This is a genomic window from Allokutzneria oryzae, from assembly GCF_042429765.1.
In the GTDB taxonomy this organism is placed as follows: domain Bacteria; phylum Actinomycetota; class Actinomycetes; order Mycobacteriales; family Pseudonocardiaceae; genus Allokutzneria; species Allokutzneria oryzae.
In genome coordinates this window covers 1-115,343 of record NZ_JBHLZU010000003.1, presented here as the reverse complement: position 1 = coordinate 115,343, position 115,343 = coordinate 1, and the positions used below count along the sequence as shown (strand labels likewise).

The following is a 115,343-nucleotide window of genomic DNA, read 5'->3' as shown; positions in this document are numbered from 1 at the left end:
ATCACCGCTGAACCACGCTCCAAGGTCACCTTCGACCTGGAGCCGGTGGGGGAGATGGTCAAGCTCACCGTGCTGCACGACGGCTTCGAGCCGGGCAGCACCGTGCTCAGCATGGTCAACGAGGGGTGGCTGCCGCTGCTGTCCAGCCTCAAGACGTTGCTGGAGACCGGCGAGCCGCTGCCAGAGCCGAAGTGACCACCTCGGCCACCCGGCCCGCTCCGTCCTCAGTGGACAGCCGCTCGGCCATGGCCGCCGCGCGCCACCGCCTCGCCGGGTGTGCCGAAGGAAAGACGCCCGGTTCGTCCTGAACGGCCGGTCGACCGCCACGGGCACCCGCACGCGGGAACCCCGGCGCGGAGCCCGGCCGCCGTGGGCTCGGCTCCTGGTGTCCTCCTCGTGGCGTGGTCGACGAGCGTGACCAGGTCGGCGCCGTACGCGCGCGCCGAACTCCGGATCGGCGAACAGCCGGGCCGCCGGTGCTCCTGCGCCTATCCTGAGCCGATGCGTGTCACGATCGCGGAGGTCGCCCGGCGGGCCCGGGTCAGCAAGGCGACGGTGTCGCGCGTGCTCAACAACAAGGGCGAGGTGGACGCGGCCACCGCGATCCGGGTGCGCGAGGTGATCGCGGCGACCGGCTACACGCCCAGCGCGGGCGCGGTCGGCCTGGCGAAGGGCCGCACGCACACCGTCGGCATGCTGGTGCCCGGACTGACCTGGCCGTGGATGGGCGAGGTGCTCCAAGGCGTCGCCGACGTGCTGGAGTCGCGGGGATACGGGTTGCTGCTCAACACGATGAACCGCGGCGAGGACTCGCTGACCCAGTTCGCCAGGCACGTCTCCGCCAACGCCTTCGACGGCCTGCTGCTGGTCGAGCCGCCGGACACGCTCAGCTACATCACCGGCCTGCACGCCGCGGGGCTGCCCGTCGTGATGATCGACGACCGCGGCCACCACCCCGAGTTCCCCTACGTGGCGACCAGCAACCGCGAGGGGGCCGCAGCCGCGGCGCGGCACCTGCTCGGCGCGGGGCGCACCCGGCCCGCCATGGTCTCCGGGCCTGCGGAGTTCGGCTGCACCCAGGAGCGCGTCGCGGGATTCCGTTCCGTGGCAACGGTTTCCGTGGAGTTTGAAGGCGACTTCACCCGCGAGTCCGGGCTCGCAGCGGTCCGGCACCTGCTCGCCTCCGGCGTGGCGTTCGACAGCGTCTTCGCGCAGAACGACCTGATGGCCGTCGGCGTGCTCGACGGCCTGCGCGAGGCGGGGCGCTCGGTGCCCGACGACGTCGCGGTGATCGGCTTCGACGACATCCCGGTCGCCGCGCACACCCGGCCCGCGCTGACCACGGTCCGCCAGCCCTCGCGCGAGATGGGCGAGGCCGCCGCGAGCGTGCTGCTGGCCCACCTGGCAGGCGAGCCGATGCCCGCCGACCCGGTGATCGTGCCGACCTCGCTGGTGGTCCGCGAGTCGGCCCCTTGACGGTCACGGTGCGTGGTTGTTAACTGGGCCGTAACCGGTTCCGGAACCGGTTACGGGGCTTCAGGGCCCAGATCCGCCTGCCGCCGCCGGCTCCGCCCCGCGCGTCCCCTCACCGACAGGCAGGCCCATGAGACTCACGTCGATCCTCGCCATAGCCACCGTCCTGGTAGCGACGATCAGCCCCACCCGCGCGAGCGCCGCGCCCACCCTGCTCTCCCAGGGCAAGGCCGCGACCGCCTCCAGCACCGAGAACGGCGGCACGCCCGCGAGCGCCGCCGTGGACGGCGACCCGACCACCCGCTGGTCCAGCGCGTTCAGCGACCCGCAGTGGCTCCAGGTCGACCTCGGCGCCACCGCCACGATCAACCAGGTCGTGCTGAACTGGGAGCTCGCCCACAGCTCCGCCTTCGAGATCCAGGTCTCGGCCGACGCGGCGAGCTGGTCCACGGTCCGGTCCGCAACCAGGGGCGCGGCCGGGACCCAGTCCCTCGACGTCACCGCGACCGGCCGCTACGTCCGCCTGTACTCGACGGCCCGCGCCACCGCCTACGGCACCTCGCTGTGGGAGTTCCAGGTCTACGGCGGTTTCTCCGCCGACGTGCCGGTGACGGACCCGCGCAACCCGGACTTCGGCCCCAACACCTTCGTCTTCGACCCGAGCACCCCGGCGGGTGTGATCCAGAGCAGGCTCGACGCGATCTCGGCCGAGCAGCACACCAACCAGTTCGGCACCCAGCGCTACGCGGTGCTGTTCAAGCCGGGCACCTACGACGCCGACGTGAACCTCCGGTTCTACACCCAGGTGGCGGGGCTCGGCCTGTCCCCGGACGACGTGAACCTCAACGGCCACGTGCGGGTGGAGGCCGACTGGCTGCAACAGGGCGAGGACCCCAACAACAAGGGCAACGCCACGCAGAACTTCTGGCGCTCAGCGGAGAACCTGTCGGTGACCCTGCCGGCCGGTCAGATCGAACGGTGGGCGGTCTCGCAGGCGGCTCCCTACCGCCGAATGCACCTGCGCGGCCAGGTGCAGCTGTGGAACGGCGCCGACGGCTGGGCCAGCGGTGGTCTGATCGCCGACTCGCGCATCGACGGGCTGGTGGAATCCGGTTCCCAGCAACAGTTCTTCACCAGGAACAGCGACCTCCGCAACGGCTGGTCGGGCTCGGTGTGGAACATGGTCTTCGTCGGCACCAACGGTTCCCCTCCGCAGAACTTCCCGAACCCGTCGCACACCGTCGTGGACACCGCGCCGAAGGTGCGCGAGAAGCCGTTCCTCTACGTCGACAACACCGGTAGCTACCGCGTGTTCGTGCCCGCGCTGCGCGAGAACGCCCGTGGCACGTCGTGGGGCAACGGCCCCGCGGCGGGGACCTCGGTGTCACTGAGCGAGTTCTACGTGGTGAAGCCGGGATCGCCGACCGCGACGATCAACGCGGCCTTGGCCCAGGGCAAGCACCTGCTGTTCACGCCGGGCGTGCACCACCTCAGCGACAGCATCACCGTGACGCGCCCGGACACCGTCGTGCTCGGCCTCGGCCTGGCGACCCTGGTGCCGGACACCGGAAAAGCGGCGATCACGGTGTCCGATGTGGACGGTGTCAAGCTGGCGGGCCTGCTGCTCGACGCGGGACCGGTGAACTCCCCGGTGCTGGTCGAGCTCGGCCCGTCCGGCTCCTCCCGCGACCACGCGGCGAACCCGACCTCGCTGCACGACGTGTTCTTCCGCGTCGGCGGGGCGCACGCGGGCAAGGCGTCGACGAGCCTGCGGGTCAACAGCCACAACGTGATCGGCGACCACCTGTGGGTCTGGCGCGGCGACCACGGCGACGGAGTCGGCTGGAACGTCAACACGGCGGCGAACGGCGTGGTGGTCAACGGCGACAACGTCACGATGTACGGCCTGTTCGTCGAGCACTACCAGCAGTACCAGACGATCTGGAACGGCAACGGCGGCCGGACGTACTTCTACCAGAGCGAGTTCCCGTACGACCCGCCCGACCAGCAGTCCTGGGCGAGCCCCACCGGTCAGGGCTGGGCCTCCTACAAGGTCGCCGACCACGTCACCACCCACGAAGCGTGGGGCGTGGGCAGCTACTCCTTCTTCAACGTCAACCCCTCGGTGACGGTCAGCAGGGCCTTCGAGGTCCCGGCGGTTCCGGGTGTCCGCTTCCAAGGCCTGGTGGCGGTCTCCCTGGGCGGAGTGGGCACGATCACCAACGTCATCAACACCACGGGCGCCACAGCCAACACCCCCAACCAGATCAGCTACCTCCCCCACTACCCCTAACCCCCACCCTCTGCCCCCACCCCCTCCCCCCCCACCCCCCGGGCCCAAGAACGGCCATTCGCGGGCTTATGGACGCTTTCGCGCGCCGCTGGACGTCCATAAGCCCGCGAATGGCCGGGTTGGGACGGGGGAGGGGCTAGGTCGTGTCCTGCGAGGTGGTGACACCACCTCGTCCCCTGGCGCACTCGTCCGTGCGTCCCTCTTTTCGCGTTTTGTAGGCTTAATGCGATTTGGGAGCGCTCTTTTGCGCATCAAGGTGACAAAACGCGAAAAGCTCGGCCACGCCAGTCGATCCGCATCAGGTGGAGGCTCGGGGGATGAGGGTGGGGGCGAAGATCACCGAGGTGGGGGGTGTCGCGGGGGCGGCGAGGCGGGTGAGCAGGAGGGTGGCCATCTCCGCCGCCATGTCCTCCACCGGTTGGCGGATCGTGGTGAGGCGGGGGCGGCTGGACTGGGCCGGGGCGCCGTCGTCGAAGCCGATCACCGCCACGTCGTCCGGGACCGCGCGGCCGTGGTCGCGCAGGACCGCGATCGCGCCCTGGGCCATCAGGTCGTTGGCCGCGAAGACACCGTCCAGGCCGGGGTGCTCCGCCAGCAGCGCCAGCATCGCCGCCTCACCGCCGTCCTGGGTGAAGTCACCCTCGGCCACCGGGACGCGGTGCAGGCCGTGCCGGGCCAGGGCCTCGCGGAAGCCGGTGAGGCGGTCCTGGCTGACCGGGACGCCGGCGGGGCCGGTGATCGTCGCCAGGCGCTCGCGGCCGCGGGCGAGGAGGTGGTCGGCGGCGAGCGCGGCGCCTGCGTGGTTGTCCACCTCGACGTAGCTGATCTCCACCGGCCGCACCGGGCGGCTGAAGAGCACCGCCGGAACCCCCGCGCCGGCGAGCATCGCGGGGAGCGGGTCGTGGACGTGGGTGGAGACCAGCAGCGCCCCGTCGGCGTCGCCCCGGCGCAGGCCGGTGAGCACGTCGTCGCGGGCCTCGTCGGTGTCGGCGAGCATCAGCACCGGGTGGATCCCCTCGCGGCGCAGGGAGAGCACGATGCCGCCCGCGATCCGGCCGAAGAACGGGTCGGCGAAGACTCGGCTGGTGCAGGCGTCCTCGCCGGGGCCGGAGACGACCAGCGCGACCGAGTTCGCCCTCCTGGTCGCCAGGGACCTCGCCGCGCGGTTGGGGGAGTAGCCGGTGGCCGCGACGGCCGCGCGGACCCGTTCCTGGATCTGCGGGTCCACGTTGCGGATTCCGTTGACCACGCGGGAGACCGTCGCCCGGGACACGCCCGCCGCCCTGGCAACGTCCTCCAGCGTCGGAGTGCGCTCGCTCATGTCGTCGCCCGCAGCCGGATGTCGTCGGCGGAGCGGCCGACGAGCACCTCGAAGGAGCCCGGCTCGGTCTGCCACCCGCCGTCCGCCCAGTGCGCGAACGCGCGGTCGGGGAGGTCCACGACCACGTCGGCGGTTTCGCCGGGCGATGCGGCGACCGCCGCGAACCCGGCCAGCCAGCGGACCGGGCGGACGAGTGAGCTGTCGGGGCGGGCGAGATAGACCTGAACGACCTCGCGCCCCGCGCGCTCACCGGTGTTGCGCAGCCGGACGCGCACGCGGTTTCCCGACTCTACAAGGACTTCCGAGTACTCCCACGTCGTGTAGCCGAGCCCGTGGCCGAACCAGTACGCGGGCTCCTTACCCGCGCGAAGCCACGCGCGGTGACCGATGTCCAGGCCCTCGGTGTAGTCGAGCCTGCCGCGCACGGGGGTCACCGAGTCGGCGGAGACGTCGTCGGCGGGCCAGGTGGTGGGCAACCGGCCGCCCGGCTCGGCCGCGCCGAGCAGCACATCGGCAAGGCCCGCGCCCGCTTCCTGGCCGGGCAGCCAGCTCAGCAGGATCGCGGGTGCCTCGGCCCGCCACGGCAGCAGCACCGGAGCTCCGGAGTTCACCACGACCACGGTCTTCGGGTTCGCCGCGCACACCGCTCGCACGAGGTCGTCCTGACGGCCGGGAAGAGCGAGCGACGCGCGGTCGGAGCCCTCGCTCTCCGACTCGTCCGTCGTGCCGACCACGACGACCGCGACGTCACTGGTGCGCGCGAGCTCCACCGCATCGGCGAACTCGTCGGTGCCGCGCGGCGGGTCGGCGGAGAGCACACAGGCCCGGCCCGTTCCGGGCAGGAGCTGGCGCCGAGCCACGATGTGCGCGGGCTCTCCCGCTTCGAGGGCGACGGTGGCGGTGCGCCATGCCGGGTTGAGGTGGAGGGTCGCGGGGTCGTCGGTATCGACCTCGATCACCTCGTCGACGAGCGTTTTCCCGTTGACCGCGAGGGAAACCCGGCCCCACCCGCCGAGTGAGACGGTCCAGTCGCCGGTGACGTCGGGGTGCAGGTTCGCCTGGAGCTCGACGATGTCCTCGCCGACGGCCCTGCCCGGCTCCGGCAGGCGGCCGGTGAACCGGTGCTCGGCGAGCAGCTCCGCGCCGTCCGCGCCGAGAACGCGCACCAGCAGGCCGGGCTCCCCGGTGACCGGGTGGGTCGCGTTGCCCACGCCCAACGGGGTCGGCGTCGTCGTGGTGCGGACGCCAGGGGCGTGGACCACCTCGGCGATCCCGTCGAGCGCGGTCCGCAGACCGTCCACAGGGGACACGACACCGGCGGGGTAGACCTCGGCGCTGCCACCGCCCTGGAAACGCACCGCCGCGGCGTTGGGGCCGATCACGGCGACTCTGTGCACTGTGGACGGATCGATCGGGAGGACGGAGTTGTCGTTGCGCAGCAGCACGGTGCTCGCGGCCACCGCCGAGCGCAGCAGCTCGCGGCCGTCCGCGACCGCTGCCGTCGGAGAACTCACCCGCGACGCCAGCACCCGCAGGCGGCGGATCTTCTCATCGAGAGCGGACTCCGGGACCGCGCCGGATCTGACGGCGTTGGCCAGCGCGACGCTCCACGGGCTCCGCGGGCCGGGCATCACGAGGTCCTGCGGCGCGTTCGCGGACTTCGCGACCGAGCGCACCGCTCCCCAGTCCGACACCACCACCCCGGAGAAGCCCCACTCGCCCTTCAACGGCTCTTCGAGCAACGGGTTCTCCGTCATGGTCGCGCCGTTGACGGAGTTGTAGGCCGACATCACCACCCACACGCCCGCCTCGACGGCCGCCTCGAACGGAGCCAGGTAGAGCTCGCGCAGCGTCCGCTCGTCCACGCGGGCGTCCACCGTCATCCGGTCCGTCTCGGAGTCGTTGGCCACGTAGTGCTTGGCGGTGGCCGCGACGCCGCCGGACTGCACACCCTCGATGTAGGCGACGCCGATCCGCGCGGTCAGCACCGGGTCCTCGGAGAAGCACTCGAAGTGCCGCCCGGTCAGCGGGGAGCGGTGCAGGTTGATCGTCGGCGCGAGCAGCACGTCCACGCCCTTGCGCCGGGCCTCACCCGCGAGCACCGCTCCCAGGCGCCGCACCAGGTCCTCGTCCCACGTGGCCGCGAGCGCGCTGGGGGAGGGCAGCGCCAGCGAGTGGTCGCGCTCGTCCCACCTCTCGCCGCGCACGCCAACCGGACCGTCGGAGAGCACGAGCGCGCGCAGCCCGATGTCCGGCTCGGCGTGGGTCCGCCACATGGTCTCGCCGGTCAGCAGCCGCACCTTCTGCTCAACCGTCAGGCGCGTCAGGTCCGTCCAGTCCTCGGTCACCGACCATCTCCCATCGGGTTGGAGAGCGCTCTCCGATCTTCAGGGTGCCATCGCTGTCAACCGCCGAGGCGAGCAGAACGGGGCGGCGCACGCGTTTCATCGGGATTTCAGCGCGCGTCGCTAGCTTCGCCGCAGCGTATTCAGCGCAGAAAGGGAAACAAACGTGAAGAAACCCAGACGCGCCGCGATAATCGGCGCGGCTGTCGCGACGCTTGTCGCCGGATTCCTCGGCGCGACGGCGACAACGGCGCAGGCCGATGAGGCGCAGTACTACATCCTCATCGGCGGCACCTGCGACGGTGACGCGAACGTGTACGACAACGCCTGGCTCAACGGTGGCATCCGGCGGGTCGTGCACTACCCGGCGGGCGCCGCTGGGCTGCCCAACTGCAACCAGACGCCGATGGACCAGAGCGTGGCGAAGGGCCACGAAGAGGCCAGGCGCGTCGTCAAGGCGGCCTTCGCCGAGAACCCCGGTGCCGTGTTCACCGTCGTGGGCTACTCCCAGGGCGCGCTGGTCGCGAACAAGGTGCTCAACGACATCGCCGACGGGCACCTCGGGGTGGACAAGTCCCGGTTCCGCGCGAAGCTGTTCGCCGACCCGATGCAGCCCGTCGGGCCGCCCGGACGCGGGATCAGCGCCATCGTCCCGGCCGGGATGGGCGCTCCGTCGCCGTTCGGCGGGTACGTCTCCTTCGGGCCGGGCCGAACCGACTTCGGCGGCATCCCGTACATCCGCTACTGCATCGAGACCGACGGTGTCTGCCACTTCGACACCCTGGAGGCGCCGGGCGGCTACTTCGCCCAGCACCAGTGCTACCAGTGGATCCGCCCCGGTGACCGGCGTTCCATCATGGGCGACACCCTCGCCGACGGCGTGTTCACCAACGCCTCGGTGCACCTGCCCAGGCAGAACTGCCGCCCGCCGTGGCCGACCGGCTGAGCCCCTTGAATCAGGCGAACCCCTGAACCCACTAGGTTGATCAACTGGCCGACGGCAGACTTGCCGTCGGCCAGTTGGGCCGAACGGGGTAGCTCGCGCGGATTCGGTTGAACCCCTCCGCTCGCGACCGCTATCCCGGTACCTGGTCGGGGAGGGGAGCCGAGTGGCGGTCGAGTTTCGTCTGTTCGGCGGGGTCGAGGCCCGGGTGGACGGCGAGCTCGTCGACCTCGGGCACGCCCGCAGGCAGTGCGTCCTGGTGGCGCTGCTGGTGGAGGCCAACCACCCGGTGTCGGTCGAGCAGCTGATCGACCGCGTCTGGTCCGACTGCCCGCCGAACCGGGCCCGCAACGCCCTCCACGGCTACCTGGCCCGCCTGCGCAACGCCGGCGTCGAGATCGACCGGGGGCCCGGCGGCTACCGCGTGGTCGTGGACGAGCTGTCGGTGGACCTGCACCGGTTCCGGCACCTGCTCGCCCTCGCCCGCGCCGCTGAGGACGACCGCGCCCCGGACCTCTACCAGCAGGCGCTCGGGCTGTGGCAGGGCGAGCCGTTCGCGGGCCTGGACACCCCCTGGCTGAGCACGGTCCGCGCCGCGCTGGACACCGAGCGGGAAACCGCCGAGCTCGACTACACCGACGTCCGGCTGCACCGTGGCCAGCACGCCGACCTGGTGCCCGTGCTGGCAGCCCAGGCCGAGCGGCGGCCGCTGGACGAGCGGCTGGCCGCCCAGCTGATGCTCGCGTTGTACCGCTGCGGACGCCAGGCCGAGGCCCTGAAGCACTACGAGCGCACCCGCGTGTGCCTCGCCGACGAGCTGGGCGCCGATCCCAGCCCGCCCCTGCGGCAGGTGCACCACCAGATCCTCGTGGGGGATCCGGACCTGCTCCGGCCCGCGCCGTCCACCGTCGCGCCCGTCGCGCCGCGCAGCGATCTTCCCGGCGACGTCGCCGACTTCACCGGTCGCGCCGATGAGGTGCGCCAGCTGCTCGACGCCGCGAGCGCCGGGGCGACGGTGGTGATCTCCGCGATCGACGGCATGGCCGGCATCGGCAAGACCACCCTGGCGCTGCGGGCCGCCCACCAGCTGGCCGACCGCTATCCCGACGGTCAGCTGTTCCTGAACCTGCACGGGCACACGGAGGGACGCGCGCCCGTGGAGCCCGCCACCGCGCTGGCCAGCCTGCTGCGCGCTGTCGGTGTGCCCATCGAGCAGATCCCCGACTCGGTGGAGGAGCGCGCGTCGCGGTGGCGGGCGGAGCTGGCCGACCGCGAGGTCCTGGTGGTGCTGGACAACGCCGCCGACGCCGCCCAGGTGCGGCCGCTGCTGCCCGGCGCGGCCGGGTCGCTGACCCTGGTCACCAGCAGGCGCCGCCTCGTCGACCTGGACACCGCGTGCTCGGTGTCCCTGGACCTCCTCCCACCGGCCGACGCGGTCACGCTGTTCACCCGGATCGCCGGGCAGCGGCGGGTCGCGGCCGAACCCGACGCGGTCGCCGAAGTGGCCCGGTTGTGCGGGTACCTGCCGTTGGCGCTGCGGATCGCCGCTGCCCGGCTCCGCACCCGTCCCGCCTGGTCGGTGAGCCACCTGGCGAGCAGGCTGGGTGACGAGCAGCGGCGGTTGGCCGAGCTCTCGGCGGGGGACCGCAGCGTCGCCGCCGCGTTCACGTTGTCCTACCAGCACCTCACCTCGGCCCAGCAGCGCCTGTTCCGCCTGCTGGGGCTGGTTCCCGGCCCGCACTGGGACGCCTACCTGGCCGCCGCCCTGACCGACACCTCCGTCACCGAGGCCGAAGACGGCTTGGAACAGCTCCTGGACGTGCACCTGCTCACCCAGCCCGCGCCTGGCCGCTACCAGTTCCACGACCTGCTCGGTGAGCACGCCCGCGCGGTGGCGCATCAGGAGGAGCCGGAAGCGGCCAGGAGCGCCGCTGTCGATCGGATGCTGCACTACTACTGCGTCGCGGGCGCGCACGCGGCGGAGAAGGGCTCCCCCATCGAAGGCGTCACCGACCGTCCGTTCGTGATCGCCACCGTCAGCACCGGTGTGCCGGTGTTCACCACCTACGACCAGGGGCTCGCGTGGCTGAAGACCGAGCGCCCCAACCTGCTCGCCGCCCACCAGGCCGTGCGGGACACCGAGACCAGCCTGCCACTGCGGCTGGAGCTGCTGACACTGCTGGCTTTCGCGCAGTGCCTCGGCGGGCAGAGCGCCGAGGGAGTCGACACCACCCGGCAGCTGCTGGCGCTGATCCCCACCGACGACGACGACCGCCGGATGACCGCCGCGATGCTGTGCGCCACCGTGGAACGGCTGTTCGGCTCGGCCCGGATGGCCAAGTCGGTGCTGCGCGAGGAGCTGCGCCGGTTGCCGGACCGGCACTCCGCCGAGGCGGCTCCGCTGCACCTGCGGCTCGCGGTGGAGCACGTCACAACCGGCGACGGCGCGGGGGCGGCCCTGCTGCTCGACCAGCTGGACGGCGTGGAGCTGGGCACCGGGATGGGGTTCGCCGTTGCCGTGCTGCGCGCGATGGCCACCTACCTCGCCGGGGACATCCCGTCGACGCTGACCTGGCTGGACACCGCCGACCGGCTGATGCGGGAGTTCAGTCAGGCGGAGAAGGTCACCTGGGTCGAGGCCATCGCCTGGCTGTCCTCGACGGAGCTGAAGGCGGGCAGGCTCGACAGCGGGCTGGCCCTGGTCGACCGCACGGTCGAGTACGCCAGGGCCGAGGGGCAGAACGTCGTGGTGGCGAAGGGCGTGCTGGCCTTCGTCTTCGCCGCGAAGGCGTTCGTGCTCGGCCGCAGGGGCCAGCTCGCCGAGGCGATCGCGCTGGCCGGCGAGGCCGCGGACCACGCGCGGCGGGTCGACCTGCCGGAACGGACGGCGATGGCGCTCGCCACGCGGTCACTGCTGCTGAGCTGGGCCGGTGACCACCACGGCGCGTTCCGCTGCGCGAGCGAGGCCGCGCACTTCGCCGAGTCGCGCCAGGACTGGACGTCGATCCTGGCCCGCAGCGCGCCCGGCCTGGCGCTGCTCTACTCCGGGGACCTCGACGCCGGACGGGCGAGCGTGCAGGCCGCGTGCGACGAGTACGAGATCGTGACTCGGGACGAGACGGAGATGCTCGTCCTGCTGGAGGCGCTGGCGCACGCGGACGCGGTCCGAGGCCGCTCCGCATCCGCCACGAGATGGGCCGACCGTGCCGAGCGCGTCCGGCACCCCGCTCACACGACCAACGTGGCCGTGGCGGAGCTGATCAGGGCACACTCGCTGACCGACAGCGACCCGGCCCGCTCCGCCGAGCTCGCGCTGCGCGCCGCGACGGAGTTCGGCGCCACTGGCCTGCGGTTGGAAGAGGGGCGGGCGCGGCTGCGTGCCGGGCTGAGCCTGGCCGCCGCCAGCCACCACGAGCGCGCGTGGACCGAGCTCGCGGCGGCCGCCGCGCTCTTCGACGCCTGCGGCGCGCGCGGTCTGCACGCCGAGGCCGTCGCCGCGCACGACGCACTGCGCCGCCGGGCGCCGTCCTTCAACGCCTGAGCCCTCATCGCAACGACGCCTGATTCGGCTTTGCCGAAAAGTATGACGTGTCCACAGTGGACGATGAAAGGAAAGGGGAGTACGCACTCCTTTCCACTCCCAACGTATAGCACACCGGGGGCCTTGCGGCAAGACCGGGTTTGTGCCGCAGAATCTCCGGCCGTGGCCATAACCTGCGGAAATGGGAGCAGTGGAATGCGTGTGCCGTTGACGGACACCGATGTCATCATCGTAGGCGCGGGCCCGACCGGACTGATGCTGGCCGCTGAGCTGCGCCTGGCCGGAGTGCGACCGCTGGTGCTGGAGCGGCAGCCGCGGCTCAGGGAGACCCCGAAGGCCAACGGTCTCGGCGGGCAGGTCCTGGAGCTGCTGCGCTACCGCGGCCTGCTGGACCGGCTCGAAGCAGCCTGTACCGGTCCCACCCACCCTGCTCCCCGATACCCCTTCGGCGACGTGCATGTGGACTTCTCTTCTCTGGAACAGCCCCCGTTGCGAGGGCTGACGCTCCCGCAGCCGGAGCTTGAGCGCCTGCTGGACGAGCACGCTCGCGAGCTTGGCGCCGAAGTGCGTCGCGGACAGGAGGTGGTCGGGGTCGGCCAGGGCGACACCGGGGTGACCGCCGACGTGCGCGGCCCGGACGGGCCGTACCGGGTGAGCGCCCGATACCTGGTGGGCTGCGACGGTCCGCGCAGCCGGGTCCGCGATCTGACCGGGATCCCCTTCCCCGGCACCACCTATCCCGAGGTCAACCGACTGGGCCAGGTCACGGTGCCAGACTCGGTGACCAGGCTCGACAACGGAGACCTCGACATCCCAGGGCAGGGCAGAGTCCGCGCGGGTTCCTTCACTCGGACGGACAACGGTCTCTTCGGGTGCGGGTGGCTCACCCCGGACGTCCTGATGGTCTCCACCACCGAGGACGAGTCCACCGAAGTCGACGACGACGCGCCGATGACCCTGGCCGAGCTCCAGGCCAGCATCCGTCGCGTGCTCGGCGCGGACTTCCCCTTGGGCGAACCGGTTCGGCTCTCGCGCTACCAGTTCCAGGCTCGGCAGGCGCGGCGGTACCGCGACGGGCGGATCATGTTGGCGGGCGATGCGGCTCATCTGTTCCCCGCGACGGGCGTGGGCCTCAACGCCGGCATGCTCGACGCGGTCAACCTCGCCTGGAAGCTGGCCGCCGACATCCACGGCTGGGCGCCGGACGACCTGCTGGAGACCTATCACGAGGAACGCCACCTCGCCGGGGCGCGGACGATGCTCCACACCCAAGCCCAGGTGGCACTGCGGCGCGGAGACGACGCAGCCGCCCAAGCACTCCGGGAGGTCTTCCTGGAACTGCTCGTCGACGAGCAGCCACTGCGCCGCATAGGCGCACTCATCGCGGGCGCCGACATCCGCTACCCGCTACCCAACCCCAACCACCACGCCTTGACCGGTACCTTCGCACCCGACCTCACCCTGCACACCGACCAGGGCACGACCAGCGTCGCGGAACTCCTGCGCTCCGCGCGGCCCGTCCTCCTCGACCTCGCCGATCGCCCGGATCTCCGCGAAGTCGCACGGGATTGGCGGCATCGCGTCGACATCCACACCGCCACAACCGACCACCGGCCAGCCGACGCCGTCCTGATCCGCCCGGACGCCCACATCGCCTGGGCCGCGACCGTCGACGAACCCGCCGACACCGCCGCGCTCGCGCTGCGAGACGCGCTCTCCGGCTGGTTCGGCGCACCCCTGAAAACGACGGTGCCCATCCCGTGAGCTGTCAGTTGCCCTGCGCCAGCAGGGCCGCGACCGGCAGGGTCGCCGCGCCCACCGCGACCGCGTCCGGCCCGAGCTCGCACAGTTCGATCGCGACCTGGTCGTGGGGGTGGCGGAGGGCGTGGGTCTGCGCCGCCGCGCGGATCCGCGGCAGCAGCTCGGTGCCGAGCGCGAGGCCGGCCCACCCGCCGAGCACGATGCGCTCGGGGTTGAACAGGTTGATCAGGTTCGCGATGCCGGCGCCCAGGTAGCCGACCGTCTCCTCCAGCACCGTGTCGGCGGTCCTGGACTTGCCAGCGGCCTGGAGCAGCGCGCCCAGCGCGGCGCGCTCGTCGTCTCCTGGTGCCGCGCGCCCACCTCGGGCCTTGCGGTAGCGGTCGAGGATTCCGGCCGCGCCGACGTAGGCCTCAAGGCAGCCCAGCGCGCCGCATCGGCACTGCCTGCCGCCGTAGGAGATCGTGGTGTGGCCCCATTCGCCCGCGCTGCTGGTGGAGCCGCGGTAGGTGCTGCCGTCGGTGATGATCGCCGCGCCGACACCGGAGCCGATCAGCGCTATCACCGCGTGCCTGGCCCCGCGTCCCGCGCCGAACCACATCTCCGCGACGCCTTGCGTCTTGGCGCCGTTGTCGAAGTACAGCGGCAGGCCGATCCCGTTGGCCCGCAACAGCTTCTCCAGCTCGACAGCATTCCAGCCGATGGTGGGGGCGTGCACCCTGGGGGTGGGGCCGTGCTCGACCGTGCCGGGAACGCCGACCCCGACGCCCAGCACCGCGGCCTCGTCGACGGCCGCCTCGGCGAGGACCCCGCGCAGCCCCTCCGCGACCAGCTCGGCCACCCGCTCCGGGTCGGACCCGCCAGCGGACAGCGGGTGGTCGACCGTGGCCAGGCGGGTCATGCCCAGGTCGAACAGCTCCACCTTCACACCGGTCTCGCCGACGTCGACGCCCACCACGGTGCCGTAGCCGGGGTCCACCCGCAGCAGCACCCTCGGCCGCCCGCCGTCGGACTCCACCTGCCCGGCCTCCACCAGCAGCCGTTCCTCGACCATCTCCCCGGTCACCTTGCTGACCGTGGCCGCGCTCAGCCCGGTCAGCCTGCTCAGCTCGAAGCGGCTCAGCGGCCCGCCGAGGTAGAGCGTGGACAGCAGGGCGGAGCGGTTCTGGCGGCGCAGGTCGCGCACCGTGGCGCGCTTGGGTTCCATGCGCACAGTCTGCCCACTCCCGGTGCCCGCGAGTTACTTCACAGCTAAAAATTAGCCTAACTTCGTAACCTGGACGTGATTGACGTGAACTGCGTCACCGGGGTTGACTCGCCCGGAACGACCCAGTCGCGCTCCGCCGCCGCGTGAGGGGTTTCCCGCACCACAGGAGGAAATCCATGCGAGTCAGACGTTCGGTGGCGCTCCTGGCCGCGTCCGTGGTGGCGCTGACGGGGCTCACCGCGTGCGGTGGCGGAACCGGGCAGCAGGCCAACACCGCGGGCGTGCTCAACGTCGGGATGCCCAACGGTCCGCAGTCGGAGAACCACAACCCGTTCCTGACCTCCTCGGCCGCCAGCTCGCTCGGCTACCGCTGGATGGTCTACGAGCCGCTGGTGATGACCAACGCGATCAACCCGGTGGAGTTCGGCAAGCCGTGGCTGGCCACCGCGTGGGAGTGGTCGGAGAACTACCGCAAGGTGGTGATCACCGTGCGGGACAACGTCTCCTGGTCCGACGGCACACCGCTGACCGCGGCCGACGTCGCCTTCACCTACGGCCTGCTGAAGAAGACCCCCGCGCTCAACATCAACGCGATCCCGTTCGGGGAGATCACCCGGGACGGGAACAAGGTGACGCTGACGTTCCCGGTCTCGCAGTTCGTCAACCAGGTCGACATCCTCAGCTCGATCGTGGTCCCCGAGCACCAGTGGTCGCGGATGGCCGACCCCGCGACCGACCCCGTCAAGAACCCGGTCGGCTCCGGCCCGTACGCGCTGAAGACCTTCACGCCGCAGACGGTCACACTGACCGTGCGCGACAAGTACTGGCAGGAGCTGCCCAAGGTCAAGGAGCTGCGCTACACCTCCTACAACGACAACAACGCGCAGACCACCGCGCTGGTCAACGGCCAGTCGGAGTGGGCGTTCACCTTCATCCCGAACTACCAGGCCGTCTACACCAGCAAGGACCCGGAGCACAACAAGCTCTGGTTCCCGCCGACGATGGCGGTGCACGGCCTGTTCATCAACACCGAGCGCAAGCCCTTCGACAACCCCGCGCTGCGCCGTGCGATGAGCAAGGTCGTCAACCGCGACGACATCTTCCACCAGGGCGAGGCGGGGTACTTCTACCCGAAGCTGGAGAACGTCTCCGCGATCCCCACACCCGCCGGTGACCAGTTCATCGCCGAGGAGTTCAAGGGCAGGAACTACGTCATCGACGTGGCCGCGGCGAAGAAGGAGCTGCTGGACGCGGGCTTCGGCTACTCGGGCGCGAACCTGCTCGACCCCACCGGCAAGCCGGTCACGCTGACCCTGTCCAACCCGGCGGGCTGGTCGGACTACATCACCGACCTGGAGATCATCAAGGACAACCTGGCCACCATCGGCATCCAGGCCAGGGTGGAGAAGGCCAACCAGGACGCGTGGACCACGGCGTTCGACGCGGGGCAGTTCGAGGCGTCGATGCACTGGACCAACCCCGGCGCGACCCCGTACGACCTCTACCAGAGCATGATGGACGGCGCGCTGTACAAGCCGGTCGGCAGCGCGGGGGTGAACGGGAACTGGGGCCGCTTCCGCAACGCGCAGGCGACCGAGGCCCTCGCGACCTACGCCAACGCGGCCGACGACGCCTCCCGCAAGGCCGCGATGAACACCTTGCAGCGCATCATGGTCGAGCAGATGCCCGTGATCGCGACCTCGGCGGCCAACGCGGGCGCGGAGTACGTGACGCGCCGCTGGGTGGGCTGGCCGGACCCGGCCAACCCCTACGCCCCGCCGCAGCCGACGCTGCTCACCGCCCTTGACGTCGTGCTGCACCTGCGGCCGGCGGGATGAGCCCCGGCGACACGGTGCTGGAGGCCGTCGGGCTCACCAAGCACTTCCCCGTGCGCGGCGGGCTCCTGCGGGCGCGACGCCACCTCCACGCGGTGGACGACGTGAACGTGGTGCTGCGCCGAGGACACGTCACGGCCATGGTCGGAGAGTCCGGTTCGGGCAAGTCGACCGTGGCGCGGCTGCTCGCACAGCTCCACCCGCGCACCAGTGGTGAGATCCGGTTGCACGGCGAGCCGGTCTCCGTCCGGAGTGGACGGTCGTTCCGGGCGTACTGCCGCCGGGTGCAGATGGTGTTCCAGGACCCGTTCGCGTCGCTGAACCCGGTGCACACCATCAGGTACCACCTCACACGGGCGCTGAGGATCCACGGCCGGATGGGCAAGGACGACACCGCGCTGGAGGAGCTGCTCGCCCGCGTGCAGCTCTCCCCGGCGAGCCGGTACCTCGACAAGTTCCCGCACGAGCTCTCCGGTGGCCAGCGGCAGCGCGTCGCCATCGCGCGGGCGCTGGCCGCCGACCCGGAGGCGCTGCTCGCGGACGAGCCGGTGTCCATGTTGGACGTCTCGATCCGGCTCGGCGTGCTGAACCTGTTGCGGGACTTGAAGGACCGGCTCGACCTGGCGATTCTCTACATCACCCATGACATCGCGTCGGCGCGCTACTTCGCCGACGAGGTGCTGGTGATGTACGCGGGCCAGGTCGTCGAGGGCGGCGACAGCGAGACGGTGACGCAGAACGCCGCGCACCCGTACACCAGGCTGTTGATCGCCTCGGCTCCCGACCCCGACCGGATCGCGGGGAAGGCGGCGCGCGAGGAGGAGGTCAAGGGGGAGCCGCCGAGCCTGATCGATCCGCCGCCGGGCTGCCGGTTCCACCCGCGTTGTCCGTTGGCCATGCCGCGCTGCCGCACCCAGGCCCCGCCGCGGCTGCCGGTCGGTGACCAGGACGGCCACTGGGCGGCGTGCTGGCTCTACGCCGCCGAGGGGGCCGGATGAGCTACCTGCTGAAGCGGCTCGGCTTCTACGCGTTCACCGCCTGGGCCGCCATCACCATCAACTTCTTCATCCCCAGGGTGATCCCCGGCGACCCGGTGATGTCACTGATCTCCAGGGCGCAGGGGCAGCTGAGCACGGACGCCGTCCAGTCGTTGTACGTCCTCTTCGGACTGGACAGCCAGCGCGGCCTGGTCGAGCAGTACTTCGACTACTGGGGCCAGCTGCTGCGCGGCGACCTCGGGTCGTCGTTCCTGTTCTTCCCGACGCCGGTGTCCACTGTGATCGGTGACGCCCTGCCGTGGACGCTCGCCCTGGTCGGCGTCACCACGGTGGTCAGCTTCCTGCTCGGCACCGGACTCGGGGTGCTCGCGGGATGGCGGCGCGGCACGTGGGTGGACGCCGTGCTGCCGGTCACCACGTTCCTGTCCTCGGTCCCCTACTTCTGGCTCGGGCTGATCGCGATCACGCTGTTCGCCGGGCCCGGCGGGCTGTTCCCGTCCTCGGGCGGCTTCGACCCCGGCGTGGTGCCAGGATGGGATCTGTCCTTCGTGGGCAGTGCCGTCCAGCACAGCCTGCTGCCCGCCGCGACGATCCTGCTGTCGTCGATGAGCAGCTGGATCCTGAGCATGCGCAACATGATGGTGACGGTCTCCGCCGAGGACTACATCACCGTCGCGCACGCCAAGGGGCTGTCGGAGCGGCGGGTGATGGTGACCTACGCGGCGCGCAACGCCTTGCTGCCCAACGTCTCCGCGCTCGCGCTCTCGCTCGGGCTGATCGTCGGAGGGACCCTGCTCGTGGAGATCGTCTTCTCCTATCCCGGCCTCGGCTTCCTGTTGTTCCAGGCGGTCGGCGCCAAGGACTACCCGCTGATGCAGGGCATCTTCCTGGTGATCACGTTGTCCGTGCTGGTCGCGAACATGCTCGCCGACGCGGCGTACCTGCTGCTCGACCCGCGCACCAGGAAGGAGGGCTGAGCCATGCGCTTCGTCCGCAACCGCAAGGTGGTCGTCGGACTGGTGATCCTCGGTTTCTTCGGCCTGCTGGCGGTCGTCGGGCCGTGGGTCGCGCCCTACGACCCGAGTGCCCGCAGCGCCGACATCCTGCAGGCCCCGTCCGGTCAGCACTGGTTCGGCACCACCCACCTCGGCCAGGACGTGCTCAGCCAGGTGCTGGCAGGGGCGAGGGGAGTGGTGTTCGTCGGCCTCGTCGCCGGGGTGGTCGCCACCGTGCTGTCGGTCGTCATCGGCGTGACCTCCGGCTACCTCGGCGGGGCCGCGGCGGAGGGCCTGTCCGCGGTGTCCAACGTGTTCCTGGTGATCCCCTCGCTCCCGCTGATCATCATCATCACCTCCACGCTGCCGGAGACCACGGACCTGACCATCGCGCTGGTCATCGGGCTCACGTCGTGGGCGTGGGGTGCGCGGGTGCTGCGCGCGCAGACGTTGTCGTTGCGCCGCAGGGAGTACGTGGAGGCGGCCCGCGCCACCGGCGAGTCGACGTGGCGGATCATCGGTTTCGAGATCCTGCCGAACCTCACCGCGGTCATCGCGGCCAGCTTCGTCGGCACGGTCATCTTCGCGGTGCTCTCCGAGATCACCCTCGCCTTCATCGGTGTCAGCAGCGTCTCGGAGTGGAACTGGGGCACCATCCTGTTCTGGGCGCAGAGCCAGCAGGCGCTCGCGCAGGGTGCGTGGTGGTGGTTCGTACCCGCCGGGTTGGCGATCGCGGTGCTGGGCACCGCGCTGTCGCTGGTCAACTTCGGCATCGACGAGTACGCCAACCCGCGGCTGCGCGGTGGGGCGGGGACGCGCAAGGACGCGCGGGGCCGGGTCGTCAGGATGCGCGTCGGCTTCACCCCAGTAGTCCACAGTGGACAAAAGGATGCGCAGGAGGTCGGGAGATGACGGGAAAGCCGGTACTGGAGATCCAGGGCCTCAACGTCGACTACGGCCTCGGAGCGGACGCGGTGCGCGCCGTGCACGACGTCGACCTCACCCTGCACGCGGGCGAGGTCCTCGGCCTGGCGGGGGAAAGCGGTAGCGGCAAGTCCACGCTGGCCTACGGCATGCTCCGCCTGCTGCCGCCGCCCGGCGTTGTCACTGGCGGGCGGGTCGTCTACCACGCCCCCGACGGCGAAGCGGTGGACGTGCTGCGGATGTCGCCCGCGCGGCTGCGGAAGTTCCGGTGGGCGGAGGTCTCCGTGGTGTTCCAGGGCGCGATGAACTCACTCAGCCCGGTGCACCGGATCTCCACCCAGCTCTGCGACGCGATCGCCGCGCACGAGCCGCGGAGCACGGCGGCGGCGCGGCGGGCACGGGCGCGGGAGATGCTGGAGCTCGTCGGCATCGCCGCCGACCGGCTCGACAGCTACCCGCACCAGCTCTCCGGCGGCATGCGGCAGCGGGTGATGATCGCGATGGCGCTCGCGCTCGACCCCCGAGTGGTGATCATGGACGAGCCGACGACGGCGCTGGACGTCGTCGTTCAGCGGCAGATCCTCGGCCAGCTCGTCGAGCTGCGCGAGCGGATCGGCTTCTCCGTCGTGTTCATCACCCACGACCTGTCGCTGCTGGTGGAGTTCTCCGACCGGATCGCGATCATGTACGGCGGCCGGATCGTCGAGACGGCACCGGCCTCGCGGCTCTACCGCGACTGCCTGCACCCCTACAGCGAGGGCCTGCTCCGGTCCTTCCCCGCGCTGCGCGGTCCGCGCAGGGAGCTGGCCGGAATCCCCGGCTCGCCACCGGATCCGCGGTCCATGCCGCCGGGGTGCTCGTTCCAGCCGCGGTGCCCGCGCGCGTTCGAACCGTGCGCCACCACCGCGCCCGCGCTCCTCGCCCCGGCAGGGGAGGAGGCCTCGGACCGGGCGGTCGCCTGCTGGCTGCACACCCGCCAGCCGGTCGCGCCCTGAACTCTCGCCCTGTGCCGCGTCGCCGCCGAAGTCCGCTCAACCGCTCGTGCGCTCGTCTGGAGGACCGATCGTGGAAACGACCGCCACACCCGTTGCCACCCAAGCCGAACTCGACCTGATCGCCAGTCTGCCGCCGTCCTTCCGGTGGGGCGTGGCCACGTCGGCCTACCAGATCGAGGGAGCCGTGGACGCCGATGGGCGCGGACAGTCCATCTGGGACACCTACTGCCGCGTCCCCGGTGCAATCGATGGCGCGGACACCGGCGACGTCGCGTGCGACCACTACAACCGGATGCCGCAGGACGTCGAACTGATCGCCTCGCTCGGCGTGGACACCTACCGGTTCTCGGTTGCGTGGCCGCGGGTGCAGCCCGGTGGCAGGGGTCCGGCCAACGCGGCTGGGCTCGGCTTCTACGACCGGCTGGTCGACGAGCTGCTCGCCAGGGACATCGACCCGTGGGTGACGCTGTACCACTGGGACCTGCCACAGGAGCTGGAGGACGCGGGTGGCTGGCCGGCGCGAGAGACGGCCTACCGCTTCGCCGACTACGCGATGCTGGTCTTCGACAAGCTCAGCGACCGGGTGCGCGACTGGACCACGCTCAACGAGCCGTGGTGCTCGGCGATGCTGGGCTACTACGAGGGCAGGCAGGCCCCCGGCAGGCAGGACCTCCCCGCCGCGATCTCCGCCGTCCACCACCTGCTGCTGGGCCACGGCCTCGCCGCGCAACGGATGCGCGCCGCGGCGACCGAGCCGATCAACCTCGGCATCACCCTGAACATGAGCACCGCGACGCCCGCGACCGACTCCGCGGCCGACCGCGACGCGGCCCGCCGCGCGGACGGCCTCGGCCTGCGGATCTACACCGATCCGTTGGTGCGCGGGCAGTACCCGGCCGACGTGGTCGCCGACCTCGGCGCGCGCGGGATCACCCTGCCCGTGCTCGACGGCGACCTGGAGATCATCTCCGCTCCGCTGGACGTGCTCGGGGTGAACTACTACTTCAGCCAGCTCTACTCCGGCGTCGCCGAGGACGGGGCGACCACCGGCGCCGACGGCCACCCGGTGGTGCGCGACGTCCGCTACGGCAGGCCGGTCACCGCGATGGACTGGGAGATCGTGCCCGAGGGCTTCACCGAGCTGCTGGTGCGGCTCGGCCGGGACTACCCCGGCCTGCCGATGGTGGTCACCGAGAACGGGTCCGCCTTCGCCGACACCCCGGACGAGACCGGCTACGTCCGCGACGACGGCAGGACGGCCTACTTCGCCGCCCACATCGCCGCCGTCGCCAAGGCCCGGCAGGAGGGCGCGGACGTCCGGGGCTACTTCGCGTGGTCGCTGATGGACAACTTCGAGTGGTCCTACGGCTACGACAAGCGGTTCGGCATCGTGCACGTGGACTACGCGACGCAGAAGCGCACTCCGAAGCAGAGCGCCCTGTGGTACCGGGACACCATCCGCCGCGTTCGCGGTCACTGAGAGTGCGGGACGAGGGGGCGTGTCGTCCGGCCCGCTCCCTTTATCCGGTATCGCTCAACCAGGACGGGTGATCATGGCGTGGCGCGGCGCGCACTGGTCGATCCCGTGTGCGCCGCGCCCCTAGGATTGCCGGGGTGGGAGAGAACGACGCACTTCAGGACCGCCTGCAAGCCTTGGGAGAGGCGGTTGAGCTCACGCTGACCGGATTGGAACGCCTGCCTTCGGAACCACTGCCCTTCGCCGCCGCCGCACTGGTCGCAGTGGAGTTCGACGCCGTGGCCGCCAGGATCGAACCCCAACTCTCCGTGTTCGCCCGCACGGACACCCACGGCACGGCCGAGCCGCTGCTGGCGGCACTGCGGGCGGCACGGGGATCCCTCGCCGCCGAGGGTTTCGACCCGCAGACCTCCCACGACCGGTTCGTGGAGCTGCTGGGCAGCCTGCAGGAGCACCGCCAGTCCGCGCGCTCGCGGGAGCTGCGCCCGCCGTCGTCCTCGCTGTGGTACTCGGCGATTCCCGACCAGCTCACCCGCCCGGCCACCGGAGGCTCCCGGCACCGCGCGCCGGACTCCCACGCGGTCTGACGAGATTCGCCGGACCGAACGTTCCAGAATTGCTGCCGGAAGGGCACGACCCCGGACCCGGTGTCGGGCCAGTGGTGACAGACTCGGACCGTGCCGGAAGACGCTTGGGCCGCGCTCGCTGACGCCTTCGTAGAAGGCGCTTACGCCACGGTGAAGGGGCGGGTACGCACCTACGTCCTGCACCAGCAGCTACTCCGGAACCTCCCGCCACCGTCCTCGACGTCGGCGGAGGGGCAGCACACCAGTCGCTGCCACTGGCCAGGCTCGGCTACCACGTAACGGTCGTGGACCCCTCGGAAGCCATGCTCGCGAAGGCGGAACAGCGAGTGAAGGCCGAGCCCGCCGCCGTGCAGCGTCGCATGCGGCTCATCCGAGCCGACGGCGAGAACGCCGACAAGGCTGTCGGAGGAGAGACGTTCGACGGCGTGCTGTGCCACGGCGTGCTCATGTACCTCCCGCAGCCCGAGCCGATGTTCGACGCCCTGTGTCGTTGCGTGGCCCCCGAGGGCCTGCTGTCGGTCATGGCGCTCAACGCGCAGACGCTGGCGGTACGTCCCGCGCTCGAAAGGCGTTGGACCGACGCGCTCGCGGCGTTCGACGCAACCGGCGAGGTCGGTGTACTGGGAACGCCGACACGAGCCGATACCGTTGAAGGCCTGTCGCAGTTGATGCGGCGGGGCGACGTCGATCCCCTGGCGTGGTACGGGGTCTGGCTGTTCGCTGACTGGCTCGACCTGCCGTTGGCCTCCACCGATGTGGAGGCCGTCGCCGCTGTGGAACTGCAAGCGAGCATGCGCGACCCCTACCGGCAGCTCAGCAGGGTGTTCCACCTCGTCGGACACCGACGCTGAGCCAGCGGTGCGCCACGGCGAGGACGATCGCGCTCTGGCCAACGACAGCGTCCTCGACGTCGACCGCGACTCGGTTGTCCTGTGCGAGCGGGACTTCCACGCGACAGGTCAGCGCGTGGCCGCCGGTGGGTCGAAGGGCCCGCGCACGGCGGCGCAGACCGTGCCGACCGGCGGCAGCGCGAGGTTGGTCAGGTAGCCGTCCAGCCATTGGTCCACGCACGGGTTCAGACCGTCATAGGCGACGCCGTGCCCGGAGAGGTCCGCGGTGAGCAGGCGGGCCCGGCCGAGCAGGTGGCTGGTGGAGACCGCGTCCTCGTACGGTGTCGCCGGGTCGCCGCGCCGGTTGCCCACGAGCAGCACCGGGTTGGCGGTCGGCCGGTTCCACGGGCCGGTGTAGCGGTCGGGGTCGGTCACCGGCCAGCTCGCGCACGGCAACGAGCGGTAGACCCAGGCCGATGCGAACCCGGGAGCGGCCGCCTCGGCCAGGCGGGCGTGGCGGCCGACCGCCCGCGGGTCGCGCGGGTTGTCGGAGTCCGTGCAGGCGACGGCGCTCCACCAGGTGTTCCACGCCCGCTGCGGCTCGTCGGCGCGGGCGAACCGCGGCGGAGCCGCCGCGGGGATCTGCACGGGCGCCGCCGCGGTGGCCGGGTCCTGGGCGGCGAGGTGCAGCCTCTGCAGGAACGGGGTCAGGTACGCGGCGGCTCCCCAGCCGTAGAGCCCGGTCAGCATCCGGTTGACCAGCTCTTGGTAGGTGATCTGCTGCTGCTCACCGTGCGAGTTGGTGAGGGTGACCGGCCCTCGGCGCAGCCTGGCCAGCAGGTCGTCGTACTTGCGGTGCAGGCTCTGCTCGGTGGTACCGGGCCCGCCGAACTCGCACTGGGTGTGGGCCGCGCATTCCCGCAGCAGGTTCTTCAGCGCGGCCTGGGCACCGAGGTGCGAGCCGATCCGGTAGACGAAGGGCTCGTTGCCCTGCCCCGGCAGCCGGCCGGTGGTCCACTCCTGCGGTTGCAGCACGCCGTCGAGCGCCATAGCCCGCACGCGCTGCGGGAACAGGTTGGCGTACACCTCACCCAGGTGCGTCCCGTAGGAGGTGCCGAGGTAGGTCAGCTGTCGGTCGCCGACGGCGCGGCGCAGCAGGTCCAGGTCCCTGGCCACGTTGGCGGTGGACATGTGCCCTAGCAGCGGCCCGGCGTGCTGCGCGCAGCGCGCGGTGACTTCGCCGACCTGCTGGATCGCCGCGGCCTCCTCGGCTTCGGTGACGGGGAAGACCGGGCTCAGCTTCGCGTCGTCGGCCGGGTCGTCGGAGCAGGTGACCGGGGTGGAGTTGTTGGTGCCGCGCGGGTCGAACCCGACGATGTCGAAGCGGGCCGCCACCGCCGGTGACAGTCGTGGCGGGATCCGGCCGCGGTTGCCGGGGCCGCCGGGGTTGGTGAACACGGTGCCGATCTTGTGCTGCGGGTCGGTGGCGGGCCGTTTCATCAGAGCCAAGGAGATCTGCGGACCGTTCGGGTCCCGGTAGGACAGCGGGACCCGGGCCGTGGCGCACTGGGTGCCCGGCGGGGACGGGCAGGGAACCCAGTCGAGCACGGGGGTGGCGGCGCGGCCGGCGTCGGGGCCGGCCGGTGGCGTCGCGGCGCCCGCCCCGGCGGTCAGCCCCGCCGAGATCGCCAAGGTCACGGTGCCCAGCGCGAGGCCGCGCCGGAGGGCGTCGCGTCCTGCTCTCATGCGGAAGTCCTCCTCCTGGTTCGGGTTCCGGCCGTGATCGACGGGAACCGGGGTGACTGTAGGGAAGGAGAGCGACCTGCTGGCACGGTCAGAAGGCCGATCAGAACTGGCCGTTCGGCCGAGAACCGGCGATCCCGCCACCCGTCTCCTCGCCGTGGAGTTCCCGGCTCAGCGTTGTGGCAGAACATGATCGCTGAGGCGAGCAGGCGGCCTACCACCCGCGGAGCCCTTGGCGGGGCAAGGGATGGGAACAGGCATCGTCTGCCAGCAACCGGGTTCCCAGCGGCGTGGCATCGGGACAACCGTCACCGGCAACGGACAGGAGAGCACGGGCTGACCGTCCTGGTGTTCACCAAGTGCGGTCGGAACTGGCCGACACCCGCGGTCGTTCTTGACCTTTCACGCCCACCGTCGCCGTGGTTTCGAGCACGGTTCACACGGTGGAGAGGGTCACGCCCTTGCGGAACTCCTCGACGGCGAGTCGTCGAGGCGAGACTTCGTTCTTGTCCTTCTCGGGCATCTCGGCGTAGGTGAGGTCGCTGCCCGCTGGCACGAAGATGGTGTCAAAGCCGAGCCCGCCGTCGCCTCGCTGCTCGGTGGTGATGGTTCCGTGGGCAGTGCCGCTGAAGACCTGGACGCCATCGGCGTCGGCGTAGCCGAGTGCGGTCGTCACGGAGGCGCGGCGGTCGGTGACGCCGGAGGCCATGTCCAGGATTCCCTGGACCCCCACGGTGGAGGTCCACCAGGCGACAAGGGCGCCGGGGAGACCGTTCCACGCGGTCAGGGAAAGGCCGGTGTCATCCACCAGCACCGGCCTGCGCAGCTTCGCGTAGGCGTCCGAGGCCTTCCGCTCAACGACCTCCACGACGTTGAGCGACTGGATTTCGAGCAGATCTACCGTGACCGTGGTGACGTCGATGCCGAGCAGCGCGGAGTACTCACGTGCCTTTCCTGCGTTGCCGGTGATGAGCCAGATCGGGTCGATCAAGGGATGCCTTTCGGAGGGATCGTCAACCAGTGCCGGGTCGCGGACTCACATCAGGTGTTCGGCCTGGTCGACCCCGGAGTGATCAAGCCGGTTTCGTAGGCGATGGCGACGAGCTGGGCCCGGTCTCGCGCGCCGAGCTTGCTGAGCAGGCGACCCACGTGGGTGCGCGCGGTGGCCGGGCTCATGTGCAGGCTCTGCCCGATCTCCGCGTTCGACTGCCCCTCGCCGACCTTCGCGAGTACCTCGCGTTCCCGGTCGGTCAGCACGTCGAGCGCGCCCGAGCGGGGGACTGGGCCGACCGCGGCGGCCCGCATGACGCGCCTGGTCACGGTGGGGGAGAGCAGCGCGTCACCGCGGGCGACGATCCGGACGGCCTCGCGCATGCCGTCCGGGCTGGTGTCTTTGAGCAGGAACCCGGCGGCACCGGCGCGCACCGCGTCGAGAATGTGCTCGTCGGTGTCGAACGTGGTGAGCACGATGACCTGCACCTGGTGGAGGTTCGGGTCGGCGACGACGCGGCGGGTCGCCTCGATGCCGTCACCGCCGGGCATGCGGATGTCCATCAGCACCACATCGGGCCGTTCCCGCGTGATGACCTCGACACCCGAGGCCGCGTCGCCCGCCTCGCCGACGACGGCGATGTCGTCGGCGCGTTCCAGCAGCGCCCGCAGCCCTGCCCTGATCAGGTGCTGGTCGTCCACGAGCACCACCCGGATCATGACTGCACCCGCGCGGGTATGCGGGCTTCGACGACGAACCCCGCCCCCGGGCGAGACCGGGTCCGCAGGTCGCCGCCGAGCAGGGCGAGCCGCTCCCGCATACCGACGATGCCCCAGCCCTTCGGCTGGTCGTCATCAGGCGCGCCGCGGCCGTTGTCGGTGACCCGGATCAACACGGTGTCCTCGCTGTAGTCCAGTTCGATCCGCACGGTACTGGCGCCGGCGTGGCGCAGCACGTTGCTCAGCGACTCCTGGACCACCCGGTAGGCGGTGGCGTCCGAGATGGCCGGTAGGGGCGCTGGCTGGCCGCTGGTGCGGACTTGCACGTCGAGCCCGGCCGCGGTGGCCGTGCCGACGAGCGTGTCGAGCCGGTCGAGCCCCGGCACCGGGGCGTCGTCGGTGCCATCGGGCTCGCGCAGGGCGTGGAGCGTCGCTCGTAGCTCCCGGCCGACGTCCCGGCAGGCCGCGCGTGCCGAAGCGAGGGACCGTTCGGCGGTGTCCGGGTCGTCGCGAAGCGACTCCCTGGCCACGTCGGTGTGCAAGGAGATCACCGAGACCGTGTGGGCCAGCAGGTCGTGCAGGTCCCTGGCGATGCGCACGCGTTCCTGCTCGACCCGCCTCGCCGCCTCGCGCTCCCGTTCCAGTTCGGCGGCGCGGGCTTGTCTGGTCAGCTCGGCGCGCCAGCCGCGGCGCGACCGGATGCTGTCGCCGAGCGCGATGACCGTGGCCATCAGCGCGGCCGACGTCGGCATCTCCAGGCCGAGCATGAAGCTCAGGTCGTCGCCCTGGGCGATGCGCACCCCGGTGGAGATGGCCAGCAGCGCCACGGCGGTGCCGACGGCCCAGTACAGCCGGCCGTACTCGGCCGCGGAGAACAGCGCGGCGGCCACCGGTACGGCGAGACCGATCGGTGGGTAGGACAGCGCGTAGTAGGCGAGCAGGCCGACTGCTGAGATGACGAGTGTCGCCACCGGCCAGCGACGACGGACCAGCATGAGCGCGCCGAACAAGGCGCCGAACGCATAGGCGGGCAGCCCAGGTGCGGCCGGCCCGCCGATGTTCGCGGTGATGGCGGTGCCGACCGCGACCAGGACGAGCATGCCGAGACCGGTGTCGACCATGAGTTGCCGCCGGTCAACGGACTGGGTGGGTGCGCTGATCGTCCTGCTCCTGACGGGTCGGCTACTGCGGACGGAACGCCGGTACCAGTCTGGCCAGCAGCCAGCCGGCCGCGCCGGTTCCCGCGCCCATCAGTGCTCCGGTGAACAGGCTGCTGCCGAACGCGAAGATCCGCAGCACCAGGGCCTCGACCGCGGGCGGCAGTGCTCCCGCCAGGTTGCCGCCCAACCGGGGCGGGTCGCTCGCGAACCCCTCCGTCCAGAGGATCTGGTGGGTGACGCCGAGCAGGACGCCGTACACCACGCCCACCGCCAGCAGGGTCACGAAGGGGTTGGGCACCCGCTTCCACAGCACGTAGGCGATCCAGATCGCGATCGGCACGAACACCAGCAGCCCGTTGACCAGCGGGCCGACCAGGGAAAGGTCGTGCGCGACCACCCTGGGCACACCGAGCGCGGCGAGGCCGAGGACCGTCAGCGGCGGGATGCCGATCGAACGGCGCAGCTTTCCGCTCATGCCGGGCTCCCGGTCGGCACCCGGCCGCGGTGGTAACGCAGGAAACCGATGAACGCCAACGTCGCGGTGACCGCGCTCATGCCGAGACGGAACCAGTGGCCGGTTTCGAACTCGTTGGCAGTTTGCCGCAGGAATTCCGCGGTGTGCACGGCGATTCCTTCCTCGAACATGATGTCGTTGCGCGGCCAGAAATATAGCATCGAGAACAGCCATTCACCGGTCGCGAGCGTGCCCAGGCTGGCCGTGACCCACCACCGCGCCTGCCGGACCCGCCACAGCAGCACCACGGTCGCGGCCGCGGCGATCGCGGTGACCAGGCCCATTGGCGGGAAGAAGTCGGCAGGCCCGGTGACGGTGAAAAACTCCACCGACTCGGCGAGCGATGCGGGAACGTCATGAAAGACGTTCGGATAGATGACGATGGTTTCGACCGCGATTCCGCCGAAAGCCACCATGGCGATCCAGGTGTACGCGGCCGAAACAGCAAGAGGGATCGCTCGTGTTCGCACGGAGTCTCCGCTCAAGAAGAGAATGGGACGCCATCGAAGTTACGGCTGTGACCGGGGCGGCACATCCGCGTACGCGCGTTTTCCGCATACGTAAGCCGACGTACGTCAGCGCCTTCGAGGCAGCCGGTGTTGTCGCACGAGTCTGTCAGTGGAGTTGGGGACTAAGCGTTCGCTCGGCGGAGGCGTTCGGCTGCCTGCGCGCGGACGGCGTCACAGGACACCGGGGGATCGCCGTGCAGAGTCTCCCAGCGAGCGTTGTGCGCCGCCGGCCACAGGCTGGCCGCCCACGCGATCTCCTGCTCCTCCAACGTGAACCGGCGCCCGCGGAGATCCTGATAAGCCGTCAGGAACGCGGCGGAGCTCTCGATCGGGGCGAGGGTCGGCGGCGAAGCACTGGCGAACGCCCCGCACGCCGCACCCGCCAGTGCCGCCTCTGGCTGCCACCCCATGCTGTCCCAGTCATGCACGGCCCACACACGGCCACCGCGCCAGCGGAGGTTCTGCGCTTCGAAGTCGGCGTGGCCCAGCACGCAAGGCAGGTCGGCGGCCAGCAGCCGCTTGCGGGCGCGGTGAGCCGTGTCGACGACATACGCGGGCACAGCACTCTGGTCCCGGTCATCGAGGAACTCGATCCTCGGCCACAACCCGGAATCGGTGTGGTCCCACCGTGCCCAGCGCGGGTTCGGCAGTGGCGGGGCGACGGTCACGTCGGCCAGTTCGGCCATCAGCCGGGCGAACACGGCCGCGTAGCGCACGGCGACGTCCGGCGAGTCGCCGCGCAGCAACTCACCGCCGGGTCGGCACTCCTCGGCGTGCACGGCCAGCGACCCAACGGCGACCGCGGACGTGATCGGCCGGGCGCACGGAAACCCCCGCTCCGCCAACCGGGCCTGCGCGGCAACACACGATGCCGCCCGGCCGTCGTCCTCCCGCGCCTTCACCACGACGTCCCGCCCACCGGCCAACCGCAGCCCGAACACCGCCGAGATCGACCGCGCCTCGAACAGCACGCTGACCGGCGCGTCCCCCAACTGGTCCGCACACCAGTCCGGCAGCCAGTCCGGCAGGCCATCCAACAACACGGTGAGGACTGTGCCACGTACACCGAACACGGCGACCTGACCCGGACTCAGTCGGCAGCCCCGCTCCCCGAAGCGCAGCCCCGCCCCCACCCCTCCGTGCTCCCGCCCGCTCCCGCTCCGCTCCCGCCCGCCCCCGCCCCTCCGTGCTCCTCGTCCCCCCCCCGGGGTACCCCCCGTCCCCCTCCCCGGTGCGCGCGTGGGCTGGCTGGCGTGGTCGGTGTTTTCGCGTTCTGTAGTCATTTTGCGCGATAGAGCGCTCTCATTTCGCGTTATGCCTACAAAACGCGAAGTAGTGGTGGGGCGCGCGGGTGGGGCACGCGGGTGGAGGGTGCCGGGGGGTGGTGAGGTGGTGTTGCCGCGTGCGGGACACGAGCTGGCCGCGGCGCCACCATCGTCGCCGATGCCGGGCAGGTAGTGCGCTCTCCTCTGATCCACGACTCGGCCACGTCATCGCACTCCGCGTCGCTCTCGGCGGACTCGTGGCAGTTCATGATTCTAGTCATGAAGATTTCAGGGAAGACTGAAGTCAATGTGCTCTGTGGCTCGTCAGGTGCACTCCGCGCAGCCAGCAACAACAACGCTCAGACGGCAGGGCGGACATCCGCACATCGATGCGCGCCACGAGATGACGCCGGGCTGACGAGTCCAGCGCAGCGGGGCACGAGCAGCGCGCTGACCGCATGGGATCGGCAGGTGGTTGCAGACGGTGTGAACGTTGGCGACCTCGTCGCGGGTGGCGACGATGTCGGGCCGGTGCAAGAGGGCGACCTCAACGATGAACACTCCGCCCAGCCCCGCAGCGCCCTGGAGCCCCAAAGTCGGGAGCTGCTCGCCGCATCGGCGGACGTGCCAAGCACGACACCGCAACTGCGGCGTTGGAGCGCGCGCGGATGCTTGCCGCGCAGCGCCCAGTTCGGCGTGTCTGCGGGAGCCCTCGCCGCTACGGTGAGCCCATGACCGCGAGCGAGCCGAACCCTTCCGGTTGCCCGGGACAGCCGCGCGAGATCGTCGCGCCGTCGGCCTCTGAACGCCAGAGCCCACGTGGTCGCTTGGCTGAACCGGTCGTGCGGACCGCCGGGCCTGAGGATGTTGCGGCCATCTGTCGGTTCGGCGATGCCCACATTCGATGCCACTACGCGCCGCTGATCGGTGCGGAGGCCGCGGATGCGCAGGTCCGCAGGTGGTGGAACCACACGCACATCGGTGCTGCTGTGGCTGGGGGATTGGTGGTCGTCGCTGAGGACGGCGGACAGCTTGTCGGCGTCGGGCAGCGAGGCCGCAGTGGAGCCGACCACGTCGTGTACAAGCTTTACGTCCACCCCGAGCATCGTGGTTGTGGCCAGGGGCTTCGGCTGCTTGAAGCTCTCATTCGGCAACTGCCCGCGGACGCTGATCGGCTGTGCATCGAACACTTCGTGGCCAACGAGCGTGCGGGCGCGTTCTACGAGCGCGAGGGCTTCACCGTGGAGCGGGTCGAAGCGAGCGCTACCGGCGATCCTCGGCTCGGAGTGGTGTGGCGTGCCCGCCTTCTGGCTTCACCCGACAAGGCTCCTGGACAAGCGTGAAGCCGGAAAGCCGCCAGCGCACGGACCGTCCCGACGGGACAGTGCGGAAAACTGATCAGATCTGGCATGTGCTAAATCTGCTGCCGTCTGTCCACTCAGGACTCTTAAGGATGCGCCACCTGCCTGCCCGTTCCGGAAAGGCAGTGTCGCGCACATCGCGCAGTGGAGTGGCATTCCCTGATCGGGGTTCGGGAGTCCGGTGCGGGTTGGTCCTGTGAGCGTGGTGCGCACGAGGACGCCGTCCGGCGTGTTCGAGGAGCGTCCAGTGCGGCCGGTCAGCTGTACAGGTTGGTGGCGGCCGCGGTCGCCAGCCTTTCCGCATCGGGACAGAGCGCGGGACCGGGCCGCTCGCCTTTGACCGTCAGCCGCATCATGTCAACGTGGGCCCGCGCGGCCTGGTTCCTCGTTTTGTACGGCATTTGGACCGTGCACGACTGGCCCGAGTCGGTGTCGAGCTCCACGTAGGCCTCATGGCCGCCCAGCTTCTTCGCCTGGCCCTTGATCGAGTCCGTCGCGGCGTGCTGGTCGTAGCGCAGGTGGACCTCGGTCCGGGTGACCGCCGTGAACCACTTGCACGACCAGTCGCCGAATCCGGGCATCCCGGGGTTCATCCCCTCGAAGCCGGCCAGCGCTTCAGCGGGAAGCAGCGCGCAGGCCTCGACCCCTGCCAGCGAGTCGGTGGGGAAGTCCTTGGGGCGGCGGGGAATCTGGCCCCGCCTGAGGACGCTCTTCACCGTGGCGACCGCGATGCCGGCCACCCGGCACAGATCCCTCGGGGAGTTGGCCAGCTTCGCCGTCACCCGGACGCCGTACTTGTCGTCCACGCGCACCAGGCGGTTGCAGTCGGTGTCGTCCGACGGCACCACCAGGACGTCGAACGGATCCCCCGTCACGAGGCGCCAGTCCTCCCGCTCCTTCTGCGATGCGCGCGTGACCAGTTGGACCTCGACGTCGAGCTTCTCCTCCCGGCCGACGTCGATCAGGACGTCGCAGCGGTTGAAGTTGCCGTAGTCGGTCTTCAGCTCGGACGGGCCGATGTCGCGGAACACGGATTGCCTGACCAGCGAGCACGGGTCGGCCGTGCGTTCGTCGCCGATCAGGTCCGTGCTCACCGGGTCCGGATACCGCTCCAGCGCGACGACAACAGCGAGCGCGACGACCACCACGGCCGCGGTGATCGCCTGAACCGGCCGGCGGCGCCAGAGCGGTGCCCGTGGAGCCACCGGATCCGGTGGCTCCCAGTCACCGACGATCTCTCTGAGGCGCTGCCGGACCTGGTTCGCGGTCGGCCGCTTCGTGGGCCGGGAGTCCAGCATCCGCGTCAGCAGCGGGGCCAGTGGTCCCGCGTGGACCATCGGCGGGATGGCGCCCTCGCGTGCGCGTGCCAGCACCTCGGCAGGCTCGCCCGACCCGAACGGCGGGGTTCCCTCCAACGCCGCGAACAACGTCGCCCCGAGCGAGAACACGTCCGACGCCTCGGTGGCCGCACGACCGCCCGCGACCTCCGGCGCCAGGTAGGCGGGCGTTCCGCAGACCCGACCGTCGTCGGTGCCCGTCACCTCGCACCAGATGGAGATGCCGAAGTCGGTCAGCTTGGCGAGGTCGTGGTCGGTGACCAGGATGTTGCCGGGCTTGACGTCCCTGTGGAGGATCTTCTGCGCGTGCACGGCGGCCAGCGCGGCCGCGATCTGCACACCGATCCGCGCGACCCGGTGCGGCGGCAGAGGCCCGTTCGCCGCGAGGATCTTGTCCAGGCTGTCGGCGGACAGGTGCTCCATCACGAGCCAGCACTCGTCGGAGTCGACGGTGTCGAACACCGAGATCGCGTTCGGGTGGTGCACCTGCGCCGCGTTCTCGGCCTCCCGCCGGAACTGCAAGCGGTCGGCCGCGCTGTCCACCGTGTGCGGGCGCTTGAGCGCCACCGTCCGCTTGAGCTTCCTGTCGAAAGCGGTCCAGACGAGTCCACCCGCCCCGGAACCCCTCGCGTCGTCGAGCTGGTATCGCCCGTCGACCAGGTCTCCCGTGCGCACGCAGCGGAGCGTAGCGACATCGCACCGTGCTCACCATGCTCAAACAACAAAGTTGGATCTCGTGATGCGCACGGGGGCGGCTGGACTCGCCGGACTTCCCGTTCAGCTGTGCGTCACGGTGACGCGGTACAGCGTGACCTGGCCGTAGTTGCTCGCGTCGCAGGGGGACGAGTTGCCGCAGTTCGCCTGGGTGTACGTGCCTGCCTTGAAGTAGGCGCCGGTGAAGGACGCCGGGATGGTGGCTTGGAGCACCCCGTTGTAGTACGCCCGGACCTTGCCGTCACGCACCTCGAACTTCGCCTGGAACCTGGTGCCGAGCACGTAGTTGTCGGTGATCAGCCTGTAGTGGGTGTTGTCGCCTTTCGTCACGTAGAGCTTGCTGCCTTCGAGGCGGAACACGGTGACGTCGTCGCTGGAGTCGTGGATCTGCCCCGCCACCACGTGCGGTTTGGTGGTGGGCAGGCGGGTGATCGCCTGGTCGATGACCATGGTGTGGGTGCCGGAGTCCGACCGCCAGCTCGCCGGTGTCGTCCCGTTGTTCGTCATCTCCCGGAGCTCGGACCGGGGGTTCTTGCTGTTGGCGGTCGTCACACCGTTCACAGGGGCACGGAACTGCACGCCGTCGCAGTTGTCAGCGGGCACGAACCACGGGGTGTTCACGTAGCCGTCCAACCGCGGCTGCGTGATCTCCAAGGGCTGCTCGCCCTTCTTGTCCGGGTCGTCGACGGGCAGCGTCACCTTCCAGTTCCGCAGGTCCAGGACCTGAGCGGGACGGGAGCACTCCCGCGATGTGCCACCCGGTGCGAGCACCTCGACGTCGGGGACGTCGTACCGCTCCCATGCGAGCGCCCGGCTCACCGGATCGCCCGCCTCCGCCACTCCCATCGGGAGCATCGCCGCGATTCCCGGGGAAAGCGCCGCGGCGGCCACGGCGACCGCCAGCCCCTTTCTCGATCCCATCACTGTCCTCCCGAACATCTCGTGATCGCGCGAACCGTACGAGGCGAGCTCGGGAGGGGTCCCGGTACCAGCGGCGGGTGCGGACGCGGGGACAGGGCCATGGCTGGCCCGTTGCGGCGCTGACCTGCTGTTTCCGTTCTGGAAAGGCAGAGGAAACCCTTGTCGCGCAAGTCACCCAGCGGAGTGGCTGAGGTGTGCCCTGATCGGGTTTCGGGAGGTCGGTGTGCTGTGATCCTGTGCCGTTACCGGTGCCAGGGAGAGGAAGCCGATGTCCGCCGAGCCGAGCTCGGCATCGACTCGCTGACCGTGCTGGAGCTTCGCGCTCGCCGGTCACCTCAGCACCCGTCTCGGCTTCGACCGACCCAGCGAAGGAGTACTCGTGCTCACCGATGGCATCGCGATCATCGGCATGTCCTGCCGGTTCCCCGGGGGCGTTGACTCGCCGGAGGCGCTGTGGCGGCTGCTGGAGCGTGGCGGGGACGTGGTGACGGAGATCCCGGCGGAGCGCTGGGATGTGGACAGGTACTACGACCCGGAGCCCGGGACGCCCGGTCGCACCGTCTCCAAGTGGGGCGGTTTCCTCGACGACACAACGGGTTTCGACAACGGGTTCTTCGCGATCTCCGACGCCGAGGCTCAGGCGATGGACCCGCAGCAGCGGCTGCTGCTGGAGCTGGCGTGGGAGGCGGTCGAGCACGCCGGGCGCGACCCCGGGTCACTGGCGGGTAGCAGGACCGGCGTGTTCGCCGGCGCATCCTACCACGACTACGCGATTCGGTTGCACGAAGCGGGGGTCACCACGCCGCACGTGGCGACGGGCACCGCGCACAGCGTGGCCAGCGGCCGCATCGCTTACCTGCTCGATCTGACCGGGCCGAGCGTCACCGTGGACACGGCGTGCTCGTCGGCCCTGGTCGCGGTGCACATGGCCTGCCAGAGCCTGCGCACCGGTGAGTCGGACGCGGCGCTTGCCGGAGGCGTCACGGTGGTGCTCAACCCGGAGTTCGGGGTCGCCGCCTCCGGATGGGGCATGCTCTCGCCGGACGGGCGCTGCTTCGCCTTCGACAAGCGCGCCAACGGGTTCGTGCGCAGCGAGGGCGTGGCCATGGTGCTGCTCAAGCGGCTCGCCGACGCCGTGGCCGACGGTGACCGCGTGCTGGCGGTGATCCGCGGATCGGCGGTCAACTCCGACGGCCGCTCGGACGGGCTGATCGCGCCTTCGCGGGCCGCGCAGGCCGAGGTGCAGCGCGCCGCGCTGGCCATGGCGGGGATCGACCCCGGCCGGGTCGGCCTCATCGAGGCGCACGGCACTGGCACGCCGGTCGGCGACCCGGTCGAGTTCGCCGCGCTGGCCGAGGTGTACGGCGGCGGCGACCGGCCATGCGCGCTCGGCTCGGTGAAGACCAACATCGGGCACACCGAGGCGTGCTCTGGCCTGGCCGGGCTGATCAAGGCCGTGCAGTCGTTGCGGCACGGCGTGATCCCGCCGAACCTGAACTTCACCGGCTGGGGCGAGGGCATCGCGCCGGAGGGCACGCGGCTGTTCGTGCCGACCGAGCTCACCGGCTGGCCGGTCACCGACGGGCCTCGCGTTGCCGCTGTCTCCTCCTACGGGTTCAGCGGCACCAACGCGCACGTGGTGGTCGAGCAAGCCCCGGAGACCGCGACCGGGCACACCGAGCAGGGCGACGGCCCGTGGCTGTTCCCGTTGTCGGCGAGCACGCCCGAAGCCTTGCAGGCCACCGCCAACCGGCTCGCCGACTGGCTCGACGAGCGGGACCCGGGCCTGGCCGACCTCGGGCACACCCTCGGTGCCGCGCGCGGGCACCGCCCCCACCGGGCCGCCGTGGTCGCAGGGACCCTGGCGGAGCTGGGCTCACGGCTGCGCGCGCTGGCCGAGGGCCGCCCGGACGCGCACGTGGTGACGGGTCAGGCGCACGGCGGGGCAGCCCGAGGACCGGTGCTGGTGTTCTCCGGCCAGGGCTCGCAGTGGGCGGGCATGGGCAGGCGGCTGCTGGACACCGAACCGGCGTTCGCCAAGACCATCGAGGAGCTGGACCCCCTGATCCTCGCCGAGTCGGGGATCTCGGTGCGGCGGTTGCTGGCCGACGGCGAGCTGCCCGGCCGGATCGACCACATCCAGCCGCTGCTGTTCGCCTGCCAGGTCGCGCTCGCCGAGACGTGGCGGGCCAGGGGCGTCGAACCGGCCGCGGTGATCGGGCACTCCATGGGCGAGTCGGCGGCGGCGGTCGTCGCGGGCGCACTGTCCATGAAGGACGGAGCCGCGGTGATCTGCCGGAGGTCGGCGCTCATGGCCCGGCTCTCCGGGGCGGGCGCCATGGCGTCGGTGGACCTGCCGGAGGAGCGGGTGCGGGCCGAGCTGCCACCCACCGTGTCGGTCGCGGTGATCCCCTCGCCGGGCGCCACCGTGGTGGCCGGAGACCCCGCGTCGATCGACCGCCTGGTCGCCGCCTGGGACGAGCGCGGCCAGCTGGCCCGCCGCGTCGCGGTGGACATCGCCGCGCATTCCGCCCAGGTGGACCCGATCCTGCCCGAGCTGGACGGGCAGCTGTCCGACCTGCGGCCTCTTCGGCCCCGGATTCCCTTCTACACCACGGTGTTGGGCGACCCGCGCGCCACCCCGGCGTTCGACGCCCGGTACTGGGCGGACAACCTGCGGGAGCCGGTCCGGTTCAGCGCGGCGGTGCGGGCTGCCATCGCCGACGGGCACCGGGTCTTCGTGGAGGCCGCCCCGCACCCGCTGCTCACCCACGCCATCGCCGAGACCGCGGGCGGCCGGGCCGTCGCCGCGCTGCCGACGCTGCGCCGGGACACCGACGACCAGTTGGCGCTGCTGACCAACCTCGGCCAGGCGCACTGCCGCGGGGCCGAGGTCGACTGGACGGCTGTCCACCCCCACGGCAGCTTCCTCGAAGCCCCGCTTCCGGTGTGGCACCACCGGAACTTCACCGTCGAACCGGCGGCGGAGCGCGTGGTCGGACGTCCGCTGCTCGGTGCGCACATCCGCTTGCCTGACAACGAGGACAAGCACATCTGGCAGGCCGAAGCCGGCACCGACACGGAGCCTTGGTTGACCGACCACCGGGTGCACGACGCGGTGGTGATGCCGGGCGCCGGGTTCAGCGAGATGATGCTCGCCGCCGCAGCGGAGCTGTTCGAGGACGTGCGGCGGGTGGAGCTGCGCGACATCCGGTTCCACCAGGTGCTGATGGTGGAGGACCGGACCACGGTGTCCACCACCGCCACCCGGTCCCATGACGGGCGTGGCGCCGAGCTGGCGGTGCAGACGGTCGGTGACGAAGGGGTGATCCGCCACGCCACCGCCACGGCCCACCTGGACGGCACCGACGAGTCCACAGTGGACATCGAGGGGCTGCTGGCAGCGCACCCGGAGTCGAGCGACCCGGCGGAGATCTACCAGCGGATGCGGGACCTGGGCATCTGGCACGGTCCGAGCTTCGCCGGGATGACAGCGCTCTGGCAGGCCGGTCCGGGGGACGACACGGTGATCGGCCGCGTCGAGCTGCCGACCGGTACCCGGTTGTCGGTGGCCGACTACCACCTGCATCCGGTGCTGTTGGACGTCTGCCTCCAGACGCTGGTGGCGCATCCCCGGGTGGTGATCGGGTCTCGGCTCATGCTGCCGGTGGGCTTCGACTCGCTCCGGCTCCAGGGTGATCCCCGGCGCGCCACCCACTGCGTGGCCACGGTGCACGTGTCCGACGACGAGCACGTGCTCGGTGACGTGAGGTTGGTGGCCGAGGACGGTGCCGTGGTGCTCACCGTGCGCGGCGTTCACCTCCGTGGTTCCGGTGAGCAGCGGCTGCTCCGGCGTTTCAACGAGCGCCTGCTGGCGATGGAGTGGGAGAAGAGCGCCCCGCCGGTCACGCCGGACCGCGTCGACGGCGACTGGCTCATCCTCGCCGAGGACGGTGCCGACGAGCTGCCCGAGTCGCTGTGCCAGGAACTGCGGGAGCGCGGTGCGGACGCGAGCTGGCTGAGCGCACCGCTCACCGACGACGGCGACCGGGCGCTCTACGACGCGATCTCCCACCGGCTCGGCGGGGGTGAGTGGACCGGTGGGCTTGTCGTGCTCGGTGGCCCGGTCGCGGGGGAGCCGACGGAGGCCCAGATCCCGGACAGCCACCGCCGCGAGTACCGGCTGGCCGGGGTCGTGCGCGCGGTGATCAGCGAGGCGACCCGATCGGTGCCGCGACTGTTCGTGGTGACACGCGACATCCACCCAGTGGTCGGCGGTGACGGCCACAACGTGATGCACGGTGCCATGCGTGCCGTCGCCCGCACGGTGATGATCGAGCACGGTGAGCTGAAGACCACGTTGGTGGACATCGACCCCGGTGTCACCGCCGACCAGCTTGTCGCCGAGTTCCTTGGCAGCCAAGGAGAAGACGAGGTCGCCTGGCGCTCCGGTCAGCGGTACGTCGCCCGGCTGGCCATCGCGCCGCTGCGCGAGCACGAGCGCCGCCGCCGTGATGTCCACTTCGGACAGGACGGGATCGCTGTGCGGCCCGGGCGTTCCGGTGACCTGGACAGCCTGGAGCTCGTCGTGCGCGAGCGGACGGCACCCCGGCCCGGTCACGTGGAGATCGCGGTGCACGCGGCCTCGCTCAACTTCGCCGACGTGCTCAACGCGATGGGCCTCTACCAGACCGTGGACGGGGTGGGGATCCCGCTCGGCGCCGACTGCGCTGGCGTGGTCACCGCGGTCGGGGAGGGAGTGACCGGTTACCGGGTCGGCGACCGGGTGGCGGCACTGGCCCAGGGATCGCTGGGCACCTTCGCCACCGCCCCCGCCGAGGCTCTCATCGCGCTGCCCGACGACGTCGAGCTCGCGGAGGCGGCGTGCTGGCCCGCCGTCTACACCACGGCCTGGTACGGGCTCGTGCACCTGGCTCGGCTCGCACCGGGGGAGCGGGTGCTGATCCACTCGGCGACCGGCGGGGTCGGGCTGGCGGCACTGGCCATCGCCCGGTCCGTGGGCGCCGAGGTGTTCGCCACCGCGGGCTCGGAGGCCAAGCGGCAGCAGCTCGGGTCGATGGGCGTGCAACACGTGTTCGACTCGCGGTCGGTGGAGTTCGGCGACCAGATCCGCCAGGTGACCGGCGGCGAAGGTGTTGATGTGGTGCTGAACTCCCTGGTCGGCGCGGCACAGCGGACCGGTGTCGAGCTGCTGCGCACCGGGGGCCGGTTCATCGAGATCGGCAAGCGCGACATCTACGCCGACACCAAGCTGGGCCTGTACCCCTTCCGCCGCAACATCTCCTTCAGCAGCGTCGACCTGCACTGGCTGTTGTCCGAACGGCCCGAGCTGGTGCGCCGCCTCATCGGCGAAGTCGGCGCGGAGCTGGCCTCCGGGCGACTGGACCGCGTCCCGCACACGGAGTTCCCGCTGTCCGAGGCGAGCGCGGCGTTTCGCACCATGGCCGCGGCGGAGCACGTGGGCAAGCTCGTGATCACCTTTCCCCGCACGGGTACCACCACTGCCGTGGTCCCACCGGAGGATGTGCCCGTGGTGCGGCGGGACGGCGCCTACATCGTCACCGGTGGTCTGGGCGGTCTCGGCCTGCTGGTCGCGGAGTGGCTGGCGGGCCACGAAGCGGGTCGTATCGTCCTCAATGGACGGTCTGCTCCGAGCGAGCAGGCGGAGCGGTTGCTGGCCGAGCTGCGCGGCGCCGGGCACGACGTCGTGGTGGTGCGCGGCGACATCGCCGAGCCGGACACCGCGCGGGCGCTGGTGGAGGCGGCCACGGAATCGGGGCTGCGACTGCGGGGTGTGCTGCATGGAGCAGCAGTGGTCACCGAGTCGCCTGTGGCGCTGCTGGACGCCGAAGGCATGGAACGGACCTTGCGCCCCAAGACGTTCGGCTCGTGGTACCTGCACGAGGCCACCGCAGGGCTGGAGCTGGACTGGTTCTTCAACTTCTCCTCGGGCACCGGGCTGGTCGGGTTCCCCGGCCTCGGCGGCTACGGTGGCGCGTGTTCCTGGATGGACGTCTTCACCACGTGGCAGCGCGCCCAGGGCGTTCCCGCGCTGGCGGTGAACTGGGGCGCGTGGGCGGACCACGGGCTGGGCGCGGTGTTCGCCGAGCGCGGCTACGACATGATCACACCTGAGGAGGGCCTGTGGGCCTGCGAGCGGTTGTTGCGCCACGACCGGCCGCGCGCCGGGTACCTGCCGATCAGTGCTCCACAGTGGATGGAGCTTCTGGGCACCGGTGCGGAGGGCGCGTCGTCGTTGGTCGCACGCATCCACTCGCTGCCCGAGGGCGCGCAGCAGGACGGTGACGAGCTCGCCGTCGAGCTGCTGGCCGAGCTGCGCGGGGCTGATGCCGATCGGCGGCGGGAGCTCATGGAGGACTACGTCATCGGCCGGGTGAGCACGATCCTGCGCACCGATCCCGCGCACGTGGAACCGGACCAGCCGCTGAAGTCCCTCGGCATGGACTCCTTGATGGCGTTGGAGATGCGGGCCCGGATCGAACACGGCCTCGGTCTGAGGATCCCGACCAAGGTCCTCTGGTCCTGCGGGACGCCGAGGGCGTTGGGGGACTACCTGCTGGAGCGGCTGAACCTGGCCGAACCGGGGTGCTGACCTCGGAGTCCACCGGAGTGAATGGCGGGTGGTGCCGTGCCGGTCGCAGCGTGGACCGGCACGGCACGCCGGTCAGGCCGCTTCCGCCGCGCAGGTGATGTCGCGCGCCGGGCGCTTGCCCGTGGTCAGGAACGCCGTGACGACGTCGTTGGCGCACTTGTTCGCGCCGATCACGTAGGCGCCGTGGCCGCCTTGGTCGGCGGTCACCATCCGGGCCCGGTCACCGAGGGCCCGCCGCATCTGCTGGGCGCCGACCAGCGGTGTGCCCGGGTCGCGGGTGTTCTGCGCCAGGAGCACGTTCGACGGACCACGGTCGCCGACCCGCACCGGCGGTTCGGCCGGCTCGGACTGCCAGAACGCGCACGGCCGGATGTTGGCCGCGGCCGCGCCGAACTTCGGGTGGCGGACGCGGTCGACCGCGACGTCGTGCTGATAGGAGCTGACCGACGGCGACCAGCGGGAGTCGTTGCAGATCACGTAGAGATGGCTGGACACCTTGTTGTCCAGGTGCGGGTCCTGCTGGGCCATGCCGGGCGCGGGCGGCAGCGGCTGGTTCGTGTCGAGCGCCTGCCAGAACTTGGCCAGGTCGGGCAGCTGGCTGTCGCTGTAGGTGAAGCCGAAGGTCAGCAGGCGGAACGCGGCGCCGTCCATTCCCTGCACCGGGGCCCGGTCCAGGCGCGTGGCGAGGTCGAAGTACTTTGCGGTCACCTGCTCCGGAGTGCTGCCGAGACCGTGCTCCGGGTGGGCGGCGGCGAACTTGGCGAAGTCCGGGAACCGGTCTTCCAAGCCACGGGCGAACAAGCGGCCGCCAGTGGTGTCCAGGCCGGTCGGGACCAGGTTGCTGTCGAGCACGATGCGGTCACTGCGCTGTGGGAACAGCGTGGTGTAGACCGCGCCGAGGTGGGTGCCGTAGGAGTAGCCGAGGTAGGACAGCTTCCGCTCGCCCAGCGCCTCCCGGATGAGGTCCATGTCGCGCGCGGTGTTCGCGGTCGTGGTGTGCGGCAGCATGAACGCCGTCTTGGACTCGGCGCACTGCTTGGCCACGGCCTTGGCCTTTTCGGCCTGCTTCACGACGTCGGCCGCGTCACGTGCGTACGGCGGGACGTTGCCCCGGTTCTGCTGTTCCTGCGTCAGGTTGCACGTCACCGGGGTGCTGCGGCCAACGCCGCGCGGGTCGAACCCGATGATGTCGTAGCCATCCAGCACGCTCTGCGGCAGCCCGAGGGTGACGAGGACGGCCGGGAAGTCCAGCCCGAACCCGCCCGGCCCGCCGGGGTTGGTCAGCAGCACACCACGGCGTTTCGCGGGGTTCTTGCTCGCCAGGCGGGACAGCGCGATCTGGATCTTCTGCCCGTCCGGGTTCCGGTAGTCCAGCGGCACGTCGAGGTTCGCGCACTGCAGGCCGGGTGCGGTGACCTCCGCCGGGCACGTTCCCCACTGCACTGACATGTCCGGTGTATCCGCTTGCGCGAGCCCGGGCGCCACAGTCGCCACGACGGCGACGGCGAGCGCGATGGGCAAGGTCTTTCGCATGGTTCCCCCTACTGTGGCGGCGCGCCAGGGCGCCACGGTCAACGAGTGCAGGCCCGGGGCCTGTCCTCGTCCGAGTAGAAACCGTGCCGGTGCGGCATGGTCAAGGAACGCTGGTCAGCGCTGCCTCGTCGGCGGGTCCCTGGTGCGGCTCGACCACGCACTGGACGGATGTTGAGTCCACTGGATGCCCTACCTGCCGTGCGGCTCTGTCACGTTCGCGTGGGTCGCCTCGTCCTCCACGTGGACGGCTCGGGTGAGCCGCCCGTGTGAGGGAGGGACGATGACGGACGTCGCTGGGCGTACGGGAACTCGGTTCGTGCAGGTGGTCGTGGTGCTCGGAGCGCTGTTCATGCTGGTGATCGGGATCTGGATGCGGCTGTGGCCGGATCACTTCGCCCGAGTGGTCAACTTCCCGCCGCACGTGCACTTCCTGCACGACGCGGGGGTGTTCCAGATCGGCATCGGCATGATGATGCTCTTCGCGCTGCGCTGGCGGGACGTGATCGCCCTGGTGCTGGCGGGGTTCTTCCTCACCAACACCCTGCACGCGGTCAACCACGTCGAAGACCTGCACCTCGGCGGACGGGCGACCGACTGGGTCTACCTCACCGCGCTCTCCCTGGTCACTCTGGTGGCGCTGGTGGTCCGGCTCCGTCACCTCCGGAGGTGACGGAGCCGGAGGTGATCACAGCCGGATGACGCGGAGACTCGGCGAGGCCAGGATGTCCTTCTCGCAGAACCGTTCCGTCACCCACTGCTTGCGGGAGTACAGCTTCGTCTGGTCGCTGTGGTGCGGTGAGGCCGGGTTCGCCGACTGCGAGTAGGCCATCAGCGTCGACGTGTTCGGGCAGGCGCAGATGCGGGTCGCGGAGCGAAAGCCTCTAGAGCCTGTCCTGCAAGTCGTCCCGATCCCCCGAGCCGGCGCGCCGCCCCCACGTCCCGGACCCCCGCGCCCCCGTATCCGCGTGAGCCAGCCGGCGTGGCCGGGTTTTTCGCGTTTTGTCACCTTGATGCGCGAAAGAGCGCTCCCACTTCGCATCAAGGTGACAAAACGCGAAAGGAGGGGCGGGTGAGTGAGGGCGCCAAGCGGGGTGGTGAGGGCGCCAAGGGGGGTGGGGTGGTGTTGCCACTTGCAGGACACGGCCTAGTCGTTGGCGCTCGCCCCGCCGCCGAAGGCGATCGCGTTGCTGCCGAGGTCGTCGTCACCTTGGGTGTCCACAGTGGACAGAGAAGAGGGCTCTGCCGAGACGGTGCCCGCCGCCGACCCGCCCTGGCCGAACGCCCGCGTCGCGGACCTCGGGTGCCGGGCCGCGCTTTTCCTGTTGTTCCACGACGCCGCTGTCATTGACGCCCTGGAAGTACAGGTCGCTGGCGAGGTTGGCCGACGTCTGCGTCAACGCCGTGCGGGGCGCGGTGTCCTCGCCGAGGTGGTGAGCGCCGCCTGCGCGATCGCGCACGTGTTGTCGGTCGTTGCCGCATAGCCCTGGCGGAAACCGAGGTCGCGAGGATGTGCGGGACGCCGTACTCGGTGTAGCGGGCGGTGGCCGAGAGCCCGTCGGCCCTCTGCTCGGCCAGTGCGGTCGCGCCGCCCGGGGCGGCCAGGGCGAGCGCGAGCGAAACCGCCGCGAGTTTGCGTCTGACTAACACGGATGTTCTCCTCTTCTCGTGGAGCCGCGTACTCGTGAAGGCACGCCCTCGGGCGTGTGTGGTGCGTTTCTTCCGCACCCTGTGCCGCCGAGTTGCCGCTCGGCGGCACAGGACCTCTAGTCCGCGTTCGGTGCGGGGGGCACATCGGGGAACGCGATGAACCGCAGAAGGATCCGCCGGGCTTCCTGCGGCGTCTCCCGCGGTGCCCGTCGGTAGCGCTTCAGCAGCGCCATGTAGTCGTCGAAGAACTGTGTGAGTTCTGCTCGCGTCAGCGTCAGCGAGCCGCGTGAGAACTCGACCGCGTCGGCCCACTCGTGCTCTTCCCGACCTTTCCCGCGTTCTTGCTGATAGCGCTCCCACGCATCTACGTCCTCAGCGAGCTGAGCGTTCCGGATGGTGGTCAGCAGCTTCACCGTGTCCGCACTCAGTTCGCCTGCCGGGGGAGTGCGCGGATCGCGTTCGCGGACCCGCCACCAGCGTTCCTTGCCCCGGCCGAGCGCCGGGTCCTCCTCGACGAACCCGTGCCTGGCCAGCTCCCGGAGGTGGTAGCTGGTCCCGCCGGTGTTGTGCCCGAGCGCGGTGGCGAGCGTGGTCGCCGAGGCCGGTCCACGCCGGAGCTCAGCGAGGATGCGCCTGCGAAGCGGGTGCGCGAGCGCCTTCAGGGTGGCCGCGTCGGCCAGCTCCTCGGGCGGTGGTGCTGCCGTCATGCCTGCACCGTAGCGTGCACAGGAATCTGTGCACAGGTTTCTGTGCAGGCTTCCGGGTTCTCCCTGAGTCCGGTTGGCGCAACGCCGGGGCCGGTCGGTCCTAATCATTTGGGGCCGGATCGGGTGGATTTTCGTCCACAATTCGCCCAGGGGCGAGGTGTCGGCGCGCGGATACCCAGGCATACCCCTCGCGGCTCCCGAGATGTCGCATTCGGTCCAGCGCGGGCCTTCGACCACGGAGTTAGCCGACTCGGCGGGCCGCGAGCCCGTGCGCGCACATCTGTGAATGTGACGCATGCCTTCCCGCAAATGGTGGACACTCCGCCGCGATATAGTCGGCCTATGTCGAGACCGTGCCGGGAAATTTGATACTGTCGCGACCAACGGCATATCCAGACCTTCATGGGGGCACATCATGGCTCAGCTCACCATCGTCCAGCTGATTGATGACCTGGACGGAACCAGTAGTGAAGACATCTCACGCGTCGAGTTCGCTATTGACGGCGTCGCTTACGAGATCGACCTCAACGAGGAGAACTCCACCAAGCTGCGCGACGCGTTCGCCCAGTACGTCGAGGCGGCGCGCCGGGTCGGCGGGCGGGCCAAGCGCGGCACCGCCGCGGGCGGCCGGGGTGGCGGCTCCGCGCGCAGCAAGGACGAGACGCGCGCGATCCGCGACTGGGCCAAGGCCAACGGGCACGAGGTCTCCGACCGCGGTCGCATTCCCGGCACCGTGATCCAGGCCTACGAGGCGTCGAAGAACTAGGCGCTCCTCCCAGCGCTCCGACGAAGGGGCACCACCGCGGGCCGCGCGGTGGTGCCCCTTCGCCGTGTCCCGGTCCTGTCCACTGTGGATGCGCCAGGCGGACGAGTCCGTGAGACCAAGACCACAAACGTACAGTCGCTGCAAATATGCAGAGGCTGCAAGATTCTTGCTAGCGTCGTCGCATGACATCGACCGGCCAGACGATGGGCCTGCGCGCGCGCAAGAAGCTGGAGACCCACCGCGCCCTCGCCGCGGCCGCGCTGCGCCTGGTCGCCGAGCGCGGTCTGGACAACGTCACCGCCGAGGACATCAGCGCGGAGGCCGGGGTCTCGCCGCGGACCTTCTTCAACTACTTCGCGTGCAAGGAGGACGCGATCCTGGTCCCGTTCCCGGACGCGGAGGAGCGCTCCGAGCGGGCGGTGCGGCGGCTGCTGGCCGCGCCCGCCGAGCTCAGCCCGCTGGAGGCGATCATGGCGATGGTGGCCGAGGAGATGGCCACCTTCGACGACGACCGCGAGGAGTGGCTGACCAGGTTCGCCGTGGTGGACAAGCACCCGAGCCTGCTGTCGCGGATCGTCTCGGCCCAGCTGACCTCCGACCAGACCATGATCGACGCCATCGCCGAGCGCCTCGGGCTCGACGGTGACCGCGACCTCTATCCCGCGCTGCTGTTCTCCGTCGTCAGCGGCGCGGTGAAGGCCACCGTCAGGACCTGGCACCACAACGGCGGGCGGCAGCCGATCGCCGAGCTCCTGCGCACCGCGTTCGACGCGATCGCCGAGGGCCTGCCCGCGCCGCGTCGAGACCACAACGAACACCGTCCACGAGGGGGAACCGCATGACCACCACCGCGCCACCACCGGTGCACCAGCCACCCGAGCTGAGCCGCGGCGCCGTGCTCCAGGCGTTGTCGGGGCTGATGATGGGCATGTTCGTGTCCATCCTGGCCTCGACCGTCGTTGCCAACGCGCTGCCCAGGATCATCTCCGACCTCGGCGGCTCGCAGTCGGCCTACACCTGGGTGGTGACCACCGAGCTGCTGGCGATGACGGCCACGGTCCCGTTGTGGGGCAAGCTCGCCGACCTCTACAGCAAGAAGCTGCTCGTCCAGCTCTCGCTGGGGATGTTCCTGGTCGGCTCGCTGGTCGCCGGCCTGTCCGGGGGCATCGAGGTGCTGCTGGTCAGCCGGATCGTGCAGGGTATCGGCGCGGGCGGCCTGACCGCGCTCGCCCCGGTGATCCTGGCGACCATCGTCTCGCCGCGCGATCTCGGCAAGTACTCCGGCGTCCTCGGCGCGGTGTTCGCGGTCGGCACGGTCGCCGGACCGCTGATCGGCGGCGTGCTGGTGGACACCCCGTGGCTGGGCTGGCGCTGGTGCTTCTTCATCGGCACCCCGCTGACGGCCGCGGCCATCCTGCTGCTGCAGCGCACGCTGAACCTCCCCGCGCTGCGCAAGGAGGTCAAGGTCGACTACCTCGGCGCGTTCCTGCTGATGACCGGCGTCTCCACGCTGCTGGTGTGGTCCTCGCTGGCGGGCCACCAGTTCCCCTGGCTCTCCTGGTGGTCGGTGCTGCTGGTCGGCGGCGGCCTGCTGGTCCTGGTGGCCGCGCTCGTGGTGGAGTCCCGGGTGCCGGAACCGGTGCTGCCGCTGAGCCTGTTCCGCATCCGCACGGTCTCGCTGGCCACCACCGCGAGCTTCCTGGTCGGTGTCGCGATGTTCGGCGGAACGGTGTTCCTGTCGCAGTACTTCCAGCTCTCCCTGGGCAAGTCGCCGACGGAGGCCGGGCTGATGAGCCTGCCGATGATCTTCGCGATGCTGATCGCCTCCACGGTGTCCGGCCAGCTGATCAGCCGCACCGGGACCTGGAAGTGGCACCTGCTGCTGGGCGGTGTGCTGCTGATCGCCGGGCTCGGCCTGCTGGGCACCATCGGCGCAACGACCTCGGCGCTGACCCTCGGCTGCTACATGGCGGTGCTCGGCGTCGGCGTGGGCCTGTTGATGCAGAACCTGGTCCTGGTGGCGCAGAACGACGTCCCGCCCAAGGACCTCGGCGCGGCGACCTCGGCGCTGTCGTTCTTCCGCAGCCTCGGCGGCTCGATCGGGGTGAGCGTGCTCGGCGCGGTGCTGGCCAGCAGGGTCGGGACGATGACGGCGGAGGGACTGGCCGCGGCGGGCATCCCGGTCCCGGAAGGGGGCGGTGGGACGGCGGTGCCGAACCTGGCTCTGCTGCCAGAGCCCGTCGCCGCGGTGGTCCGCTCGGCCTACGGCACGGCCACTGGGGAGCTGTTCCTGCTCGGCGTCCCGATGGCGGTGCTCGCGCTGGTCGCGATCGTGTTCATCAAGCAGATCCCGCTCAAGACGCAGAGCGCGGGCCAGCGGCTCGCCGAGGAAGAGGCTAACGCCCGGTGAGCACGCCGATCGCGATGCCGAGTATCGCGGTGTTGTAGAGGAACGACAGCACGCTGTGCACCAGGACCACATACCGGACGCGCCGGTCGTGAACCTCCACATCGGACACCGCGAACGAGACGCCGACGGTGAAGGAGAAGTAGGCGAAGTCGAGGGCGTTGGGCTTGCCGGTCCCCAGAAAGCGCAGCCCGTCCTCATCGGTCACCAGGTAGTGCAGGTGCGCGTAGCGGTCGGAGTACCCGAAGTGCAGGATCAGCCAGCCGAACAGGATGGCGGGTACTCCGACCAGCTTCGCCTGGACGGCCAGCCCGCTGTCCAGCCGGTCGGCGAGCACGATCAGGAACCCCGCTCCCAGTCCCACGAACCCGGCGAGCACGGAGGAGACGGAACCGACGTGGCGCGCGGCGATGGCGTCGACCCACCGCGAGTCCTGCCCGTCGCGGTGCCTGCGCACCCGGAGCCACCGCAGGCCCAGGTAGAACACGGCAACGACGTCCCACGCCACCAGGACCAGCAGCTCGGAGACGTCGCTGAACTCCGCGACGAAGACCGCGGCGCCGACGGCGATCAGCGCGAACTCCACCCACCGGTAGATCAACCGCCGCCTGGCCACCGGCGTACCCCCTCTGTCCACAAGGGACTCTAGTAGTCGCTTTCCGCGAACCCGCTCGCGCCTCCCGGAACGGCCGTGTTGGCTGAGGAAGGTGACGAGCGCGGCGCTGCGCCCCCGTCGGCGCCACGCCTCGCCCGGACCGACTGCCCGGAGACGACCACGGTCTCCGAGGCGCGCCGCGCTCGTGCCGCGGTGCCGCTGGACCACCGGGCTCCGCACCGCGGCACGAGGTGCCCAGCGCGGCGTCAAGGCTCGGCTCCGCCTTCGGGGACGTCGTCGGAACGAGGGGCGGTCATGTCACCGATGGCCGAATCCGGGTGTTCGCGGTTCCCAGCGTTCTCCCAGGAACGGGCGGCAGGATCTGGTCATGATCGGAACGGACCGGCCAGTCACCCGGGTGCTCGTCGTCGACGACGAGCAGGCGATCACTGAGCTCGTCTCGACGGCGCTGCGGTACGAGGGCTTCGAGGTCACGTGCGCCGCCAGTGTCGCCGAGGCGCTCTCCGTCGCTGACCGGTTCACCCCGCACGTCGTCGTGCTCGACGTGGTGCTGCCCGACGGGGACGGGGTCTCGCTCGCGCCGAAGCTGCACGCGCGGCAGGGCGGGGTGCCGGTGCTGTTCCTCACCGCCAGGGACTCCGACGACGACAAGATCCGGGGGCTCACCCTCGGCGGGGACGACTGCCTCACCAAGCCCTTCTCCGTGGGGGAGCTGGTGGCCAGGGTGCGTGCTGTGCTCCGCAGCACCGGGGCGCTGCGCGGTGCCGACCGGCTGGTGTTCGCCGACATCGAGATCGTCCCGCGCACGCGGGAGGTGCACCGGGGCGGGCGGTTCATCGAACTGACCGACACCGAGTACCGGCTGCTGCACTACTTCGTCGTCAACGCGCGCGTGGTGCTGAGCCGCCAGCAGCTGCTCGACCACGTGTGGGGGCAGGAGTTCGCGGGGGAGGCGGGCAACCTGGAGACCTACGTGTCGTACCTGCGCCGCAAGCTCGACTGCGGCGGACCCCGGTTGATCCACACCGTGCGCGGAGTCGGGTACGTGCTGCGGTTGCCGCGGTGACCGGGCTCCGCCGCAGGATGCTGCTGGTGATGGTGGTGCTCTCCGCCATCGGCGCGCTCCCGGCCAACGCGAGCCTGCCCGCATCCGGTCCACAGTCCTCTGTGGACATTCGGAGCCTGGCCCCGCCCGCAGTGGCGGAGACGACCGGGGGAACTGGACCAACGAGGGCGAGCTGAGCCCGGAGCAGCGCAAGGTCCTGGACTACGCGGTCACCAACTCCGGCAGGGCGCGGATCAAGCTCGCATTGGACGGAGGCGCGCTCGCCGCGTCCAACTCCGTCGCTGGGTGCCGCGCGGTTCACGCCCCAGCAGGGGCAGGCGCGGCAGCGCATGGACTGGGTACGTGAGCACTGCGCCGTTGTGCCGCAGGGGAACCACGGGGGAGCAGCGGGCGCCGTGCTCTACGACTGCCGCCGCCCCTGACCCGCCGGGGCATCCCGCGCTCAGGTCGGCGCCATCGCCCAACGGATCACGCCGACGACCCCGTGCCCGGCGAGCTGCACGGCGGTCCGCTCGACCGGAGGGAAGTAGGGCAGCCGCAACGGCCATCGCGTCCACTGCGGTAACGACGCCACGGCGGCGGAGGCCAACGCCGCGTAGGGCGCTCGCGCGAGCAAGGGCAGTGGTGGCTTGAACAACAGGAAGCGAGCGGTGTCCCTGGCCTGCGTGGTGCCGCGCAGCTCGGGGCGGTACCCGTCGAGCACGGCCGCCAGCTCCGCTTGGGAACGCGGCGGACCGAGCACCCCGAGGGCCTCGCCGATCCGCGCGGTCTCGGCGATGTAGTCGTCACATTCCTTGTCGCTCAGCGGTTTCGGACCGAATCGCTGGTAGCAGCGCAGGAAGCTGTCGATCTCCGCCGCGTGCACCCAGCCGAGCAGGTGGGGGTCGCTCGCGCGGTACGGGCGGCCGTCGGGCGCCTTGCCCCGGATGCGTTCGTGCACGGAGCGGACGTGGGCGATGGCCTCCTGCGCGTCCTGGGCGGTGCCGAACGTGGTCACCGCGAGGAACGTGCTGGTGCGCTGCAACCTGCCCCACGGGTCGGAGCGGTAGCCGGAGTGGCCCGACACGGCGGCCATTGCCATGGGGTGCAAGGACTGGAGCAGCAACGCGCGCAGGCCGCCGACGAACATCGAGGCGTCGGAGTGCACGCGGCGGATGGCGCTGTCCGGGCCGAACCACCGCGGGCCAGGGGCGCCGTCGATGCGGTCCCGGGTCGCGGGGCCGTCGGGACCGGCGACGCGCTCGAACAGGCTCGCGCCGACCCGCTGCCGCACCGTGTTCAGCCCGATCGACATCCGAGCACCCCCAGGCCAGCCGACGATCACCTCAGCATGCAGGACGCGGTGTGCTGGCCCGGACACGGTTCGATATCAGGAAGGTCGCCGTCCGTCGCCCCGGGAGCCGCGCACCGGCCTTCGGTTCATTTCGAAATGAGACGTGACGCCGTCGGCGCCGCAGGGGCTCCCGGCGCCCTCCGGTGGGAACGGGCGCGCGTCCCCGGTGCGGGAAACAGTGGTCCGGAATAGTCGCGCTCGGCCGGGTTCTTCTTTTGTGCCGAGGTCCTGGCGACGGGGTGCGCTGCTCGGGCACCCCGGTTAACCTCGTCGATCGGTCCCCGCGTCTCGCGACCTTGATCATCAGCACTCGGTCCTTGCTTGCTTTCCATCGTCCTTTGTGGAGTTTCCGTGAATTCGTGACGTTCGCTTGGTTCGTTTCTGGTTTTTGGGGGAGAGGGAGCTGAAAAGAATGTCCATCGACCCCTTCGCGTGGTGACCCGAGGGAATTCTGGGCGACGCCTCAGGTGTTCCGCATTCGGTTGGTGCATTCGTTGGGATTGTCTTGTTTGTGTGCCGCGTGGCGCGATCGCGAGGCGTGGGGCAAACGTCTGCGCTGGTAGAAGGGCTGCATGGCCCGATGCATTCGTTTTCGGTGGCGGCCCTTCTGGTTGACCGGACAACCGGAAACTCGGCAACTCGTAACGGGCAAAACGGGATCGAGTTCATCTGCGCTCACGATACGGTTAAGAAATCGTCAACGTGAAATTATTTTCACAAAAGCCAATGGATTCGCCTTGTAAGGTCGAGTTGTCGCGGTGGTTGGGTTATCTAGAGACTTGGTCGCCGTGTCTCGTGGTTCGCGGGAGAGCATTCCCTCTCACGCATGTCGTCAAACAGGACTATTCGCAACTGAGTGGACCGCGTTTCGGGGCTAATGCGGTCGCTCGTCACCGTCGCCCGAGTGGCGGACGGTCATTTTGTTGTGCCCGCAATTTCTCACCTCAGACAGCTGTGCCACGCGCGGACATGAGCCGCAGCGCTGGGTACATGGAGGCAGCCGACGTGATGTACAAGTCCCTCGCCGCACCTGACGTGGACAAATCCGGATTACTCCAGATAACCGTCCCACCCTGGTCCCCCCAGCGGGCCGGAACCGCAGGGCCCGCGGTCTACCCGGTGCGCCCCGCCGCGCCCGCACGGACGCTGTGCGACATCCTCCGCGCCGCGGTGGCCACCCACCCCACCGCCATGGCGATCGACGACGGGCTCGTCGCGCTCGACTACACGGCGCTGGTCGCGGAGGTGGACAGCCTGGGCGAGCGCCTGCGCGAGGCGGGCATCGGCGCCGGGGACCGGGTCGGGGTGCGGGCGCCGTCGGGCACCGCGGACCTCTACATCTCCATCCTCGCCGTGCTGGCCGTCGGCGCCGCCTACGTGCCGGTGGACGCCGACGACCCGGACGAGCGCGCGGAGCTGGTGTGGTCCGAGGCCGGCGTGTGCGCCGTGCTCGGCGCCGGCCGCCACCTGGCGCCGCGCGCGGAGGTCCCGCCACGGGGCGAGCTGCGCCCGCCGGATCTCGACGACGACGCGTGGATCATCTTCACCTCGGGCTCGACCGGAACCCCGAAAGGCGTCGCGGTCACCCACCGCTCCGCCGCCGCGTTCGTCGACGCGGAGGCCCGGATGTTCCTTCAGGACCGCCCGATCGGGCCGGGCGACCGGGTGCTCGCCGGGCTGTCGGTGGCCTTCGACGCCTCCTGCGAGGAGATGTGGCTGGCCTGGCGGCACGGCGCGTGCCTGGCACCCGCGCCGCGCGCGCTGGTCAGGTCCGGGGCCGACCTCGGGCCCTGGTTGGTGGAGCGCGGCGTGACCGTGGTGTCCACTGTGCCCACGCTGGCCGCGCTGTGGCCCGCGGAGACGCTGGAGCGGGTGCGGCTGGTGATCCTGGGCGGCGAGGCGTGCCCGGCCGAGCTCGCCGACCGCCTCGCCGACGCCGACCGCGAGGTGTGGAACACCTACGGCCCGACCGAGGCCACCGTGGTGGCCTGCGCCGCGCAGATGTTCGGTGACGACGTCGTGCGCATCGGGCTGCCCCTGGACGGCTGGCGGCTGGCGGTGGTGGACCCGCAGGGCAGACCGGTCCGCTGGGGCGAGACCGGCGAGCTGGTGATCGGCGGCGTCGGCCTCGGTCGCTACCTCGACGCGGACAAGGACGCCGAGAAGTACGCGGCCCTGCCGGAGCTGGGCTGGTCCCGTGGCTACCGCACCGGCGACCTGGTGCGCGCCGAGCGCAGGGGACTGGTCTTCGTCGGCAGGGCCGACGACCAGGTCAAGATCGGCGGGCGGCGGGTCGAGCTGGGTGAGCTCGACGCCGCGCTGCTGTCGCTGCCGGGGGTCGCCGCGGCCGCGACCGCCGTGCGCTGCAGCGCCTCGGGAACCCCGGTGCTGGTCGGTTACGTCGTGCCCGAGGACGATGTCGCGCTCGATGTGGGGCGGGTGCGGCGGCTGCTCGGCGAGCGGCTGCCCGCGGCGCTGGTCCCGCGCATCGCCGTGGTCGCCACGCTGCCGACCCGCACTTCCGGCAAGGTCGACCGCGACGCGCTGCCCTGGCCGCTGCCCGCGGAGGCGGCGGTCGGCGGGGAAGGGCAGTCGGGCCCCGCCGCGGAGCTGACCGACACCGAGAGCTGGCTGGCCCGGAAGTGGACGGACCTGCTGGCCGTCCCGGCGGGCGCCGAGTGCGACTTCTTCGACCTGGGCGGCACCAGCCTGGCCGCCGCCCAGCTCGTGTCGGTGTTGCGGCGCCGCTACCCGGAGGTGTCGGTCGCCGACGTCTACCACCGGCCGACGCTGCGGGCGCTGGCCTCGCGGCTGGACGAACTGGAGGGCGGGGTGACGGCGGCGCGGCGGGTGCGCCCCACCTCCAGGTGGAGCGGGGTGGCGCAGACGCTGCTCCAGGCGGCGTTGTTCACCCTGGCCGGGACGCGCTGGCTGTTCGGCCTGCTCGTGCTGTTCAACATCATTGAGCTGGTCGACCCGCTGCCGTGGACGGTGCAGACCTCGTGGTGGTTGCTCGTCCCGGTCTGGCTGGTGCTGTTCAGCCCACCGGGCCGGTGGCTGATCGTCTGCGTCGGCGTCCGGCTGCTGTGCCACGGGATACGCCCTGGCAGCTACCGCAGGGGCGGGCCGACCCACCTGCGCCTGTGGACGGCGGAGCGGCTCGCGGTGGTGTTCAGCGCCGCGAGCTTCACCGGAACCCCGCTGGCGGGTCTGTACGCCAGGGCACTGGGCTGCCGGGTCGGCCGGAACGTGCAGCTGCACTCGCTGCCCCCGGTCACCGGCATGGCCACCTTCGGCGACGGCTGCGCCGTGGAGTCCGAAGTGGACCTGGCGGGCTGGTGGCTGGACGGCGACGTCCTGCACATCGGTGAGATGTCCGTCGGCGCGGGAGCGCGGGTCGGCGGTCGCAGCACGGTGATGCCGGGCGCCGACATCGGTGAGCGGGCCGAGGTGCTGCCGGGTTCGATGGTCTCGGGGCTCATCCCGGCCGAGGAGTGCTGGGCGGGTTCGCCCGCGCGGTGCGTCGGCACCGCGGGCGAGTCGTGGCCGTCGCCGCGCACCGGCCGCTCCCTGCGCTGGTCGCTGGCGTACATGCTGTCGGGATCGGTGACCGGGCTCTTCATGCTGCTCGCCTCGATCCCCTCGCTGGCACTGCTCTACTTCCTGATCCGTGGCGACCAGGCGCTGGACACGGTGCTGGGGCACCTTGCGGTCGCGGCTCCGCTGATGACGGTCATGTCGCTGGTCCTGTACACCTGCCTGCTCGCCGTGACGATCCGCGTGGTGGGCAGAGGACTGGTCGCGGGGTGCCACCCGGCCGACGGCGGTGTCGCCTGGCGCGCGTGGCTGACCGAGCGCCTGATGGGCGGCGCCCGTGCCACGCTGTTCCCCCTCTACGCCAGCCTGTTCACCCCGGTGTGGCTGCGCATGCTCGGTGCGAAGGTGGGACGCCACGTGGAGGCGTCGACGGTGTTGACGCTGCCTCGGCTCATCACGGTGGGCGACGGTGGGTTCCTCGCCGACGACACCCTGCTCGCGCCCTACGAGCTGCGTGGCGGATGGCTGCGCCTGGGGCGCGCCGATGTCGGGGAACGGGCGTTCGTCGGCAACTCCGGCATCGTCGGGCCGGACCGCGCCGTTCCCGAGGGGGCGCTGGTCGGGGTGCTCTCGGACGCGCCGGCCGACACCGACCCCGGATCCTCGTGGCTGGGCCGCCCGGCGATCCGCCTGCCCCGCGTGGTGGAGCCGGTCGATCCGTCCCGCACCTTCGCCCCGCCGAAGCGGTTGGTCCTCGCCCGCAGCTCGGTCGAGGTGCTCCGGGTCGTGCCGATGCTGCTGTCGGTGCTGTTGAGCCAGCTCGTCCTCGTCACGCTCGCCCTGCTGGTCAACACGTACGGGATCGGAACGGCCGCGGCGCTCGGCGGTGTGGTCCTCTTCGCGGCGGGCGTGGTCGCCGCGCTGGTGACCACCGCGGCGAAGTGGGTGCTGGTCGGCAGGTTCCGCCGCGGCGAGCACCCGCTGTGGAGCTCCTTCGTGTGGCGCAACGAGCTGTTCGACAACTTCGTCGAGGTGCTGGCCGTGCCGTGGCTGGTCACCGCCTCGCTCGGCACCCCGACCCTCAACGCGTGGCTGCGCACCCTGGGCGCCAAGATCGGTCGTGGGGTCTGGTGCGAGACGCACTGGTTGCCGGAGACCGACCTGGTGCGGCTCGGCGACGGGGCCACCGTGAACCGGGGCACGGTGTTGCAGACGCACCTGTTCCACGACCGGCTGATGCGGCTGGACCGGGTGGACCTGGAGGACGGCGCGACCCTGGGGCCGCGCAGCATCATGCTGCCGGGCACCAGGGTGGAGCCGATGACCACCATCGGACCCGCGTCCCTGGTCATGCGCGGCGAGACCGTGCCGACCGCGACGCGCTGGTGCGGCAACCCGATCAGCGCGTGGCGAGCGGACTCGGACAACCTGGGCGGGGAGTAACCGGTCCGCGGGGTGCCCCGGTGCGCCGGGGCACCCCGCCTCCGGCTGGACAGCGACGACGAAGGGCAACTCGGATGGACGTGCGCGGCAACAGATGTAGTCGTCGCCGATTCATGGCGGCAGCGGTGGCGCTGCCGGTGCTGGGACTGACCGCGTGTGACTTCGACCGGACGGGAGCGAGCGGCGCGGGAGAGGCGGGCGACGTGGGCAGCGCGGTCTCGGCCGACTCGTACCACCCGGCCCACGGCAACGGTGGGTACCGGGTCACGCACTACGACCTCAACCTGCACTACACCCCCCGCTCCGGCGGCCTGGACGCGACGGCGGTGATCACCGCGACGGCCTCCCACGCGCTCTCCGGGTTCAGCCTGGACCTGCACGAGCTGACCGTGTCGGACGTCCAGGTGGCGGGCGCCGCCGCCGGGTTCACCCACAGCGCGGGCAAGCTGCACGTCCATCCGGGTCGCGTGCTGGCCGCCGGCGAGCAGTTCGACGTGCGGGTGCGCTACTCCGGCCGCCCCGGCCCGATCCGGACCTCCTGGGGCGAGATCGGGTGGGACGCCACCGAGGACGGCGTGGTGGTGGCCAGCCAGCCACTGGGCGCGCCGTCGTGGTTCCCGTGCAACGACCATCCCAGCGACAAGGCCGGCTACCTGATCGAGGTGACCGTGCCCGAGTCCTACCAGGTCGTCGCCAACGGCACGCTCACCGGCACCTCACTCGATTCGGGCCAGGTCACCTGGTCCTACGCCCACCCCGGCCCGATGGCCACCTACCTCGCGACCGTCAACATCGGGCGGTTCTCCTTCGTGCAGCAGGGCGGGAGCCGCGTGCCGCTGCGCAACGCCTTCCCGCCGGGGGCGGCGGAGGACTTCGCCACCGACTTCGGCAGGCAGCCGGAGATCATCAACCTCTTCGAGCGCCTGTTCGGCCCTTACCCGTTCGAGGTCTACGGATCGGTGGTGGTCAACGCCGAGCTGCAGGCGCCGATGGAGACGCAGACGTTCTCCGTCTTCGGCACGAACCACCTCGACGGCGCACGGGGCTACGAGCACTACGTCGCGCACGAGCTCGCCCATCAGTGGTTCGGCAACAACGTCACCGCCGCGGACTGGCGGCACATCTGGCTGCACGAGGGATTCGCGACCTACGCGGAGTGGCTGTGGTCGGAGAACTCCGGGGGAGCGAGCGCCGAGGCCCACGCGGTGCGGGCGTGGTCGGAGCTGTCCACCTCGGCCCAGGACATCCGCATCGGTGACCCCGGTCCCCGGAACATGTTCGACGACCGCGTCTACCTCCGGGGCGCCCACACGCTCCACGCGCTGCGGCGCACCGTTGGCGACGACGGGTTCTTCGACGTCCTCCGCACTTGGGGCCAGAAGTACCGCGGCGGCAACGTCACCACGGACCAGTTCATCGCGCACGCCGAGCAGCGCACCCGTCGCACGCTGAGCCCGATGTTCCAGCGCTGGTTGTTCACCGAGGAGCTGCCCGACCCCTCCTCGTCCTTCGGGCCGCGGTGACATCGCCGCCGGTCGGCGGGCGGGACCGCCCGCCGACCAGCTCGGCTACGCCCAGCCGGGCATGGGGTAGGCCGCCATCAGCTCGGCCACCTCGCGGCCGATCCGGTCCAGCTCCGCGTCGTCGCCCGCCGCGGCCACCGCCCGGTCGATCCACGCGGCCACCTGCGGCATCTGCTCAACGCCCAGCCCACGCGTGGTGATCGCCGCGGTGCCCAGCCGGATCCCGGACGGGTCGAACGGCTTGCGCGAGTCGAACGGCACCGCGTTGTAGTTCAGCTCGACGCCCGCGCGGTCCAGCGCCTGGGCCGCGGGCTTGCCCCCGAGCTCCTTCGACGTCAGGTCGATGAGGATCAGGTGGTTGTCGGTCCCGCCGGAGACCAGGTCGAAGCCGCGCTCCACCAGCGCCGCTGCCAACGCCTGGGCGTTCGCCACGATCGCGTGCGCGTAGGTGCGGAAGTCCGGGGTCAACGCCTCGCCCAGCGCCACCGCGATCGCGGCGGTGGTGTGGTTGTGCGGACCGCCCTGGAGCCCGGGGAAGACGGCCTTGTCGATCGCCTTCGCGTGCTCGGCGTCGGTGAGCACCATCGCGCCGCGCGGCCCGCGCAGGGTCTTGTGCGTGGTCGTGGTGATCACCGGCGCGTGCCCGACCGGCGACGGGTGCGCCCCACCGGCGACCAGGCCCGCGATGTGCGCGATGTCGGCGACCAGGACCGCGCCGACCTCCTCGGCGATCGCGGCGAACGCGGGGAAGTCGATCGTGCGCGGGATCGCAGTGCCCCCGCAGAAGATCACCTTGGGCCGCTCGGCCAGCGCGAGGTCGCGGACCTCGTCCATGTCCACCCGACCGGTCTCCCTGCGCACGCCGTAGCGCACGCTCTGGAACCACTTGCCGGTCGCGGAGACGTTCCAGCCGTGGGTGAGGTGCCCGCCCATCGGCAGCGCCATGCCCATGACCTTCTCGCCCGGCTCCAGGAACGCCAGGTACACGGCGAGGTTGGCGGGGGAGCCGGAGTACGGCTGGACGTTGGCGTGGTCGACGCCGAACAGTTCCTTGGCCCGCGCGACGGCCAGCAGCTCGACCTGGTCGATGACCTGCTGGCCCTCGTAGTACCTGCGGCCCGCGTAGCCCTCGGAGTACTTGTTGGTCAGCACCGACCCGGTGGCTTCGAGCACCGCGGTGGAGACGTAGTTCTCCGAGGCGATCAGGCGGACCTTGTCGAACTGGCGGCGGGCCTCGGCCTGCACCAGCTCCGCCACCTGGGGGTCGGCGGCGGTCAGGGTCGGGATGGCGGGTTCGTGCACGACGACCTCCACGCGCGCGAAGGCGCTGCCGAAGCACCCAGGCGCGCGGTGCGTTCCGGCTCAGGCTCCCCGGTGGTCGATCCCACCCTCGACACGCCAGTCGCGAACACCGCGAATGGTAGTCGTCCGGCGGTCCGGGTCCTTCACCCACCCGTGGCCGCGACGCGGCCCCCTCACCTGCCTCGCCGCCGTGTCCCGGACGGCGGGGCGGCGCGAGTGTCAGTGCCCCGTTTCATACTGCGGTCATGTGCCGAAGCATCAAGACCCTTCGCCCGCCCTTCTCCGAGGACGTCACCGAGATCGACATCCAGGCGGCGGCGCTGCAATATGTCCGGAAGATCTCCGGATTCCGGAAACCGGCCGCGCACAATGCCGAGGCGTTCGACCGCGCGGTCGCCGTCGTCGCCGAGGCCACCGCCGAGCTGTTGTCCGCCATCGAGGTGCGCGGATCGGCGAAGAGCACCGGCTGAGCACTTCACCCGCTTGGCGGTACCGTCGCGTTTTCCCTCGTCCGAGGGGCTGTCCGGGGTTGGCGGACAGGGCCGGAAGGGGAGGTGTGCCCGGGAGAAGTCCTGCGGCCGAACAGGTGATGGGCGCCGCCGGCGCGGGCACTGTTCGTGGTTGCCTTTTCCGTGATGAATACCCTGCCGAGTGAACCCCGGTCGGCTATTCGCGTTTCCCGTGGAGTGGATCTTCAAACGCCCTGCGCTGTTGTGTGACCATCCCACGGCCCCGATTCGGCTCTCTACTGTTCTCCGTGAGGAGTTCCTCCACCGTGACCGTCGCTATAACCGGCGCTACCGGCTTCCTCGGTCTGCGCCTCGTTCGTGAGCTGCTGGAGCGGCACACGAACCTGCTCGTCCTCGCGCACGCGGGATCACCGGACGCGCTGGAGCGCATCGGCCGGTACCTGGAGCGCGCGGGGGCGCCGCGCACCTTCATCAGCGGGCTGCCGGAGCGGATCCGGGTGGTGCCGGTCGAGTTGACCGAGCCGCGCCTGGGCCTGTCGGAGGAGGCGTTCCAGGAGCTCGCCGACGAGGTGGACGTGCTGTGGCACTGCGCGGGGCGCGTGGCACCCGACGCGGGCCTGGACGCGCTGCGGCTGGCCAACGTCACCGCGACCCGGCACGTGCTCGACCTGGTCGGCGCGGGTGCCAGGAAGCCGTTGCTGCACCACGTCAGCAGTGCCTTCGTGGCCGGCTCGCGCCGTGAGGGCGTCGTCGCCGAGGACGCGCTCGACGACCTCTCCGGCTTCGAGAACGCCTACGAGCGGTCCAAGCACGAGGCCGAGGCGCTGGTCCGCGCGTGGGCCGACGAGCACTTCCGGCCGGTGGTGGTCCACCGCCCCAGCATCATGATCACCGACGAGCCCGCGCCGGGGGACCTGTGGTCGCACCCGTTGCTCGACCTGGTGCGGGACGGGAAGGCGCGGCAGCGCCGGATGTGGCTGGGCTGGCTGCGGCTGCCGCGCTGGCTCCGCCCCGCCGTGCGGCTGGTCGGCCACGAGGACGCGCGGCTGAACTTCATCCCGGTCGGCGACGCGGCGGCGGCCATGGCCCGCATCGCCGACGTCGAGCCCTCCGGCGGCGTCGACACCTACCACGTCGTGCACGGCAGCGACGTGCCCGTGCAGTCGGTCGTCGCGCTGCTGGAGAAGAGCTTTCCCTTGCGGGTCAAGCTCGTTCCGCACCCTCCGCACCGGATGCGCGCGATCGAACGCGCGCTCCAGGCGCCCAGCTTCGAGCCCTACCTGAGCCACCGGCGCGACTACGACGACTCCCGCGCGCGTGCCGTGCTGGGACCGCGCGGCGAGCAGACCCCGATCGACCCGGACTACCTGCTGCGCAGCGTGCGGACCACGGACCTCGGCCCGCGCAGGCTCACCGCGATGGACCGCGTCTACCTGGACTACGACGCCGGTCGCCCCAACAGCATGGAGCTGGGCGGCCTGCTCCGGTTCTCCGGGCGCCCGCCCACCGTGGACGAGCTGCGCGAGCACGTCGCCGCGCGGCTGTCCCGCGTGCCCGACCTGTCGCTCGCGCTCGGCTCCGGCCGCGGCTGGGAGCACCGGGAGGAGCTCGACCTCGGCTACCACGTGCGCGAGATCGGCTCGGTCGGTGGCGCGGGCGAACGCGGGCTCCGCGCCGTCGCCGAGGACATCCTGGGCCAGCGGCTGGCCCGGACCGAACCGCTGTGGCAGCTCTGGCTGATCCACGGCTACCAGGACGGCGAGTACGCGGTGCTGTTCAAGCCGCACCACGCGCTGCTCGACGGGGCTTCGGCTGCCGAGGCGCTCTACCGCCTGCTCGACGACGAGGCCGCCGAGGCCGAGGCGCCGAAGCCGTGGTCCGCGCGCCCGAGGGTGCTGCGCTCGGTGACGGCCAGCGTGCTCGGGTACCTGCGCGGGTTCACGCCGGTGTCGTCGCGGCCGTTCTCCGCGCGCGGGCTCACCGGAGAGCGGCGCGTGTGGTGGACCACCGTCGGCGCGGAACGGCTGCACCGGGCGGCGCGGTTGCACAGGGTGACGGTGAACGAGGTCTACCTGGCGGCGCTCAGCGGGATGCTGCGCGAGTGGCCGGGCATGCCGTGGAGCAACGGTCCGCAGCGGTTGTGGGCGCTGGTGCCGATGACCGTCGGCGGCACCCCGGGGCCGGACGAGTTCGGCAACCACGTGGTGCCGTTGCGGGTGGAGCTGCCGTGCGACGAGCCCGACCCGATGAAGCGGCTGGCCAGGGTGCGCGCGTCCAGCCTCCAGCAGAAGGACGGCATCGGCACCACGCGGGGCATGCGCTCGCTCCCGGCCCCGCTGGTACGGCTGACCTGCGCGCTGACCTTCTCCCGCTGGCACGTCGACCTGGTCGCGGGCAACACGCGGTGGACCCGGTCGCTGGACTTCCGGGGCTCCGAGGCCATCGGCATGGTGCCCGTCGGGGTGCTGCACCGGGACCGCCCGGTCGGGATCTTCCTCGGCACGCACGGGGAGGACGCCAGCCTGTGCGTCGTCACCGACTCGTCGCTGTCGGCCTCCGACGGGCTGGACCACCTGTGGGCGGCGGCGCTGGACGAGCTGGCCCCGCCCGTTCGCGTCACAGCCCCGCTGTGGGTGGCCGCGTGAACGTCCTCGCGTTCTCCCGGGACGGCGTCGCCGAGTGCGCGCGCCGCATCCGCGAACCAGTGCACCTGGTCTCCGGGGAGGAGGAGGATCTCGGCCTGGTCATCGGTGAGGTCAGGGGCGGTAGCCCGATCGTGGGCACCCTGCCGCCGCTGTACCCGGAGTGGCTCGGCGACCGCTCGTTCTGCACCTCGCACGGCACGCGGTTCCCCTACGCGGCGGGTGAGATGGCCAACGGGGTCGCCACGACGGCCATGGTCGCGGCGATGGCCCGTGCGGAGATGCTGGCGTTCTTCGGCGCTTCCGGGCTGTCGCTCGCCCAGGTCGAGGGGGCCGTCGCCGAGCTGGCCGCTGCCGTGGGCTGCCGCCCGAACTGGGGCGTCAACCTCGCGGCGGGTCCCACCGAGGACGCGGTGGTCGACCTGCTGCTGGCCTACGGTGTGCCGTGCGTGTCGGTCTCCGGCTTCACCGCGCTGACCCCGGCGGTGGTGCGCTGCTCGGCGGTGGGGCTCAGCCGCGACCCCGAGGGGCGGATCCAGCGCCGCACCAAGCTCTTCGCCAAGGTCTCCAGCCCGGAGCTCGCCGAGCGCTTCCTCTCGCCCGCGCCGCCCCGCGCCCTCCGCGAGCTTGTCCACAGTGGACAGATCACGGCGGAGGAGGCGGAGCTGGCCGCCCTGGTGCCGGTCGCCGAGGACGTCACGGCCGCCTCCGGCAGCGCCCGCCCGCTGATGTCGCTGCTGCCCGCGATCCTGGCGCTGCGCGACGAGCTGGCCGCGCGCCACGCGTACCCGCGCCCGGTCCGGGTGGGGGCGGCCGGTGGGCTGGGCACGCCGCAGTCGGTCGCGGCGGCCTTCACCCTGGGCGCGGACTACGTGGTGACCGGCTCGGTGAACCAGGCCGCGGTGGAGTCGGGGCTGTCGGCGGCGGGCAAGCGGCTGCTTGCCGACGCCGACCTCGCGGACACGGTGCTCGCGCCGCGCTCGGTGGGGTTCGAGCGCGGCGAGCAGGCACAGGTGCTGAGCAAGGGAACCCGTTTCGCCGAGCGCGCCACCCGGCTGCACGAGCTCTACCGCAACCACCACTCGCTGGAGGACCTCCCGCCCGCCGAGCGCGCGGAGCTGGAGCACGGCATCCTCGGGCGCCCCGTGGCCGACGTGCTGGCCGAGGTCGCCGACGCGCGCGCCATCATCGACGCGCGGCACCGGATGGCGCTGGTCTTCCGGTGGTACCTCGACACGTCACGGCTGTGGGCGGTGCACGGCGACCCGGAGCGCGAGGAGGACTACCAACTGCGTTGCGGCCCGGCGATGGGAGCCTTCAACCGCTGGACGAGGGGCACCTTCCTGGCTGAACAGGACAACCGCTCGGTGGTGCAGATCGCGCTGAACCTGCTCGAAGGCGCGGCCGTGGTCACCCGCGCCCAGCAGCTGCGCGGCTACGGCGTGCCGGTGCCGACGTCGGCGTTCGCGTTTCCCCCGCGCGAGCTGGCTTGATGGCGGTGGTGGCGGGGTCGGGGCCGGATGCGGTCAGCGAGGCGCACCACCGTGCTCTCGGCTCCCGTGACCTGAGCGTGGAGTTCTCCGCGCGGGACCGGCTGGTTCTGCTGTCCTCCGGGGACGGCGCCAACTTCCGTGGGTGAGAGGGAATGGCCGGGTACGTGTTCTTCTGGGGCCACCAGCCCGAGCGCGACGGCAGCGTCGGCAAGGGCTGCCTCAGCCAGTGGTGGCCCGCGCCCTTCGTGGTGGACGGGCTGAGCTTCGCCACCGCCGAGCACTACATGATGTGGCGCAAGGCGATCCTGTTCGACGACGGTGAGACGGCCGAGCGCGTGCTGTCGGCGGGACATCCCAAGGCCGCCAAGGACCTCGGCCGCGGTGTCGCGAACTTCGACACCGGGGTCTGGGAGCGGCGACGGTACGACATCGTGGTCGCGGGCAACACGGCGAAGTTCGGCCAGCACGAGGACCTGCGCCGGTACCTCCTCGGCACCGGTGAGCGCGTGCTGGTGGAGGCGAGCCCGCTGGACGCGGTGTGGGGGATCGGCCTGGCGGCCGACCACCCCGACGCCGCGCACCCCGAGCGGTGGCCGGGCACGAACCTCCTTGGCAAGGCATTGATGGACGTCCGCACACTTCTGCGCCAGGCCCCGGGCTGACGTGGCCGGGGGCTCCGGGCCGCCGACGGCTACCGTGGGGCGGCGTGGAAACGAAGATCCTCGGCCGCCTTGAGCGGGAGCGCAACGTCTGGCTGTGCACACTGCGCTCCGACGGTTCGCCGCACGTGACCCCGGTGTGGTTCGTCTACCGCGACGGCACGTGGTGGATCGGTAGCAGCGAGCGCAACCGCAAGGTGCGCAACATGATCAGCGATCCCCGCGTGTCACTGGCGCTTGAGGACGGCACGGCCCCGGTCGTGGCCGAGGGCGTGGCCGCGGTCCACTGTGGCGGCTTTCCCTCGGATGTGGTCGCGGCCTTCGCGGCGAAGTACGACGGCTGGGACGTCACCGCCGCGTGGGAGGGTGCCGGAGAGCGGGTCCTGATCGAGGTCCCCGTGACGAGGTGGTTGCTCGCGGGCGTCGCTCAGTAGGTCCGCCGCGGCTCGCTCACCGTGACGGTCGCGCACGGCAGCCGGTACCGGTGCTGCTCGGCGTCGACACCCCACAACCACGGCCGTCCATCGGGCTCGGTGTACGCCTGGGAGACCACGAGCCGGACCTCGCCGACGTCGACGCCGCCGCAGGTGACACCCGCGTTGATCATCACGGTGTCGCCGGTCCTCGGTTGCTGGTGCCGCGTCATCGGAGCTCCTCACGCACCCGGTTCGGTGGGGAGGATGCCAGGCACCACACGGCTTCTCACCCGATGTTGCCGTCTTGACGCCTACCCGCGTCCCGACGGGAACAGGTCTACCTCGAAGCGGGCGGCCTGTCGGTGCTCAGGTCCAGAATGCCGACGTTGGTGCCGAGCGAGAGGGACGATGGCGGTGCGCACACTCATCAGCGGCGAGGTGCGGGTCCACTATGGACAGATCTACGCGCACACCGGAGCAGCGCGGGCCGAAGAGATCGACCTGCACGCCTGTTTCGGAGGTCAGCGCAACGGGTTGTGCGGAGCGGCCCGGCCCGGGATGTTGTGGCTGACCACCGGCCCGCACACCGGGACGGTGGGGTTCGAGGTGGAGCTGCACGACGCGTGCCCGCCGATCGGCGACGACTGGGAGGAGGTCGTCGAGGTCTCCTTCCCCGTCGCAGGGGAGGACATCTTCCTCGGCTGGTCCGGGCAGTGGGGGGACCGGGGACCGGGCCGAAGAACCGGACGATCGCGTTCCAGGCGGCAGGTGACCCCGATCCGCTGCGGCCCGCCGTCCGGGCGGTCTCGGCGGGCGTGGGCGCCTTCGGCCCGGACAGGGCTGCGGCGCTGCTGAGCGAGATCCGCGCCGTCTTCCCGTCGCTGGCCAGCTAGGTCGCGCCCTGCACGTGGTAGCACCACCTCACCACCCCCCGGCGCCCTCACCCGCGTGTCCCCGTTTCGCGTTTTGTAGCTATAGCGCGAAATGGGAGCGCTCTTTTGCGCGTTATAGCTACAAAACGCGAGGACCTCGACCACGCCAAGCCAGGGCGCGGGGGTGGTGTCGCGTTGGGGGCGGGACGACTTGCGGGGCAGGCGTCAGGCGGAGTTGGCCGAGCGGAGCGTGCGCATGGCGTCGGCGAGCCCGGCCGCGGCGTCCGGGCCGAGCGGGGCCAGCACCCGGCGGCGCAGGATCTCCGCACAGGCCGCGCGCGCTTTGTTGGCGATCTCCGTGCCGTGCTCGGTCAGCGCCGCGTAGATCACTCTGCGGTCGGTGTCGCACGGCTCCCGCCTGATCAGGTCGGCCGCCACCATCCGGTCGGCGACCTTGGTGAAGCCGCCGCTGGTCAGCGCCGCCTCGTGGGCGAGGCGGGTCATCGGCATCCGGTGCTCGGGGGAGCGCACCAGCCGCAGCAGGATGTCGAACGGCGCGGGGGCCAGGCCGAAGCGCTCGGCGATCTCGTCCATCAGGCCCTGGTGGGTGGCCAGGTAGCCCTCGATCACCAGGCCCCACCAGGTGACGATCTCGTCGTCGTCGATCGCGTCCGCGAGCATGTCCGGCTCCGTCATGGCCGCCAGTCTAACGGCCGGTATCTTCCGTGGATACCTCTTGCGCGGAAGAGAATATCTGGCTAGCGTCGTCGGCAGCTCTCGGCGAGGAGGAACCATGGCGATCACGACCAGCGGTCTGCACCACGTGACGGCGATCGGGGGCGACCCCCGCCGCAACGTGGACTTCTACCTGCGCACGCTGGGCCTGCGCCTGGTGAAGACCACCGTCAACTTCGACGACAACGCCACCTACCACCTCTACTACGGCGACGCCTCGGGCAAGCCCGGCACGCTGATGACCTTCTTCCCCTGGAAGGACGCCCCGCGCGGGCGCATCGGCACCGGCCAGGCCAGCGTCACCTCCTTCTCCGTGCCGGAGTCCTCGATCGGCTGGTGGCAGGAGCACCTGCGGGCCACCGGCGTCGAGGTCAGCCGTGTCCGCAACAGCGACAACGAGGAGACTCTCACCTTCCGCGACCCCGACGGCCTGGTGCTCTCGCTCGTCGCGCACCCGCAGGGCGACCCGCGCGACCCGTGGGACACCCCGCTCGTCCCCGCCCAGCACGCGATCCGGGGGCTGCACTCGGTGACCCTGTCGGTCACCGAGGAGGACGCCACGGCCGCCATGCTGACCGAGGACCTCGGCCTGCGGTTCCTGCACCAGGACGGCAACCGGCTGCGCTTCGAGGCGGGCGACGGCGGCGCGGGCGCGCTGGTCGACGTGCTGGTCACCCCGGACGCGCCGCGCGGGCTGACCGCCGCGGGCACCGTGCACCACGTGGCGTGGCGGGTGCCCGACGAGGCGACCCAGGTGGTGTGGCGCGACGAGCTGCTGGACAAGGGAGTCAACGTCACCTCGATCCTGGACCGGCAGTACTTCCGCTCCATCTACTTCCGCGAGCCCGGCGGCACGCTGCTGGAGGTCGCCACCGACACCGGCGGTTTCGACGTGGACGAGCCGCTGCTGGAGCTCGGCCGCGCGCTGAAGCTGCCGCCGTGGCTGGAGCCCAAGCGCGAGGAGATCGAGGCGCTGCTGCCCGCGCTCGACCTGCCCAGGGAGAACAACCCCGAGGTGGCCGCGCCGTGAGCGAGCTGACGCACCGCTTCACCGAGGGCGATCCGGAGCTGCCCGTGCTGTTGTTGTTGCACGGCACGGGCGGTGGCCCGGACGACCTGCTCGGCCTGGCCGAGCGGCTCAGCCCCGGCTCGGCCACCCTGGCCCCGGCCGGGCCGGTGTCGGAGAACGGCATGGCGCGGTGGTTCCGGCGGCTGGCCGAGGGCGTCTTCGACACCGAGGACGTGATCGCCCGGGCGCACCAGCTCGCCGACTTCGTCCTCGCGGCGCGCCAGCGGTACGGCCTGGGGGAGCGGCGGGTCGTCGCGGTCGGCTTCTCCAACGGCGCCAACATCGCCTCGGCCGTCCTGCTGCTGCGGCCGGACGCGCTGCGTGAGGCGGTGCTGTTCGCCGGGATGTCCCCGCTGCCCGAACCTCCGCTGCTGGACCTGGCCGGCAGCCGGGTGTTCCTCGCCAACGGCCAGCGCGACCCGATGGCGCCGCTGTCCTCGGTCGACCACCTGGTGGACGTCCTGACCGAGCGGGGGGCGGAGGTCGCCGCGTTGCGGCATCCCGGAGGCCACCAGATCACCGTTGACGGCCTGGAGGCTGCCCGCGACTGGCTGTGATGTGACCGTTCGGGCATCGCGGTTCGGTACCTGGACGCACTGCGGCGGACGGACCAGCCCGGCGCGCCCGGGCGGCGGTCGCCGGGGTACGTTCGGACGACGGGTGGAAAGCGCTTGCCCGCTGTACTGTCGACAGTGTGGTTTCGGGCAGGGTGAGGGGGCCTCGTGACCGGACGAACGGGTACACCCGCCCGGCTGGGGACCGGTCCGGTGAATCCACGCGCTTTGTCCGCCATTGATCTGGGTCAAATGTCATGGCCTTAGTCCGACGCGCCGCCAGGCGGAGTACGAATTGTCGGCCGCCTTTTTCGTACTCCTTCTTTTTTCGGTTGGCTTGACTTCGGTCTCGCGACGTGCAGTCGGCCCGGGTGATCTGGGTCTCCACTCGTTCGGCCGCGGTCCGCGGTTGCGCCGCGCCCGCCCCGCGTGGCGTGGCGCGGACCTGGCCATGATCGACTCCCGCCCCGGCACGCAGGCACATCGCTGACCTGGGCGGAGCGCCGCTGTGTCAACCGAAGGATGGACATCGAGTCGTCGGGTGTCATCAAAATCCATTAATCACCAGTGTTCTTTAACGTTGCCGCCGGTGTTGGGGGCCGAGCAGGCGGGGCTAACGGACCAGCGGAAACCGTGTTTTCGGTTGCCGTTCACTCGGCTTGACAGGTTTTGCGGTAAATACTTTCTCGACGTGTCGTCCGCGCAAGGCCGTCCGCGTGGTGAGCGTCTCTGGGTAGTCTCGGCCGCGTGGCAGCGCTCTCACCGCGCCGCGGTCCGACCCCATGGCCCTTCCGGGCGCGGACGGACCGGCCACGGTGACGCCGCCGACGGAGAAGGGAGCTGGCCCGCGTGGTGGACAACAGCGTGGACGACCTCGGGCGGCACCCGGGCCCGCCGCGCTTCGTCGGCCGCTCCTCGGAGATCACCACGCTGACCGCTCGTGCCCGAACGGCCCTGTCCGGGCGCTCCCAGGCGGTGCTGGTGCGCGGGCCCGCCGGGATCGGCAAGAGCAGCCTGCTCGACGACGTGCTGCCCGCTCTCGCCGTCGAGCACCACGCCACCGTCCTGCGCGCGGACTGCCGCGAGGTCACCAGCGGCGTCGGCTACGGGGCCGTCCGCGCCCTGTTCGCCCCGCTCCGGCTGACCGGGGAGGACGACCCCCGGCTGAGCGCCGGCGCCCGCTGGGCGCTGCCCGCCCTGGCGGCCGACGAGCGCGGCCCCGCCGCCGGGGCCCAGTCCGACACGCCCTCCTACCGCGTGCTGCACGGGCTGTACTGGCTCGTGGTCACCCTCGCCGCCGAAGGCCCGCTGGTGCTGGTGCTCGACGACGCCCACTGGTGCGACGAGCGGTCCATGCACTGGCTGGACTTCCTGCTGCGCCGCGCCGACGACCTCCCCCTGCTGGTCGTGCTCGCGCACCGCACCGAGACCAGGGGGCCGGCCACGGCGGGGCTGAGCGCGCTGCTCGCGCACGCCCGCTGCGCCTCCATCGACCTCGGTCCGCTGACCGAGGACCAGATCGCCGACCTCGCCGCGGACGTGCTCGGCCCGCCCACCCGGGCGTTCGTCAGCTCCTGCGCCCGGATCACCGGCGGCAACCCGTTACTGGCCGCACGGCTGCTCGGCGAGCTTCGCCGTGAAGGCGCTTTCCCCGACGACGCGGCCGTGACCAGGGTGGAGGCGGTCGGCAAGGACGTGCTCGCGTCCTCGGTGCTGCTGCGGCTGGCCGGGCTGCCCGAGCACGCGCGGGCGGTCGCCAGGGCCGTCGCGGTGCTCGGCGCAGCCGCCGGGGACGGCGGCACGGACCTGGTCAGCGTGCTGGCCGGGGTGCAGGCCCGTTTGGTGCGGGTGGCGGTGGAAGCCTTGCGACGCAACGATGTCCTGCATCAGCGGGAGCTGGACTTCGCGCATGACGAGGTGCGCTCCGCCGTGCTCGGCGCCACCACGGCCGAGGAGGTCGCGCGGCTGCGGGGGCGGGCGGCGCGGCTGCTCAACGACGCCGGGCGGCCAGCGGAGGAGGTCGCCAACCAGCTGATGCTGCTGGAGGTCCTGCCGGAGCGGTGGATGCTCGGTGTGCTCGGCGACGCCGCGACGCACGCCGAGCAGCGGGGCGCGCCGGACGCGGCGGTGCGCTACCTGGGCAAGGTGCTCGACGCCACCGTGGAGGAGCGGGACAAGTCCGCCGTGCGGGTCCAGCTCGCCCGGTGCCTGGCCCCCGCGGACCCGGCGAGCGCGCTGGAGCACCTCAGCCGCGTGCTGGAGGTGACACCGGACCCCCGCGCGCGGGTGCGGGTGGTGGTGCAGTACGGCCTCACCGCGCTGGCCACCCAGCAGGCGCCGGAGGCGACCGAGCTGCTCAGCGCCACGCTGGCGGAGCTGTCCGAGGCGATCGGCCCCGACCCCACGCCCGCGGACCTCGACCTGCGCACGATGCTGTGGTCGACGCTGCTGTTCGTCGGCTCCGACGAGAAGTCCACCATGTCGAAGCTGCGCGAGCTCGCGCGGCGGATGCCGTTGCCGGAGGGCCGCACCCCCGCCGAGCGCCAGGTGCTCGCGATGGCCTCGGCGCTGGCCGCCGTGGAGTGCAAGCCGGTCGAGCACGCCGTGGAGCTGGCGCGGCGCGCGCTGCGCGGCCCGGCCGGGGTGCTGCCGGGCTGGGCGGCGCTCAACGCGGCGCTCACCCTGCAGCTGGCCGACAAGACCGACGAGGCGCTGGCCGCGCTGAACTCCGTGCTGGACGACAGCCGCGAGCAGGCGGCGCTGTGGTCCTACTGCATGACGCTGGCCTGCCGCGCGCTGCTCTACCACGGCATCGGCGAGGTCGCCGAGGCCACGGCCGACGCCCAGACCGCGATGGCGGTGTTCGAGCAGCAGCCCTGGGACACCGGCACCACCATGCCCTGGGTGGGCGTGGCGTTCTCGCACCTGGAGCGCGCCGAGCTGGACGAGGCCGACGCCGCGCTGGACCGGGTGCGCGCCGACCGCGTCGAGGACCTGGTCTGGGAGGGGCCGTACTACCTGGTCGCCAAGGCCCGGCTGCGGTGGGCGCGCGGCGACCTCGACGGGGCGCTGGCACAGCTGTTCCGGTGCGGCGACGTGCTGGAGGAGTCGGGCATCACCAACCCGTTGTTCGCGAGGTGGTGGGTCGACGTCGCGTGCATCCGCGCGGAACAGGGGCAGCAACGACTGGCCCGCGAGCTGGTCGAGCGGGCCCAGGACCGCGCGCAGCAGTGGGGGACCCTGCGCGGGGTCGGGCTCGGCCTGCTCGCCGCTGGGGTGATCGCCGAGCCGCGGCGCGCGGTCGACGAGCTCGCCGAGGCGGTGGACCTGCTCGCCGCGACGCCCGCCCGGCTCGACCAAGCGCACGCGCAGTTCCGGCTGGGGCAGGCGCTGCTGTGGCGCGACGACGCGAAGGGGGCGCGGGAGCACCTGCGCAACGCCATCGACCTGTCGACCCGGTGCGGCTCCCAGGTGCTGGCCAACGAGGCGGGCAGGCTGCTGGTGCTGGCGGGCGGCAGGCTGCGCAGGGAGATCGGCTCGCCCGTCGACGGGCTCACCGGCAGCGAGCGCAGGGTGGCGGTGATGGCCGCGGAGGGCAACAGCAACCGGGAGATCGCCGAGGCCCTGTTCGTCACCGTCCGCACGGTCGAGGTGCACCTGACCAACGTCTACCGCAAGCTCGGGCTGAGCAGGCGCGCTGAGCTGCCGGATGCGCTCGGTCCGGCCGCCTCGCCGACCAGGGACCTGGTATGAGCGCGCTGGAGGAGCGCGCCGTGGGGCGCCGGAGCTGGCGCGACGAGGACGAGCTCGACCTGCTGGTGGACCGGGGCGCCGAGCTGGACCTGCTGAGCCGCTCGGTCACCGGCCTGTCGCTGGGCCGGTCCGCGCTGGTGGTGATCGAGAACCGGCCGGGCGCCGGGCGGACCGCGCTGCTGCGCAGGACCGTCGCGCTCGCCGAGGCCAGCGGCATCCGGGCCGTCTCGGCACAGGGCTCGCGCACCGAGGCCGACCTGCGCTACGGCGTCGTCTCCCAGCTGCTCGCGGCGTTCCCGGACGAGGACTGTCCAGTGTGGACGAACGCGCGGTGGGCGGAGACCGAGCGGGAGTCGGAGGTGCTCCCCGCCCTGTGCCGGGAGTTCCTCGGTCTGGCCCGGCGGGAGCCGCTGCTGGTCGTCGTCGACGACGCGCACTGGGCGGACCCGTTCTCCGCGCGGTGGCTGCGCGCGCTGGCCAGGCGGTTGCGCGAGGTGCCGCTGCTGCTGATCGTCGCGGGCAACGACGGTTCCCGGCCGATCGGCCTGCCCAGCCTCACCGAGCTGGCCGCGGCGCCGCGCTCGGTCTCGGTGGCCGCGCACCTGCTGCGCCCGGGCCCGCTGACCCTGGCCGGGGTGAACATGCTGCTGGCCACCGCCTGCCCCGGCCCGCTGGACGAGAGCTTCAGCCGCGCGCTGATGCGGGCGAGCGGCGGCCAGGTGTGGCTGGTGCGCGCGGTGCTGCGGCAGTTCGCCCGCGCCGGGCTGGCGCCGGTCATGGAGCACCTCACCGAGCTGCACGAGACCGTGACCACCGAGATCGGCGACCGGGTCGCGCGGCTGGTCGGCGTGCTGCCGGAGGAGCTGGTCGGGCTGCTGCGCGCGCTCGCGGTCTGCGGCTCGCGGCTGGACTTCCGGCTGGTGTGCTCGCTGGCCGGGCTGCGCACGATGCCGGAGTCCGAGGCGCTGGCCAGGCTGGAGGGCACCGGGCTGGTGCGGCCGGGGGAGAACCCCGAGCTCGCCGACCCGACAACCGCCTCCCGGGTGCTGGCCGGGATGTCGCCGCCCGCCCGCGAGGAGCTGCACGCCGCCGCGGCCGAGCTCGGCCACCGCTCGGCGATCCCGGACGCCGACGTCGCGGGCATCCTGCTCGGCGCGCGGCCGGTCGGGCAGCCGTGGGCGGTGGACATGCTCAGCAGGGCGGCGGCCAGGGACCGCAACGGCGCGCGGCCTGCCAGGGCGCGGCAGTACCTGCAGCGGGCGCTGCGGGAGCCGTTGACCGAGGCCGCGCGGTCCCGGCTGCTGATCGAGCTGGCCACCGCCGAGCTGGGAACCCGGCCGGTCGCGGGCAACCGCCACCTGTGCGAGGTGATCAGCGGCCCCGGCGGCCCCGAGGTGGACCAGTACCGGGCGCAGGCGGCCGACCTGCTGCTGGCCGGTGGGGAGAGCTGGCTGGCCCGGCGGCACGTGGCCGCGGCGCTGCGCTCGGCCGCTCCGTCGAGGGACCGGGGGCTGACCGCGCTGTACTGGCTCGCCGAGAACACCATCGAGCACGACCCGTTCACGCTTGTCCGCCCCTGGCACGCCGATGCGCCGCGGCTTCCGGGGGCGGCGGTGTCGGTGTCCGGGGTGGGAAACGGTTACGCCGCAAGCGATCCGGCCCAGTCCGGCGCGCTGGCCTGGCGCGGCGCGATGCGCGGCAGGGACCTGGAGCGGGTGCGCGAGCTCGCCAGGACCGCGCTGCGGCCCGCCACCGGCGCGACCGCGCTGATCTGCCCGAGGATGGCCGCCGCCCGCGCGCTCGGGCTGACCTACGACTGGGCGGAGGCCCTCTCCGGGCTGGACCAGGTGCTGATCGAGGCGCGGCGGGTCGGCGTGAACGCGGTGCTCTCCGCCGTGCTGCTGCTGCGGGCGAGCCTGTGCCTCGGCATGGGCCGGGCCAAGGACGCCGAGCGCGACCTCGCCGAGGCCCTGCGGCACCTGCCGCTGCGCGAGTGGAACCCGCTGACCGCGCCCGCGGTCGTGGCCGCGCGGGCGGTGCTGCACCTGGCGCACGGCGACACCGAGGCCGCCGACCGGGAGGTCACCGGCTACACCGGGAGGCTGCCCGCCGGTGCCACCGAGGGCGTGGCCTGGTGCCACCTCCTGTTCGCCAGGGCCCGGCTGCGGCTGACCGTCGGCGAGCCGAGGGCGGCCATCGACGACCTGCTGGAGTGCGGGCGCAGGCTGCTCAACCTCGGCGTCGCCAACCCGGCGATGATCCCGTGGCGCTCCGCCGCCGCGCTGGCCCACCACGCCCGCGGCGAGCAGGAGGAGGCGGTGCGGCTGCTCACCGAGGAGCGCGCCAACGCCAGGAGCTGGGGCGAGCCGAAGTTCCTCGGCGGCACGCTGCTGGCATCGGCGCACGTGCTCGCCGACTCCGCGCCCGAGCAGGCCAAGGCGCTGCTGGACGAGGCGATGGTGCTGATGTCGGACGCGCCGGAGCTGGTGACCAGGGTGATCGAGCTGGACACCGGGCTGACCACCGCGCGGCGCCCCGGGCTCGCGGCGCTGGGCCGCACCGAGCGCCGGGTCGCCGAGCTCGCCGCGCTGGGCCGCTCCAACGGCGAGATCGCCGAGGAGCTGCGGCTCGGCCGCCGCGCGGTGGAGCTCAACCTGAGCAACGTCTATCGCAAGCTCGGCCTGTCCGGCCGGGGTGAGCTCGTGGCCGCGCTCGGCCACCGGGGCAAGGGGGAGTAGCCACCGTGTTGCTGGAGCGCGAGACCGAGCTGAGCGTCGTCGCGGGGGCACTGCGCCGCGCCGCGGCGGGCAACGGCTCGCTGCTGGTGGTCACCGGCCCGCTGGGCAACGGCAAGACCGAGCTGGTGCACAGCCTCGCCGAGCTCGCCGGGGCCGGTGCCCGAGGTGCCGCGCCCTCGGCGAAGGTGCTGCAGGCCAGCGGCGCGCTGCTGGAGCAGGACTTCGCCTTCGGCGTGCTGCGCCAGCTCTTCGAGCCCGCGCTGGCCGCCGCCCCCGCCGAGACCAGGGAGCGCTGGCTGGGCCACGCCGCCGGGTTCGCCCGGCTGGCCTTCGCCGACGACTGCCCGCCGACGGAGGGTCGCGCGCCCGCCGCCGTCGCCCAGGCCGTGCTGCAGGGCCTGCAGGCGCTGGCCGCCAACATGAGCGCCGACCACCCGCTGCTGATCCTGGTCGACGACCTGCAGTGGGTGGACACGCCGTCGCTGCGCTGGTTCGGCTACCTGGCCAAGCGGCTGGACCGGCTGCCGGTGACCGTGGTGGTCAGCGTCCGCGAGGGCGACCCGCGCTCCGAGCAGCCGCTGATCGCCGAGATCACCGGCTCGGCCACCCGCACCCTGCGGCCGAGGTCGCTGAGCCAGGCGGCCATCCGCGAGCTGGTCCGCGAGCAGTTCGGCGAGCCGGGCGACGCGGAGTTCGTCGCCGCGGTGCACGAGATCTCCGACGGCAACCCGATGTTCCTGATGTCGATCCTGCTGAACATGGTGGTCGGCAGGCGCCGCCCGGTCGCCGAGGAGATCGAGAACGCCAGGATGCTCGGCCCGTCGATGTTCCGCGACCGGCTGGTGGCCTGCCTGCGCTCGCAGCCGCAGCCGATCCGCCGCTTCGCCAACGCCATGGCGCTGCTCGGCGAGCACGCGGAGATGGAGCTGATCGGCCGGCTGGCCCAGCTCGACGCGGTCGGCTGCACCGAGGCGGTTCGGGTGCTGGACCGGCTCGGGCTGCTGGCCGACGGCCCGGTGCCGCGCTACATCCACCTCACCGTGCAGGACGCGGTCGAGGAGTCGATGACCGTCGAGGAGCGCGCGCGGGTGCACATCAGCGCCGCGAAGCTGCTGCACGGCTGCGGCTACTCCGCGGAGCAGGTCGCCGCGCACCTGCTGGCGGTGACGGCGCCGCAGGACGGCTGGGCGATCGAGGTGCTGCGCTCGGCCGCGCACACCGCGCTGCGCCGGGGCGCCCCGGAGGCGGCCGCCCGCTACCTGCGCCGCGCGCTGGTGGACTCCTCCTCCGACGGCGAGGACCGGGCGATGCTGCTGGTCGACCTCGCCACCGCGGAGCGCGGCTTCGACCCGCCCGCGTCGGTGCGCCACATCTCGCAGGCCGTTCCGCTGCTGACCACGGCGAAGGAGCGGGCCGCCGCGGTGGTGCGGATCGCGCCCTCGGTGCTCAACGCCGCCCCGCTGCCCGTCGGCGACCTCGTCCGGCAGGTGGCCGCCGAGCTCGGCGACCCCGACCAGCTGTCCGGTCAGGAGCGCGAGCTGGCGCTGCGGCTGGAGGCGCGGCTGCGCTACACCGGCCAGGAGGACCCGGCCCAGCTCGCCGAGGCGGTCGACCGGCTGCTGGGGATGGGGCCCGAGCCGGGGACGCGGACCGGCTCCGAGCGCGAGCTGCTCGCGGTGCTGCTCTACGCCGCGATGATGAGCCAGAAGATGCCCGCCGCCGAGATCGTCCGCCGCGCCAACCGGGTGCTCGAACGCGAGCCCGCGACCGCATCGCACGTGCACACCGCGCTGCCGCTGCTGGTCAGCACCCTCGCCGCGGCCGACTCGGTCACGGTCGTCAGCTCCTGGCTCGACATCGCGCTGGAGCAGGCGCAGCGGCAGGAGGCGACCGTCAGCAGCACCTGGATCTACGCCGAGCAGTCGCTGGTGCTGCTGTGCGCGGGCAACGTGGCCAAGGCCAAGGCGCGCGGCATCGAGGCGCTTGAGCTCGTCGACGCCGAGTGGATCGAGGCGACCACGCTCGCGTCCTCGGCGCTGACCACGATCGCCATGGACACCAAGGACATCGAGCTGGCGCGGTGGCTGCTCGACCGCGACGGCGACCAGAACGGCGCGCGGGCGGGCCGCTCCCAGTACGGGGTGTCGCACCACGCGATGCACCAGCTGCTGCGCGGCCGGCTGCTCGCCGCCGAGGGCGACCCCAACGGAGCGTTGGAGTACCTGCTCGACGCGGGCCAGTGGCTGGAGCGGGCCGGATGGCACAACCCGGCGGTCTACCCGTGGCGCGGCTGGGTGGCCGAGGTCCACCGGCAGGCCGGGGACGAGGCCGCGGCGGCGGAGCTGATCGAGGAGGAGTGCGCCCGCGCGCTCGCCTGGGGAGCCCCGGCCGCCTCCGGTCGCGCGCTGCGCGCCAAGGCCACGCTGCACGGCGGGGCGCGGGGCGTGGAGCTGCTGCGCGAGGCCGTCGAGGTGCTGCGCACCTCCTGTGACCGCCTTGAGCTGGCGAAAGCGTTGGTGCAGCTGGGAATCCGGCTCCAGGAACTCGGCAGCGGCGACGCCGACGAGCTGCTCAGCGAGGGGCGGGTCATCGCCCAGGCGTGCGAGGCGGGCGCACTGGCGGAGCTCGCGGTGCCCGAGACGGCCGTGGTCCGCTCCGCCGCGCACCCCGCCGCGGTCTCAGGTCCGCAGCAGGCGTCGCTGACCAAGACCGAGCTGCGGGTCGCCGGGATGGCCGCCGCGGGCGGGACCAACCAGGAGATCGCCGACACGCTCGGGGTCAGCCTGCGGGCGGTGGAGAAGCACCTGACGAACTCCTACCGCAAGCTCGCCGTGCCCGGCCGGGCGGGTCTGGCCGCCGCGCTCGGCCAGGACACCGCCAGCGGCGTCGCGGGCTGAGCCAGGCCGCTTTCTTCCTTCTCCCCCTGGGGTTCCCGGGGTGTCCGCCGACCGTCGCGGGCACCCCGCACGAGCGTGCCCGCACCGCGAGGCCGACGCCCAGGTGCCCGCGCGGGCGGGTGTCCGGCCGTCGGAGTGGCCGTCACCGCGGACCGCGCTTCCACATCTCTTATGGCGGCGCCGCCGGGTATCGCCGGGAGTTCGCCCGGACTTCGCCTGAATTTGTGTTTCGGGGTCATCCCACGGAACTACACCGCCTGATTCGCGAGGGGTACACCTGTGGTGGCAGCGGTCGGTCCGATGGATGATCGAATTCGGGGAATAGTACGTTGACCTGCGAAAACGCGTTCTTGACGTGATCTTCACGGTGGATGGCCGACCGTACCGAACCACCGAACCACCCGGGGTGCACCGAACCGTCAGGGGCCTGCGACCACAGTGTTAGTGGTTGGTCCGTATGCCAGTTGAAGCCGTTCGAGTGAATACATAGTCTTCTTTTCGTGGCCGACGCCGAACAGCTGTTCCGCAGCGGCGGCCGTAGGCCAATCTCGAATTGCGGCTCATTGAGGTGGTTCTGATGACTGTTATGGCAAGAGAGGTCGCCGGAGAAGGCGTCGGCAGAGTTGCCGCTGAGCTGCCGAGCCGTTGGTCGAGGACCCCGCTGTCGCGGCAGGTCGATCTGTTCAAGCCGCTTTTCGAACGCTCGGGCATGTGCATGGCCAGCCTCGACCCGGAATTGCGGGTCCGCGACGCCAACGCCGATTTCTTCCGCCAGTTCGGCCGCCGCTCGGCCACCGTGCACGGCCGCCGCTTCCAGGACTTCCTGCACCCCAGCGTCGAGGGCAACCTGCGCCGCCAGCTGACCAGGCTGGTCGACGGCCACCGCACCAGCTTCGGTGACCGGATGGTGGCGATGCGCCCCGACGGCAGCGTTTTCGCCGGTGAGCTCACCGGGATCGCCGCGCACGCCCCGGACGGCCGGGTCGGCGCGGTCGTGGTGGTGGTCAAGCCGGAGACCGAGGCCGAGCAGGAGGCGCGGCCGGTGGTCGACCAGACCAAGGTGCTCACCGACCTCGACGCCAGGATCCTGGAGGGGGTCGCGGCGGGCGTCTCGGCGGTGGAGATGGCCTCCCGGCTCTACCTCAGCAGGCAGGGCGTGGAATACCACGTCAGCACGATGTTCCGGAAGCTCGGCGTGTCCAACCGTCCCGCTCTGGTTTCCAAGGCGTACTCCCTGGGCATTCTGAGCGTCGGCTGCTGGCCGCCGAGGGTGCTCCCGGAATACGTCAAGTAAATGCCGCGTGAGAAAGACCTGTTCGATCGCAGTGCCGCTGCTTTCTGTGCGCTCGACCCGCTGATCGCGACCTACCGGAAACAGGACCGGGAACTCCTGCTCCGGGTCGCCAACAGCGTTCCGAGGCGAAAAGACGTGCTGGAGATGCGGTCGCGGCACTACGAGGCCACCCTGCGCCGGCTCGGCGTCACCGTCTGGGACCCCTACGACGAGCGCGCCGCCCAGTTCCTCTGCCTGGAGCGCAGGCGGCTGAACCCGGCCCCGGAGCAGCCGGTCGGCAGCATGCGGATCGTGCCCAACACCCTGGCCTGGGGCGAGGTGCACGACGACTTCGGGGACCTGACCTCCTTGCTGCCGCGGGAGATCGTCGCCGACGGCTCCTTCGCCGTCGTCGGCAGGGAGGTCGTCGTCCCCAGCCACCGCTCCCTGGGGGTCTCCGCCGCACTGGTGCACGCCGCGCTCACCTGGTGGGGCGAGCGGACCGGTGCCCGTACGCTGGTGCTGACGAGCCTGGCCTCGGCCAGCTCAGCCGCGCGGTTCTTCGGCGCCGAGCCGGTCACCGAGTCGGTGCCGCTGGGGCCAGGACGGGTGCCGGTGATCATGATGACCGTGGAGCTCGCCCACGCCCGCGAACGCGCCGAGGCGTGGTTGCGCGGGCGCGGCTGGAAGATCCACAGTGGCGGGCAGGACGTCCGTGAGGGCGAGGCGGCGTACTGACGACAGGGAGGCACCGGCGGTGACCGAGCGGGAACCGATGCCCTTCCCCTTCGCCAGGGGCGCGGTGACCGAGCTCCCGCCCGGCTACGAGCTGCTGCGCCGGGACCGCCCGGTGTGCCGGGTCCGGCTCCCCAGCGGCGACCTGGCCTGGCTGGTCACCCGCTACGCCGACGCCCGGCTGGTGCTCGCCGACCACCGCTTCAGCAAGCGCGCCCTGCTGGACGGCGGCGCCGCCAGGACCCGGCGCGGCGCGCTGCTGTCCGGCCTGCTGTTCACCACCGACCCGCCGGAGCACACCGCGCTGCGGTCCCGGCTGACCGGCTCGCTCAACCCGCGCCGGGTCGCCGCGCTGCGCCCCAGGATCACCGGGCTGGCCGAGGAGCTGCTCGACCGGCTCGAACCGGGCGGGGACCTGATGGCCGCCTTCGCCGAGCCGCTGGCGATGTCGGTGATCTGCGCGCTGCTGGGCGTGCCGGTCGCCGAGCACCGCACGTACGCGCACTGGGCCGAGGCGGTGCTGTCGGTGAACCGGTTCACCGACGAGGAGGTCACCCGGGCGCAGAACGAGCTGCTCGTGCACATGAGCGCCACGGTGCGGGCGGCGCGCTCCGAGCCGGGCGAGGGGCTGATCTCGGCGCTGGTCACCGACGGCCTCGCGGTGGACGACGACGCCTCCGTGGTGAAGCTGGTGGCGACGTTGCTGGTCACCGGCTACGAGACGATGGTCGCCGGGATCGGCAACGCGGTGCTCACCCTGCTCGTCCACAATGGACGGTTGCCGTCCTGTCCGGTGGACCCGGCGCTGCTGGAGGAGGTGCTGCGCTTCTCCACCTACGGCGACGCGCTGCGCTCCCGCCGCGCCGTCGAGGACGTGCAGCTGGGCGGGGTGACCATCCGCGCCGGTGACGTGGTCGTGGTCTCGGTCGCCTCGGCCAACCGCGACGACGACGCCTTCCCGGAGGCGGGCCGCTTCGACCCCACTCGCTTCGACCCCACTCGCTTCGACCCGGCCCGTTGCGGCCCTCGGCACCTGTCGTTCGGGCACGGCGCGCACTTCTGCGTCGGGGCCTCGCTCGCGCGCCTGGAGCTGGAAGTGGCCCTGGAGGTGCTGTCCCGCCGCCTGCCCGCGCTGCGCCTGGCCGTTCCCGCCACCGAGGTCCGCTTCCGGGACGGCAGCGCGGAGACACCTCCGGAGTCCCTGCCGGTCACGTGGTGACCACGCTGCCCGTGCGCTCCGCCAGGTGCGGCTGTGACACGAGGAAGTCCTCGTTGAGCGTGGACGCGTTGCGCCCGCCCAGGTAGCGGTTCTCGCCGAGCGCGAGGAACACCGCGCCCTCCCGGTGCTCGTCGTTGAGCGTCCAGCCCATCGCGCGTGCCGCCGGGTTGAGCCCGATCCCGATGTGCGACACCCGTTCGCCCATCAGCTCCGACGGCCCGTCGACCACCCGTCCGGCTTCGAACCCGAGCACCACGCCGTCGTCGAGCCGCACGGTTCCTTCAACGGATTCCTCCACCACCGTCGAGTAGATGGATCCCGCGGGAAGGTTGCTCGTCGTCGCGCCCCGCTCCCGGTCCACTTCGGACACATGTCCGTCGTCGGAGAGCAGCGGGCGCTCGCCTCGATCGGCGGTGAGGCGGCACCCGGGCGACTCCAGCACCCAGTGCCGTCCTCGCAGCTCCGCTGTCTTGTGCCGGATCGCCTCCGCCAGCACCTCCTGCGGCACCGCGAGCGCGGGCAGCACCAGCTCGTCGAGTTCCGTGATCGTCCGGCCGAGCTGGTCCGCGAGCCGCTTCGTCGGTACCCCGACCACGAGGAACGGCAACCGACGCCGTGTCTCGACCTCGCCCATGACGGCTCGCGCCCGGAGGAACGCGCGGAGCACCTCCTCGTCGACGCCTGAGAAGTCCGGCTTCTGCGCGCCGATCGTGATGACCCCGTCAGCCCGTTCGAGCATCGCCGCGCGGTGAGTGCCGAAGTGCTCGATCACGTGGGGCGTGGCGGTGCGGAGGATTCGGGTGATGACCTCGTCGGGCGCGGTGTCGACCACGGCCGTGACCCCGCGCCGCTCCAGCTCGACCACCACCGCGTACAGCGCCTCGTCCCGGCCACAGCGGTCGCGCACGACCACCAAGCCACCAGTGGGTGGGGCCACGCCGTTCACCGCGGCGGTGGCTACAGCAGTCCAGGACATGGGCGAACTCCTGAGGACACGGTCACGTCAGGCTCATCCAACTCGGTCCGAACCGAGTACGCGACGGGTTTGTCCGCCGGGTGACTGATCGCGCACATCCGGTGATCGAAGTGTGTAGGGTCCGAAGCGTGGACGGCGGGGCGGTGAACTCAAGCACGGGCGATGTGCACGGAACGCTGGTGCAGGCCAGGAACATCGAGACGCTCAACGTGCTGCTCGCGCGGCAGGAGAAGGAGTTCGTGCCGCCGCGCCTCGCCGAGCCGCACCCGAAGTTCGTGAACCGGGCCGAACCGCGCGCGGTCATGGCCGAGGAGCTGCTGGCGGCCAGGTCGGAGCGGCGCCTCGCCAGGCTGTTGCTGCACGGAGCCCCGGGGTTCGGTCGGCTGGAGCTGGCGAACAAGTGGTTCGCCGAGGAGAGTTTTCCGCACGGCGCCATGCTGATCGACTTCGGCGGCGGTGTGCGGGACGACGCCGTGCACCTGGACACGGCCTTCCGCTCCGGCCTCGTCGCGCTCGGTGTGCCCGCCGCCGAGATCCCGGCTCTGCTGAGCGAGAAACAGGCGCTCTTCCGTTCCCACCTTGCCACCCGGCAGATGCTGATCGTGCTGCGCAACGTCGTGTCGGCGGCCCAGGCGCAGTCCTTCGTGGTCTCCTCGCCCGGTTCCGCGTTGGTGGTCCTCTCGTCCGAGCGGCTGGGCAGGTTGCTCAACGACCAGTTCCGCCCCGTCCCGGTGACCGGGCTCGACGAGCACCACGACGTCGAGCTGTTCCGGAGCCTCGTGCACGACCTGTCGTCCTCAGTGGACAGTGCGACGGCGGAGTCGGGAGTGCGGGCTTGCGGCGGCTCGCCCCTGCTCATCCATCTTCTCGCGGCTCAGGTCAACGATCGGCCCCAACGGGCGGGCCGGATACTGCGCCGCTTCGCCGAACTGGGGGCACCGGCATTGGGAGACAAGGCGGCGGAGGAGATGCGCGCCCGGCTCGACACCCTGTGCGACACGGTGCCCGAGCGCGTCCGGACAGCCTACCGCGCGCTCGGTCTGCATCCGGGGACCACGCTCACCACGGCCGCCGCAGCGGCGGCCTTCGGGGTGCCCGAAGAGGACGCTGAGGAGCTGCTCGACGACCTCGCCCGCTACCACCTGGTGCGGCCGGTCGGCGACGTCCACCGGATCGATGGCGTCGTGGCGTGGCACGCGCGAACCCTCGCCGCGCGCGAACTGTCCGAAGAGGACTCCTCATGCATCGCCCTGCGCATCGTGGAGCACCACTTGGACGACACCGTCGCGCTGGACTCGAAGCTCTCCGCCAGGCCGAGGATCGGCCCGAAGTACGCAGCGAAGGCGGTTCTGGCCGGACACCTGGAACGCAAGGCGGTGCTGGACCGGCTGGAAGCCAACCGGGAGACGCTGCTCGGTGCGGTGCTGCTGGCCGAGGAGCACGGGCTGGACGAGCAGACCTGGCAGCTCTGTGAGGCGTTGTGGGGGCTCTACCACCTGCACGGTCACCACGACGACTGGCGGCGCACCCACGAGATCGGGCTGAAGGCCGCCGAACGACTGGGTGACCATCGGGCGATCATGCGCATGGCGTCGCAGCTCGCCTCGGCGCACGTCGCGCTCGGCGAGCACGAACGGGCCGACGAGTACTTCGCGGCGTCGCACCGGGCGGCCGGTCTGGTGAGCGGGCCGGAAGGGCGGACGGGGGAGCAGAGCGCGCTGGAGTGGCGCGGCAAGATCAGCGCCCGGCTCGGGGACAGCGCGCGGGCCCTCCGGTTCTACGACGAGTCGTGGGAGGCGGCGCACCGGGCTCCCGAGGCGCAACGGCCCCGGATGTTCGCGCTGCTCGAACTGCACCGGGCGCGGCTCCACCTCGGGCTGGAGCGGTTCGAGGACTGCCTGCGGCACGAAGCCGCCGCGGCGGAGTACTTCGACGGCACCTCGGAGTCGGACAACAAGGCCAAGCTGCTGCTCGTCCGGGGCAGGGCGCTCGCCGGGCTGGACCGCCTCCAGGAGGCCGAGGCCGTGTTGTTCGCGGCACTCGACACCTTTGTGGCCGACGGGTCCAAGCGCAGCCAGCTCGACGTGCTCAAGCCACTCGTCGACATCACGCAACGCCTGGGGCACAAGGAGATCACCGAGAAGTGCCGCGACGCGCTACATCGGCTCACCGCAGACCTCGGCCTGGCCTCGACCGAGCCCCGCACGTAGCCACCCCTCCGCTTTTTGCGCGTTTTGTAGGCATAATGCGAAATGGGAGCGCTCTCTTGCGCATCATGCCTACAAAACGCGAAAAGCCCAGCCGCGGGAGGAAGGGCGGGTGGCGTGGGGGGCGTGGGTGGCGCAGGGGGGCGCGGGGTGGCGTGGGGGTGGGTCGTGGGGGGCTTAGTGGGGCGGGGTGGTGAGGTGGGCGTAGAGCTCGGAGGCGAAGCGCAGCGGGTCGCCGCCGTCGTGGTCGATGGTGCGGCCGTCGCGGAGGTGGACCCGGCAGTGGTCTTCGGCGATGACCGCGACGAGGTAGCAGTCCAGTTCGTCGAACAGGGACGCGGTCTGCGCCTCGTCTCGGCAGAACACGATGTCGGCGGCCGAGCGCAGTGCGCGGTCCGGGTGTTCGGCGTGGACGACGAGGTGGGGGTCGGCCAGCGACGGTTCCGCGAGGAGCCTCCCCCGGAACACATCCGCCGGATAGCGCGTCACGGTCACCGTTGCCGAGGCGTCGAACTCCGTCGTGACCCGGTACGCGGTCACTTCGTCCTTTGTGGACGGTTCTAGGCGCAGTGGCGGGACCTGCACCCCGTGGTCCGGTTCGGGCAGGTCCAACAGCTGATAAGCGCGGGCGCGGAGTCGGATCGCCGCCTCGTCGGGGTAGGAGCTGACCAGGTCGGTCACCTTCTGGAGCGCGCCCGGCACGAACGCGGCCAGGGTCTGGTCCACCTGGGCGCGCAGCGAACGACCCGGATCGAGGCGGGGCGCGGTCGCACCGAGCACGTCCACGCAGGAGCCCTGCGCCACGTCCTCCTCGGGGAAGGCGGCGAGCAGGACCGGGCGGTCCAGGGCCGCGCCGTAGGTCGTGGTGGCTCCGGCATCGCCGATGACCAGGTCGGCGGCGACCAGCGCCGCGCCCCAGCCTTCGAGCGGGGGCACCAGGGTCAGGCCCGCGCGCAGGCAGTCCGCCAGCCACAGGCGCACCTGGTGCGGGCCGTGGCCGAACCACACGTGCGGGTGCAGGATCGCGGCGACGCGGTAGTCGTCGACGGGCAGCTCGGCGAGCAGCTGGCGGAACAGGTCCGGCCACGAGCCGAACAGCGAGCGGGCGGACCAGGTGGAGGACACCACCACGAGCTTCTGGTCCGGCCGCACCCCGAGTGCGGCGCGGTAGCGCTCACGCAGCGGACGGCTGGCGCGGATGCGGTCCAGGCACGGGTCCCCGGCCACGATCGCGGCGGGAACCGCTTGCGGGACCGAGGTTCTCAGGCGGTCCAGCTGCTCGGTGTGCGAGAGCACCAGCGCGTCGGCGACCACGTGGCCCTCGTGCAGCAACCACGGGGCCGACAGGCCATAGGTTCTTGGCTCTTCGATCTTCGTTCTTGGGGGGTTCTTCGAGTACCCCACCCCGTGCGAGACGATCATGAGCGGTGCGCGGAGCTCGTGCAGGTTTCCGCTGTGGTTCGCGGCGATCGCCAGGTCGAACTCGGTGTGCAGGGCCTGCTCCCACGGAATGGCGAGCACGCCCAGCTCCGCGAAGCACTCCTGGACCCCGCCACGGATCGCCGAGGCGTCCGGGCAGGTGAACACCAGCTGCACCCGCAGGTCGGAGTCGAACAGCGGCACCAGGTCCAGCAGGCGGTTCGCCGAGGTGACCGTGTGCACCACGAAGAGCACCTTGCGCGTGCCGGGCAGCGTCGCCCACCGGCCGGCGTGCACGCCGACCGGACTCCGCACCCAGGACGCGCCGCTCACGCCGATCAGCCTATGGCACCGGTGCGCTGGCGGGAACCGGCCGTGCTCCTGTGCCGCCGTGTCCGATTGTCGCCGGACTTTCCCGTTGCTGCGGAACAACATTGTCCTACCCCGGTCGCGGGGCAGGACAACGAGAAGGGCAGTCATGGATCTCAAGCTCGACCGTCGGGTCGCCGTCGTCACCGGCGCCTCGAAGGGCATCGGACTCGCCGTCACCAGGACCCTCCTTGAGGAGGGCGCCAGGGTGGTCGCCGCGTCCCGCACCGGCAGCCCCGAGCTGGACGCGCTCGCCTGCGCCGACCTGCTGCACGTGCCGGTGGACCTGATGGACCGGGAGGCGCCCGCGCACGTCATCGCGGAGGCGGTGCGGGTCTTCGGCGGCCTGGACGTGCTGGTGAACAACGCGGGCGGGCCACCGCCCGGGGTGACGCTGCCGCGTTCGTCCTTTGTGGACGCCTCCGACGCCGAGTGGGAGGCGGTGTTCCAGTTCAACCTGTTCGCCGTGGTGCGGGCGATCCGCGCGGCGATCCCGGCGATGCTGGAGCGCGGCGGCGGGTCGATCGTCAACGTCTCCTCCGGCAACGCGCGCCAGCCGTCGCCGATCAACGTCGACTACGGTGCGGCCAAGGCGGGCATGAACAACCTGACCAAGGTGCTGTCGGAGGAGTTCGGGCCGAAGGGGATCCGGGTGAACACCGTCTCGCCCGGCCCGGTGCGCACCGCGTGGTGGACGGAGGAGGGCCGGGTGGCCGACACCCTCGCGGCCCAGGCCGGGACCGACCGCGACACCGTGATGGACCGGCTGGTCCCGGAGATGATGGGGCTGAGCACCGGGCGGCTCGCCGAGCCGCAGGAGGTCGCGGACGTGGTCGTCCTGCTGGCCTCCCCGCGCTCGGCGAGCACCACGGGTGCGGAGTTCGCCGTCGACTCCGGGTTCCTCAAGGGGCTGTGACGGCGAACCGGCCGTCCAGCCCGGTCACCCGCAGCGGGAGCAGGACCGCCTCGTGCGCGGCGACCAGCCGCAGCTCGCGGTCCTGTTCCCGCAGCTGTTGCCGGGCCCGCAGCAGTCCGGCCAGTGCCGTCGAGCCCATGAAGGTCACGGCCGTGAGGTCGAGCACCACCACCGGGTGATCGGTCCGGACGGCGGCGTCGAGCGCGGTGGTGAAGCGCGCGCGGGTCGCCAGGTCCACCTCGCCGGTGAACGCGACGACCCACTGGTCACCGTCGGCGCGGGTGGCGACGGTGAGCAGGTCCTCCTGGGGGTGGAACTGGGCGGGAACCGATGGCACGTGGAGAGGCTCGCTTTCACGGAGGCGGGATGCGCCGACGCTCACCGTCCTGAGTGGACGGTGAGCGTCAGGTGGCTCGGGGAGGGGGCGAACGCCCACACACGATGATCCAGATCACATCCCCGCCGTGTCGGTCCGGACCGCGCTATCACCCGAACGTGTCTGGCGGTTGCCAGTGGTGGAGGTATGGCGCGTAGGCCCCGTCCTGCAAGTCGCCCCGACACCCCGACGCGGTGCACCGCCGTCGTGCCGCCGTGTGCGCGCGTGGCCTGGCTCGCGTGGTCGGCTCTTCGCGTTTTGTCACCTTGTTGCGCGAAAGAGCGCTCTCATTTCGCGTAAAGGTGGCAAAACGCGAAACGAGGGGCGGGCGTGGGGGTGGTGAGGTGGTGCGGCGCGTCCACCGGGGTGGGGCCCGCACCGTTCTCCTGCGGTGGCGATGCCCGGGGAGAACCCCTCAGCCGAGGTCGAAGGTGTTCGCCCGGTCCACGTACGGGGAGCGGTCGAACGCCGGCGGGGTCTCCGGGGTGGGGATGGGCGGTCCGGCGCAGCTGAGGCCGCTGGGCTTGCCGGTGGCGAAGAACTCCACGCCGGTCGCCCCGCAGGGCAGGCTCGACAGCGAGCCGTGCCGGTCGTCCTCGATGGTGAACAGGGTGCCGCCGATCCTGCCGCGCATCGACACCGCCCAGTCGATCGGCGTCACGCCCTCGTAGAGGTGGCCGACCAGCTGCAGCGGGCTCGCGCCGGTCTTCAGCCGCCACGGCTGCACCGGCAGTGGCCAGTTGGCGCACTTGCCGTCGAAGCTGGCGCGCTCGCCGCCCGCCGGGTACTTGGCGATGCGGCCCTCGCGGTGCGCCCACGCGGTCTCGAAGTCCCGCGTGCTCAGCGCCTCGTTGCAGATGACGGCGATGTTGAGGAAGGTGTTGAAGCCCTCCGGCGGTCCGTCGAAGCCGCGGGTCGCGGAGCGGGCGGCCGCCGCGTCGGCCTCGGCGACCGCCTGGCGGGCGCGGTCGGGGACCTCGTTGTCGCGGATCTTGACCAGCTCGGCCGCCGAGCCCGGCCACGACATCCGGCCGGAGGTGATCAGCCAGGTGATGGTGTCGCCGTCGATGACGACCGGGGACGGGCCGCCGCCGATGACCCTCGGCGACTCGGTGAGCAGGGTGCGCAGGTCGAGCAGCGCCTTGCTCACCTCGGCGTGGGTGGTGCCGAAGTGGTAGACGCGGTCGTAGCGGGCCAGCCAGGTGACGAAGTCGTTGAAGAGGTTCTCGTAGGCCGCGACGGTGGTGTTGTCGATCTCGTTGAGGTCGAAGTTGGCCAGCATCACGGAGTCGAGCAGCATCCGGTCCACGTTGCCGTCGAAGAGGCTGCGGTAGTGCGCGCCGAGCGCGGTGCCCCAGGAGATGCCGTAGTAGTTGACCTTCTGCTCACCCAGGGCCACGCGGATCGAGTCGATGTCGCGGGCGATGGTGGACGTGGTGAGGTTGCGGGTGAAGTCGAGGTCGCTCTCCGCGCACCGGCGGTTGGCCCGCCCGTTGCGCTCCGAGACGAACTTCGCCTTCTCCTTCTTCGACCACGACGCGGGGGGCTGCTCGGTGTCCTCCGGCAGCGTCCGGCAGGTGAGCTTGTCGCTGTAGCCGACACCACGCGGGTCGAAGCCGATCAGGTCGTGCGTGCGGCCGAGATCCTTGACGGTGCTCTGGCCCATGGACCGCGGCATGCTGATCCCGGAGCCGCCGGGGCCGCCCGGGTTGAACACCATCGCGCCCCGGCGCGCGGCCGGGTCGGTCGCCTTGATCCGGCTCACCGCGAGGTTGATCTTGCGTCCCCCGGGCTTGGCGTAGTCCAGCGGGACGGTGACGGTCGCGCACTCGCTGAGCGCGTCCGTCGCCGGCCAGCCGTTGGCGATGTCTTTGCACGGTTTCCAGGTCAGCGGCGCGGGTTCCGCCGCCGCGGTCGGGGTCACGGCCGCCAGCGGAACGGCGAGCGCGACCACCAGTGCCGAGGCGACTAATGCTTTTCCGGTCAAGGATCCTCCGTCGTCGAGCCGGGGAATGCGCGTTCGACCGTAGGAGGACCACCCGGGAGCGGGCATCGGGGAAACCCCTGACATCCAGCTTCAGGGGCGTATGCCCAATTGTTTACAACGCCGTGGCTTTCGCCGTCGCCTCCTGGACCCCGAGCACGGCGAGCCGGTCGGCCCGTTCGTTCTCAGGGTGCCCCGCGTGGCCCTTCACCCAGTGCCATTCGACCTGGTGCCCGCCGATGGCCGCGTCCAGCCTGCGCCACAGGTCGGCGTTTTTCACGGGCTGGTTGGCGCTGGTCATCCAGCCGTTGCGCTTCCATTTCGGGAGCCAGGACAGGACGCCGTTGCGCACATAGGTGCTGTCTGTGTAGATCCGCACCACCGAAGGGCGTCTGAGGCATTCCAAAGCTTTGATAGGAGCTGTGAGTTCCATTCGGTTATTGGTGGTCGTGTCCGCCTCGCCGCCGTGCAGCTCTTTCTCGTGCTCGCCGTAGCGCAGCACCGCGCCCCAGCCGCCGGGGCCGGGGTTTCCGCTGCACGCGCCATCTGTGTAGATCTCGACGATCTGGTGCGGCTGCACGCTGTTCGGTGTCCGTTCCGTCGGGATTCCGGCCCACCCGCCGGGTCGGGAGCACCCTATCGCGTCGTGCGTGCGTGCTGACCTGCCGGTTTGCCTGCTGGTAACGGGGTGATCACGTGGCGGACATGGCCGTGGCGGTTGCCCGAATCCGGCGCCTTTCGCCGGGAGACGAAAGATGACGTGGTCGGTGGTGACCATGCCCGGCGCTGTGATAGACGCGTGATACCACCGCTGGTGAAAGGCGGAGAAGTACTCCGGTCGGAGGGTGCTCCTTGTCACGTCATACCTCGATCGCCGTAGGAAACGCCGAAAGCTAATCGCCAAGAACGTTGAGGTCCGATCGGGTGGTCCTGTCCGAATCTCGGGCTGTTTGCCCAGGTCACGACCGCTTTGGTGGGCTAGCTGGCCGGGCTGTGCCGCGCCTGATAGCACGCGCTGCCGGAGTTTCAAAAACTTGGTGTGAAGGTTGCACCCGATAGGCTGACTTGGTTGACTCTGTCGTGACCGGGCAACAACTGGGGCTGCCTTGTCGCGTTTTTTGGTTACTTGTCTGTGCCGTTGTTACTGGGGATAGCGGTGATCTGGGGTCACCGAGCTGTAGTGCCTTTATCTGTGTTATCCAACGGGCTTGTCGCCCACAACCATGAAGATCAACTTCGCGTGACGCGCCGTTCTGGGGCGGGTGTTGTCCGGCGTTGGTCGCATGGGTCCTTGCCATGCGCGCACCTCTGCGGGGAGTAGTGCGCGCTGAGCGCGGCGGGGGTGGCGACTGCGAGGAGACGTGAAGCACGGTGACCAGGGAATTCGTGGGCGACGAATCCGGGGAACGGGCAGTTGCGATTGTGGGGATGGCGTGCCGGCTGCCGGGCGCGTCCACTCCCGGGGAGTTCTGGCGGGCGCTGACCGGCGGCGTCGACGCGATCACCGAGGTGCCCGCGGACCGGTGGGTGGCCGAGCCGGGGGACCCGGGCCGGTTCGGTGGCTTTCTCGACCGCGTCGACGGTTTCGACCCGGGCTTCTTCGGGATCTCGCCGCGTGAGGCGGTCGCGGTCGACCCGCAGCAGCGCCTCGTGCTCGAACTCGGCTGGGAGGCGCTGGAGGACGCCGCGCTGCTGCCGTCGGCGCTGCGCGGCAGCCGCACCGGGGTGTTCGTCGGCGCGATGGCCGACGACTACGCCAAGCTCGCGGCGCGGGCCGGGGACTCCGGCATCGGCAGGCACACCTTCACCGGCCTGACCAGGGGTGTCATCGCCAACCGGCTGTCGTACCTGCTCGGCGCGCACGGCCCGAGCCTGACCGTGGACGCCGCGCAGTCCTCCGCGCTGGTCGCGGTGCACCTCGCCTGCGAGAGCCTGCTGCGCGGCGAGTCCACCCTCGCCGTCGCCGGTGGGGTCGCGCTCAACCTGGCCCCGGACGGCGCGGTGGCCGCCGCGCGGTTCGGCGGGCTGTCGCCGGACGGGCGCTCCTTCACCTTCGACGAGCGGGCCAACGGGTTCGTCCGCGGCGAGGGCGGCGGGATGGTCGTGCTCAAACCGCTGCGCGCGGCGGTCGCCGACGGCGACCGCGTCTACTGCGTGATCCGGGGTGGCGCGGTCAACAACGACGGCGCGACCACCGGCCTCACCACGCCGAACCCCTTGGCGCAGCGCGATGTCATCCGCGCCGCCCACACCGCGGCCGGGATCGCGCCCGCCGACGTGCAGTACGTCGAGCTGCACGGGACCGGCACCGCGGTCGGCGACCCGATCGAGGCCGAGGCGCTCGGCGCGGTCTTCGCCGGGGACCGCGCGGAGGACCGGCCGCTGGTGGTCGGGTCGGCCAAGACCAACGTCGGGCACCTCGAAGGCGCCTCGGGCATCGTCGGCCTGCTCAAGGTCGCGCTGTCGGTCGCGCACCGGGAGCAGCCCGCGAGCCTGAACTTCGAGCGGCCCAACCCGAAGATCGACTTCACCGGGTGGCGGCTGCGGGTGAGCACCGAGACCGGCCCGTGGCCGGTGCCGGACCGTCCGCTGGTCGCCGGGGTGAGCTCCTTCGGCGTCGGCGGGACCAACTGCCACCTGGTCGTCTCCGAGGCCCCGGCGGTCGCCGCCGCCGACGAGCCCCGGCCCGCGCCGGTGCCGTGGGTCCTCTCCGCCCGCACCGCGCGGGCGCTGCGGGAGCAGGCCGATCGGCTTCGCGCCCACCTCGCGGACAACCCCGGCCTGAACCCGGTGGACGTCGGGTTCTCGCTGGCCACCACGCGCACCGCCTTCGAGCACCGCGCGGTCGTGCTCGGGTCCGACCCCGCCGCGCTGGACGCGCTCGCGGACGGACTGCCCTCGCCGCGGCTGGTCACCGGCGAGGTCGTCTCCGGCACCGGGCCGGTCTTCGTCTTCCCCGGTCAGGGCGCGCAGTGGGTGGGAATGGGCCGTGAGCTGCTCGCGACCTCCGAGGTGTTCTGCGCCGGCATCCAGGAGTGCGAACAAGCCCTCGCGCCGTGGGTGGACTGGTCGCTGACCGACGTGCTCGCCGACGGTGAGGCGCTGCGGCGGGTCGATGTCGTGCAGCCCGCGCTGTTCGCCGTGATGGTGTCCCTCGCGCGGCTCTGGCGCTCGCGCGGCGTCGAGCCCGCCGCTGTCGTCGGGCACTCGCAGGGCGAGATCGCCGCCGCCTGTGTCGCCGGGGCGCTGTCCCTGGCCGACGCCGCGCGGTTGGTCGCGCTGCGCAGCGCCGCGATCGCCGAACTGCCCGAGTCCGGTGGGATGCTCTCGGTCCCGCTTCCCGTCGCCGAGCTGGCCGAACTCCTCGCGCCGCACGGTGATCGCGTGTCGGTCGCTGCGCTCAACGGCACCGGTTCGACGGTGCTCTCCGGGGACTCCGCGGCGCTGGCGGCGCTGTTGGCCGAGCTGACCGAGGCCGGTGTGCGGGCCAAGTCGATCCCGGTGAGCTACGCGTCGCACTCGGCGCAGGTCGAGGTGCTCCGCGAGCGCCTGCTGGACTCGCTCGCCCCGATCAGCCCGCGCGCCGGGCACATCCCGTTCTTCTCGTCGGTTACCGGGTCCACAGTGGACACCACAGGTCTCGATGCCGGTTACTGGTACCGGAACCTGCGCCAGACGGTGCTGTTCGCCGACGCGACGCGGGCGCTGCTGGACGCCGGGCACCGGGTGTTCGTCGAGATCAGCCCGCACCCGGTGCTGACGGCCGCGATCCAGCGGACCGCCGAGGACGAGGGGAGCGGCGGGGTCGCGCTGTCCTCGCTGCGGCGCGACGACGGCGGCGTCGAGCGGTTCGAGACCGCGGTCGCCGACGCGTACGCGCACGGCGTCGCGGTGACGTGGGAGTTCCCCGGTGGCCGCCGGACCGCGTTGCCGACCTACTCCTTCCAGCGGGAGCGGTACTGGCTCGACGACGCCGGGACCGAGGTGAAGGCCCCGGTCGCCGAGCGGGACCTGGCCCGCCTCGTCCGCGCGCACATCGCCGTCGTGCTGGGCTTCTCCGGGCCGGACGAGGTGGTCACGAGCCGCACGTTCAAGGAGCTCGGGTTCGACTCGATCAGCGGGGTCGACCTGCGCAACCGACTGGTCGCCGCCACGGGAGCGGCACTGCCGCAGAGCCTGGTCTTCGACTTCCCGACCCCGGCCGCGCTCATCGAGCGACTGCGCGACGGCGAGCCCGGCGACGCGGTCGTCGCCGAGGTGCCCGCCGCGGTGAACGAGCCTATGGCAATCGTTGGCATGGCTTGCCGCTTCCCCGGCGGGGTGGCCTCGCCGGAGGACCTGTGGGAGCTCGTCCGCTCCGGCGGGGACGCGATCTCGGAGTTCCCGGACAACCGGGGCTGGCGGCTCGACGCGCTCCACCACCCGGACCCGGAGAACCCGGGGACGAGCTACACCCGGCACGGCGGGTTCCTGCACGACGCGGGCGCGTTCGACCCGGCGTTCTTCGGGATCTCCCCGCGCGAGGCGCTGGCCATGGACCCGCAGCAGCGCCTGGTGCTGGAGACCTCGTGGGAGGCGTTGGAGCGCGCGGGCATCGACCCGAGCGGCCTGCGCGGTTCGCGGGCCGGGGTGTTCGTCGGCGCGATGTCGCAGGAGTACGGGCCGCGCCTGCACGAGGGTGCTGATGGGCTCGACGGTTACCTGCTGACCGGGACCACCGCCAGCGTCACGTCGGGGCGGGTCGCGTACACGCTCGGTCTTGAGGGACCAGCGGTGACCGTGGACACCGCGTGCTCGTCGTCGCTGGTCGCGCTGCACATGGGCGTTCAGGCCCTGCGTCAGGGCGAGTGCTCGCTCGCGCTCGTCGGTGGCGCCGCTGTGATGGCCGAGCCGGGCATGTTCGTGGAGTTCTCCCGGCAGCGCGGCCTGTCCGTCGACGGCAGGTGCAAGGCGTTCGCCGAGGCCGCCGATGGCACCGCGTGGGCCGAAGGCGTCGGAATGCTCGTGCTGGAACGGCTCTCCGAAGCGGAGCGCAATGGTCATCCGATCCTCGCTGTGGTCCGGGGTTCGGCGGTGAACCAGGACGGCGCGTCCAACGGGTTGACCGCGCCGAACGGCCCGTCGCAGCAGCGGGTGATCCGCGCCGCGCTCGCCTCCGCTGGCCTTCGGCCGTCCGATGTGGATGCTGTCGAGGCGCACGGCACGGGTACCACGTTGGGCGATCCCATTGAGGCACAAGCGATTCTGGCCACCTACGGCCGTGAGCGGGAGCGCCCGCTGCTGTTGGGGTCGTTGAAGTCGAACATCGGTCACGCTCAGGCGGCTGCCGGTGTTGGTGGTGTGATCAAGATGGTGCAGGCGTTGCGGCACGGTGTGCTGCCGAAGACCCTGCACGTTGACGAGCCGTCGACGCGGGTCGACTGGTCGGCGGGCGCGGTGTCGCTGCTGACCGAGCCCGTGGAGTGGCCATCGACTGATCACCCGCGCCGCGCCGCTGTGTCGTCCTTCGGGATCAGCGGCACCAACGCGCATGTGATCCTGGAGCAGGCGTCTGACGAGTCGCGGCAGGAGTCGGCTCCTCGTGTGACCGCGTGGGTGTTGTCCGCGAAGTCGCTCGCGGCGCTGCGGGACCAGGCCGCTCTTCTGTCCACTGTGGATGAGAATCCGGTGGACGTCGGTTTCTCCCTGGCGACCTCCCGTGCTCGACTGGAGCACCGGGCCGTTGTGGTGGGCTCCACCACCGAGGAGTTCCGTGCCGGTCTGGCCGCCCTCGTCGCCGATGAGCCCGCGCCAGGTGTGGTTCGGGGCGTCGCCGGTGTTGAGAACCGTCCGGTGTTCGTGTTCCCGGGTCAGGGTTCGCAGTGGTCCGGCATGGCCGTGGAGCTGCTGTCGGAGCCGGTGTTCGCGGAGTCGATGGAGGCGTGTGCGGCTGCGTTGAAGCCGTATGTTGAGTGGGACTTGTTCGAGGAGCTGTCCGGTCCGCTCGAGCGCGTCGACGTCGTTCAGCCGGTGTTGTGGGCGGTGATGGTGTCGCTGGCTGCCTTGTGGCGGTCGTATGGGGTTGAGCCTGCGGCTGTGGTGGGTCATTCGCAGGGGGAGATCGCGGCTGCTGCGGTGTCGGGTGCTCTGTCGCTTGAGGACGCTGCGCTGGTGGTTGCTTTGCGAAGCAAGGCGATCCTGGCGTTGTCGGGCAAGGGTGGCATGGTTTCGGTTGCGTCCGGAACCGTGGAGCTGACCGAAGGCCTGTCGATTGCGGCGGTGAACGGTCCTCATGCGACGGTGGTCTCCGGTGATCCGACCGCATTGGAGGCGTTGGTCAAGCGGTGCGAGGCTGAAGGTGTCCGTGCTCGGGTGATCCCGGTGGACTACGCCTCGCATTCCGCGCACGTGGAGGAGATCGAGGAGGAGCTGGCGCGAGTTCTCGCGCCGATCAAGCCTCGCTCGTCGGAGATTCCGTTCTATTCGACGGTGACCGCGTCGGAGATCACTACCTCGGAGCTGGACGCCGGGTACTGGTACCGGAACTTGAGGCAGACCGTGCGGTTCCACGAGACGGTGTCGCAGTTGGACGGCGTGTTCGTCGAGTGCAGCGCGCACCCTGTGTTGACGATGGGGATCGACGCTCCGGCGGTGGGGTCGCTGCGCCGCGACGAGGGCGGTTTGGACCGGTTCCTGCTGTCCCTCGGCGAGGCGTTCACCCACGGCGTCGCCGTGAACTGGGCGCGCGGCGGCGGACAGCTCGTTGACCTGCCCACGTACCCGTTCCAGCGGGAGTGGTTCTGGCTCGATGCCGCGCCCCGGACCGCCGACCTCGCCTCCGCCGGGCTTCTCGACGCGGGGCACCCGCTGCTCGGCGCGGCGGTCGAGCTGCCCGAGTCGGCCGGGCACCTGTTCTCCGGACGGTTGTCCCTGGACTCCCACCCGTGGCTCGCCGAGCATGCCGTGTTCGGGACGGCTCTGTTGCCGGGAACCGCGTTCGTGGAGCTTGCCCTGCATGCCGGGCACCAGGTCGGCTGCGACCGCCTGGAAGAGCTGACCCTCGAAGCGCCGCTCGTACTTCCTGAACGTGGTGGCATCGCGGTGCAGGTCGTGGTCGGCGCCGACGACGACGGTCGCAGGACGGTGACTGTCTACTCGCGACAGGACGACGCGAGCGCGTGGACCACGCACGCCAGCGGAGTGCTGACCGGTGGCACGACCTCGACCGTCGAGCTGGGTGCGTGGCCGCCCGCGAACGCGAAGGCGATCGACCTGGACGGCGTGTACGAGCGGCTCGCGGAGAGCGGCTACGGGTACGGGCCGCTGTTCCAGGGGCTGCGGTCGGCGTGGCGGATCGGCACCGAGCTGTTCGCGGAAGTCGTTCTGCCCCAAGGCGGTGGCGGCTTCGCGTTGCACCCGGCGCTGCTGGACGCGGCGCTGCACGTGATCGTCGCGGAGGCCGATGGCTGTCTGCTGCCGTTCGCGTGGAGTGGGGTGAGCCTGCACGCCACCGACGCGACCAGCCTTCGAGTGCGGATCACTCCTGCCGGGCAGGACACGGTGTCGGTGCGGCTCTTCGACGTCTCCGGATCGCCGGTGGCATCGATCGACGCGCTCACGATGCGGCCGACCACTCGCGAGGCGCTTCGCGTCAGCGGCAACGACTCGCTGTTCGTGGTGGAGTGGAACGAGATCACCACGGCGGCAGCGCCCCGGGCCGAAGCGACTCCGGTCACCGTGTTGGGCAACGACGATCTGAAGGTCGGTGTCGCCCTGGAGGCCGCGGGCTGGTCGGTCAGCTCCTGCGGTGCGCTCGACGCCGTCGACGGATCGCCGGAGCTCGTCCTGCTGACCTGTGTCGGTTCGTCCACCGAGGTGGCAGGGGCGGCGCGTGAGACCACTCACCAGGTTCTCGCCTTCATCCGGTCGTGGCTGGCCGACGAGCGGTTCGAGTCGTCGAAACTCGTTGTCCTGACGAGGAACGCGGTCGCCGTGACGCCGGGGGAGGACGTTCTCGACCTCGCGACCGCTCCCGTGTGGGGCCTGATCCGCTCGGCTGTCTCGGAGCACCCAGGCCGGTTCACGCTGCTGGACCTCGACGACCACGACGCGTCCGCCGCGCTGCTGCCCGCGGCGCTGCTCGGCGACGAGCCGCAGCTGGCCCTGCGGGCGGGCACCCTCCGCGTCGCGCGACTCGCTCCCGCGAGCGCGGGCGGCGGGCTGCTGCCGCCGCGCGGGGAACGCGCCTGGCGGCTGGACATCACCGAGAAGGGCACCCTCGACAATCTCGCGCTCGTCGCGCACCCCGGCTCCCTCGCGCCGCTCGCCGAAGGCGAGGTCAGGGTCGCGCTGCGGGCGGCGGGGCTGAACTTCCGGGACGTGGTGCTCGCGCTGGGCATGGTGCCCGGTCAGGAGGTCCTGGGCAGCGAGGGCGCCGGTGTCGTCACCGAGGTCGGTCCCGGCGTGACCCGCTTCGCACCTGGAGACCGGGTGATGGGCCTGTTCACCGGCGCGTTCGGCCCGGTCGGTGTGACCGATCAGCGTTTGCTGGCAACGGTTCCCGACGAGTGGAGCTTCTCCGTCGCCGCGTCGGTGCCGGTGGTGTTCCTCACCGCCTACCACGCGCTGCGGCACGACGCCGGGCTCAAGGCGGGCGAGTCGGTGCTGATCCACGCCGTGACCGGTGGCGTCGGCATGGCGGCTGTGCAGCTCGCCCAGCACTGGGGCGCCAAGGTCCTCGGCACCGCCAGCCCCGCCAAGCACGGCGTCGCGCTCTCCCTCGGCCTGGACGAGGAGCACCTCGCCTCCTCGCGCGACCTCCACTTCGAGTGGCGGTTCCCCCGTGTCGACGCGGTGCTCAACTCGCTGGCCAAGGAGTTCATCGACGCTTCGATGCGGTTGCTGCCCAAGGGCGGGCGGTTCGTGGAGATCGGCAAGACCGACATCCGCGCCGCCGATGAGGTCCGCGACGACATCACCTACCGGGTTTTCGATCTGCTCACCACGGACCCGGACGTCGTGGCGGACATGCTGGCCGAGCTGATGGCGCTGTTCGCGGACGGGGTGCTGCGGCCGCTCCCTACGACCACGTGGGACATCCGCCAGGCACCAGCGGCGTTCCGGTTCCTCAGCCAGGCCAAGCACACGGGCAAGCTGGTGCTCACGCTGCCGCACACACCGGACCCGCGCGGCACCGTGCTGATCACCGGCGGCACCGGCACCCTCGGCGCGGTGTTCGCCAGGCACCTGGTGACCGAGCACGGGGTGCGCGAGCTGCTGCTGACCAGCCGACGGGGCGCGGACACGCCGGGTGTTGACGAGGTCGTCGCCGAGCTGACCGGGCTCGGTGCCTCGGTGACCGTGGCCGCGTGCGACGCCGCCGACCGGGACGCGCTCGCCACGGTGCTCGCCGGGCGGCGGCTCACCGGGATCGTGCACGCGGCGGGTGTGCTGGACGACTCGGTGCTGGCGTCGATGACGCCGGAACAGGTGGACTCCGTGCTGCGGCCGAAGATCGACGCCGCGTGGAACCTGCACGAGCTGAGCCTGGACCAGGACCTGTCGATGTTCGTGCTGTTCTCCTCCGCCGCGGGCACCTTCGGCCTGCCGGGACAGGCGAACTACGCAGCCGCGAACGTGTTCCTGGACGCGCTGGCCGCGCACCGGCACAGCCTCGGGCTGCCCGCGCAGTCGCTGGCGTGGGGCGTGTGGGCCGAGGCCAGCGGGATGACCGGCCACCTCGCCGACGCCGACCTGAGACGGATGACCAGAGCCGGACTCGGTGCTCTCTCTACTGCGGACGGGCTCGCGTTGTTCGACGCGGCCACCGCGCACGACCGGCCCGCGCTCGTGCCGGTGCGGCTGGCCTCGGCGGCTCTGCGCGCGTCAGGAGCCGAAGTGCCCCCGCTGCTGCGCGGAGTCGTACGCTCGACTACACGGCGCGTCGCCGCACGTGAGGTCGTCACCGGCGATGCGTTGGTTGACAAGCTCTCCGGACTGTCCACTGAGGAGCAGTCGCACATCGTCCTCGAAGTCCTGCGCGGTCACACCGCGACGGTGCTCGGGCACGGCGACCCGGCCTCGGTGGAGGTCGGGCAGACCTTCAAGGACCTCGGGTTCGACTCGTTGACCTCGGTGGAGCTGCGCAACCGGCTGAACGCGGCCACCGGCCTCCGGCTCCCGGCGACGGTGCTCTTCGACTGCCCCACCCCGGAAGCCCTCGCCGATCGGGTGCGCGCCGAGCTCGCGCCGGTGACCGCTGCCCCGGCAGCGCCCGCGGTGCTCACCGAGCTCGACCTGCTGGAGACCAGCGTGGCGGGGCTCAACGGGGACGGCGAGCTGCGGGCCACGGTCACCGCGCGGCTGCGGAAGCTGCTGGCGCTGGCTGAGGACGGCGCCGAGCCGCACCAGTCGTCGGGTGTCGCCGCCGAGCTGGAGTCGGCCAGCACTGACGACCTCTTCGCCTTCATCGACAGGGAGCTGGGATAGGTGTCGAACGAGGAGAAGCTCGTCGCGTACCTCAAGCGCGTCACCGCCGAGCTGCACGAGACGAAGCAGCGGCTGCGCGACGCCGAGAACGCCGGGCGCGAGCCGCTGGCGATCGTCGGCATGGCCTGCCGGTTCCCCGGCGGGGTCGCCTCGCCGGAGGACCTGTGGGAGCTGGTCGGCTCGGGCACCGACGCGATCTCGGAGTTCCCGGCCGACCGTGGCTGGGATGCCGACGCGCTGTTCGACCCGGACGCGGACGCGGCGGGCCGGACCTACACCCGGCAGGGCGGGTTCCTGCGCGGGGCCGCCGACTTCGACTCGGCCTTCTTCGGGATCTCCCCGCGCGAGGCCGCGGCGATGGACCCGCAGCAGCGGCTGCTGCTGGAGACCTCGTGGGAGGCGGTCGAACGCGCGGGTATCGACCCCGCGTCCTTGCGCGGCAAGCAGGTCGGCGTCTTCGCCGGTGTCATCAGCCAGGAGTACGGCCCCCGGCTGACGCGAGCGGAGGACGGCTCGGAGGCGCACCTGTTCACCGGGACCACCACCAGCGTGGCGTCCGGCCGGATCGCCTACACGCTCGGCTTGGAAGGCCCAGCGGCCACAGTGGACACCGCTTGCTCGTCCTCGTTGGTGGCGTTGCACCTCGCGGCCCAGTCCCTGCGCAACGGTGAGTGCTCGCTCGCCCTCGCGGGTGGCGTGACCGTCATGTCCACCCCCGGCATGTTCGTTTCCTTCAGCCGCCAGCGCGGGCTGGCGCCGGACGGCCGCTGCAAGGCGTTCTCCGCCAAGGCCGACGGCTTCGGCCCCGGTGAGGGTGCCGGCATGCTCCTGTTGGAGCGGCTGTCCGACGCTAGGCGCAACGGCCACCGGGTGCTCGCGGTGCTGCGCGGGTCCGCGATGAACTCCGACGGCGCGTCGAACGGTCTCACCGCGCCGAGTGGTGCTGCCCAGGAGCGGGTGATCCGCGCCGCATTGGAAAGCGCGTCGCTCTCCGCCGCTCAGGTGGACGCCGTCGAGGCGCACGGTACGGGTACCACGTTGGGCGATCCCATTGAGGCACAAGCGATTCTGGCCACCTACGGCCGTGAGCGGGAGCGCCCGCTGCTGTTGGGGTCGTTGAAGTCGAACATCGGTCACGCTCAGGCGGCTGCCGGTGTTGGTGGTGTGATCAAGATGGTGCAGGCGTTGCGGCACGGTGTGCTGCCGAAGACCCTGCACGTAGACGAGCCGTCCGAGTACATCGACTGGTCGGCGGGTGAGCTGGCGCTGTTGACCGAGGCCGTGCAGTGGCCCGCAACGGGAGAGCCCCGGCGCGCCGCGGTGTCGTCCTTCGGGATCAGCGGCACCAACGCGCACGTGATCCTGGAGCAGGCGCCCGAGGCGGATGTCGCGCCGGAGCCCGCCCAGGCGTTGGTTCCTTGGGTCCTGTCCGGCCGTGGCGACGCGGCTCTCCGGGAACAGGCCGCGCGGTTGATGTCCTTTGTGGATGCTGAGCCTTCGGTGAACCCGGTTGACGTGGCGTTCACGCTGGCGACCGCGCGGACGGCGTTCGAGCACCGGGCCGTGGTGCTGGCCAGGGACCTCAAGGGCTTCCGGGACAGCCTGGGCGGGGTGACCGGTTGTGGTGTCCGACCGGACGTCGTCGAAGGTGTCGCCGGGACGCCCGGCCGTGTGGCGTTCGTGTTCCCCGGCCAGGGTTCGCAGTGGGGCGGCATGGCGGTGGAGCTGCTGTCGGAGCCGGCTTTCGCGGAGTCGATGAAGGCGTGTGCCGCTGCTCTTGCTCCGCACGTCGAGTGGGACTTGTTCGAGGAGCTGTCCGGTCCGCTTGAGCGGGTTGATGTTGTTCAGCCCGTGTTGTGGGCGGTGATGGTGTCGCTGGCCGCTCTGTGGCGGTCGTATGGGGTTGAGCCTGCTGCGGTGATCGGTCACTCCCAGGGTGAGATCGCTGCGGCTGCGGTGTCGGGTGCTCTGTCGCTTGAGGACGCTGCGCTGGTGGTTGCTTTGCGGAGCAAGGCGATCCTGGCGTTGTCGGGCAAGGGTGGCATGGTCTCGGTGTCGCTGCCGGTGGGCGAGGTCGACCTTGTCGATGGCGCGTCCATCGCTGCCGTCAACGGCGCGAACTCCGTTGTGGTGTCCGGTGATCCGGAGGCGCTGGCGACGTTGGTCGCTCGGTGGGAGGCCGCCGGGGTGCGCGCTCGGTGGATTCCGGTGGACTACGCGTCGCACTCCGCACACGTCGAGGCCCTCGCAGACGAGCTGGCACGAGTTCTCGCACCGATCAAGCCTCGCTCGTCGGAGATCCCGTTCTACTCGACAGTGACCGCGTCGAAGATCGACACGGTGGAGCTGGACGCGGGGTACTGGTATCGGAATCTGAGACAGACCGTGCGGTTCGAGGCGACCGTCCGGTTGTTGGTGTCCCAGGGCCACAAGGTTTTCATCGAGTCCAGCGCGCACCCTGTGCTCGCCGTCGGCGTGCAGGAGACCGCACAGGACGCGACGGTCGTGGGGTCGCTGCGTCGCGACGAGGGTGGCATCGACCGGTTCCTCACTTCCGTCGCCGAGGCGTACGTGCGTGGTGTTCAGATTGACTGGGCGCGCTTGTGCGGTGGTGGTCGCGTCGTTGACCTGCCGACCTATCCGTTCCAGCGGCAGCGGCACTGGTTGGACGACACGGCGACGTCTGCGGCGGACCCGCTCGACACGCGGTTTTGGGATGTCGTCGAGCGCGGTGAACTCGCCGACGAGCTGGGCGTGTCCGCCAACACGCCGATGTCCGAGGTGCTGCCCGCCATGGTGGCGTGGCGGCGGGACCGTCGGGACCAGTCCGTTGTGGATGGTTGGCGCTATCGCGTGGTGTGGCGGCCTGCCGACTCGCCACCGGTCACGTCGCTGTCCGGGACCTGGGTGCTGCTGGCCTCCGGCGCGGAGCACGAGGCCGCTGTCGAGGACACGCTCGTCCGGCACGGCGCGGAGGTCGTCCGGGTGGCGGCGGGGACCGATCGTGCGGTGCTGGCCGAGCGACTGGCCGGGCTCACCCCCAGTGGCGTGGTGTCCCTCGCGGGCGAGTTCTGGCCGACCGTGGTTGCCGCACAGGCACTGGGCGACGCTGGGGTTGACGCGCCGTTGTGGTGTCTGACCAGCGGGAACAGTCCCGAGTGCGCACAGGTCTGGGGTTTCGGACGTGTGCTCGGGCTGGAGCACCCTCGCCGCTGGGGCGGACTCGTCGAGCTGCCGGACGATCCGGACCAGCGGGTGCTGGACCGCCTCGCCGGTGTGTTCGCCGCTCACGGGAATGAGGACCAGTTCGCGGTGCGCTCGGACAGTGTTCTGGTGCGCAGGCTGGAGCGGGTGACCGCGCCGAGCACCGGCTCGTGGCAGCCGCGCGGCACCGTCCTGGTCACCGGTGGCACCGGAGCGCTGGGCGGCCGGGTCGCGCGGTGGCTGGCTGACAACGGGGCCGAGCACCTCGTGCTGACCAGCAGGCGGGGTGCGGACGCGCCAGGGGCGGCCGAGTTGGTCGCGGAGCTGGGGGAGCGGGTCACCATCGTTGCCTGCGACGCCGCCGACTGCGACGCCTTGGCGGCTCTGTTCGCCGAGCACCGATTCACCGCTGTCGTGCACACCGCCGGTGTCCTGGACGACGCCATGATGGACACGCTGACCCTTGAGCGTGCCGAGGCGGTGTTGCGGCCCAAGGTGATCGCGGCGCGCAACCTCGACGAGCTGACCCGCGATCTTGATCTCGACGCCTTCGTGCTGTGCTCGTCGGTCGCCGGGGTGTGGGGCAACGCGGGTCAGAGCGCCTACGCGGCAGCCAATGCCTATCTCGACGCTCTCGCCGAGCAGCGCAGGGCGGCCGGTCTGCCCGCGACCTCGATCTCGTGGGGTCTGCTCGGCGGCGGTGGCCTCGCCGACGGTGTCGGCGAGCGGGTGCAGCGGCGGCTCGGCTTCGAGGCGATGGCACCCGAACTCGTCGTCGCGGGCCTGGCGGACGCGGTGTCCCGTGATGACGCGACGCTGCTGCTGGTCGATGTGGACTGGGCGAGGTTCGCCCGCGAGTTCCACCCGATCCGCACGCTTCCGTTGATCACCGACCTGCCCGAGGTGCGCGACCTGCCCGCGGCCGAGCGGGTCGAGCTGCGCTCCTGTCTCGCCGACCTCTCCGAGGCCGAGCAGCACCGACTGCTGCTGGATGTCGTGCGCACGCACGCCTCGGCCGTGCTGGGCGCGGGTTCGGCGCAGGTGGCTGGGCGGGCGTTCCGCGAGCAGGGCTTCGACTCGCTCACCGGCGTGCAGCTGCGTAACCGGTTGGGTGTCGCGACCGGTCTCACGCTGCCGACGACGCTGGTTTTCGACTACCCGACCCCGGACGCGCTGGCGGAGTTCCTGCGCGACCAGGTGCTGGGCGCTTCTTCGGCCGTCGCGGCGCCGGAAACCGCCGTGGCTACGGGAGAACCCATCGCGATCGTCGGGATCGCCTGCCGGTTCCCCGGTGGGGTGGCTTCGCCGGAGCAGCTGTGGGAGCTGGTTTCCGGGGGCGTTGACGCGGTGACCCCGTTCCCGGCCGACCGTGGCTGGGACGTGGACGGCATCTACGACCCGGACCCGGAGCGTGCCGGGAAGACCTACACCCGCGAGGGCGCTTTCCTGGACGGTGTCGATCGTTTCGACCCTGCGTTCTTCGGGATCTCCCCGCGTGAGGCGCTGGCGATGGACCCGCAGCAGAGGTTGTTGCTGGAGACCGCGTGGGAGGCCGTCGAGCGCGCGGGGATTGACCCGACGTCCTTGCGAGGCAAGCAGGTCGGCGTTTTCGCGGGCACCAACGGCCAGGACTACGAGTCCCTGCTCGCCGATGCGCCCGAAGGGGCCGAGGGCTACCTGTTGACCGGCAACGCGGGCAGCGTCCTGTCGGGCCGCATCGCTTACGCGCTCGGACTTGAAGGCCCTGCGGTGACCGTGGACACGGCGTGTTCGTCGTCGTTGGTGGCGCTGCACCTCGCCGCTCGCGCACTGCGCGCGGGCGAGTGCTCACTCGCGCTCGCCGGTGGCGTGTCGATCATGTCGACGCCGAGCGCGTTCGTCCGGTTCTCCCGGCAGCGCGGTCTCGCCGCTGACGGCCGGGTCAAGGCGTTCTCCGCCGACGCGGACGGAACCGCATGGGGCGAGGGTGTCGGCGTGTTGGTCGTCGAGCGGCTCTCCGACGCGCGCCGCAACGGGCACCCGGTGCTGGCTGTCGTGCGCGGGTCGGCGGTGAACCAGGACGGCGCGTCCAACGGGCTGACCGCGCCGAACGGGCCGTCGCAGCAGCGCGTGATCATGGCGGCGCTGGCCGACGCCGAGCTTCGTCCGTCCGATGTGGACGTTGTGGAGGCGCACGGAACAGGTACGCGGCTGGGCGATCCGATCGAGGCGCAGGCGTTGCTGGCGACCTACGGTCAGGACCGCGCGCATCCGTTGTGGCTGGGGTCGGTGAAGTCCAACATCGGGCACACGCAGGCCGCTGCCGGTGTGGCGGGTGTGATCAAGATGGTGCAGGCGATGCGCCACGGCGAACTACCGCCCACGTTGCACGTGGACGAGCCGTCGCCGCACGTGGACTGGTCGGCGGGCGCGGTGTCGCTGCTGACCGAGAACCGACCGTGGCCGTCGACGGGTGAGCCCCGCCGCGCCGGTGTGTCCTCCTTCGGGGTGAGCGGCACCAACGCGCATGTGGTCCTCGAAGCCGGTGACGACGTCGTTCCCGCGTCGTCGATGTCGGGGTTCGCGCCGTGGGTGCTGTCGGGGCGCTCCGAGGCCGCCATGCGGGCGCAGGCCGAGCAGCTGCTTCCGTTGGCCGACACGCCGTCGGTGGATGTGGCGTACTCCCTGGCCACGTCGCGGACCGCGTTCGAGCACCGCGCCGTGGTGGTGGGCGAGCCGCGTGCCGGGTTGGCCGCTCTCGCGGCTGGCCGGAATGACTCCGGTGTGGTGACCGGTGTGGCGAGCGAGGGGCGCTTGGCCTTCTTGTTCTCGGGTCAGGGTTCGCAGCGTCTGGGTATGGGGCGTGAGCTGTACGAGGCCTTCCCGGTGTTCCGTGCTGCCTTCGACGAGGTCGGGGCCGCTGTCCGGGAAGTGATCTTCGGCGGCGACGCGTCGGTTTTGGATCGGACGGCCAACACGCAGCCCGCCTTGTTCGCGGTCGAGGTTGCTCTGTTTCGCCTGTTCGAGTCCTGGGGCGTTCGGCCCGACTTCTTGATCGGGCACTCGGTCGGTGAGTTGGCCGCCGCGCATGTCGCCGGTGTGTTGGGCGTTGAGGATGCGCTGACGCTGGTGACCGCTCGTGCCCAGTTGATGGACGCTCTGCCCGCGGGTGGGGCGATGGTCGCTGTTCAGTGCAGTGAGGATGCGATCGAGCTGACTGAAGGCGTGAGTGTCGCTGCGGTCAACGGGCCTACGTCCGTTGTGTTGTCCGGTGATGAGGACGCTGTGGTGGCTCTGGCGGAGTCCCTTGGTGTGAAGACCAAGCGGCTTCGCGTCAGCCACGCGTTCCACTCGCATCGCATGGACGGGATGTTGGCGGAGTTCCGGCGTGTCGCGGAGGGGCTGACCTATAGGGCTCCGAAGATCCCGGTGGTCTCGAATCTCACGGGTGACGTTGTCGCTGAGTTCACGGCTGACTACTGGGTGCGGCATGTTCGTGAGGCTGTTCGGTTCGCCGACGGGGTGAGGACCCTGGAGGACCTGGGTGTGACCACGATGGTCGAACTCGGGCCGGACGGCGTGTTGAGCGCCATGGTTGACGCGGTGGCGGTTCCGGCTCTGCGCAAGGACCGGGACGAGGTACGGAGCGTGCTGACCGCGCTCGCCACCGTGCACGTGAACGGGGGAGCGGTCGACTGGACCGCGCTGTGCTCCGAGGGGCGCCGCGTTGACCTGCCGACGTATCCGTTCCAGCGTCAGAGCTACTGGCCGGAGCCGCCCACCGCACCCGCATCGGACCCGGTGGACGCCGAGTTCTGGGCCGCCGTGGACAACGCCGACCTGACCGAAGTCCTCGACCTGGACGGGCAGACGCCGTTGAGCGATGCGCTGCCCGCGCTGTCGGCGTGGCGCAGAACTCGACGGCAGGAGTCCGTTGTCGACGGTCTCCGTTATGGGATCGCCTGGCGGCCAACCGCCGAGGCTCCCGGTGTGCTCACCGGGCGGTGGCTGATCGTCGCACCGACGACCGAAGACGCTCGGGTGGACGTGGTCGCCAACGGCCTCGCGGCCAGGGGTGCGGAGATCACCACGGTCCGCGTTGCCACCGACGACCGCGCCGAACTCGCTTTGACGTTGGCCGCGGAGGCCGGTGTCACCGGCGTTGTCTCCTTGCTGGCCCTGGATGAGAAGCCGCACCCCGCGCACTCCGTGATGCCGACGGGCCTGGCATCGACGCTGGTCCTGGTGCAGGCGCTCGGTGACGCCGGGATCGGCGCACCGCTGTGGTGCCTCACCTGTGGTGCTGTCTCGGTCGGTGCCGACGACGTGCTCGACGCGCCCGCGCAGACACAGACCTGGGGCTTCGGCCGCGTGGTCGGACTGGAGCACCCGGATCGGTGGGGTGGCCTGGTGGACCTGCCCGCCGAGCTCGGCGAGCGGGCCATCGACCGGCTCGCCGGGGTGTTGGCCGACACGGAAGAAGACCAGGTCGCGATCCGCGACACCGGCGTGTTGGCGCGTCGCCTCGTGCACGCGTCTGGCGGGGCCGCCACGGCGTGGAGCCCGCGCGGCACCGTCCTGGTCACCGGTGGCACCGGCGCGCTCGGCGGACACGTCGCGCGCTGGCTGGCCGGGAACGGGGCGGAGCACATCGTGCTCACCAGCCGCCGGGGCGAGAACGCCGACGGAGCGGCGGAACTCGCCGCCGAACTCCGCGCGAGCGGGGTCGCGGTGACCGTCGCCGCGTGCGACATCGCCCACCGGGACGCCGTCGCGGACTTGCTGAGCCGGATCGATTCGCCGGTCCGGGCCGTCGTCCACGCGGCGGGTGTCGGCCAGGCCGAGGAGCCCGTCGCCGGCACGGATCTCGCCGGGTTCGCCCGTGTCCTCGCGGGCAAGGTCTCCGGTGCTGAGAACCTGGACGCCTTGCTGGACAAGGAGGACCTGGACGCCTTCGTGTTGTTCTCCTCCGTCGCGGCGGTATGGGGCAGCGGAGGACAAGGCGCCTATGCCGCGGCGAACGCTTACCTCGACGGTCTCGCGCAGCGCAGACGTGCCGAAGGGGTGCCGATGACCTCGGTCGCGTGGGGTCCCTGGGCCGATGGCGGGATGGCCGCGACGGACGGCGTGGAGGCGATGCTGCGCAGGCGGGGTTTGCCGACGATGCCCGCGGCCTCGGCGATCTCCGCGCTGGACCGCGCTGTCGCACTGGGCGAGGACCTGGTCGCGGTCGCCGACGTCGACTGGCCGAGGTTCGTGCCGGGGTTCACCGCCGCACGGTCCAGGCCGTTGATCAGCGAGCTGCCGGAGGTGCGGGCGCTGACCACGCGGTCCGAGGAACCGAAGGGGGCCGAGGAGCGGTTGACCGGCAGGCTGGCCGGGCTCTCGGCCGACGAGCAGGACCGGCTGTTGCTGGACCTGGTGCGCACCGAGGCCGCTGCCGTGCTCGGCCACACCGGTGCGGGCGGCGTCGAGGCCGGGCGGGCGTTCCGTGAGGTCGGCTTCGACTCGCTGACCGCCGTGGAGCTGCGGAACAGGCTGAGCGCCGCCACCGGGCTGAAGCTGCCCGCGACGCTGGTGTTCGACCACGCCACGCCGGTCGCGCTTGCCGCCTTCCTGCGCGGTGAGCTGGTCGCCGGTGGCGCGGGCGCGCCGGGGCTCGCCGAGCTGGGCAAGCTCGAAGCGCTGTCCACAGTGGAGCTCGACGAGGCCGTGCGGGCCGAGCTGACCGGCCGGTTGCGCGCGCTGCTGCACCGCTGGTCCGGCGGGGACGAGGACTCCGGGGTGACCCTCGACGCGGCCAGTGACGACGAGATCTTCGACTTCATCGGTAAGGAGTTCGGCATCTCATGAGCAACGAGGACAAGCTCCGCCACTTCCTCAAGCAGGTCACCGCCGACCTGCACACCACCCGCCGCCGCCTGCGGGAGCTGGAGTCCGGCGAGCGCGAGCCGATCGCGATCGTCGGCATGGCCTGCCGTTTCCCCGGCGGGGCCGGCTCCCCTGAGGAGCTGTGGCGGTTGCTCACCGAGGGCGCCGACGTGATCGGGGACTTTCCCGCCGACCGCGGCTGGGACGTCGAAGCGCTCTACGACCCGGACAACGCGGGCGCGCGCACGACGTACTCCCGTGAGGGCGGATTCGTCGCCGACGCCGCCGACTTCGACGCCGAGTTCTTCGGCATCTCCCCGCGCGAGGCGCTGGCGATGGACCCGCAGCAGCGGTTGCTGCTGGAGACCTCGTGGGAGGCCGTCGAGCGTGCGGGCATCGACCCGGAGTCGCTGCGCGGCAGCAGGACCGGTGTCTTCGTCGGCGCGGCGTTCTCCGGCTACGCGGCGGCGCTCCACCAGGCGGTCGACGGCGTTGAAGGACACCTGATGGCGGGCAACGTCACCAGCGTCGCCTCCGGCAGGATCGCCTACGCGCTCGGGCTCGAAGGCCCTGCGGTGACGGTGGAAACGGCGTGCTCGTCCTCGCTGGTGGCGCTGCACCAGGCCACCCAGGCGCTGCGTCAGGGCGAGTGCTCGATGGCGCTGGTCGGCGGGGTCACGGTGATGGCGACGCCCACCGTGTTCACCGAGTTCAGCCGCCAGCGGGGGCTCGCGCCCGACGGCCGGTGCAAGCCGTTCGCCGACGCCGCCGACGGAACCGGCTGGGGCGAGGGCGCTGGAGTCGTTGTGGTGGAACGACTTTCCGACGCCGTCCGAAATGGACACACGGTGCTCGCGGTCGTGCGTGGCTCGGCGGTGAACCAGGACGGCGCGTCCAACGGGCTGACCGCGCCGAGCGGCCCCGCTCAGCAGCGGGTGATCCGCGCCGCGCTGGCCAACGCCGGGCTGACGCCGCAGCAGGTCGATGCCGTGGAGGCACACGGAACCGGGACCACTCTCGGCGATCCGATCGAGGCGCAGGCGTTGCTGGCGACCTACGGTCAGGACCGCGCGCATCCGTTGTGGCTGGGGTCGTTGAAGTCCAACATCGGGCACACGCAGGCCGCGGCCGGGATCGCCGGTGTGATCAAGATGGTCCTCGCGCTGCGCAACGGCGTGCTTCCGATGAGCCTGCACGTGGACCGTCCTTCGTCCCATGTGGACTGGTCGGCCGGATCGGTGTCGCTGCTGACCGAGACCGTGGACTGGCCGTCCACCGGCGAGCCGCGCCGAGCCGCGGTGTCCGGCTTCGGGGTGAGTGGCACCAACGCGCACGTGATCCTGGAGCAGGCCCCTCCGGTCGAGGCCGCCGAGCCGATCGGCACCGGGAACCACCTCGCCTGGCTGGTCTCGGCTCGTTCCGAGGACGCGCTGCGGGCGCAGGCGGAGCGGCTGCTGGCGGTGGAGGAGTCCCCGGCGGATGTCGCCGCCTCGCTGGTCGCGTCGCGGTCGGCCTTCCCGCACCGCGCCGTGGTGCTCGGGGACCTGCGGCGTGGGCTGACCTCGCTCGCGTCCGGCGATCTCGATCCGGACGTGGTGCGCGGCACGGTCACTGAGGGGCGTCTGGCGTTTCTGTTCTCGGGTCAGGGTTCGCAGCGCCTGGGTATGGGGCGTGAGCTGTACGAGGCGTTCCCGGTGTTCCGGGCTGCTTTCGACGAGGTCGGGGCCGCTGTCCGGGAAGTGATCTTCGGGGACGATGCCTCGGTTTTGGATCGGACGGCCAACACGCAGCCCGCCTTGTTCGCGGTCGAGGTTGCTCTGTTTCGCCTGTTCGAGTCCTGGGGCGTTCGACCGGACTTCTTGATCGGGCATTCGGTCGGCGAGTTGGCCGCCGCGCATGTCGCCGGTGCGTTGGGCGTTGAGGACGCGCTGACGCTGGTGACCGCTCGTGCTCGGTTGATGGAGGCGTTGCCGACTGGTGGCGCGATGGTCGCTGTTCAGTGCAGTGAGGATGCGATCGAGCTGTCCGAGGGCGTCAGTATCGCGGCTGTGAACGGGCCTGCGTCTGTCGTGTTGTCCGGTGACGAGGACGCGGTGGTGGCTCTGGCGGAGTCCCTCGGGGTCAAGACCAAGCGGCTCAAGGTGAGTCACGCGTTCCACTCGCACCGCATGGACGGCATGTTGGCGGAGTTCCGGCGTGTCGCGGAGGGACTGACCTACGCGGCTCCGAAGATCCCGGTGGTTTCCAACCTCACGGGTGACGTTGTCACCGAGTTCACCGCTGACTACTGGGTGCGGCACGTTCGTGAGACTGTCCGGTTCGCCGACGGGGTGAAGACCCTCGAAGACCTGGGCGTGACCACGATGGTCGAACTCGGTCCCGATGGCGTGTTGAGCGCCATGGTTGACGCGGTGGCTGTTCCGGCTCTGCGCAAGCACCGGGACGAGGTGCACAGCGTCCTCAGTGCACTGTCCACCGTGTACGTTCGCGGCGGAGCGGTTGAGTGGACGACGGTCCTGGCCCCTGGTCGGCTCGTTGACCTGCCGACGTATCCGTTCCAGCGGGAGCGGTACTGGCTCAACTCCGACGTTGCGTCCACCGGGACCGAGCACCCGCTGCTCACCGCGTCCGTGGACGTCCCGGACGGATTCGTGCTCGCGGGTCGGCTGTCGCTGAGCACGATGCCGTGGCTGGCCGACCACACCGTGCTCGGCACCGTTCTGTTGCCCGGAACGGCGTTCCTCGAACTCGCACTGCACGCCGGAGAGCGCGCCGGGTACGACCTCCTGGAGGAGCTGACCCTCGAAGCGCCCCTGGTCGTGCCCGCCAGCGGTGCGGTTGACCTGCGCATCACCGTGCGCGAGCGGGAGATCGCCATCCACTCTCGGGCCGAGGACGGCTCCGCCGAGTGGACCCGGCACGCGAGTGGCGTCCTCGCCGCCGCCACGCCCGGCGAAGCCGAGGGGCTCACCGCCTGGCCGCCCGCCGACGCCGAGCCCATCGACCTCGGTGGTCTGTACCCCGGCCTGGCCGAAGCCGGGCTGGACTACGGCCCCGTCTTCCAAGGACTGCGTGCCGCGTGGCGGTCCGGCTCCGACGTCTTCGCTGAAGTCGTTGTGGAGCAACACGATGCGGGTGCCTTCGGACTCCACCCCGCGCTGCTGGACTCGGCGCTGCACGCCGTGCCGTTCAGCGGTGTTGTCGATGGCGACCAGGCACGGCTGCCCTTCGCGTGGAGCGACGTCCGTCTGCACGCCACCGGAGCCTCCGCGCTGCGCGTGCGGATCTCGCCCGCCGGACCCGACGCGGTATCGCTGACCATTGCCGACCAGGCAGGGCGACCGGTGGCCAGCGTCGCTTCACTCGCGCTGCGGCCGGTGACCGCCGACCAGGTGCGGGCCCGCGTGGACTCGCTGTTCCGTGTCGAGTGGACGGAGATGCCGTCGCGGCCCGCCGCCGACGTCGAACTCGTGGAGTGCTCCGACGCGCGCCACGCCCTGGAGCTGCTTCAGAGCTGGTCCTCCGACAAGCGCCTCGGCTTTGTGACCCGTGGAGCATCGGAGGACCCGGACCAGGCGGCAGTGTGGGGCCTCGTCCGGGCCGCGCAGGCGGAGAACCCGGACCGGTACCTGTTGATCGACACTGACGGTGAACCGGTCGTGGTCACCGATGAACCGCAGATCATGGTTCGTGACGGGATCGCCTACGCGCCCAGGCTCGCACGACACACACCATCCACATCGGACACAGCTCTCAGTGCGGACGACTCCGTGCTGATCACCGGCGGTACCGGGGCGCTCGGTGTGCTGCTCGCCAAGCACCTCGTTGACGAACACGGTGTCGGGAAGCTCGTGGTCCTCAGCCGCAGCGGACCGGACGCGCCTGTCGCCGCCGAGCTGACCGGTCTCGATGCCGATGTCACCGTCATCGCGTGTGACGTCGCGGATCGTGAGGCGCTGCGCGAGGTCCTCGCGGCGCACCGGGTCACCGCTGTGGTGCATACCGCAGGAGTCCTGGACGACGGCGTGATCGAGTCATTGACGCCGGAACGCCTTGAAGCCGTACTGCGGCCTAAGCTCGACGCGGCGCGGCACCTCGATGAGCTGACCGAGGGCATGGAGCTTCGCGCGTTCGTGCTGTTCTCCTCCGCGTCTGCGACGTTCGGCAGCCCCGGCCAGGGCAACTACGCGGCGGCCAACGCCGCCCTTGACGCCTTGGCCAGGAAGCGGCGCGCCCGAGGACTTCCCGCCACGTCGCTCGCCTGGGGGCCTTGGGCGCACGACGGCGGGATGCTCGGCACACTGGCCGCCGCCGACCGTGCGCGAATGACGCGGCTCGGAATGGTGCCGTTGTCGGCCGCGCAGGGGCTCGCGATGTTCGACGCAGCAGTGAGCGAGGGCGAACCCGTTGTCGTGCCGGTCCGGCTCGACTTCGCGGCTCTGCGCAACGGAAACGTGCCTCACCTGCTGCGCGGGCTGGTGCGTGCGCCGCTGCGGCGGGCGCACGACGGCGCGGGCGAGGGACCGAGCTTCGCGCAGCGCCTCGCCGACACCGTCGAGGGGGAGCAGGAGCGGTTCGTGCTGGACATCGTGCGCTCGCACACCGCGACCGTGCTCGGGCACGCCACCGCGAACACGATCGAACCCGGCAAGGGCTTCCTGGAGCTGGGGATCGACTCGCTGACCGCTGTGGAGCTGCGCAACGGGCTCACCGCGGTGACCGGGTTGCGGCTCCCGGCGACGCTGATCTTCGACTTCCCGACGCCGCTGGCCGTCGCGCGGCACGTGCTCGCCTCCGCCGCACCCGCCGCGCCGCCGGTCCTGCCCGCGCTGGCGGAGCTGGACCGGATGGAGGCCGCGCTCGCCGCGACCCCGCGCGACGACGCCTCCCGCGAGGAGATCGCCGCGAGGCTGCGGAAGCTGCTCGACGGGTGGACGACCCCGGAAACGGCACCGGCACCGGAGTTCGGCTCGGCGTCCGCCGACGAGCTCTTCGACGTTCTCGACCGCGAATTCGGCAGGAGCTGAGCCACAGATGTCGAACGAGGAGAAGCTCCTCAGCTACCTCCGGCGGGCCACCTCGGACCTGAAGGAGGCCAACCGCAGGCTGGCCGAGCTGGAGTCCGGAGCGCAGGAGCCGCTGGCCGTCGTCGGCATGGCCTGCCGCTACCCCGGCGGTGTCGAGACGCCCGAGCAGCTGTGGGACCTGGTGGCCGCCGGCGGCGACGCGATCTCACCGTTCCCGACGGATCGCGGCTGGGACATGGCCGCCCTGCGCGGAGACTCGGTCTACGTCAGCGAAAGCGGGTTCCTGCACACAGCCGCGGACTTCGACCCGTCGCTGTTCGGCATCTCGCCGCGCGAGGCCCTGGCGATGGACCCGCAGCAGCGGTTGCTGCTCGAAGTCGCGTGGGAGGTGCTCGAACGCTCCGGGATGACCCCGGAGTCGGTGCGCGGCAGCAGGACTGGCGTGTTCGCGGGCCTGATGTACCACGACTACGCCTCGCGCCTGCACGAGATCCCGGAGAGCGTCCAGGGCTACATCGGCACGGGCAACTCCGGCTCGGTCGTCTCCGGCCGCATCGCCTACACCTTCGGTCTGGAGGGCCCGGCGGTCACCATCGACACGGCGTGCTCGTCGTCGTTGGTGGCGTTGCACCTCGCCGGTGAGTCGCTGCGCAAGGGAGAGTGCACGCTCGCGCTCGCCGGCGGTGTCACGGTGATGTCCACTCCAGGTGCGTTCGTCGAGTTCGCCAAGCAGCGCGGCCTGGCCGCCGACGGCCGATCCAAGTCCTTCGCGGCGGCGGCTGATGGCACCTCGTGGTCCGAAGGCGCCGGGATGCTGCTGCTGGAGAAGCTCTCCGACGCGCAGAAGAACGGCCATCCAGTGCTCGCGGTGATCCGGGGCTCCGCCGTCAACCAGGACGGTGCGTCCAGCGGCTTGACCGCGCCGAACGGTCCGTCCCAGCAGCGGGTGATCCGGTCCGCGCTCGCCGGAGCCGGACTGTCGCCGCGCCAGGTTGACGTGGTGGAGGCGCACGGCACGGGCACGACGCTAGGCGATCCCATTGAGGCGCAGGCGATCCTGGCGACTTACGGTCAGGACCGGGAGCGTCCGCTGCTGCTGGGCTCGTTGAAGTCCAACATCGGTCACACCCAGGCGGCCGCCGGGGTCGGCGGTGTGATCAAGATGGTTCAGGCCATCCGCAACGGCATCGTGCCGCGCACCCTGCACGTGGACGAGCCGACGCCCAAGGTCGACTGGTCGGCGGGCGCGGTGTCGCTGGTGACCGAACAGGTCGAGTGGCCCGAGACCGGTGAGCCGCGTCGCGCCGGGGTGTCGTCTTTCGGCGTGAGCGGGACGAACGCGCACGTGATCGTCGAGCAGGCCCCTGCGGTCGAGACCGCCCGTGAGGTGCCCTCCGATCGCGCGACGGCGTGGGTGGTGTCGGCGACATCGGGTGCCGCGTTGCGGGCGCAGGCGACCCGGCTGCTGTCCGTTGTGGACGGTGATCCCCTGGACGTCGGCTACTCCTTGGCGAACTCGCGTGCCCGGTTGGAGCACCGCGCCGTCGTGGTCGGCACCACCCCAGAGGACTTCCGGGCCGGTCTGGCCGCACTCGCCGCCGATGAGCCTGGTGTGGTTCGGGGTGTGGCGGGTTCTGCGGACCGCCCGGTGTTCGTGTTCCCGGGCCAGGGTTCGCAGTGGTCCGGCATGGCCACGGAGCTGCTGTCGGAGCCAGTTTTCGCTGAGTCGATGCAGGCGTGTGCTGCTGCGTTG

The 115,343-nt window shown here is 71.3% G+C and carries 70 protein-coding genes, 1 pseudogene and 1 riboswitch (1 of these 72 running past the window's edge); of the genes and pseudogenes, 45 read left to right on the top strand and 26 right to left on the bottom strand.

Annotated elements, in window-relative coordinates; translation table 11 throughout:
- The 3 genes from ACFFQA_RS04315 to ACFFQA_RS04305 form a co-directional block, all read left to right on the top strand.
- A protein-coding gene (locus tag ACFFQA_RS04315; protein WP_377850290.1) for an ArsR/SmtB family transcription factor crosses the window boundary here: on the top strand, positions 1-195 show its 3' portion. It extends 600 nt beyond the left edge of the window; only the last 195 of its 795 coding nucleotides appear in the window; its start codon lies beyond the left edge, outside the window; it ends in the stop codon at positions 193-195.
- Between the two features lie 306 nt (positions 196-501).
- Positions 502-1,476 (top strand): LacI family DNA-binding transcriptional regulator, encoded by a 975-nt coding sequence (locus ACFFQA_RS04310; RefSeq protein WP_377850289.1) that lies wholly within the window; start codon positions 502-504, stop codon positions 1,474-1,476.
- A 127-nt stretch (positions 1,477-1,603) separates the two neighbouring features.
- Positions 1,604-3,766, top strand: a complete 2,163-nt coding sequence (locus ACFFQA_RS04305; RefSeq protein ID WP_377850288.1) for a pectate lyase-like domain-containing protein — start codon at positions 1,604-1,606, stop codon at positions 3,764-3,766.
- 298 nt (positions 3,767-4,064) lie between these two features.
- Here ACFFQA_RS04305 and ACFFQA_RS04300 read toward each other — a convergent pair whose 3' ends face one another.
- The gene (locus ACFFQA_RS04300) at positions 4,065-5,087 is read right to left on the bottom strand and encodes a LacI family DNA-binding transcriptional regulator (RefSeq protein ID WP_377850287.1); all 1,023 of its coding nucleotides are present in this window, start codon (positions 5,085-5,087) and stop codon (positions 4,065-4,067) included.
- Complete coding sequence (locus ACFFQA_RS04295) at positions 5,084-7,435, bottom strand: glycoside hydrolase family 3 C-terminal domain-containing protein (RefSeq protein ID WP_377850286.1); 2,352 nt, start codon at positions 7,433-7,435, stop codon at positions 5,084-5,086. Before ACFFQA_RS04295 ends, ACFFQA_RS04300 begins: the two co-directional genes overlap by 4 nt.
- A gap of 163 nt (positions 7,436-7,598) precedes the next feature.
- Here ACFFQA_RS04295 and ACFFQA_RS04290 point away from each other — a divergent pair, with 163 nt between their 5' ends.
- The 3 genes from ACFFQA_RS04290 to ACFFQA_RS04280 all read left to right on the top strand — a co-directional run bounded on the left by ACFFQA_RS04290 (position 7,599) and on the right by ACFFQA_RS04280 (position 13,680).
- The gene (locus tag ACFFQA_RS04290) at positions 7,599-8,378 is read left to right on the top strand and encodes a PE-PPE domain-containing protein (RefSeq protein WP_377850285.1); all 780 of its coding nucleotides are present in this window, start codon (positions 7,599-7,601) and stop codon (positions 8,376-8,378) included.
- Between the two features lie 163 nt (positions 8,379-8,541).
- Positions 8,542-11,916, top strand: coding sequence for an AfsR/SARP family transcriptional regulator (locus ACFFQA_RS04285; RefSeq protein ID WP_377850284.1), 3,375 nt, complete (start codon positions 8,542-8,544; stop codon positions 11,914-11,916).
- Between the two features lie 195 nt (positions 11,917-12,111).
- Complete coding sequence (locus tag ACFFQA_RS04280; RefSeq protein WP_377850283.1) at positions 12,112-13,680, top strand: FAD-dependent monooxygenase; 1,569 nt, start codon at positions 12,112-12,114, stop codon at positions 13,678-13,680.
- Positions 13,681-13,684: 4 nt separating this feature from the next.
- Here ACFFQA_RS04280 and ACFFQA_RS04275 read toward each other — a convergent pair whose 3' ends face one another.
- Positions 13,685-14,881, bottom strand: coding sequence for an ROK family protein (locus ACFFQA_RS04275; RefSeq protein ID WP_377850282.1), 1,197 nt, complete (start codon positions 14,879-14,881; stop codon positions 13,685-13,687).
- A 176-nt stretch (positions 14,882-15,057) separates the two neighbouring features.
- Here ACFFQA_RS04275 and ACFFQA_RS04270 point away from each other — a divergent pair, with 176 nt between their 5' ends.
- From ACFFQA_RS04270 to ACFFQA_RS04235, 8 genes and pseudogenes are all read left to right on the top strand, one after another.
- Positions 15,058-16,719, top strand: coding sequence for an ABC transporter substrate-binding protein (locus ACFFQA_RS04270; protein WP_377850281.1), 1,662 nt, complete (start codon positions 15,058-15,060; stop codon positions 16,717-16,719).
- Positions 16,716-17,714 (top strand): ABC transporter ATP-binding protein, encoded by a 999-nt coding sequence (locus ACFFQA_RS04265; RefSeq protein WP_377850280.1) that lies wholly within the window; start codon positions 16,716-16,718, stop codon positions 17,712-17,714. Before ACFFQA_RS04270 ends, ACFFQA_RS04265 begins: the two co-directional genes overlap by 4 nt.
- A complete protein-coding gene (locus ACFFQA_RS04260; protein WP_377850279.1) occupies positions 17,711-18,691 on the top strand; it encodes an ABC transporter permease in 981 nt (326 codons plus the stop codon). The genes ACFFQA_RS04265 and ACFFQA_RS04260 overlap by 4 nt, the downstream gene beginning before the upstream one ends.
- Before the next feature lie 3 nt (positions 18,692-18,694).
- Positions 18,695-19,621: an ABC transporter permease gene (locus ACFFQA_RS04255; RefSeq protein ID WP_377850278.1), complete on the top strand. Its 927-nt coding sequence runs from the start codon at positions 18,695-18,697 to the stop codon at positions 19,619-19,621.
- The gene (locus ACFFQA_RS04250; RefSeq protein ID WP_377850277.1) at positions 19,618-20,628 is read left to right on the top strand and encodes an ABC transporter ATP-binding protein; all 1,011 of its coding nucleotides are present in this window, start codon (positions 19,618-19,620) and stop codon (positions 20,626-20,628) included. The genes ACFFQA_RS04255 and ACFFQA_RS04250 overlap by 4 nt, the downstream gene beginning before the upstream one ends.
- Before the next feature lie 70 nt (positions 20,629-20,698).
- Positions 20,699-22,108 (top strand): GH1 family beta-glucosidase, encoded by a 1,410-nt coding sequence (locus ACFFQA_RS04245; protein WP_377850276.1) that lies wholly within the window; start codon positions 20,699-20,701, stop codon positions 22,106-22,108.
- A gap of 134 nt (positions 22,109-22,242) precedes the next feature.
- Positions 22,243-22,692, top strand: a complete 450-nt coding sequence (locus ACFFQA_RS04240; protein ID WP_377850275.1) for a hypothetical protein — start codon at positions 22,243-22,245, stop codon at positions 22,690-22,692.
- A 245-nt stretch (positions 22,693-22,937) separates the two neighbouring features.
- Positions 22,938-23,543, top strand: a pseudogene (locus ACFFQA_RS04235) (class I SAM-dependent methyltransferase); the annotation flags it as partial.
- Between the two features lie 108 nt (positions 23,544-23,651).
- Here ACFFQA_RS04235 and ACFFQA_RS04230 read toward each other — a convergent pair.
- The 7 genes from ACFFQA_RS04230 to ACFFQA_RS04200 all read right to left on the bottom strand — a co-directional run bounded on the left by ACFFQA_RS04230 (position 23,652) and on the right by ACFFQA_RS04200 (position 30,201).
- On the bottom strand, positions 23,652-25,268 hold the full coding sequence (locus ACFFQA_RS04230; RefSeq protein WP_377850274.1) for an alpha/beta hydrolase: 1,617 nt from the start codon (positions 25,266-25,268) through the stop codon (positions 23,652-23,654).
- A gap of 433 nt (positions 25,269-25,701) precedes the next feature.
- Positions 25,702-26,256 carry a non-canonical purine NTP pyrophosphatase gene (locus ACFFQA_RS04225; RefSeq protein WP_377850273.1) on the bottom strand — a complete coding sequence of 185 codons (555 nt, stop codon included), beginning with the start codon at positions 26,254-26,256 and terminating at the stop codon, positions 25,702-25,704.
- A gap of 50 nt (positions 26,257-26,306) precedes the next feature.
- Positions 26,307-26,975 carry a response regulator transcription factor gene (locus tag ACFFQA_RS04220; protein ID WP_377850272.1) on the bottom strand — a complete coding sequence of 223 codons (669 nt, stop codon included), beginning with the start codon at positions 26,973-26,975 and terminating at the stop codon, positions 26,307-26,309.
- A complete protein-coding gene (locus ACFFQA_RS04215) occupies positions 26,972-28,135 on the bottom strand; it encodes a histidine kinase (protein WP_446681669.1) in 1,164 nt (387 codons plus the stop codon). Before ACFFQA_RS04215 ends, ACFFQA_RS04220 begins: the two co-directional genes overlap by 4 nt.
- Positions 28,136-28,157: 22 nt before the next feature.
- Entirely contained in the window at positions 28,158-28,610 is a 453-nt protein-coding gene (locus ACFFQA_RS04210; RefSeq protein WP_377850270.1) for a hypothetical protein, read from the bottom strand.
- Positions 28,607-29,119 carry a DUF1772 domain-containing protein gene (locus ACFFQA_RS04205; RefSeq protein ID WP_377850269.1) on the bottom strand — a complete coding sequence of 171 codons (513 nt, stop codon included), beginning with the start codon at positions 29,117-29,119 and terminating at the stop codon, positions 28,607-28,609. The genes ACFFQA_RS04210 and ACFFQA_RS04205 overlap by 4 nt, the downstream gene beginning before the upstream one ends.
- A 161-nt stretch (positions 29,120-29,280) precedes the next feature.
- Positions 29,281-30,201 (bottom strand): phosphotransferase, encoded by a 921-nt coding sequence (locus ACFFQA_RS04200; RefSeq protein WP_377850267.1) that lies wholly within the window; start codon positions 30,199-30,201, stop codon positions 29,281-29,283.
- 953 nt (positions 30,202-31,154) lie between these two features.
- Here ACFFQA_RS04200 and ACFFQA_RS04195 point away from each other — a divergent pair.
- Positions 31,155-31,766 (top strand): GNAT family N-acetyltransferase, encoded by a 612-nt coding sequence (locus tag ACFFQA_RS04195; RefSeq protein ID WP_377850265.1) that lies wholly within the window; start codon positions 31,155-31,157, stop codon positions 31,764-31,766.
- A 275-nt stretch (positions 31,767-32,041) separates the two neighbouring features.
- On the opposite strand, the gene ACFFQA_RS04190 is transcribed toward ACFFQA_RS04195, so the two are convergent.
- Positions 32,042-33,796, bottom strand: coding sequence for a serine/threonine-protein kinase (locus ACFFQA_RS04190; RefSeq protein WP_377850264.1), 1,755 nt, complete (start codon positions 33,794-33,796; stop codon positions 32,042-32,044).
- Positions 33,797-33,898: 102 nt separating this feature from the next.
- On the bottom strand, positions 33,899-34,756 hold the full coding sequence (locus ACFFQA_RS04185) for a polysaccharide lyase family 7 protein (RefSeq protein ID WP_377850263.1): 858 nt from the start codon (positions 34,754-34,756) through the stop codon (positions 33,899-33,901).
- 379 nt (positions 34,757-35,135) lie between these two features.
- Here ACFFQA_RS04185 and ACFFQA_RS04180 point away from each other — a divergent pair, with 379 nt between their 5' ends.
- Positions 35,136-41,390 carry a type I polyketide synthase gene (locus tag ACFFQA_RS04180; protein WP_377850262.1) on the top strand — a complete coding sequence of 2,085 codons (6,255 nt, stop codon included), beginning with the start codon at positions 35,136-35,138 and terminating at the stop codon, positions 41,388-41,390.
- Between the two features lie 72 nt (positions 41,391-41,462).
- On the opposite strand, the gene ACFFQA_RS04175 is transcribed toward ACFFQA_RS04180, so the two are convergent.
- A complete protein-coding gene (locus ACFFQA_RS04175; RefSeq protein ID WP_377850261.1) occupies positions 41,463-42,923 on the bottom strand; it encodes an alpha/beta hydrolase in 1,461 nt (486 codons plus the stop codon).
- A gap of 280 nt (positions 42,924-43,203) precedes the next feature.
- Between ACFFQA_RS04175 and ACFFQA_RS04170 the strand changes: the two genes are divergently transcribed.
- The gene (locus ACFFQA_RS04170; RefSeq protein WP_377850260.1) at positions 43,204-43,593 is read left to right on the top strand and encodes a hypothetical protein; all 390 of its coding nucleotides are present in this window, start codon (positions 43,204-43,206) and stop codon (positions 43,591-43,593) included.
- Between the two features lie 15 nt (positions 43,594-43,608).
- Here ACFFQA_RS04170 and ACFFQA_RS04165 read toward each other — a convergent pair whose 3' ends face one another.
- The 3 genes from ACFFQA_RS04165 to ACFFQA_RS04155 form a co-directional block, all read right to left on the bottom strand.
- Positions 43,609-43,962 carry a penicillin acylase family protein gene (locus ACFFQA_RS04165; RefSeq protein ID WP_377850259.1) on the bottom strand — a complete coding sequence of 118 codons (354 nt, stop codon included), beginning with the start codon at positions 43,960-43,962 and terminating at the stop codon, positions 43,609-43,611.
- A gap of 105 nt (positions 43,963-44,067) precedes the next feature.
- Positions 44,068-44,268 carry a hypothetical protein gene (locus ACFFQA_RS04160; RefSeq protein WP_377850258.1) on the bottom strand — a complete coding sequence of 67 codons (201 nt, stop codon included), beginning with the start codon at positions 44,266-44,268 and terminating at the stop codon, positions 44,068-44,070.
- A gap of 418 nt (positions 44,269-44,686) precedes the next feature.
- A complete protein-coding gene (locus ACFFQA_RS04155) occupies positions 44,687-45,277 on the bottom strand; it encodes an ArsR/SmtB family transcription factor (RefSeq protein ID WP_377850257.1) in 591 nt (196 codons plus the stop codon).
- Between the two features lie 415 nt (positions 45,278-45,692).
- Here ACFFQA_RS04155 and ACFFQA_RS04150 point away from each other — a divergent pair, with 415 nt between their 5' ends.
- The 3 genes from ACFFQA_RS04150 (at position 45,693) to ACFFQA_RS04140 (ending at position 48,453) form a co-directional block, all read left to right on the top strand.
- Positions 45,693-46,043 (top strand): histone-like nucleoid-structuring protein Lsr2, encoded by a 351-nt coding sequence (locus tag ACFFQA_RS04150; RefSeq protein ID WP_377850256.1) that lies wholly within the window; start codon positions 45,693-45,695, stop codon positions 46,041-46,043.
- 182 nt (positions 46,044-46,225) lie between these two features.
- Complete coding sequence (locus ACFFQA_RS04145) at positions 46,226-46,885, top strand: TetR/AcrR family transcriptional regulator (RefSeq protein WP_377850255.1); 660 nt, start codon at positions 46,226-46,228, stop codon at positions 46,883-46,885.
- Positions 46,882-48,453: an MDR family MFS transporter gene (locus tag ACFFQA_RS04140; protein WP_377850254.1), complete on the top strand. Its 1,572-nt coding sequence runs from the start codon at positions 46,882-46,884 to the stop codon at positions 48,451-48,453. Before ACFFQA_RS04145 ends, ACFFQA_RS04140 begins: the two co-directional genes overlap by 4 nt.
- Here the strand turns inward: ACFFQA_RS04140 and ACFFQA_RS04135 are convergent.
- On the bottom strand, positions 48,440-49,066 hold the full coding sequence (locus ACFFQA_RS04135; protein WP_377850253.1) for a DUF1345 domain-containing protein: 627 nt from the start codon (positions 49,064-49,066) through the stop codon (positions 48,440-48,442). The genes ACFFQA_RS04140 and ACFFQA_RS04135 overlap by 14 nt on opposite strands.
- Positions 49,067-49,433: 367 nt before the next feature.
- On the opposite strand from ACFFQA_RS04135, the gene ACFFQA_RS04130 reads away from it, so the two are divergent.
- Together ACFFQA_RS04130 and ACFFQA_RS04125 are read left to right on the top strand one after the other, a co-directional pair.
- Positions 49,434-50,132, top strand: a complete 699-nt coding sequence (locus ACFFQA_RS04130) for a response regulator transcription factor (protein ID WP_377850252.1) — start codon at positions 49,434-49,436, stop codon at positions 50,130-50,132.
- The gene (locus tag ACFFQA_RS04125; protein WP_377850251.1) at positions 50,129-50,308 is read left to right on the top strand and encodes a hypothetical protein; all 180 of its coding nucleotides are present in this window, start codon (positions 50,129-50,131) and stop codon (positions 50,306-50,308) included. The genes ACFFQA_RS04130 and ACFFQA_RS04125 overlap by 4 nt, the downstream gene beginning before the upstream one ends.
- A gap of 266 nt (positions 50,309-50,574) precedes the next feature.
- Here the strand turns inward: ACFFQA_RS04125 and ACFFQA_RS04120 are convergent, their stop codons facing one another.
- Entirely contained in the window at positions 50,575-51,426 is an 852-nt protein-coding gene (locus ACFFQA_RS04120; protein ID WP_377850250.1) for an oxygenase MpaB family protein, read from the bottom strand.
- A gap of 1,008 nt (positions 51,427-52,434) precedes the next feature.
- Between ACFFQA_RS04120 and ACFFQA_RS04115 the strand changes: the two genes are divergently transcribed.
- Entirely contained in the window at positions 52,435-56,445 is a 4,011-nt protein-coding gene (locus ACFFQA_RS04115) for a Pls/PosA family non-ribosomal peptide synthetase (protein ID WP_377850249.1), read from the top strand.
- Positions 56,446-56,558: 113 nt separating this feature from the next.
- Positions 56,559-57,968, top strand: coding sequence for a M1 family metallopeptidase (locus ACFFQA_RS04110; RefSeq protein ID WP_377850248.1), 1,410 nt, complete (start codon positions 56,559-56,561; stop codon positions 57,966-57,968).
- 45 nt (positions 57,969-58,013) lie between these two features.
- On the opposite strand, the gene glyA is transcribed toward ACFFQA_RS04110, so the two are convergent.
- Positions 58,014-59,270: a serine hydroxymethyltransferase gene (glyA, locus tag ACFFQA_RS04105; RefSeq protein WP_377850247.1), complete on the bottom strand. Its 1,257-nt coding sequence runs from the start codon at positions 59,268-59,270 to the stop codon at positions 58,014-58,016.
- Positions 59,271-59,298: 28 nt separating this feature from the next.
- Positions 59,299-59,384, bottom strand: a riboswitch (ZMP/ZTP riboswitch).
- 131 nt (positions 59,385-59,515) lie between these two features.
- On the opposite strand from glyA, the gene ACFFQA_RS04100 reads away from it, so the two are divergent.
- From ACFFQA_RS04100 to ACFFQA_RS04075, 6 genes are all read left to right on the top strand, one after another.
- The gene (locus ACFFQA_RS04100; RefSeq protein WP_377850246.1) at positions 59,516-59,740 is read left to right on the top strand and encodes a DUF2277 domain-containing protein; all 225 of its coding nucleotides are present in this window, start codon (positions 59,516-59,518) and stop codon (positions 59,738-59,740) included.
- Between the two features lie 305 nt (positions 59,741-60,045).
- Positions 60,046-62,385 carry an SDR family oxidoreductase gene (locus tag ACFFQA_RS04095; RefSeq protein WP_377850245.1) on the top strand — a complete coding sequence of 780 codons (2,340 nt, stop codon included), beginning with the start codon at positions 60,046-60,048 and terminating at the stop codon, positions 62,383-62,385.
- Entirely contained in the window at positions 62,382-63,875 is a 1,494-nt protein-coding gene (locus ACFFQA_RS04090) for a PfaD family polyunsaturated fatty acid/polyketide biosynthesis protein (RefSeq protein WP_377850244.1), read from the top strand. The genes ACFFQA_RS04095 and ACFFQA_RS04090 overlap by 4 nt, the downstream gene beginning before the upstream one ends.
- On the top strand, positions 63,875-64,021 hold the full coding sequence (locus ACFFQA_RS04085; protein WP_377850243.1) for a hypothetical protein: 147 nt from the start codon (positions 63,875-63,877) through the stop codon (positions 64,019-64,021). The genes ACFFQA_RS04090 and ACFFQA_RS04085 overlap by 1 nt, the downstream gene beginning before the upstream one ends.
- Before the next feature lie 6 nt (positions 64,022-64,027).
- Positions 64,028-64,537 (top strand): riboflavin biosynthesis intermediates N-glycosidase, encoded by a 510-nt coding sequence (ybiA, locus tag ACFFQA_RS04080; RefSeq protein ID WP_377850242.1) that lies wholly within the window; start codon positions 64,028-64,030, stop codon positions 64,535-64,537.
- Positions 64,538-64,581: 44 nt separating this feature from the next.
- The gene (locus ACFFQA_RS04075) at positions 64,582-64,968 is read left to right on the top strand and encodes a pyridoxamine 5'-phosphate oxidase family protein (RefSeq protein ID WP_377850241.1); all 387 of its coding nucleotides are present in this window, start codon (positions 64,582-64,584) and stop codon (positions 64,966-64,968) included.
- Here ACFFQA_RS04075 and ACFFQA_RS04070 read toward each other — a convergent pair.
- Entirely contained in the window at positions 64,962-65,180 is a 219-nt protein-coding gene (locus ACFFQA_RS04070; protein WP_377850240.1) for a hypothetical protein, read from the bottom strand. The two genes, ACFFQA_RS04075 and ACFFQA_RS04070, sit on opposite strands and share 7 nt — an antisense overlap.
- 184 nt (positions 65,181-65,364) lie before the next feature.
- Between ACFFQA_RS04070 and ACFFQA_RS04065 the strand changes: the two genes are divergently transcribed.
- Positions 65,365-65,805 (top strand): hypothetical protein, encoded by a 441-nt coding sequence (locus ACFFQA_RS04065; RefSeq protein ID WP_377850239.1) that lies wholly within the window; start codon positions 65,365-65,367, stop codon positions 65,803-65,805.
- 242 nt (positions 65,806-66,047) lie between these two features.
- Here ACFFQA_RS04065 and ACFFQA_RS04060 read toward each other — a convergent pair whose 3' ends face one another.
- Positions 66,048-66,518, bottom strand: a complete 471-nt coding sequence (locus ACFFQA_RS04060; protein WP_377850238.1) for a MarR family winged helix-turn-helix transcriptional regulator — start codon at positions 66,516-66,518, stop codon at positions 66,048-66,050.
- 97 nt (positions 66,519-66,615) lie between these two features.
- On the opposite strand from ACFFQA_RS04060, the gene ACFFQA_RS04055 reads away from it, so the two are divergent.
- From ACFFQA_RS04055 to ACFFQA_RS04020, 8 genes are all read left to right on the top strand, one after another.
- The gene (locus tag ACFFQA_RS04055) at positions 66,616-67,587 is read left to right on the top strand and encodes a ring-cleaving dioxygenase (RefSeq protein ID WP_377850237.1); all 972 of its coding nucleotides are present in this window, start codon (positions 66,616-66,618) and stop codon (positions 67,585-67,587) included.
- On the top strand, positions 67,584-68,183 hold the full coding sequence (locus ACFFQA_RS04050; RefSeq protein WP_377850236.1) for an alpha/beta hydrolase: 600 nt from the start codon (positions 67,584-67,586) through the stop codon (positions 68,181-68,183). The genes ACFFQA_RS04055 and ACFFQA_RS04050 overlap by 4 nt, the downstream gene beginning before the upstream one ends.
- 846 nt (positions 68,184-69,029) lie before the next feature.
- On the top strand, positions 69,030-71,933 hold the full coding sequence (locus tag ACFFQA_RS04045; protein WP_377850235.1) for a helix-turn-helix transcriptional regulator: 2,904 nt from the start codon (positions 69,030-69,032) through the stop codon (positions 71,931-71,933).
- A complete protein-coding gene (locus ACFFQA_RS04040; RefSeq protein WP_377850234.1) occupies positions 71,930-74,671 on the top strand; it encodes an AAA family ATPase in 2,742 nt (913 codons plus the stop codon). The genes ACFFQA_RS04045 and ACFFQA_RS04040 overlap by 4 nt, the downstream gene beginning before the upstream one ends.
- A gap of 5 nt (positions 74,672-74,676) precedes the next feature.
- Positions 74,677-77,568, top strand: a complete 2,892-nt coding sequence (locus ACFFQA_RS04035; RefSeq protein ID WP_377850233.1) for an ATP-binding protein — start codon at positions 74,677-74,679, stop codon at positions 77,566-77,568.
- Positions 77,569-78,145: 577 nt separating this feature from the next.
- Positions 78,146-78,862: a helix-turn-helix transcriptional regulator gene (locus ACFFQA_RS04030; RefSeq protein ID WP_377850232.1), complete on the top strand. Its 717-nt coding sequence runs from the start codon at positions 78,146-78,148 to the stop codon at positions 78,860-78,862.
- Positions 78,863-79,579, top strand: a complete 717-nt coding sequence (locus ACFFQA_RS04025; protein WP_377850231.1) for a hypothetical protein — start codon at positions 78,863-78,865, stop codon at positions 79,577-79,579. It begins immediately after the preceding gene.
- A 19-nt stretch (positions 79,580-79,598) separates the two neighbouring features.
- A complete protein-coding gene (locus ACFFQA_RS04020) occupies positions 79,599-80,795 on the top strand; it encodes a cytochrome P450 (protein ID WP_377850230.1) in 1,197 nt (398 codons plus the stop codon).
- Here the strand turns inward: ACFFQA_RS04020 and ACFFQA_RS04015 are convergent.
- Entirely contained in the window at positions 80,785-81,771 is a 987-nt protein-coding gene (locus ACFFQA_RS04015; protein ID WP_377850229.1) for a M29 family metallopeptidase, read from the bottom strand. The two genes, ACFFQA_RS04020 and ACFFQA_RS04015, sit on opposite strands and share 11 nt — an antisense overlap.
- 143 nt (positions 81,772-81,914) lie before the next feature.
- Here ACFFQA_RS04015 and ACFFQA_RS04010 point away from each other — a divergent pair, with 143 nt between their 5' ends.
- Positions 81,915-83,981 (top strand): hypothetical protein, encoded by a 2,067-nt coding sequence (locus tag ACFFQA_RS04010; protein WP_377850228.1) that lies wholly within the window; start codon positions 81,915-81,917, stop codon positions 83,979-83,981.
- A 174-nt stretch (positions 83,982-84,155) separates the two neighbouring features.
- Here the strand turns inward: ACFFQA_RS04010 and ACFFQA_RS04005 are convergent, their stop codons facing one another.
- Positions 84,156-85,730 carry a glycosyltransferase family 28 protein gene (locus tag ACFFQA_RS04005; protein ID WP_377850227.1) on the bottom strand — a complete coding sequence of 525 codons (1,575 nt, stop codon included), beginning with the start codon at positions 85,728-85,730 and terminating at the stop codon, positions 84,156-84,158.
- 145 nt (positions 85,731-85,875) lie between these two features.
- On the opposite strand from ACFFQA_RS04005, the gene ACFFQA_RS04000 reads away from it, so the two are divergent.
- Positions 85,876-86,682, top strand: coding sequence for an SDR family NAD(P)-dependent oxidoreductase (locus ACFFQA_RS04000; protein WP_377850226.1), 807 nt, complete (start codon positions 85,876-85,878; stop codon positions 86,680-86,682).
- On the opposite strand, the gene ACFFQA_RS03995 is transcribed toward ACFFQA_RS04000, so the two are convergent.
- From ACFFQA_RS03995 to rnhA, 3 genes are all read right to left on the bottom strand, one after another.
- Positions 86,669-87,019 (bottom strand): STAS domain-containing protein, encoded by a 351-nt coding sequence (locus ACFFQA_RS03995; RefSeq protein ID WP_377850225.1) that lies wholly within the window; start codon positions 87,017-87,019, stop codon positions 86,669-86,671. The genes ACFFQA_RS04000 and ACFFQA_RS03995 overlap by 14 nt on opposite strands.
- Before the next feature lie 454 nt (positions 87,020-87,473).
- Positions 87,474-89,045, bottom strand: a complete 1,572-nt coding sequence (locus ACFFQA_RS03990; protein ID WP_377850224.1) for an alpha/beta fold hydrolase — start codon at positions 89,043-89,045, stop codon at positions 87,474-87,476.
- 112 nt (positions 89,046-89,157) lie between these two features.
- Positions 89,158-89,622 (bottom strand): ribonuclease HI, encoded by a 465-nt coding sequence (gene rnhA, locus ACFFQA_RS03985; protein WP_377850223.1) that lies wholly within the window; start codon positions 89,620-89,622, stop codon positions 89,158-89,160.
- A gap of 791 nt (positions 89,623-90,413) precedes the next feature.
- On the opposite strand from rnhA, the gene ACFFQA_RS03980 reads away from it, so the two are divergent.
- From ACFFQA_RS03980 to ACFFQA_RS03965, 4 genes are all read left to right on the top strand, one after another.
- The gene (locus tag ACFFQA_RS03980) at positions 90,414-99,509 is read left to right on the top strand and encodes a type I polyketide synthase (protein WP_377850222.1); all 9,096 of its coding nucleotides are present in this window, start codon (positions 90,414-90,416) and stop codon (positions 99,507-99,509) included.
- A complete protein-coding gene (locus ACFFQA_RS03975; RefSeq protein ID WP_377850221.1) occupies positions 99,510-108,545 on the top strand; it encodes a type I polyketide synthase in 9,036 nt (3,011 codons plus the stop codon).
- Positions 108,542-113,590: an SDR family NAD(P)-dependent oxidoreductase gene (locus ACFFQA_RS03970; protein ID WP_377850220.1), complete on the top strand. Its 5,049-nt coding sequence runs from the start codon at positions 108,542-108,544 to the stop codon at positions 113,588-113,590. Before ACFFQA_RS03975 ends, ACFFQA_RS03970 begins: the two co-directional genes overlap by 4 nt.
- Before the next feature lie 7 nt (positions 113,591-113,597).
- Positions 113,598-115,343, top strand: a 1,746-nt coding sequence (locus ACFFQA_RS03965) for a type I polyketide synthase (RefSeq protein ID WP_377850219.1), incomplete at its 3' end; no start/stop codon positions are given.

Excerpts from the sequence above, each read along its gene's own strand:
- ACFFQA_RS04100 (WP_377850246.1), top strand. The coding sequence starts at position 59,516 with ATGTGCCGAAGCATCAAGACCCTTCGCCCGCCCTTCTCCGAGGACGTC.
- ACFFQA_RS04185 (WP_377850263.1), bottom strand. The coding sequence starts at position 34,756 with ATGGGATCGAGAAAGGGGCTGGCGGTCGCCGTGGCCGCCGCGGCGCTT.
- ACFFQA_RS04155 (WP_377850257.1), bottom strand. The coding sequence starts at position 45,277 with ATGACGGCAGCACCACCGCCCGAGGAGCTGGCCGACGCGGCCACCCTG.
- ACFFQA_RS04195 (WP_377850265.1), top strand. The coding sequence starts at position 31,155 with ATGACCGCGAGCGAGCCGAACCCTTCCGGTTGCCCGGGACAGCCGCGC.
- ACFFQA_RS04210 (WP_377850270.1), bottom strand. The coding sequence starts at position 28,610 with ATGAGCGGAAAGCTGCGCCGTTCGATCGGCATCCCGCCGCTGACGGTC.
- ACFFQA_RS04270 (WP_377850281.1), top strand. The coding sequence starts at position 15,058 with ATGCGAGTCAGACGTTCGGTGGCGCTCCTGGCCGCGTCCGTGGTGGCG.
- ACFFQA_RS04000 (WP_377850226.1), top strand. The coding sequence starts at position 85,876 with ATGGATCTCAAGCTCGACCGTCGGGTCGCCGTCGTCACCGGCGCCTCG.
- ACFFQA_RS04310 (WP_377850289.1), top strand. The coding sequence starts at position 502 with ATGCGTGTCACGATCGCGGAGGTCGCCCGGCGGGCCCGGGTCAGCAAG.
- ACFFQA_RS04255 (WP_377850278.1), top strand. The coding sequence starts at position 18,695 with ATGCGCTTCGTCCGCAACCGCAAGGTGGTCGTCGGACTGGTGATCCTC.
- ACFFQA_RS04250 (WP_377850277.1), top strand. The coding sequence starts at position 19,618 with ATGACGGGAAAGCCGGTACTGGAGATCCAGGGCCTCAACGTCGACTAC.
- ACFFQA_RS04055 (WP_377850237.1), top strand. The coding sequence starts at position 66,616 with ATGGCGATCACGACCAGCGGTCTGCACCACGTGACGGCGATCGGGGGC.
- ACFFQA_RS04170 (WP_377850260.1), top strand. The coding sequence starts at position 43,204 with ATGACGGACGTCGCTGGGCGTACGGGAACTCGGTTCGTGCAGGTGGTC.
- ACFFQA_RS04030 (WP_377850232.1), top strand. The coding sequence starts at position 78,146 with ATGACTGTTATGGCAAGAGAGGTCGCCGGAGAAGGCGTCGGCAGAGTT.
- ACFFQA_RS04260 (WP_377850279.1), top strand. The coding sequence starts at position 17,711 with ATGAGCTACCTGCTGAAGCGGCTCGGCTTCTACGCGTTCACCGCCTGG.
- ACFFQA_RS04150 (WP_377850256.1), top strand. The coding sequence starts at position 45,693 with ATGGCTCAGCTCACCATCGTCCAGCTGATTGATGACCTGGACGGAACC.
- ACFFQA_RS04115 (WP_377850249.1), top strand. The coding sequence starts at position 52,435 with ATGAGCCGCAGCGCTGGGTACATGGAGGCAGCCGACGTGATGTACAAG.
- ACFFQA_RS03970 (WP_377850220.1), top strand. The coding sequence starts at position 108,542 with ATGAGCAACGAGGACAAGCTCCGCCACTTCCTCAAGCAGGTCACCGCC.
- ACFFQA_RS04130 (WP_377850252.1), top strand. The coding sequence starts at position 49,434 with ATGATCGGAACGGACCGGCCAGTCACCCGGGTGCTCGTCGTCGACGAC.
- ACFFQA_RS04070 (WP_377850240.1), bottom strand. The coding sequence starts at position 65,180 with ATGACGCGGCACCAGCAACCGAGGACCGGCGACACCGTGATGATCAAC.
- ACFFQA_RS04015 (WP_377850229.1), bottom strand. The coding sequence starts at position 81,771 with ATGTCCTGGACTGCTGTAGCCACCGCCGCGGTGAACGGCGTGGCCCCA.
- ACFFQA_RS04040 (WP_377850234.1), top strand. The coding sequence starts at position 71,930 with ATGAGCGCGCTGGAGGAGCGCGCCGTGGGGCGCCGGAGCTGGCGCGAC.
- ACFFQA_RS04165 (WP_377850259.1), bottom strand. The coding sequence starts at position 43,962 with ATGCGAAGTGGGAGCGCTCTTTCGCGCATCAAGGTGACAAAACGCGAA.
- ACFFQA_RS04305 (WP_377850288.1), top strand. The coding sequence starts at position 1,604 with ATGAGACTCACGTCGATCCTCGCCATAGCCACCGTCCTGGTAGCGACG.
- ACFFQA_RS04265 (WP_377850280.1), top strand. The coding sequence starts at position 16,716 with ATGAGCCCCGGCGACACGGTGCTGGAGGCCGTCGGGCTCACCAAGCAC.
- ACFFQA_RS04160 (WP_377850258.1), bottom strand. The coding sequence starts at position 44,268 with ATGACAGCGGCGTCGTGGAACAACAGGAAAAGCGCGGCCCGGCACCCG.
- ACFFQA_RS04230 (WP_377850274.1), bottom strand. The coding sequence starts at position 25,268 with ATGAGAGCAGGACGCGACGCCCTCCGGCGCGGCCTCGCGCTGGGCACC.
- ACFFQA_RS04140 (WP_377850254.1), top strand. The coding sequence starts at position 46,882 with ATGACCACCACCGCGCCACCACCGGTGCACCAGCCACCCGAGCTGAGC.
- ACFFQA_RS04110 (WP_377850248.1), top strand. The coding sequence starts at position 56,559 with ATGGCGGCAGCGGTGGCGCTGCCGGTGCTGGGACTGACCGCGTGTGAC.
- ACFFQA_RS04275 (WP_377850282.1), bottom strand. The coding sequence starts at position 14,881 with ATGGAACCCAAGCGCGCCACGGTGCGCGACCTGCGCCGCCAGAACCGC.
- ACFFQA_RS04220 (WP_377850272.1), bottom strand. The coding sequence starts at position 26,975 with ATGATCCGGGTGGTGCTCGTGGACGACCAGCACCTGATCAGGGCAGGG.
- ACFFQA_RS04120 (WP_377850250.1), bottom strand. The coding sequence starts at position 51,426 with ATGTCGATCGGGCTGAACACGGTGCGGCAGCGGGTCGGCGCGAGCCTG.
- ACFFQA_RS04145 (WP_377850255.1), top strand. The coding sequence starts at position 46,226 with ATGACATCGACCGGCCAGACGATGGGCCTGCGCGCGCGCAAGAAGCTG.
- ACFFQA_RS04300 (WP_377850287.1), bottom strand. The coding sequence starts at position 5,087 with ATGAGCGAGCGCACTCCGACGCTGGAGGACGTTGCCAGGGCGGCGGGC.
- ACFFQA_RS04280 (WP_377850283.1), top strand. The coding sequence starts at position 12,112 with ATGCGTGTGCCGTTGACGGACACCGATGTCATCATCGTAGGCGCGGGC.
- ybiA (WP_377850242.1), top strand. The coding sequence starts at position 64,028 with ATGGCCGGGTACGTGTTCTTCTGGGGCCACCAGCCCGAGCGCGACGGC.
- ACFFQA_RS04060 (WP_377850238.1), bottom strand. The coding sequence starts at position 66,518 with ATGACGGAGCCGGACATGCTCGCGGACGCGATCGACGACGACGAGATC.
- ACFFQA_RS04085 (WP_377850243.1), top strand. The coding sequence starts at position 63,875 with ATGGCGGTGGTGGCGGGGTCGGGGCCGGATGCGGTCAGCGAGGCGCAC.
- ACFFQA_RS04175 (WP_377850261.1), bottom strand. The coding sequence starts at position 42,923 with ATGCGAAAGACCTTGCCCATCGCGCTCGCCGTCGCCGTCGTGGCGACT.
- ACFFQA_RS04025 (WP_377850231.1), top strand. The coding sequence starts at position 78,863 with ATGCCGCGTGAGAAAGACCTGTTCGATCGCAGTGCCGCTGCTTTCTGT.